Source organism: Streptomyces sp. NPDC015242 (assembly GCF_043079125.1).
Taxonomy (GTDB): Bacteria; Actinomycetota; Actinomycetes; order Streptomycetales; family Streptomycetaceae; genus Streptomyces.
In genome coordinates this window covers 1-115343 of record NZ_JBIBUF010000004.1, presented here as the reverse complement: position 1 = coordinate 115343, position 115343 = coordinate 1, and the positions used below count along the sequence as shown (strand labels likewise).

Sequence of the window (115343 nt, the reverse complement as noted above, 5' to 3'; positions counted from 1 at the left end):
TGGTCGTGCTCGACACGCGGCTGATGACCGGCTGGCCGCTGGTCCCGGCGCCGGGCCGCGGACTGACGGTGCCGGTCCGGGAGTTCGGGCCCGGCGCCGCGGCGGGGGTGCAGGACGGGCTTTTCTGACCCGCGCGGGCCGCCGGCCAGGGCTCGCCGATCAGGGCCCGCCGATCTGGGTCCCGTCCGCCGGGGAACGCGAACCGGTCCGGCTCCCAGGCGTCTCCTGAGAAGTGCCTGTGGGTTTCTCAGGGAAAACACAGGTGGGCGAAAGGGCGCTCTCAGAGGGCCTCGCCATCGTGTGCGCATGACCACGACCTCGCCCCAGGGGCGCACCGAACTGCTCAGGCCGGACGGGAGCCCCGTCCGCGTGCTGGTGGTGGACGACGAGACGCCGATCACCGAGCTGCTGTCCATGGCCCTGCGCTACGAGGGATGGCAGATCCGGAGTGCCGGTGACGGCACGGGCGCGATCCAGACCGCGCGCGACTTCCGTCCCGACGCCGTCGTCCTCGACATGATGCTGCCGGACATGGACGGGCTGACCGTGCTCGGACGGCTGCGCCGCGAACTGCCGGACGTGCCCGTGCTGTTCCTCACCGCCAAGGACGCCGTCGAGGACCGCATCGCCGGGCTGACCGCGGGCGGGGACGACTACGTCACCAAGCCGTTCAGCCTGGAGGAGGTCGTCGCGCGGCTGCGCGGCCTGATCCGCCGCTCCGGCGCCGCCGACCGGCGGTCCGACTCCCTGCTGGTCGTCGGTGACCTCACCCTCGACGAGGACAGCCACGAGGTGACCCGGGCCGGGGAGCACATCCACCTGACCGCCACCGAGTTCGAGCTGCTGCGGTTCCTGATGCGCAACCCGCGGCGCGTGCTCAGCAAGGCGCAGATCCTGGACCGGGTGTGGTCGTACGACTTCGGCGGCCAGGCCAACGTCGTCGAGCTGTACATCTCGTACCTGCGCCGGAAGATCGACGCCGGGCGGGAGCCGATGATCCACACCCGGCGGGGTGCCGGCTATCTGATCAAGCCCGCTGTGTCATGAGCGGGCGACGACGGTCGCGTACGCGGCGGACGACGGGCGGGCGGCGCGCAGGCGGGCCCCGCACGCTGCGCACCCGGCTCGTCGTCGCGTCCGTGACGCTGATCGCCGTGGTGTGCGCGGTGATCGGGACGGTGACCACCCTCGCCCTGCGGTCGCATCTGTACGAGCAGCTCAACGGGCAGGTGGACGACGCGGGCAAGCGCCTGTCGGGGCCCGTGAAACCCGGTGGCGAGGACCGCACCGACGAGGACCGCACCGACGAGGACCGCACCGACGAGGACGGCACCGACGCGACGGACAGGCCTGACGGTGCGAACGGCACCGGCGCGGCCGACGCGTTCGGCGGCGGGAGCGCCACCGGCGCGACGGACAGGATCACCGGTTTCGTCCGGGGACCGGCGCAGCCCGACACGATCGCCGCCGCGGTCGGTTCCGACGGCACGGTCACCCGGGCGGTCCGCGCCCAGGAGGCCTCCAACGACAACGGTCCCTTCCAGCGGAACTCGGCCGTGACCCTCACCGCCGAGCAGAACGCGGCCCTGGCCGGGGTGCCCACGGCGGGCACGCACACCGTCGACCTCCCCGGACTCGGCGAGTACCGCGTGCAGTACGTCACCGGAAGCGACGGCGGCGGCTACTACGTGGCGCTGCCCACCGAGTCGGTCACCACCACCGTCAACACGCTGATCCTCGTCGAGGTGAGCGTCACCGGTGCCGGACTGGTCGCCGCCGCCATCGCCGGCTCCGTCCTCATCGGCGTCGCCACCCGCCCCCTGCGCCGGGTCGCCGCCACCGCCACCCGCGTCTCCGAACTGCCGCTGCACACCGGCGAGGTGAAGCTCAGCGAGCGCGTCCCCGACTCCGAGACCGACCCGCACACCGAGGTCGGGCAGGTCGGTGCCGCGCTCAACCGGATGCTGGACCACGTGCACGGGGCGCTGCACGCGCGCCAGCTGAGCGAGACGCGGGTACGGCAGTTCGTCGCCGACGCCAGCCACGAACTGCGCACCCCCCTGGCCTCCATCCGCGGCTACGCCGAACTCACCCGGCGCGGACGCGAACAGATCGGCCCCGACACCCGGCACGCCCTGGGCCGGATCGAGTCCGAGGCGGGGCGGATGACGCTGCTCGTGGAGGACCTGCTCCTGCTGGCCCGGCTGGACGCCGGGCGGCCGCTGCGGTTCGAGCACACCGACCTCGTCCCCCTGGTCGTCGACACCGTCAGCGACGCCCGTGCGGCCGGCCGTGACCACGTCTGGCGGCTCGACCTGCCCGACGAACCGGCCCTCGTGCCGGCGGACGCCGCCCGGCTCCAGCAGGTCCTGGTCAACCTGCTGGGCAACGCCCGCAGCCACACCCCGCCCGGCACCACCGTCACCGCCCGTGTCCGGCGGAGCGGCCGCCGGCTGTGCGTGGACGTGGAGGACGACGGGCCGGGCATCCCGGGCGAGTTGCTCCCGCGCGTCTTCGAACGGTTCGCGCGCGGCGACTCCGCGCGCTCGCGCGCCACCGGCTCGACCGGTCTCGGTCTGGCCATCGTGCAGGCCGTGGCGACCGCCCACGGGGGTGCCGTGACCGTCGACAGCGTGCCCGGGCGGACCGTGTTCACGGTGCACCTGCCCGCCCTGCCGCCCGGTCCGCGGCCGGACAGGGACGGGCAGCCGCACTCACAGGCACGCCACAGCGTCACCACACGGGCACGACAGGGCGCCTGACGACAGTCGGTGCCATGCGAACCGACTCTTCTCCCGGCACCCTGCCGGCGCGGGAGCACCTCCCGGCCGCACCAGCCGGTACGCCTGTCCTGGACGTAGTGATCCCCGTCTACAACGAGGAGAAGGACCTCCAGCCCTGCGTGCGCAGACTGCACGAGCACCTCGCCCGCACATTCCCCTACGCGTTCCGCATCACGATCGCGGACAACGCCTCCACGGACACCACCCCCCGGGTGGCGGCGCGGCTGGCGGCGGACCTCCCGGAGGTCACGGTCCGCCGGCTGGAGCAGAAGGGCCGCGGCCGGGCCCTGCGCGCCGTCTGGTCGGCCTCGGACGCCCCGGTCCTCGCCTACATGGACGTGGACCTGTCCACCGACCTCAACGCCCTGCTCCCGCTGGTGGCGCCGCTGATCTCCGGTCACTCGGACCTCGCGATCGGCTCCCGGCTCGCGCGCAGCTCGCGCGTGGTGCGGGGGCCGAAGCGGGAGTTCATCAGCCGGGCCTACAACCTCATCCTGCGCGGCTCCCTCCAGGCCCGCTTCTCGGACGCCCAGTGCGGGTTCAAGGCGATCCGCCGCGAGGTGGCGCGGGTGCTGCTGCCCCTGGTGGAGGACACCGGCTGGTTCTTCGACACCGAGATGCTGGTGCTCGCCGAGCGGGCGGGCCTGCGGATCCACGAGGTGCCGGTCGACTGGGTCGACGACCCCGACTCGACCGTCCACATCGTCAGGACGGCGACCGACGACCTCAGGGGCGTGTGGCGGGTGGGCAGGGCCCTGGCCACCGGATCGCTGCCGCTGGACCGCCTCACCAGGCCGTTCGGCGACGACCCGCGCGACCGCGAGATCAAGGACGTACCGCGGGGACTGGCCCGTCAGCTCGTCGGGTTCTGCGTGGTCGGCGCCCTGTCCACCCTCTTCTATCTGCTCCTCTACAGCGGCTTCCGGGTGTTCACCGGCTCGCAGACGGCCAACGCGCTCGCCCTGCTGGTCTCGGCGGTCGCCAACACCGCGGCCAACCGGCGGCTCACCTTCGGGGTGCGCGGGCGCGGCGGGGCCGTCCGGCACCAGGCGCAGGGCCTGGTCGTCTTCGGCATCGGGCTGGCCCTGACCAGCGGCTCGCTCGCCGCCCTGGGCGCGGCCACGTCCGAGCCCGCCCACTCCACCGAACTGGCGGTCCTCGTCGCCGCCAACCTCGCGGCGACCGTGCTGCGCTTCCTGCTCTTCCGGGCGTGGGTCTTCCCCGACCGGCGCGAGGGCGGCGCCCCGGCGGCCGCCCCGTACGACACCACTCCGTTCCGCGCCGGTGACGTCGCGGACTCCTGGCGGGACACCGTGCGGCTGCCGCCGGCGCGCCCCCACGACACCGATGCGAGGGATCTGCGATGACCGTCCACTACGACCGGCGGGCCGACGGCGGGGCCACGCGCCCCGGGACGGGGACGCGCTCGTCCGCGCCGGGGGCCGGCGCGCCCGCGCCGTCCCTGCCGGAGCGGCTGTGGCGCGGCCGCCCCGAGGACCCCCGCTGGGCCCGCCCGGCCTTCCTCGCCCTGCTGCTCGTGACCGCGGCGCTCTACCTGTGGAACCTGAGCGCCTCCGGATACGCCAACTCCTTCTACTCGGCGGCGGTGCAGGCGGGCAGCCAGTCCTGGAAGGCGTTCTTCTTCGGCTCGCTGGACGCGGCGAACGCCATCACCGTCGACAAGCCGCCCGCCGCCTTGTGGCCGATGGCCCTGTCCGTGCGGCTGTTCGGGCTCAGTTCCTGGGCGATCCTCGTCCCCGAGGTCCTCATGGGCGTCGGCACGGTCGCCGTGGTGTACGCCGCCGTCCGCCGCCGCTTCAGCCCCGCGGCCGGCCTGATCGCGGGCGCGGTGCTCGCGCTCACGCCCGTCGCGGCGCTGATGTTCCGCTTCAACAACCCGGACGCGCTGCTGGCCCTGCTGATGGCGGTGGCCTGCTGGCTGGTGATCCGCGCCCTGGAGGACGGCCGCACCACGTGGCTGCTGTGGGCCGGTGCCGCGATCGGTTTCGCCTTCCTCGCCAAGACCCTCCAGGCCTTCCTGCTCCTCCCGCCGCTCGCCCTGGTCTACGGCGTCTGCGCCCCGGTCACGGTGAGGAAGCGGATCGGGCAGCTCGCCGCCGCCCTGGCCGCGATCGTCGTCTCCGGCGGGTGGTGGGTGGCGATCGTCGAGCTCTGGCCCGCGTCCTCCCGCCCGTACGTCGGCGGTTCGCAGAACAACAGCTTCCTGGAGCTGACCTTCGGCTACAACGGCCTGGGCCGCCTCAACGGCGAGGAGACCGGCAGCGTCGGCGGGGGCGGCGGAGGCGGTGGGGGCAACTGGGGAGAGACCGGCTGGGACCGGCTGTTCGGCTCCTCCATCGGGGGCCAGATCTCCTGGCTGATCCCGGCCGCGCTGATCCTCTTCGCCGCCGCACTGGTGGCCACCCGCAAGGCCGGGCGCACCTCGGTGACCCGCGGCGCGTTCCTCGTGTGGGGCGGCGCGCTGCTCACCACCATGCTGGTCTTCAGCTACATGCAGGGCATCTTCCACGAGTACTACACGGTGGCCCTGGCCCCCTACATCGCGCCGCTCGTCGGCATGGGCGCGGCGCTGCTCTGGGAGCAGCGGGACCGGGCGTGGGCGTCCCTGACCCTGGCCGCCGCGACGACGGCCACCGCGGCCTGGGGGTACGTGCTGCTCGACCGCTCCTCCGGCTACCTGCCCTGGCTGAAGTGGCTGGTCCTGGCCGGTGGTCTCACGGCCGCCCTGGGCCTGGTCTTCGCCGGGCGGCTCGGACGCCGGCCGGCCCTCGCCGCGGCCGGCCTGGGTCTCGTCGCCGCGCTGGCGGGCCCGGCGGCCTACACGCTCACCACGGTGAACGAGGGTCACACCGGCTCCATCGTCACGGCGGGCCCGTCGGTCGCGGGCGGCCGCGGCGGCCCGGGCGGCGCAGGGGCTCCCGGCGGCGGCTTCCCGGACGGCGGTTTCCCGGGCGCGGGCCAGAACCAGCCGGGCCGGAACCAGCAGGGCGGCCAGGCCTTCCCCGGCGGCGGCATGCCCGGCCAGAACCAGAACCAGAACCCGAACCAGCAGAACGGTGACGACGGCGGCCGCACGGGCGGCACGGCCGGTGGCGGCGGCATGGGCGGCCTGCTCAACGGCACCGGCGTCGGCTCCGAGGCCAAGAAGCTGCTGGAGACGGACGCCGACCGCTACACCTGGGCAGCGGCGGCCATCGGCGCCCAGAACGCGGCGAGTTACCAGCTGTCGACCGGGGAGCCGGTGATGGCCGTCGGCGGCTTCAACGGCACCGACCCGTCCCCGACGCTCGCGCAGTTCCAGCGGTACGTGACGGCCGGGAAGATCCACTACTTCATCGCCTCCGGCTCGGGCGGCGGCCGCATGGGCGGCAGTGGCGACGGCACGTCCGCGCAGATCACCGCGTGGGTCGAGGCCAACTTCAAGAAGGTCACGGCCGGTTCGGCCACCTTCTACGACCTCACGCAGAAGGCGAGCGGCTGACCCCGGCCCCCGCGGGCGAGGGGCGGTGGCCGGGAACCGCCGCCCCTCCCCTCCGTTGTACACCGTATGGGAGCTGTTCTACGGTGTAGAACATGACCACCTCCTCCCAGGGAACGGCCCCGTCGCCGACGGCGCACGGAGGGCACCCGCAGCGCTGGCTGATCCTCGGTGTCATCTGTCTCGCGCAGCTGACCGTGCTGCTCGACAACACGATCCTGAACGTCGCGATCCCCTCGCTGACCCGCGAGATGGACGCCTCGACCGCGGACATCCAGTGGATGATGAACGCGTACTCGCTGGTCCAGTCCGGCCTCCTGCTCACCGCGGGCAACGCGGCCGACCGCTACGGCCGCAAGCTGATGCTGATGTCGGGCCTGGCGATCTTCGGCGTCGGCTCACTGGCGGCCGGCCTGTCGCAGAGCCCCGCCCAGCTGATCGCGGCCCGCGCGGGCATGGGCGTCGGCGGCGCGCTGCTGATGACCACGACCCTGGCGGTCGTCGTGCAGATCTTCGACGACCAGGAGCGGGTGAAGGCCATCGCGCTCTGGTCGACGGTCAGTTCGCTCGGCTTCGCGGCCGGGCCGCTGATCGGCGGTGTGATGCTCGACCACTTCTGGTGGGGCGCGATCTTCCTGATCAACATCCCGGTCGCGGTGCTCGGCCTGGTGGCGGTGGCCGTGCTGGTGCCGGAGTCCAGGCACCGGGCCGGCGACCGGCCCGACCTGCTCGGCGCGGTGCTGTCGACCATCGGCATGACGGCCGTGGTGTACGCGATCATCACCGGTCCTGAGCACGGCTGGACCTCCGGGCAGGTGCTCGTCTCCGCGCTCACCGGCGCCGCGGTCCTCGGCCTGTTCGTGCTCTGGGAGCTGCGCACCGAGCACCCCATGCTCGACATGCACTTCTTCCGCAACCAGAAGTTCGTCGGCGCGGTCGCGGGCGCGATCCTCGTGGCGTTCGGCATGACCGGGTCGCTCTTCCTGCTCACCCAGCACCTGCAGTTCGTGCTCGGCTACGAGCCGCTGGACGCCGGGCTGCGCACCGCGCCTCTGGCGCTCACCGTGGTCGCCCTCAACTTCACGGGAGTCGGGGCGAAGCTGGTGCTGAAGGCGGGAACGCCCGCGGCGATCGCGCTCGGCATGACCCTGGTATCGGCCGGACTCGCGGCGATCGCGCTGCTCGGCGGGCACGGGTACGGCGGCATGCTGCTGGGGCTCGTCGTGATGGGCGCGGGTGTGGCCCTGTCGATGCCCGCGATGGCCAACGCGATCATGGGCGCGATACCGCCGGAGAAGGCGGGCGTGGGCGCGGGCATCAACGGCACGCTCGCGGAGTTCGGCAACGGGCTGGGCGTCGCGGTCCTCGGGGCCGTGCTCAACTCCCGGTTCGCCTCGCTGGTGGCCGTCTCCGCGGCGTCGCTGCCGGCGGCGCTGGCCGCGGCCGGCACGGCCGAGGAGAAGGCGCGCATCTCCGACGCGTTCGCCTCGGGGCTGGAGACCAGTCAGCTGGTCGGGGCGGTCGCGGTGCTGGCGGGCGGACTGGTCGCGGCGGCGTTGCTCCGGCGGGCCGAGCGGGCAGAGTCCGTCTGACGGGGCGCTTAGCATGGCCGGCAGCAGCACGACGAGGAAGGTGCGCCATGGCAGGGGCAGCCGGCAGGGCCGGGCGAACCAGCGTCTGGCTGGAGAGCAGGGCGCACCGCCGACGTGGTGGCGGGCAGCCCTCGGGGCTGGACCGGGACCGGATCATCGAGGTGACCGTCCGGCTGCTGGACGCCGAAGGGCTGGCCGGGTTCTCGATGCGGCGGCTGGCCGCCGAGCTGAACGTCACCGCGATGTCCGTCTACTGGTACGTCGACACCAAGGACGACCTCCTCGAACTCGCCCTGGACACGGCCATGGGCGAGATGCGGCTGCCCGACCCGGACTCGGGTGAGGACTGGCGCGAGCAGGTGCGGGCGCTGGCGCGGGAGTACCGGACGCTGCTGGTGCGCCATCCCTGGGTGTCCCCGCTGGTCGGGGTGTACCTCAACATCGGCCCGAACAACCTGGCGTTCTCGCGGGTCGTCCAGCGCGTCGTCCGCGGGACCGGGATGCCCGCGCGGCGCCTGACGAGCACGATCTCGGCCGTCTTCCAGTTCGTCTACGGCTACGGCACGCTGGAGGGCCACCTCGTCACCCGGGCCGCGGCCGGCGGCATGTCCGTGGACGAGTACTTCCAGGAGGCCCTGAGTACGGTGAGCGAGGCCCCGCAGGCCGCCGACGTCATCGAGGAGTCCCAGGCGATCATGGCGGCGCGCGGCGGCGACACGGTCGCCGAGATGCTGGAGCGGGACTTCGAGTTCGCCCTGGAACTGCTGATCGCGGGCATCGAGGCGATGGTCGCCCGGGGCTGACCGCTCCCGCTGCCTACTCCCCCTCCACCAGCCGTGCCGGGAAGCCGCCCGTGGCCACCGGACCCCAGCGCTCCGGCGTGATCCGGATGATCGACTTGCCCTGCTTGACCATGGCCGCGCGGTACTCGTCCCAGTCGGGGTGCTCCCCGGCGATGTTGCGGTAGTACTCCACGAGCGGCTCGACGGAGTCGGGCGAGTCGACGACCTCCGCCGTGCCGTCGATCTGTACCCACGGCCCGTTCCAGTCGTCGCTGAGGACGATGACGCTGACCCGCGGGTCCCGCTTGGCGTTACGGGTCTTGGCGCGCTCCGGGTACGTGGAGACCACGATCCGGCCCGAGTCGTCCACCCCGCAGGTCAGCGGGGAGCCCTGGGGGCCGCCGTCGGACCTGCGGGTCAGCAGGATCGCGTGGTGCCGGGGCCGCACGAAGTCGAGCAACTCGTCGAGGGAGACGCGGGTGTTCGTCGCGATGTTCGCCATGCCCGGCAGCCTACGACGCCAGTGCCTCCGGGAGGTTGTCGTACACGGGGACGTCCCGGCGCATGCCGGTGAGCTCCAGCACGCGGCTCGCGACCCCGTCCGGACGGGCCACCAGCCGGACCCGTGCCCCGGGTCGCAGGCCCTCGCGTATGTCGTTGATGAGGCGGATGCCCTGGGAGTCCATGAAGGAGGTCGAGGTGAGGTCCAGGACGAGCACCTCGAGCCGGTCGCCGCGGGCCTCGGCCGCGGACATGACGACCGGCAGCAGCTCCGAGGCGTTGCAGAAGTCGATCTCCGCGGGCATGGTGAGGTGGACGCGGCCGGGCAGGTCGCGCGGTTCTGTGGGATTCGTGAAGAAGGTCACGGCACTCACCTGGCAGACGTTCGTCCGGATTCCGGTAAGGCCGCTTCCTGACCCGCCGCCATTCCATCACGCCGGGGGGCGGCCATGGAAGCGCCCTGGCCCGGCCGTCGGCCGGGCGTCACTTCGAGGCAACCGAACAGTTAGAGTGCTGTCCGTCCTGTGCTCGCAGTCGGGAATGTGCTGCGGAGCTCTCCTGCGCACGGCCATGGCCGTGCATGCCGAAGAGGTTCGTGGTGGCTGCGTCCGAGTTTCCTGATTTGCCCCGTTTTCCGGTCGGCGTCGAGCTGGCCGAAGCACTGACGGTGGCTTCTCAGCAGCTGCACGAGACCTCCACTCCGCACAGCACGCTGCGCACGGCGGTCCGCCTGGCGGTGCACCTCATGCCGGGGGCCGAGCACGCCGGCATCTCCGTGATCGAACGCGGGGACAAGTTCCGCACACTCGCCTGGACCGACGACATCGTCCGCGCCGCCGAGTCCCGGCACGCCGGCGGACGGCAGCACGGGCACTGGGACCAGCTGTGGCACAGCCCCGTGGCGCGGATAGCGGACAGCGAGGCGGACGACGGCTGGGACGTGCTGTCGACGCTGGGCCTGCGCTCGGCGCTGTCGCTGCGGCTGCGCGCCGACAAGCGCCGGCTGACCGTGCTCACGGCCTACGCGCGCAAGCCCGGCGTCTTCGACGAGGACGCCACGCGCATCGGCCGGCTGTTCACCGCGCACGTCAGCATCGCCCTGGACTCCGCGACCGTGCGCGAGCAGCTCACCGAGGCCATGCAGACCCGGGACCTGATCGGCCAGGCCACCGGCATCCTCATGGAGCGTCAGGGCATCGACGCCGCCGCGGCCTTCGAGAGCCTGGTACGGGCCTCCCAGCGGGAGAACGTCAAACTGCGCGAGCTGGCCCGCCGTCTCGTCAGTACCCACAACTCCGCCTGAGGGCGGCGGGGGACAGCTCGCAGGCGTGTTCGCGGGGCGACGGGATACACGTACGGTCATGAGCTCCGAGACGTCCGACACGCTGGACCAGGCGATGGTGCGCAGCAGTGGTCTCGACACCCTGCTGCGCGACCTGACCGACCGCGCGGTGCGGGAGGTGCCCGGCGCCGCCGCGTGCAGCCTCACGGTGCGCCGCGCCGACCGGCTGCTCACCCTGGCCGGCAGCGACGGCCTGCCCAGCGGGCTGGACCTGCGGCAGTACGAGAACGGCTCGGGGCCCTGCGTCGACGCGGCGGAGACCGGCGCCGAGCAGTACGTCCCGGACCTGGCCGAGGAGTCCCGCTGGCCGGCGTACACGCCGTACGCGCTGTCCGTGGGCGTCCGCTGCCAGCTGGCGGTGCCGGTCGCCGTCGAGGGCGAGACGGGCGCCGCCCTCAACTTCTACGGGGTGCGGGCCGGGGTGCTGGACGCCGGCCGGGAGGCCGCCCGGGCCTTCGCGGCCCGGGCGGGGGACGCGATCAACGTGTCCCTGGCCATCGAGCGCCGCCGCCAGTCGGCGGCCGACGTGCGCACCGCCCTGCTCTCGCGCAGCGTCATCGACCAGGCGGTCGGCATCCTCATGGCCCGCGAGCGCATCGACGCCCGCCAGGCCCTGGAGCGGCTGCGCCGGGCCTCACAGGACCGGAACGTCAAGCTCCGTGACCTGTGCGGCCAGTTGGTGGCGCGGGTCTCCCGGCCGCGCGACCCCTTCTCACGCCGCGGGCAGTGACGTGCCCTGCACGGCCTGGATGTCCAGCTCCACCTTGAGGGTGGTGCCGATGGCGGCGATGCCCGCCTGGAGGACCTGGTTGTAGTTCATCGCGAAGTCCTCGCGCCGCAGTTCGGTCGTGGCGCGGAACGCCGCCCGGGTGCCGCCCCACGGGTCCGGGCCGGTGCCCAGGTAGGCCAGGTCCAGGTCGACCGGCCGCACGACCCCGTGCATGCCCAGCTCCCCGTGGACGGTCCACCGGTCCGACCCGGTCGCCGTCACCCCCGTGGACCGGTAGGTGATCTCCGGGAACCGCTCGACGTCCAGGAAGTCCGGCGACTTCAGGTGCCCGTCGCGCATGCCGTTGCCGGTGTCGATCGAACCGGCCCGGATCACCGCCTCCACGCGCGACTTGCTGACGTCGTCCGGGGCGATCTCGATCGCGCCGGAGAACTCCGTGAACCGGCCGTGCACGCTGGAGATGCCCAGGTGCTGGGCCACGGCCGCCACGCTGGAGTGCACCGGGTCGATCGTCCACGGGCCCGGCGGCGGCAGCTCGGTGCCGCCCTGGCGGGCCAGCGTCACCGTCCCGACCTCGGCCCGTCCGCTCGCCGTGACGATCACACTCGACGCGGCGGGCGCGTACCCGACGGCCGTGACGATCACCGTGTACGCCCCCGGCGGCAGCGGCGCCGCGTCCCGTACGGCGCCCTCCGCGTCGGCCTCGGCCCGCAGCACCTGCGCGCCGGTCATGTCCGCCACCGTGACGACCGCGTGCGACACGGCCCATCCGTCCCGGGTGCGGATCCTCGCGGTCAGTCCCATCTCCGTGCAACTCCTCAGAAAGAGACCGGCCCGCGACGAGGGGCGCACCTCCGCTCGGGGCGCGCCCGCCCGCCACGGGCCGGGGTTCCGTACTACTCGCCGGGGTGGGCGAGTTCGATGTCGTGGCCGTCGGTGCCGCGGCCCGTGACCGTCAGCGCGGTGGCCACCGGCGGGTAGCCCGTGGCGATGACGGTGTACTCGCCGCCGTCCAGGTCGGTGAAGGCGTACGCCCCGTCCGCCCCGGTCGTGGCCGAGCCGACGACGTTGCCCGCCTGGTCGACCAGCGTCACCCGGGCGTCGGCCAGCGGGCCGTGCGGGGCGCGGACGACACCCTGGACGCGGGCGCCCGCCTCCAGGTCGATCTCGACCCGGGTGACCCCGGTGCCGCCGACCTCGACCGGCAGGGCGCGCGGCCGGTACCCGGCGGCGTTCACCGCGACGGTCACCGCCCCCGGGACCAGCTCGCCGAAGGAGAAGTCGCCCTGCTCGCCGGTGGCCTGAGTGGCCAGCAGGTCCCCGCGCACGTCGGTCACGATGACCATCGCGTCCCGCACCGGCTGACCGCTCCCGGCGGCCCGCACCAGGCCGGTCAGGCCGCTGGTGCCGCTGAGCAGGATGTCGTAGGCGAGGGGCTCGCCGTTGACCACGACGGTCGAGGCCTGCGGCTGGAACCCGTCGGCTGAGGCGATCAGCACGTACGACCCCGCGCCCGGCGCGTCGACCGCGTAGGAGCCGTCGGCCTGCGCCACGGACCGGCCCAGCTGCCGCCCGGCCAGGGAGATCAGCGTGACGGCGGCCTGCGGCACGGGCGCGGACTCGGCGCCGCGGACGAACCCGCGGACCGGGACGCCGCCCCCGCCGGACGCGGGCTCCTCGGTCCGGGCCGCCGTGGCGACGGCGGCGAGCCGCTGCGTGCCCTCCGGACCGGTCCCGCCGGCGGCCTCGGTGTCCGCGACGGCCCAGCTGGGCACGGCGTGCTCGGTGGGAGCTCCGGCCACCGCCTCCGCGGGAGTCTGCGCGCCGGTGTCGGCGGCCGCGGCCTGCGCCAGTCCGCCCTTGGTCTTCAAGGGGACCTCCTTGATGAACAGCGACACCAGCAGCGCGAGCAGCGCCAGCGGAGCCGAGTAGAGGAACACGTCCGCGACACCGTGGCCGTAGGCGCTCTCCACGACGGTGCGGATCGGCGCGGGCATCGTGTCGAGGTCGGGGATGCCGCCCCCGCCCGTGCCGGCGTGGCCGAGGGCCGCGCCCTTGGAGCCGAGGCCGGCCAGGCCGTCCTGCACGTAGTCGGTGATCTTGTTGCCGAGCACGGCGCCCAGCGCCGAGACGCCCACGGCACCGCCCAGGGACCGGAAGAAGGTCACCGTGGAGCTCGCGGCACCCAGGTCACCCGGCTCGACCTGGTTCTGTGTGCAGAGCACCAGGTTCTGCATCATCATGCCGATGCCGAGACCCAGCAGCGCCATGAAGATCGCTATGTGCCAGTACTCGGTGTCGTAGCGGATGGTGCCCAGCAGCCCCAGGCCCGCGGTCACCAGCACACCGCCGGCGAGCAGCCAGCCCTTCCATCGGCCGGTCCGCGTGATGATCTGACCGGAGACGGTGGAGGAGACGAACAGACCCGCGATCATCGGGATGGTCATCACGCCGGACATCGTCGGCGACTTGTCCCGGGCCAGCTGGAAGTACTGGCTGAAGAAGACGGTCCCGGCGAACATCGCGACACCGACGAACAGCGAGGCCAGCGAGGCCAGCGTGATGGTCCGGTTGCGGAACAGCCGCAGCGGGATGATCGGCTCGCTCGCCCGGGCCTCGACCAGGACGAAGACCGCCAGCAGCACCAGCGAACCGCCGACCATCGCGTACGTCTGCCACGACACCCAGTCGTACTTGTCACCGGCGAAGGTGACCCAGATGAGCAGCAGGCAGACGGCCGCGGTGATGAAGAAGGCGCCGGCCCAGTCGACCTTGACCTTCCGCTTGACCACGGGCAGGTGCAGGGTCTTCTGCAGCACGATCAGGGCGATCACGGCGAAGGGCACGCCGACGTAGAAGCACCAGCGCCAGCCGAGCCAGTCGGTGTCGGTGATGACGCCGCCGACCAGCGGGCCGCCGACCATCGCCGTGGCGAAGACGGCACCGAGGTAGCCGTTGTACCGGCCGCGCTCACGCGGCGAGATCATCGCCGCCATGATGATCTGGGCCAGCGCGGACAGACCGCCCATGCCGATGCCCTGGACCGCGCGGAACGTGATCAGCATGCCGGGGTTCTGCGACATGCCCGCCGCGGCCGACCCCAGGACGAAGACGACCAGTGCGATCTGGATCAGCAGCTTCTTGGAGAACAGGTCGGCGAGCTTGCCCCACAGCGGGGTGGTGGCGGTCATTGTCAGCAGGGACGCGGTCACGACCCAGGTGTAGGCGCTCTGGCCGCCACCGAGGTCCCCGATGATCCGGGGCAGGGCGTTGGAGACGATCGTCGACGACAGGATCGCGACGAACATGCCGAGCAGCAGGCCGGTGAGGGCCTCCATGATCTGCCGGTGCGTCATCGGAGCGTCGCCGGAGGAGCCGTGGGAGCCTCCCCCGTGCTTGGCATGAGCCCGCACACCGGCTGGTGTGGTCGTTGCCATGGGCTTCCTTTTCTTACGTGCTTGCGGGTGTACGGGTGGTCGGTTCGAAAGCGGGCGGTGCCGCCCGGGGCGCGGGCCGGCAGTCGAAGCTCTCCCGCAGCCGCGCCATCAGGTCCGTGAGCCGGCCGACCTCCTCGTCGGTCCAGTCGCTCAGCCGCTCGGCCAGGACCTCGGTCGTCCGCCGGGACAGCTCGGCGAGCTGGGCGTGGCCCGCGGGGGTGAGGCGCAGGATGCGTGAGCGTTTGTCGGCGGGGTCGGGGGAGCGTTCGATCCAGCCCCGGTCCACGACGTGCGCGACATGGCGGCTGGTGACCGACATGTCCACCGCGAGCAGCTCGGCGAGCTTGCTCATGCGCATGTCGCCGTGGCGGCCCAGCAGGGTCAGCACGGCCGCCGATCCGCCGGGGCAGTCGGCGGGCATGATCCGTCCGAGCTCCCGCTTCACGGCGCCGAAGGCACTGAACTGGCGGACCAGCTCTTCGTACTGCGCCCTCTCGGCCATGACACCTCCCGCTTTCGTTGCTTAGGGCAACCATAGAAGTCAATGGTTGCTGAAGGCAAACAAAAAGGCGGAGGGTGGGGCCAAAAGTTGGCAAAGGCAAGTATTGCGAGCGTAAACACGCAGGTGGGGAGCCCGGCGCTCCGGGTCGCACGGGGGGCAAACGGAAGGCCAACCCCCACTTGGGGAGCACCGGCGTTTTCGCTAGGGTCTCGGGCCATGGCTAACTACCAGGCCCCCCAGGGCAATCACGACCCTGCCGGCAGCACCCAGATGTTCCGCGCGTTCGTCGACGAGGCGCCGCAGGGGCGCCAGGCGGCGGCGACGGGCGGCGGCGGCCCGCGCATCGGCCTCATCCTCGGCGTGGTGGTCGCGGTGGCGATCGTCGCGGCGGTGGCTTGGCTGGCGCTGGCGTAACAGGTACGGCGGTTTCGCAGGTCATCGGCACGGGTGCCGGGCCGGGGGACTGGGCGTCCGCCCCCGCAGGCCCGCGCCCGCCACCGGACGGACACCCCCCGACACGGCCCCGACCCACACCCCACCGTCGGGCGCGGGCCGGGCAACGGGCGACGGGACCCGCGCTCAGTCCGAGATCAGGCCTTCCCGCAGCTGCGCCAGCGTCCGGGTCAGCAGCCGTGAGACGTGCATCTGCGAGATGCCGACCTCCTCGCCGATCTGCGACTGCGTCATGTTCGCGAAGAACCGCAGCATGATGATCCGCCGCTCCCGCGGCGGCAGCTTCGCCAGCAGCGGCTTCAGGGACTCCCGGTACTCCACGCCCTCCAGGGCCGTGTCCTCGTACCCCAGCCGGTCCGCCAGCGACCCCTCGCCGCCGTCGTCCTCCGGCGCCGGCGAGTCCAGCGAGGACGCCGTGTACGCGTTCCCCACCGCCAGCCCGTCGACCACGTCCTCCTCGGACACCCCGAGCACGGTGGCGAGTTCGGTAACCGTCGGCGACCGGTCCAGCTTCTGCGACAGCTCGTCGCTCGCCTTGGTCAGCGCCAGCCGCAGCTCCTGAAGGCGCCGCGGCACCCGCACCGACCAGGACGTGTCACGGAAGAACCGCTTGATCTCGCCCACGACGGTTGGCATCGCGAACGTGGGGAACTCGACGCCCCGTTCGCAGTCGAACCGGTCGATCGCCTTGATCAGCCCGATCGTGCCGACCTGGACGATGTCCTCCATCGGCTCGTTGCGCGACCGGAAACGCGCGGCCGCGTACCGCACCAGCGGCAGGTTGAGCTCGATGAGCGTGTCACGGACGTACGCACGCTCGGGGCTGTCCGCGTCGAGCGCGGCCAGCCGCAGGAACAGGGAGCGGGACAGGGTGCGGGTGTCGATGGCCCCCGTGGCCGGAAGCACCGGCGCGGGCTCGGTCACGAGCTCGGCCGGGACGTCGTCGATGGGGCCGAGTGAGTCGAGAGCATGGGGAGCTGTGTCGCTCTCCGCGAGCGTGAGCACCTTCGAGCTGCCCTGTTCTGCGGACATGCCACCCCCTTTGGGTCGCGGGACGGTCGCGGCGGACGCTCCCGTCTGAGGAACGCAGCCTTCACCTGAATACCGGAGCCGAAGCTCCGGCAAACGCGCTTCACGCAGAATGTCACATGTCGGCAACACGCTGTAGTGACATGTCGACATCTGAGACGCGAATCCGCCCTGCAAACAAGGGGTATGACGCTGTTTCGGCTCTCAACTGTCGGCAACCGCCCTGATGAGCGATTACCTCTCCCCGGTGATCCCTCGCTCGGGTTTGCGGTTACGCGTCGATCCGGTTCGCAGACCGCAATCGCTGGAAGCTACGCGCGAGTAGCCGCGAGACGTGCATCTGTGAGACGCCGAGTTCCGCGCTGATCTGGGACTGCGTGAGGTTGCTGTAGTACCGCAGCAGCAGGATCCGCTGCTCGCGCTCCGGCAGCTGCACGAGGAGGTGCCGTACGAGGTCGCGGTGCTCCACCCCGTCCAATGCGGGGTCCTCGTAGCCGAGCCGGTCCAGCAGCCCCGGCATCCCGTCGCCCTCCTGCGCGGCCTCCAGGGACGTGGCGTGGTAGGACCGCCCCGCCTCGATGCAGGACAGCACCTCTTCCTCGGTGATGCGCAGCCGCTCGGCGATCTCCGCGGTCGTCGGGGTCCGCCCGAACGCGGTCGTCAGGTCCTCGGTCGCGCTGTTCACCTGCACCCACAGCTCGTGCAGCCGGCGCGGCACGTGGACCGTGCGGACGTTGTCGCGGAAGTACCGCTTGATCTCGCCGACGACCGTCGGCATCGCGAACGTCGGGAACTGCACGCCCCGGTCCGGGTCGAAGCGGTCGATGGCGTTGATGAGCCCGATCGTGCCGACCTGGACGACGTCCTCCATCGGCTCGTTGCGGGAGCGGAACCGGGCGGCCGCGTAGCGCACGAGCGGCAGGTTGGCCTCGATGAGCGCCCCGCGCACCCGGTCGTGCTCGGGCGTGCCCGGCTGGAGCTCCTTGAGCTGGGCGAAGAGCACCTGCGTGAGGGCGCGGGTGTCGGCGCCACGGCTCCGCTGGGGAGCGGCCGGGGCGGTGTCGGGACGTTCCGCGGGGGCCGGGGGTTCCGAGGTGGGTGCCTGAGGTGCGGTACTGGCCAGCACGTTCAACTCCGCCTCGTCATCGTCAACTCATCCGTCAACTCTTCCATCAAAAGCGGTCATAGCATCACAAGACATGTGCACTGTGTGCAAGCACCCCATAACTACGTGTTGAGGAATGAATGGCGCATAAATGAACTCACGTCACAGCGAAGCCCCCTGTCGCACCGACAGGGGGCTTCGAGCGGCGGCGGCGGCCGGGGCTCAGAACTCGTAGTCCGCGATCACCCACGTGGCGAACTCCCGCCACAGCGCGACACCGGCCTGGTGGTCGGGGTGCTCCACGTACCGCCGCAGCGCCTCGGCGTCGTCGAAGGCGGAGTTGATGGCGAAGTCGTACGCGATGGGGCGGTCGCTGACGTTCCAGCCGAGCTCCCAGTGGCGCAGCTCCGGGATCTTGCCGTCGAGGGCGCGGAAGGCCTCGACGCCCTGCACGACCCGGGGCTCGTCGCGGGAGACGCCCTCGTCGAGCTTGAACAGGACCAGGTGGCGGATCATCACTTTCCTCCGTTGGCGACCCAGGTCGCGAAGTCGCCCAGGGCGCGGGCGGCGTCCGAGATGCCCTGGAACCCTATCTGGACGTAGTCGGCGGCCTTGGCGGGGTCGGTGATGATCACGTACAGCGCGAAGACCGCGAGGACGTAGACGGCGACCTTCTTCGCGTTCACCGCCACCGCGGCCTCCCCTGTCACTTGTGTCACGAACAGCGCACATGATCGCACGAGGGGCCGGACACCCGAAGAGGCGGATCGCACGAAGGGCCCCGTCTCGCGACGGGGCCCTTCTCAAGCGGTAGCGGAGGGATTTGAACCCTCGGTGACTTGCGCCACACTCGCTTTCGAGGCGAGCTCCTTCGGCCGCTCGGACACGCTACCGAGGGAGACCTTACAGCAAGGTGCCGCGTGCTCCGAAATCGGTTTGCCGCGGCCGCTCAGCGGCCGCGGAAGAACGCCGTGAGCAGCGCGGCGCACTCCTCGGCGAGCACGCCCTCGATCACTTCGGGCCGGTGGTTGAGCCGCCGGTCGCGCACGAGGTCCCACAGGGACCCGGCCGCGCCGGCCTTCTCGTCGCGGGCGCCGTACACGAGCCGGTCCACGCGGGACTGCTGGATCGCGCCCGCGCACATCGTGCAGGGCTCCAGGGTCACCACGAGGGTGCAGCCGGCCAGCCGCCACCGCCCGAGCGCGGCCGCGGCCCGCCGCAGGGCGAGGACCTCCGCGTGGGCCGTCGGATCGCCGCCGGCCTCGCGTTCGTTGTGCCCGGCCGCGAGCACGGTCGTGCCGTCCGGCGCCAGGACCACGGCGCCGACCGGGACGTCCCCGCCCCGGACGGCCCCGGCGGCCTCGGCCAGGGCGAGCCGCATGGCGGGCCGCCAGGGGTCCCGTACCGGGTCCGGCGGCCCGGGGGCGGTGCGAGCGGTCAGCGGACGGTCTCCAGGGTCTCCGAGGCGCCCAGGGACTCGGCGATCTCGGTGACGGCGTCCGTCGACAGCGAGCGCAGCTCCTTCTCGCTCACGCCGAGGTCGTCGAGGATCTGCGCGTCGCCGACCGGGCCGTGCGGCACGGCCTCGGCGGAACCGGCGACGGGAACGCCGTCCTCGCCGTCCTCGTCGTCGTCCGACTCGCCGTCCTCGGTGCCGTCGAGGTCGAGGGCGTCGAGGTCGGGGCCGTCGTCGCCGGGATCCCGGCCGAGCAGCTCGTCGGTGAGCAGGATCTCGCCGTAGCTGCTGCGGGCAGCGGCCGCAGCGTCCGAGACGTAGATGCGAGGGTCCTCCTCGCCGTCCACGCGGACGACGCCGAACCAGGCGTCCTCCTGCTCGATGAGCACGAGCACCGTGTCCTCGTCGGGGGAGGCTTCACGGGCCAGGTCGGCCAGATCCGACAGGGTTTCCACATCGTCGAGCTCTGTGTCGCTCGCTTCCCACCCGTCTTCGGTGCGCGCGAGCAGTGCGGCGAAGTACACCGTGACTCTCCCACTGGTCTTAGGCGTGCCGGTTGGGGGTCCCCCCGGCGGAGGTTGCGGGCGGGGAGTGCTCGTCCGAGCCCCACCCACTCGGAATCGTGGCAGAAACAAGGCGTTCAGGGGACGTCTTCGGCCCCCTGTGTCCGGCAGTTGCGCTCGCACGCTCGTTGCCGCCACCTGCGGATCGTACGCGGCTTTGCCCCGCCCCACGCACGGTCACCCGCCACAACGTCCGCGCGGTTCGTGATCTTCCCCGGCGGTTTCCGCACGCGTTGCCCGCCGGTGGCGGCCGGGCGGGCGCTACCAGCGGAAGGTGCGCATGCGCATCGCGTGCCGCAGCCGGGCCGTCTTGGCGCGCCGCGGCTGCACGCGGTCGCGCAGGGCCCGGGCCTCGGCCAGGTCGCGCAGGAACCGGGCGCGGCGCCTGCGGCGCTCCGCCTCGGACTCGTCCGCGGCGGCTCGCGCGGCCGTCACCTCCGGCCCGGCGCGCTCGGCCGTCCGGTCGCGTGCCGGGTCCGCCCCGGGCCGTACGCGCGGTGACGGATCGTGTCGGATCTCCCGGTCGGGCATCTGGTTCACCACCCCCATTCCGTCTCTCCCACCTTCCCCCGGACGGACGGTTTGACGCCGGCGAACGAGTGACGGCCTGGCGGCGTGCTTGCCGTGCGGCCGGGGTCATCGGGCCCGGTTACTGTTGTGGACATGCGTCTCCACGTCGTCGACCACCCCCTGGTCGCCCACAAGCTCACCACGCTGCGCGACCAGCGCACCGACTCCGCGACCTTCCGCCGTCTGGCCGACGAGCTGGTCACCCTGCTCGCCTACGAGGCCACGCGCGACGTGCGCACCGAACAGGTCGACATCCAGACGCCGGTCGCCCGGACCACGGGCGTCAAGCTGTCCCACCCGCGCCCGCTCGTGGTGCCGATCCTGCGTGCGGGCCTGGGCATGCTGGAGGGCATGGTCCGGCTGCTGCCGACCGCCGAGGTGGGCTTCATGGGCATGATCCGCAACGAGGAGACGCTGCAGGCCTCCACGTACGCCACGCGGATGCCGGAGGACCTCTCGGGCCGTCAGGTGTACGTGCTCGACCCGATGCTCGCCACCGGCGGCACGCTGGTCGCGGCGATCCAGGAGCTCATCCGGCGCGGCGCCGACGACGTGACCGCCGTGGTGCTGCTGGCCGCGCCGGAGGGCGTGGAGGTCATGGAGCGCGAGCTGGCGGGCACGCCCGTGACGGTCGTGACCGCCTCGGTCGACGAGCACCTGAACGAGCACGGCTACATCGTCCCGGGTCTCGGCGACGCGGGTGACCGGATGTACGGGGCGGCCGAGTAGGCCGGACGGCCTCCCGCCCGCTCGGGCGGGCGGGTCAGCAGCCCTTCTTCGGTGTCGGCGCCGGCTCGGGCCTGGCCAGCTCGGTCAGCGCCCGGTCGGCGTCCGGCTTCTTCGCCAGTTCCTTGAAGGCGTCCCCGATGAGGAGGTCGACGGCCGCGCCGTCGCGGGCCGCCTCGGTACGCCGTTCGGCGCCCGGGAGCTGGGTGCCGAGCACCGGCAGCGCGGTGTCCCGGGCGGACGCCGGGCCGAGCAGCACGCCGGTGCCCTTGACCTTCTTGTCGTACTCCTTGGGCGCGTTGCCCACGTCGCCGATCTTGAAGCCGCGTTTCTTCAGCTCGTCGGCGGTCTTCTTCGCCAGGCCGCTGCGGGTGGTGGCGTTGAGGACGTTGACGGTGATCGTGCGGGGCTCGGGCAGGGGCCTGGCGCTGGGCGAGGGGCTCGCCCCGGCCGTGCGGGCGCAGTCGTCGCCGCCGGCCGCCGAAGCCTTGTCGCCGCCGCCGGTGAAGACGTCGATGAGCTGGAGCGTGCCCCAGCCGCCCACGCCGAGCACGGCGACCGAGGCGATGCCCGCGGCGACGAGCCTGCCGCGCCGCCGGGGCCGGCGCATCCGGGGGTACCTGTTGCCCGTGATGCGGTATTTGCCGCCCATGCCGGGGGGAGTCAGCATGCTCATGAGCGCAGCGTAGTGCGCCCGGGCGACGATGCCTACTAGATGATCATTCGACGTCGCCCAGCGGAACCCGAAAGGGTCAACCCGTGACCGGCGGGGGTCAGTCCAGCTCGAGCACGCGCGCGTGCAGCACCTGGCGCTGCTGGAGCGCCGCCCGCACCGCGCGGTGCAGGCCGTCCTCCAGGTACAGGTCGCCCTGCCACTTCACGACGTGCGCGAAGAGGTCGCCGTAGAAGGTCGAGTCCTCGGCGAGGAGGGTCTCCAGGTCGAGCTGCTGCTTCGTCGTCACGAGCTGATCGAGGCGGACCGGGCGCGGCGCGACGTCCGCCCACTGCCGGGTGCTTTCCCGGCCGTGGTCGGGGTACGGCCGGCCGTTTCCGATGCGCTTGAAGATCACACGGAAAGCCTACCGGTCAAGACCTTCCGGGCGCAGCCATGGCGACGGAGTACGACGCCGAAAAAAGCACCACAAGGCGGGACGAAAACGGGCAGGGTCCCGCATATGCCGGACGCGCGTCCCCGCAAGGCGGTCACCCGGACCGCGCACCCGGTTCGCCCGAAAGGGGGTGGGCCGCCGGGCCGGCGCCGGTCCGCGCGGTGGCGCAGGGGCCGTCCCGGCCTCCTGCGCCACCGCGCGCGGGATCAGCCGCGGCCCGGCTGCCGCGGGTGCGGGGACTGCGGCTTCCGCTCGGCCGGCGGGGAGCTCGGCTTGGGAGCGCTGCGGGCGGCCTCGGCGCGCAGCAGGGCGCGCAGGACGGCGTACGGGTCTTGGAGCATGGCGGTTCCTCGTCGTTGTGGTTCCGTGCGGGGCTGGTGGACCGGCGCGGGGTCCTCTCAGCAGCGCAGGACCTCGGAACGCAGGGGACGAGGGTCGTGCGGCGGGGCCGGCGGCACGGGCACGGGACGCCGTGCGGTGCACGCGGGGGCGGGGCCCCGGAGCGGGGCCGGGCGCAGCGGGGCGGCGGCGCGCCGCGCGCCGCGGCCGGCGGGCCGCAGGACGGTGTCGAAGGCGTCGAACTCGGCGCTGGTGCTCTCCCCGGCGAGCGGGACGGCCGGGACGGTGTGCGCCGCGGCGTGCGTGCCGGGCACGAGCAGGGCGAGCAGCAGGACCAGCACCCGCGGCCAGGTGGGCCGGCGGGTGCCGCGGGGGACCTGCTGCTCCGCGGGGTGCACGGGGGGTCATTCCCCGCCGCGGGCACGCCGTTCATCGCGCGGGCCGGTGGAACCGCTCGCTCGGCGTACGGAAGACGTGAAGCGTTCGCAGGGGGTGCGGCGGCCCGGTGCGCCGGGGGCGTGCTCCCGGTCCCGGGGGTCGCCGGTCGGTGGCTCGGTCATGATCCATGCTTGGACCGGGCCGGAGCGGCGCGCCACCCGGAGCGGGCCACGCGGCTGACGGCTACGCCTTCGCGGCCTTCGCGGCCTTCGCCGCCTTGGCCGCCGCCTTCATCTCCTGCTTGTGCGCCCGCACCTTGGCGAGGGACTCGGGTCCTGTGATGTCGGCGACCGAGCGGAAGGACCTCTCCTCGCCGTAGGAGCCCGCCGCCTCCCGCCAGCCCTCGGGGCGCACCCCGAGCTGCTTGCCCAGCAGGGCCAGGAAGATCTGGGCCTTCTGCTTGCCGAAGCCCGGCAGCCCGGCCAGCCGCTTCAGCAGCTCCCTGCCGGTGCCGGCGTCCTTCCATACGGCCTCGGCGTCACCGTCGTAGTGCTCGACGAGGTACTGGCACAGCTGCTGGATCCGCTTGGCCATGGAGCCCGGGTAGCGGTGCACGGCCGGCTTCTGCGAGAGCAGCGCGGCGAAGGCCTCCGGCTCGTGCGCGGCGATCTCGTGCGCGTCCAGGTCGTCCGTGCCGAGCCGCTCGGCGATGGCCGCCGGGCCCTTGAACGCCCACTCCATCGGGATCTGCTGGTCCAGCAGCATGCCGATCAGCGCGGCGAGCGGACTGCGGCCGAGCAGCGCGTCCGCCTCGGGGTCCTGGGCGAGGTGCAGGGTGACGTCCATGCCCCGATCATCCCCCGGGCCGGGCCCGGCCGCGTCCGGAGCCCGCCTCAGGGGCGCCAGTACCCGAGGGCGTGCACGCGCTGCTTGGGCAGGCCCAGTTCCTTGCGGACGTACGCGGCGAGCGTCCGGGTCGTCGCCGTGTCGCAGGCGATCCAGACGTAGGGGTCGGCGGTCGTGCCGAGCAGGCCGGGCAGGTCGGCCTTCACGCGCTCGACGAGGTGGGCGCCGGAGTCCTGGCGGGGCACCGTGCGCAGCTCGTGGCGGTCCGGGTCGGTGCGGAACGGCAGGCCGTCGCCGCCGCCCTCGAACCAGACGGTGGCCGGGGCGGGACCCAGGGCGGCCAGGAGGGAGTTGAGGGCGGGCAGGGAGGCCGGGTCGCCGACGGCGAAGACGTGCGAGGGCGCCGGGCTCGGGTGCTCGAAGCCGGTGCCCTGGACGGTCGCCTCGATGGTGTCGCCGGGCTTCGCCGCCCGGGCCCAGTCGCTGGCGCACCCCTCGTGCAGGGCGAACTCCAGGGCGAAGGTACCGGCCCCGGGGTCGGGATCGACCAGGGTGTAGGCCCGCTGGTGCGGCCTGCCCGCGTTGTCGAACCAGAGCCGGACCCACATGGTGGGGTGCACGCCGGTCGCGGCCAGCAGACCGCCGTCCGTGAAGCGCAGCCGCCGGTAGTCCGGGGTGACGTCCTCCGTGTCCGTCACCGTGCACCGGAAATCCTTCGCGCGCAGCAGTTTGAGGACCGCGCCCTCCCAACCCCGCCCCTGCCCCATCGCGTTTCAGCCCTTCGCGTACGATTCCGGCCACACAACTATGACTTAGGCAAGGCTAACCTAAAGGAAGGTGGGGGTACAGGGTGGCGATCGAGATCTACCGTGACGCCTGGGGCATTCCGCATCTGCGTGCCGACAGCGCGACGGCACTCGCCCACGCCCAGGGCCTGGTCACCGCCCGGGACCGGGCCTGGCAGCTGGAGGTCGAGCGGCACCGCGCACAGGGCACCTCGGCGTCCTTCCTCGGCCCGGACGCCCTGGCCTGGGACCGGTTCGCCAGACGCGCCAGACTCGACGACACCGCCAGACGCTGCTTCACGCAGCTGGAGAGACGGGACCCCGGGACGGCGGAGTGGGTGCGGGCCTACGTCGACGGGGTCAACGCCGGTCTCGAGCGGGCCGGCGGCTCCGCGGCCCCCGAGTTCGCCCGCGCCGGACTCGCCCCCGGGCGCTGGAACCCCTGGACCCCGCTCGGGGTCTGGCTCGCCACACACATCCTCTTCGCCGGGTTCCCAGCCAAACTCTGGCGCGAGCAGGTCGCCACCCACCTCGGCACGGACGCGATCGGGCTGTTCGCCACCGACGGGCCCGGCACCTCCGGCAGCAACGGCTGGCTGGTGAGCGGCGAGCGGACCGTCACCGGGCAGGCGGTCATCGCCGGCGACCCGCACCGCTGGATCGAGGACCCGGGCGTCTACCAGCAGATCCACCTGTCCTGCCCGGAGTTCGACGTCGTGGGCCTCGCCGTCCCCGGGGTCCCCGGCATCGCCCACTTCGGCCACACCGGCACGGTCGCCTGGGCCATCACCAACGCCATGGCCGACTACCAGGACCTCTACCGGGAACGGCTGCGGCGCACGGGCGCCGGCGTCGAGGCGCTGGACCCGGACGGGGTCTGGCGGCGGGCCGAACGGCACACGGAGACCGTCGAGGTGGCGGGCGAGGAGCCGGTCGAGGTCGAGGTGATCGAGACCGGCCGGGGCCCGGTGGTCGCCGGGGGGCCGGAGGGCCTGGACGGCGGCACCACCGAGCCGGACCTGCCCCCGCTCGCCGTCAGCCTGCGCTACCCGCCGCGCGTCACCGGCGACCTCGGCTTCGGCGCCCTGCTGCCCCTGCTGCGGGCCCGCCGGGTCGCCGACGTGGACCGGGCCCTCGACCTCTGGGCCGAGCCGGTCAACGTCGTCCAGGCCGCCGACACCGAGGGCGGGACCCTGCACCGCGTGGCCGGGTACGTGCCGCTGCGCGCGGAGGCCAACCGGCTGCGGCTGGTGCCCGCCTGGGAGCCCGGCCACGAGTGGCGCGGCCGGGCCGGGACGCCCCGCGGCGGACTCACCGACGGCGTCGCCGTCATGGCCAACCAGCGTGGCCCGGCGGCACCCCTCGGCGTCGAGTTCGCCCCGCCCCACCGCCACGACCGCATCGCCGCGCTGCTGGCCGGCAAGGAGCGCTGGTCCGCCGCCGACATGCCCGCCGTCCACACCGACACCCACCTGGCCTCCGCGACCGCCCTCCTGGACCACCTGCGCTCCCTCGGCGATCTCACCCCCGAGGCCGCCGCGCTGCGCGACCGGCTGCTCGCCTGGGACCGCCGCATGGACGCCGGCAGCGCCGACGCCGCCCTGTACGCGGCGGTGCGCGGCGCGGTCGCCCGGCGGCTCGCGGCCGACCCGGCCTTCGCCGCGCTGGCCACGCCGCCCGCGTACCCGGACGTGTTCCTGCCCTGGCTCGCCCTCCTGCCCCGGGTCGGCTTCGCCCTCGAACACCTGCTGACCGCCGGGGAGCTGTACGGCATCGACCGCCCCGCGGCCGTCCGCGGGGCGGTCGAGGAGGTGGCCGCGCGGCCACCGGCCGGGGTCTGGGGCGACACCCACCGGCTCGCCCCGTGGCGCGCCCTGGAGCCGGAGACGCCGTACGAGGAGCCCGGCCTGTCCGGCGACCACGACTGCGTGCTGTGCACCTCGGCCGTGCCGGGCCTGACCGACCTGGCCGCGCGCGGCCCGGCCGCCCGGTACGTCTGGGACCTGGCCCGGCGCGAGGACAGCCGCTGGGTGGTCCCGTTCGGCGCCTCGGGCGTCCCCGGCTCGCCCCACCACCGCGACCAGCTCCCCCTGTGGCTCGGGGGAGACCTCGTCCCGGTCGTCACCGACTGGGCCCTGCTGACCAAGGAGACCGATGTCTGACCCGTACGCCTCCCGCACCGCCGTGCACGAGCAGGAGACCGAGGGCTTCGGCACCGTCCGCGTCCTGCCGCTGGACGCCGAGGCCGACGCCGGGGTGATCCACCGCTGGGTGAGCGAGGAGCGGGCCGCCTTCTGGGGCATGACCGGCCTCACCGAGCGTCAGGTCGCCGAGATCTACGCCCACATGGCCACGCTCACCACCCACCACGCCTTCCTCGTCGTGCGCGAGGGCGAGCCGGTGGCGCTGCTGCAGACCTACGAGCCGGAGGCGGACCGCGTCGGCGAGTGCTACGACGTGCGCCCCGGCGACATCGGCGTCCACCTGCTGCTCGCGCCCGCCGGGCCGGGCGGCGGCAGGCCCGGCTGGACGGCCGGACTGGTGGCGGTCGTCGCCGCCTACGTCCTGCTCGGCCTGGACCGCCGCCGGGTCGTGGTCGACCCCGACGTCCGCAACGAGAAGGCGATCGCCCGCTTCCTCAGGCAGGGCTTCACGGCCGGGCCGGTGGTCGTGCTGCCGGAGGTCGACCTGCCGGACGTGTACCTGCCGGAGAAGAAGGCCCAGCTCGCCTTCCTGGACCGGGAGATACTCTTCCCCGCGTGACGCCCGACGAGCTCATCGCGCACTACGGCCTCGAACCCATCCCCAGCGAGGGCGGCCTGTTCCGCCAGACCTGGGCCGGGCCCGCACGCCCCGACGGCAGACCGGAGGGCACGGCGATCGTCGCCCTCCTCACGGCGGACGACTTCTCCGCCCTGCACCGTCTGCCCACGGACGAGATCTGGCACTTCTACCGGGGCGATCCCCTGGAGCTCCTGCTCCTCGCCCCGGACGGAGACACCCGCACGGTGGTGCTGGGGCCGGAGGTGCTCGACGGGCAGCACGTGCAGTTCACGGTCCCGGCCGGCACCTGGATGGGCGGCCGGGTCCGGCCGGGCGGGGCGTGGACCCTGTTCGGCTGCACCATGGCCCCCGGCTTCACCTTCGAGGGCTACGAACACGGGGACGCGGCGGAGCTGACGGCGCGCTACCCGGCGCGGGCCGACCGGATCCGGGAACTGTCCCGGCCCGTCTGAGCGCGGGTCCGGTGAGCGGAACGCGCCCGGCGTCCGTACCTGTCCGGGAGCCGTACCGCCCGACCCCGGAGACTCACGTGGAGCGCTATGTCGGACACCCCCGGCGAGTCCGGGCCCTGGTGCTGCTCGGCACCGTGCTGGCCCTGCTCCTCGGGGGAGCGTCCCCCGCCCCGGCGCACTCCGCCCTGCGCGGCACCGACCCCGAGGACGGCTCGGTCGTTCCCCGCGCCCCCCGCCAGGTCACCCTCACCTTCACCGAGTCCGTCGGCCTGCTCGACGACTCCTTTCGGATCTTCGGGCCCGACCAGCGCCGGATCCCCACCGGCGGGGCCGCGCACGCCGACGGCCGGTCCGACACGGCCCGGGTCCGGCTGACCGGCAAGCTCGCGCAGGGCACGTACACGGTCGCCTGGCGGGTCGTGTCCGCCGACAGCCACCCGGTCTCCGGCGCCTTCACGTTCTCCGTCGGCAAGCGCTCCGCGACCACCTTCCAGCTCGACACCGGCCCCGAGGAGGACCCCCTCACCGACGGCCTGTACGACCTCGCCCGCTACCTCGCCTACCTCGCCGCCGCCCTGCTCGTCGGCTCGGCCGCGTTCGCTGCGCTGTGCCGCCCGGCCGATCCGGCCCCGCTGCGCCAGCCGCTGGCCGCCGCCTGGTGGACCCTGCTGGGCGCCACGGCCGTCCTGCTCCTGCTGCGCGCCCCCTACGAAGGCGGCGCCGGTCCTCTCGCGGCCTTCGACGCCGGCGCCCTGGACCGCACCCTGTCCAGCCGTCCCGGCCTCGCGCTGCTGGCGCGGCTGGTGGTCCTGCTGCTGATCGCGGCCTTCCTGGTCCGGGTGTCCAGGGGCCCTGTCCGCCACCGGCCCGTCACCGTGGCGGCCGGGACCGCCCTGGCCGTCGGCCTCGCCCTGACCTGGGCGGTGGCCGAGCACGCCTCGGCGGGCATCCAGGTGCCCGTGGCGATGGCGTCGTCCGTGGTGCACCTGCTGGCCACGGGGGTCTGGCTCGGCGGACTCGTGGCACTGCTGCTGACCCTGCGCCGCGCTCCCGTCGACGACCTGACGGAGGTGGTGCCCCGCTTCTCCCGGGCCGCCTTCACCTGCGTGGTCGTCCTGGCGGTCACCGGCCTCTACCAGTCCTGGCGCGGTCTGGGCTCCCTGTCCGCGCTGACCGGCACGACGTACGGCAGGCTGCTGCTGCTGAAGCTGGCCGCGGTGTCGGCGCTGCTGCTCGCGGCCGGTCACGCCCGGCGCTGGACGGCCCGCATCGCCGCGCCACCGGCCGAGGTCCGGACCGCCCTGCCGGAACGCGTCCTCCAGCCGGTCGGCGCGAGTGCGGCGGCCACGGGGCCGGCGGCCACCGGCGGGGCGGCCGCGGGCGCGGCGGCCGCGGGACGGGATGGCGTGGGGCCGGGCGCGGGACCGGATGGCGCTGGGCCGGGCGCGGGGGATCCGGACGGGGACGACGCCCGGGACGCGAGGGACGCGGAGGCCGCGGGGATCGCGGGCGCGGCGGGCCCGGAGCGGGTGGAACGGCCAGGTAAGGCGGCAGCGGGCCGACGGCCGGACCACGGCGGTCCGGTCAGCTCCGGCGGACCGGAGAAACCCGGCGGTTCGGGTGGCGCGGGAGGCCTGGGCAGACTGTGGGAGCCCGGCGGCCGGGGCGACGCGCGCGGGTCCGGCGCCCCGTCGGACTCCAGCGGCCCGGGCGACGCTGGTGGGTTCAGTGGGCTGTCGGTCCCCGGCAGTGCGGGTGGCGCGAACGGCTCCGGTGGACCGTCGGTCCCCAGCGGCCCGGGCGCCACGGGCGTGTCCGGCGGGTTGTCAGTCCCCGGCGGACTGTCAATACCCGGCGGTTCGGCCGACGGGAACGGTTCCGGCGGCCCGTCGGACTCCAGCGGCCCGGGCGACGTGGGCGGGTTCGGTGGGCTGTCGGTCCCCGGCAGTGCGGGTGGCGCGAACGGCTTCGGTGGACCGTCGGGCCCCGGTGGTCCGGGCGACGCGGGTGGCTCGGACGGCCCGCCGGATTCCGGTGCCCGGCGTCGCGGTCTGCGCCGCTCCGTGCTCCTGGAAGTCGCCGTCGCCGCCGTGGTGCTGGCGCTCACGACCGTGCTGACCGGCACGCTGCCCGGCCGCGCCGAGGCCGAGGCGGCCCGGCGGGCCCCGGCGGGCGCGCTGCCGCCCACCACGCAGGTGACGGTGCCCTTCGACACGGGCTCGGGCGGGCTGACCGGCCGCGGCACGGTGCAGGTCACCCTGGACCCGGCCCGGGTCGGCGAGAACGGCGTCCAGGCCGTCGTCTACGGCGCCGACACCGGCCTGGTCGTCGTCCCCGAGGTCCGCGTCACCTTCAGCCTGCCCTCCCGCGAGCTCGGCCCGATCGACGCCGAACTGCAAGACCGGGGCGGCTACTGGGGCACCAACTCCGTCAACCTGCCGCTCCCCGGGACCTGGACGATGAGGACGACCGTGCGGGTGTCGGACGTGGACCAGGTGACGGAGGAGAAGCGGGTGCGGATCGTGCCCTAGGCACCCCCGCCACCGCCGTCGCTCCGCCCCCGGCCAGGAGCCGCGCCATGGTCTCGGCGGCCCGTACGGCGGCGTCGCCGCAGCAGTTGTTGAACAGCACGTGCACCTGCTCGGTCCGCTCGGCCAGCCGCCGCACGCGCGGCAGCCACTCGGCGAGTTCGTCCTCGCCGTAGTCGTGCCGGAACCGGTCCTCCTTGCTGCCGCTGCCCCAGGCGGTGCTGCGGCCGTGGAACCGTACGACGGACAGCCGGGGCGAGGTCACCGGGGTCACCGGCGGAACGGACGACGGCAGGGTCTGCGTCATGTCGACGGCGACCGCGGCCATGCCGTGCCGGGCCAGCAGGGCGCACGTCGCCTCCGCCCGGTCCGGCTCCCACCACGACGGGTGGCGGAACTCCACGGCGACGGGCCAGCCGCGGGTCCGCTCCGCGCACTCCGCCAGGAACGTCTCGGCCCGCTCGCCCGGCCGGAACCACGGGGGGAACTGGAACAGCACGCTGCCGAGCCGCCCGGCGCCGCGCAGCGGCCCGACGCCGGCCGCGAACCGCGCCCAGACCGCGTCGAGCACGGCCGGGTCCCGGTGGTCGGGCGGCAGCCCGTCCGGCATCACGGCCTGCCGGGTGGGGTGCCCGGTCAGCAGCGAGAACGCCTTCACGTCGAAGACGAACCCGTCCGGGGTCCGCTCGGCCCACAGCACGCTGTTCCGCTCGCTCGGCAGGGCGTAGTAGGAGGCGTCGACCTCGACGACCGGGAACCGCTCGGCGTAGTGCCGTAACCGGCCCTCGGCGTCGCGCCGTCCGGCCGGATACCAGCCGCTGCCGACCAGCGCCCGGTCGGTCCAGGAACACGTGCCCACCAGGATCTCGCCCAGGTTCTCACCCATGGGGGAGCGGTTACCCGGGCCGGGCGCCGGCAGGCTCCGCAGGAGGGCGGGGCGGCACGGTGAAAGCGCTGGAATACGGGTAATCAGGTCATAACTGTGCATTGCGGTGCCACGGCCGAAGCCTCCGCGGAAGCGAGATGACCGAACATGGAGCAGCCCGTCACCGTCGGCCTCGCCGGCCGGCCGCCCGGGGGACCCGGCGAGGCTCCCGAAGCCCTGGACGCCCTCGTCGGGCAGGATCTCACCGCGCGCGTCACCCTCGACGAGCAGGGCAGGGTGACGGGCTGGAACGCGGGCGCCGAACGGCTCCTCGGCCATCCGGCCGGGTCGATGACCGGCCGTCACGCCGCGGACCTGCTGGCCGAGCCGATCCCCGTGCGCGGCGGCATGCCGGCCCTCGCCGCACTGCCCCGGTGGAACGGCGTCGTCGCCCTGCGGCACCGCGACGGCCGCCGGTTGACGGTCCCGATCCTCGCCCACCACCGGGCGCCCGGCACCGGCGCCCCGGCCTGGCTGGTCGTCTCCGCGCTCCCCGCCCCCGAGTCGCGGCCCGCTCCCGGCGACGCCCTGGTGAGCTGGAGCTTCGCCCAGTCCCCCTGCTGCGCCCAGGCGATCTACGACACCCGGCTGCGGCTGCGCCGGGCCAACGCCGACATGGAACGCTCCACGGCGCTCACCGAGGAGGAGATGCGGGGCCTGCGCGTCTCCGAGATCATCGACGACGCCGCGGGCGAGCGGGCGGAGCGCAGCATGGCCCGGGTGCTGCGCACCGGCGAGCCGCAGTACGACGAGTACTACCTGCGGGCCCCCGGCGAGGACCACGAGCACGCCTGGTCGGTCCACGTGTCCGCGCTGCGCGACCCGGAGGGCGTCATCCGCGGCGTGTGCCTGTCCGCGCACGACATGACGGAGCAGTTCTGGGCGCGCAAGCGGCTGAAGCTGATCGCCGAGGCCGGGCGGCGCATCGGCAGCACCCTCGACGTGACGCGCACGGCCCAGGAACTGACCGACGCGACCGTCCCGGCCCTGGCCGACTTCGCGAGCGTCGATCTGCTGGCCGCGCCCGACGACGTGTCCGAGCCGCCCGCCCGGGTCCTGCCCGCCCACGGGCCGCTGCGCCTGCGGCGGGTCGCGCTGCGGTCCGTCACCCCGGGCGCCCCGGAGGCGGTGGTGGCGGCCGGTGAGATGGACTCCTACCCGGCCGGGTCGGCGCCCTTCGAGAGCCTGCGCACCGGGCGGCCGGTCGTGCAGGCGGCGACGGACCCGGAGCTGACCGCGTGGTTCGCGCGCGACCCGGCCCGCGCCGCCCGGATGCGGAGCTTCGGCGTCCACTCGGTGCTGACCGTGCCGCTGGCCGCCCGCGGCACCACCCTGGGCGTCGCCTTCTTCCTGCGGCACCGCAACGCCGACGCCTTCCGCCAGGACGACCTGGTCCTGGCCGGGGAGCTGGCCGCCCGGGCCGCGGTCAGCATCGACAACGCCCGCCGCTACACCCGTGAGCGCGCCACCGCCGTCACCCTCCAGCGCAGCCTGCTGCCCCAGCGGCTGCCCCGGCAGGCGGCGGTCGAGGTCGCCTCCCGCTACCTCCCGGCGGGCGGGCACGCCGGCGTGGGCGGGGACTGGTTCGACGTCATCCCCCTGTCCGGGGCCCGGGTGGCCCTGGTCGTCGGCGACGTCGTCGGCCACGGCCTGCACGCCTCGGCGACCATGGGCCGGCTGCGCACGGCGGTCCGCACGCTGGCCGACATCGACCTGCCGTGCGACGAGCTGCTCACCCACCTCGACGACCTGGTGGCCCGCCTGAACACCGAGGGGGAGGGCGACGGTGACCGGGAGGCGTCCGCGGCGGAGACCTCCGCCGACGTGGGCGCCACCTGCCTGTACGCCGTCTACGACCCGGTCTCCCGGCGCTGCTGCTTCGCCGCGGCCGGGCACCCGCCACCCGCCGTGGTGCGCCCCGACGGCACCGCCGACCTGATCGGCCTGCCGGTCGCGCCCCCGCTCGGCGTGGGCGGCCTGCCCTACGAGTCGACCGAGGTCGAACTGCCCGAGGGCAGCCTGCTGGCCCTCTACACCAACGGCCTGGTCACCGCCCGCGACCGGGACATCGACGCCGGTGTCCTGCGGCTGCGCGAGGCCCTCGCCCGCCCGGCGCCCTCGCTGGACGCCCTGTGCGACCGGGTGCTCACCGACCTGCTGCCGCGGCGCCCGGCCGACGACGTGGCCCTGCTCGTCGCCCGCACCCGGGCGCTCGGCGCGCACCAGGTCGCCACCTGGGAGGTGCCCTGCGACCCGTCCGCGGTCGCCCGGACCCGGAAGGACGTGGTGGCGCAACTGGAGCGGTGGGGTCTGTCCGACGTCGTCTTCGTCACCGAACTGGTGGTCAGCGAACTCGTCACCAACGCCATCCGGCACGCCGAGCCGCCCGTCCGGCTCCGCCTGATCCACGACACCAGCCTCGTGTGCGAGGTCTCCGACGGCGGCAGCACCGCCCCCCATCTGCGACGCGCCCGCACCTATGACGAGGGCGGCCGCGGCCTGCTCCTCGTGGCCCAGCTGACCGAGCGCTGGGGCACCCGCCAGAGCGACTCGGGCAAGACCATCTGGGCGGAACAGACCCTGACCCCTCTTCCGTGAGGACGGACCCGGGATGCAGACCTTCCTGCCCTACCCCGACTTCCGGGAGACCGCCCTGGCCCTGGACCGCCGCCGGCTCGGCAAGCAGCGCGTCGAGGCGCTCCAGGTCCTGCGCGGCCTGATCGTGCCCGGCTACGGCTGGCGCCGGCACCCGGCCGTGCGGATGTGGACCGGCTACGAGGAGGCCCTCGTCCGCTACGGCCTGGAGATCTGCCGGGCCTGGCGCGAGCTGGGCCACCAGGACAGCTGCGCGGCCACGCTGGTCGCCGACCTCGCCACCGTCCGCCCGCACGCCCCGGTCCGCGACCAGCACGAGCTGGCCGCGGAGGGCGAACTGCCGCCGTGGCTCGGTGACCGGCCCTTCCACCGCAGTCACCGCTCGGCCCTGGTGCGCAAGGACCCGGACACCTACGGGGCGGCCTTCCCCGGGGTGCCGGACGACCTGCCGTACGTCTGGCCCGCCTCCGACCGCCCGGCGTAGGAGCACCTCCCCCTCGGGCCAACTCCCGCCCACGCGGCACCCGTTGTCGATCTGACCGTTCCGTGTTCCACTGGATCTTTTCCGGCACAGCGGTCACGGGTTCGGGCGGGCGGGACGTCATGGGGGAACCGTGTGTGAGGAACTGGGCTTCGAGGGGCTCCTCTCCGACGAGGGCTTCTTCGCGCGGCTGTTCGGGCGGGCACCCTCGGGTGCCGGGCGGGAGCCGCTGTACGGTCCCGATCTGCCCGTGGTGCTGCTCACCGGCGGCCCGGGCATGGGCAAGGGCCGGCTGCTGCGCGCGGTGCGGGACCGGTTCGCCGCCAAGGTGCCGGTGATCCACCTGGACTGCGCCTCGCCGGTGTTCGAGGACCGGGCCGGCCCGGAGCCCGGCGCCCGCTCGGCCGCGACCGAGGCGCTGGTCGAGGTGGCCCGGCGGCTGTGCACCTGGCAGGGCACCGGCGGCTCGTTCGCCTTCCCGCGCCTGTTCACCGGCCTCGCCATGATCGCGACCGGGGTGGCGGACGGCACGCCCCAGGCGGTCGCGACGGAGGCCGAGCGCTACGAGGACCTGCCCCAGCGGCGCCGCGTGCGCGGACTCGGCGGCGGCGACTTCTGGCGGGGGATGCTGCGCGGCACCATCCGCAACCTGCTGGCGACCCTGTACGGGCAGGCGTTCGACCCCTATTCGGCGGCCGTGAGCAACGCCCTGCTGGACGCCGTCTTCGAGCGCGCGGCGCCCCGGGGCAGGTCGGAGCTGGAGCGGGTCTACGGCGCCTACCCGGGCGCGGCCGGGCAGCCCCGGATCGGGCTGCGCATCCTCGCCGCCGACTTCCGGGCGGGCGGTGAGGCGCGGGAGGTCGCGGAGAGCTTCCTCTTCCGGGCCCTGCGCGAGGACCTGGAAGCGGCGTACGCCTCGCCCTCCGGCTGGCTGCGCCGGGTGGGGCGCCCCGGCCTGCTGCTGGACCACGCCGAGTCGCCGCTGGGCGAGCAGTTGCTGCGCGCGGTGCTCACCGACCGGCGGGGCGGCCGGCGCGACCGGGTCGTCGTCGTGGGCACGGCCCGCCGCGCGGACGGCGGCGCCTTCCTGCACGGCGGCCTGCCGCCCGGTCTGACCACGCCCCCGGCCGAGTACCGGCCCGCCGACGGCGCCCCGCCGGACTGGTCACGCCGCGGGGACGAGGGCGCCGACCGGGCGCCGCTCGCCGACGGCGTGCTCCTGCTGCGGATGCCGCTGCTCACCGGCGACCAGCTGCGCCGGGAGACGGTCCGAAGACAGCAGTACGCGGAGCCGGAGGGGGGCGCCAACCGCCGCCGTATCGACGCCGCCGTGGCCCGCCTGAGCGGTGGCCGGCCGCACACGGTGATCCGGCTGGCCGCCGCGGCGGCGGCGTTCCGCATGCCGGCCGACGCCAACGACCGGGACCTCCTGGACGCCCCCCTGCGCCTGTCCGGAGACGACGCCGAACACCCGGTCGCCGAAGTGCTGTTACGCGAACTGGTCCTGGACCAGCTGCCCGTCCGGCTCCCGGCCGAGCACCACGCCCACTGGCTCGACCTCCTCACCCACCTGTCGGTGGCCCACGACACCGAGTGCGCGGACGTCCTGCTCCGGCACCACCAGGCGGGCCGGGTCCACCAGCTGACCGCCCATCACGTCGCCCGGCTCCTCACCGACACCGGCTGGCCCGCCTGCGAACGCCACTTCATCGGCGACTTCGGCCTCCGCCAGCTCCTCGTCCACCGCCTCTACGGCCTGCTCCCCGACGGCGCCGCCTGGTACGCCGACCACCACCTGCTGCGCGACCACTACGCGCTGCGGGCGGCGGGGGAGGAGCGCCCGCGCGACGAGGACCCGGGGGCCGACGACGTACCCGGCGACGCGGCGCCGCAGGACGGCGCCTTCCGCTCCCTCACCGCCCACCGGATGAACCACCACCTGGTCTCCGGTGGCGCGGACGACGTCGCCGGCCACCTGGCCGCCACCCTCCCCGGCCGCCCCCGCGCCTGGTGCGCCGAACTCCTGGAGATCGCGCAGGCCCCGTACCCGGGCGGCGCCGACGCCCGGCGCGAGCGCGCCCAGGGCCTGGTGCCGGTGGACGGACCGCCGCTGCGCCGCACGGTCGACCAGCTGCTGCACGCGGTCTGGCTGTGCGAGGAACGGACCCGCCCGACCGGCAAGGAGACCGCCCGCACCCTGGCCAAGCTGCTGGACCTCCTCTCGATCATGGACTTCGACGGCGCCGGCCGGCTCAGCAGGACCGCGGCGGACTGGAGCGCCCTGGCCGAGAACGAACAGCCCCTGCTGCGCTGCGCCTGCACCGAACAGCTCCGGCGAAGGAGATGACGGCATGCCGAGATGGAAGAAGATCCTGTACTCGCTGCTGGGGACGGTCGTCCTCGTCGCGGGCGTCCTGCTCACGACCTCTCTCCTCAGCAAGCCGGACACCTGCGCCGAGGGCGTGGAGCGGATCGACGGCGAGTGCGTCGGCGTCAACGGCGAGGGCTACGACTTCGGCACCCCCGAGATCGCCGACGTCGCCCGGGCCGTCGCCCGCGAGAACGACAGGATCGAGGACCAGCCGCACGTCACGGTCGCGATGATGCTGCCCCTGCAGTCCGGCCGCGAGGCCCTGCGTCGGCAGATCCGCAGCGACCTGCAGGGCGCCTACCTCGGCCAGCGGCAGGCCAACGCCGGGGAGGGCGAGCCGCCGAAGATCCGGCTGGTCCTGGCCAACCCCGGACGGGACTACGCGCACCAGGAGAAGGTCGTCGGCACGCTGCTGCGGATGGCCGACTCGCCCGAGGACCGGCTGCGCGCGGTCACCGGCTTCAACCTGAGCCTCGCCGCCACGGAAGCGGCCGTGAAGCGCCTGACGGAGCACAAGGTGCCGGTGCTGGCCGCCCGGATCAGCGGCGACCGCATCGCCAACGAGGACCGGGCCGACGGCATGGCCGAGCTCCGCTTCCCCGGTCTGGCCCGCATCCTGCCCACCAACACCGACGCGGCCCGGGCCCTGGCCGACTTCAACGGCGAACAGGGCCGCCGCAACGCGCGGACGGTCCTGGTCTACGACAAACGCCCCGACGGCTACAACGAGTCCCTGGCCAGGGCGTTCAGCCGGATCAAGGAGCGGGGCCCGGCCGGTCCGGCCGCGATGTCCTTCGAGTCCCCGTCCATCGACGAGGCGGGCTCCACCGGCAACCAGTTCACGCAGACGGCCAACAACATCTGCGACTCCGAGGCCGACACCGTCTACTTCGCGGGCCGCACCCTCCACCTGCGCATCTTCGCCCTCAAGCTCGCCCAGGTGGGCTGCGAGGGCCGCCACTACACCATCGTCAGCGGCTCGGACGCGGCCTCGCTGCGCCAGGACATGTCCGAGCGGGACTGGGCCGCGCTGCGCGGCGACGACGGCCGCCCGAAGGTCACCGTCCAGTACGCGGCACCGGCCCACCCCGACGCCTGGGCCACGGAACTGGCGGCCTGGACGAAGGACTGGAAGGCCACCCGCGGGCGCGCCCCGAAACCCCAGGAGCTCCCCCAGTACCTGGCCGAACCGAAGGCGGCCCTGGACGCCCTGCGGGCCCACATCGCGGCGACCCGGCGCGAGGGCATCGCCCTGGGCTCCACGCCGAACCTGGAGGACTCCCGCACGATGCTCGTCCACGACGGCCTGCTCACCATCGGCAAGGCCCTCCACCAGGCCCAGCAGGGCGCACCCGGCACGGCCGTGCCCAGCCTCGAGGACGTCGGCCGCCAGTGGTCCCTGCTCCACTCCCGCCACCGCGTCCGGGCCACCAGCGGTCTGATCTGCCTCACCACCGGAGGCAACGCCTACGACAAACCGGCCGCGATCGTCGAACTGGACCCGGGTCGCGCGGGCCGGGGCACCCTGAAGTTCGTCGGCCTGGGCTGGCCGACGGGCCGGCCGCAGCCGAAGAACTGCGTGATCCCGAGCGAGACGCCGTAAGGGAAGGGCGGGATATCCGCCGTCACCGCCGCCGCGGGCGAGGACGGGGGGAACGGCCGGCTAGGCGGCCCTGCGACGCGGCCGAGCCGCCCGCCTGCCCGGTTCGGACCGCTTCCCCGGCCCGGACTCCCGGGCGTCCCGGAACTCCCCGGGGTCGCCCGGCTCGCGGTACTCGTCGGACGGGAAGACGTCGTCCTCTTCGAAGTCCGGGAAGTCCGGGGCCCGGAAGGGGTCGATGACCGGGGGAGGCGAGGCCGCCGTGGAGCGGCGCTGGTGCCCTTCCGGAGCGGAGAACAGCGAGGTCGGTTCGATGAGAGGGCTCTCTTTCGTCGGGTGCGGGCCCTCGACGGGGCTCGCGCGTGCCGTGACCCGGCACGGGGGTCCTACAGCTTGGTCATCTTGGCGTAGGGGCTCAGGATCCGCATCTGAGCGGAACCGAAGTCCACGAGCGCCGCGATCCCGTCCTCGACACCGATGACCCGGCCGAGGCCGTACATGTCATGGGTGACCTGGTCGCCGACGGCGAAGTGCTTCGGCGCCGGGGCGACCGGGGCCGCGAAGGGGCTGGTAGGCAAGTGACGCTTCTGTGCAGCACGCTTTGTCATCACGCCCCAGTATGCGCCCCGGGGGGTGTTTATGGGGACGGGCGAGCTTGATCGGGTGAAGAACACACCCCGCGGCCGGGCATCCGACGTCGAAGGGCCCCACCGCGAACGGTGGGGCCCTTCGACATCGTGCCCGGTGAGGCACTGGCGGAGGATACGAGATTCGAACTCGTGAGGGGTTGCCCCCAACACGCTTTCCAAGCGTGCGCCCTAGGCCTCTAGGCGAATCCTCCGCCGCAAACAATACAAGACGTTGAGGAGTGCTCGCGAACTCGTTCCCGCCCGCCGCCATCGGGTACTGTGGGCGCAGCCCCTCACGCGGCGCTATCTGACTGAACTCCCCCAGGGCCGGAAGGCAGCAAGGGTAGGTCGGCTCTGGCGGGTGCGTGGGGGGCGTCTGCGTTCCCGGGCGGGGCCCGATGTCAGTGGCCGCCTATAACCTCGTATGCGTGTCGTCTCTCGCTCTGTACCGCCGCTACCGCCCGGAGACCTTCGCCGAGGTCATCGGGCAGGAGCATGTCACCGACCCGTTGCAGCAGGCGCTGCGCAACAACCGGGTCAACCACGCGTACCTGTTCAGCGGGCCGCGCGGCTGTGGCAAGACGACCAGCGCACGCATCCTGGCCCGCTGCCTGAACTGCGAGCAGGGCCCCACGCCCACGCCCTGCGGTGCGTGCCAGTCCTGCCAGGACCTCGCGCGCAACGGCCCGGGCTCGATCGACGTCATCGAGATCGACGCCGCTTCCCACGGAGGCGTGGACGACGCCCGTGACCTGCGCGAGAAGGCCTTCTTCGGCCCCGCCCGCAGCCGGTACAAGATCTACATCATCGACGAGGCCCACATGGTCACGTCGGCCGGGTTCAACGCCCTGCTGAAGGTCGTGGAGGAGCCCCCCGAGCACCTCAAGTTCATCTTCGCGACGACCGAGCCCGAGAAGGTCATCGGCACCATCCGCTCGCGGACCCACCACTACCCCTTCCGGCTCGTCCCGCCCGGCACCCTCAGGGAGTACCTCGCCAAGGTGTGCCGCAAGGAGGACATTCCGGTCGCGGACGGGGTGCTCCCGCTGGTGGTGCGCGCCGGCGGCGGTTCCGTGCGTGACTCGATGTCCGTCATGGACCAGCTGCTCGCCGGCGCCGCGGCGGACGGTGTGACGTACGCCATGGCCACGGCCCTGCTCGGGTACACCGAGGGCTCGCTCCTCGACTCCGTGGTCGAGGCCTTCGCCACCGGTGACGGAGCCGCCGCCTTCGAGGTCGTCGACCGGGTGATCGAGGGCGGGAACGACCCCCGCCGGTTCGTCGCCGACCTGCTGGAGCGCCTGCGTGACCTGGTGATCCTGGCCGCTGTGCCGGACGCGGCCGAGAAGGGGCTCATCGACGCCCCCGCCGACGTCCTGGAGCGCATGCAGGCCCAGGCCGGCACGTTCGGCCCCGCCGAGCTGACCCGGGCCGCCGACATCGTGAACGAGGGGCTGACGGAGATGCGCGGCGCCCACGCGCCCCGCCTCCAGCTGGAATTGATCTGCGCCCGCGTCCTGCTCCCCGCCGCCTACGGCGACGAGCGGTCCGTCATGGCCCGCCTCGACCGGATCGAGCGCGGGGTGAGCTTCTCCGCCGCGGGTCCGGCCGGCCTGCCCGCCATGGGATACGCGCCCGGGCCCCAGGGTCCTCACGAGGCCCCCGGGGGCGTGCCCGCCGCCCACGCCGCCCCCGTTCCTCCGGGCGGCGGTCCGGCCGCGGCCCGGGCGGCGGTCCGCGGGGCCGGTGCTCCCGGCGCCCCCGGCGGCCCTCCCGGCCCCAGTGGGGCGGGCAGCGCCGCACCTGCGGGCCCCGTCGGAGGCACGGCCGCCGCACCCGGGCACGTCCCGGCGGCGGCCCAGGACGGGCCTGCGCAGCCGGCGGCCACGTCCCAGGAGGCCGGTGCATCCGCCGGGTACGCTCCCGGCGCGCCCTCGGCTCCGGTCCAGCCCGCCCCGGCGCCCCAGGCGCCCCCCGCAGCCCCACCCGCCTCCGGCCCCGCCCCGGGCGCCTGGCCCACCGCCGCCTCGGCGGGCAGCGGCCGGCGCCCCGGCGGCTGGCCCACGTCCGCGCCGGGCGCAGCCGCCCCGGCCGGCCCGGCGGCGGGCCCCGCGGCACCCGGCGCCCCCACGCCCGGCGCCGCCCCCGGCGCTCCGCAGCCGGCCCCGGCGGCCCCGGCGGCCGCGCCCCCTGCCCAGGCGGCACCCGCCCAGGCCGCCCCCACCGGCGGTCTCGACCCGCGCGTGCTCTGGCCGAACATCCTGGAAGCGGTCAAGAACCGCCGCCGCTTCACCTGGATCCTGCTCAGCCAGAACGCCCAGGTGACCGGCTTCGACGGCACGACCCTGCAGCTCGGTTTCGTCAACGCGGGCGCCCGGGACAACTTCCTGAGCAGCGGCAGCGAGGACGTCCTGCGGCAGGCGCTGGGCGAGCAGTTCAACGTCCAGTGGAAGATCGAGGCGATCGTCGACCCCTCCGGCGGCTCGGCGCCCCCCGCGCCCGGCGGTCCCTCCGGCTACGGCGGCGGCCAGCCCGGCGGCGGTGGCGGCTTCGGCGCGGGCGGTGGCGGCGGCCACTCCTCCGGCGGCTACGGCTCCGGCGCGGGGTACGGCTCCGGCGGTACGGCCACCGCCCAGCGCTCCGCCCCGGCCGCGGCCCCGGCCGCCCCCGCCCCCCAGCCGGGCGGCTCCGCGCCGGTCACCACCCCGGCCGCCCCGGTGCCGCAGCCCTCCGCCCCGGAGCCCCGGCACGTCTCCGTCGAGGAGGACATCCCCGAGGACGACGACCCCGACCTCGACGAGTCGGCCCTGTCCGGGCAGGACCTGATCGTCCGGGAGCTGGGTGCGACGGTCGTCGAGGAGTTCTCGAACGAGTCGTAGCGCGCGGGCGCCGCGGAGCGTGCCGCAGGGCGGTTGCGGCCTGCCGGTTCCCCGCGCGCTCGGAGGAACCTCCAAGCGCGCCGCCCCGTCCTCTTCGGAAGCCCGCACAAGGGGAACCCGGCGCCTCCCGTTAGGCTGACCCCCGTGAAGGTCCTCGTCATCGGTACCGGCGCCCGCGAACACGCCCTGTGCCACGCCCTGTCCCACGACCCCGACGTCACCGCGCTGCACTGCGCGCCCGGCAACGCCGGCATCGCCGAGGTCGCCGAGCTGCACCAGGTCGACGCCCTGGACGGCGCGGCCGTCACCGAGCTGGCCCAGCGCCTGGACGCGGACCTCGTGGTCGTCGGTCCCGAGGCGCCGCTGGTCGCCGGGGTCGCCGACGCCGTGCGCGAGGCCGGCATCCCGGTCTTCGGCCCGTCCGGCCGGGCCGCGCAGCTGGAGGGCTCCAAGGCCTTCGCGAAGGACGTCATGGCGGCGGCCGAGGTGCCCACGGCCCGCTCCTACGTCTGCACGACGCCGGAAGAGGCCGACACCGCCCTCGACGCCTTCGGCCCCCCGTACGTCGTCAAGGACGACGGGCTCGCCGCCGGCAAGGGCGTCGTCGTCACCGACGACCTGGAGACGGCCCGCGCCCACGCGGCCGCGTGCGAGCGCGTGGTCATCGAGGAGTACCTGGACGGCCCCGAGGTCTCCCTGTTCGCCGTCACCGACGGCGAGACGGTCGTGCCGCTGCAGCCCGCCCAGGACTTCAAGCGCGCGCTCGACGGCGACCAGGGCCCGAACACCGGCGGCATGGGCGCGTACTCCCCGCTGCCCTGGGCCGACCCGAAGCTGGTCGACGAGGTGCTGCGGACCGTGCTGCAGCCGACCGTGGACGAGATGAAGCGCCGCGGCACCCCGTTCTCCGGCCTGCTCTACGCCGGTCTCGCGATCACCTCCCGCGGGGTCCGGGTGATCGAGTTCAACGCCCGCTTCGGCGACCCCGAGACGCAGGTCGTCCTGGCCCGGCTCAAGACCCCGCTGGCGGGTCTGCTGATGGCGGCGGCCACCGGCAACCTGGCGCACCTGGAGCCGCTGCGCTGGAGCGACGACGCGGCCGTGACGGTGGTCGTCGCCTCGCACAACTACCCCGGCACCCCGCGCACCGGCGACCCCATCACCGGCCTCGACGAGGTCGCCGCCCAGGACGCCCCGCACGCGTACGTGCTGCACGCCGGGACCCGGCGCGAGGGCGACGCGATCGTCAGCGCGGGCGGCCGGGTGCTGTCCGTCACGGCGACCGGCAAGGACCTGGCCGAGGCCCGCGACCGCGCCTACACCGCCGTCGGCCGCATCCGCCTCGACGGCTCCCAGCACCGCACGGACATCGCGGCCAAGGCGGCGGGCGCGTAGCCGGACCCCGCCTGACGGGCGGAAACCACCCCCGCTCCGATGAACCGCACAGGCCCCGGATCCGTCTCAGGATCCGGGGCCTGATCTGTTCGGTGGGCGAGGGCCTGATCCTCGCTGTCCGTCATCCACCTTTCCCCAGAGCCATTCCATCGAGTGACCGATGCCCTATCCGGCTGACGGGGGGCGAGGCCCCAACTAGGGTGCGGCGCAAGCGTTCCGGCACTTGGCCCACCGGCATTGCGATGTCGGTGGCGGGTGCCACAGTGGGGGAGTGAGCAAGGAAAGCGTCAGGTCAACGGGGAGGGGGTGAGGTCGGTCGTGACCGGAATGGGTGTGGAGGCAGGCGCGCAGGCCGCGCGGTCCCGGGCGCTCGTCGTGCTGCGCATCCGCAGCCGCGCGCTGGCCGTCGCCCTGCTGCCGGCCGCCGTGGCCGTGATCCTGCTCGCGGGCGTGCCCACCGGCCGTCTGGCCGGTCCCGGCTGGGACGCCGCCCGCTGGATCGTGACGCCGCTGGCGCTCCTGGTGCTGCTCGCGGCCGCCGGAGTCGCCCTGGTCGTGGCCCGGGCCCGCCCGGCCATGAGCCCCACGGTCGCCCTCGCGGAGGAGGCGGCCCCGGACCTGTACCGGATGGTGCGCGACCTCGCCGACCGCCTCGACGTCCCCGCGCCCTCGGCGATAGCGCTCACGCCCGACTGCGACAGCTGGCTGGAGGACCGTACGCACCGGGCCCACGGCCCGCCTCCGGCACCGGAGCACGACGACATAGCGGGCGCGGGCGGACCCGCGCACCGGCGCCACCCGGCGGCGCCGGTCCTGGTCATCGGCTCCCCGTTCCTGTGGTGGATGCGGGTCGGCGAGCTGCGGGCCGTCCTCGCCCCGGTCGTGGCCGGTACGGGCCCCTCGGCCCACCCGGACATAGCCGCCGCCCGGCGTTTCGTCCGGGGCCTGGACGCCGCGGTCGCGGTGACCTCGGCGCCCCGCCGCGATCCGGTCTCGCGGCTGGTGCTCGCCGGTGTCGGCCAGGTGGCCCGGGTCCTGCTGCGCGGCTGCCGGGTCCACGCCGCCGAGATGGAGCGGGGTGTGGCGGCCGCCGCCGCGGAGCGTGCACAGGCTGTGGACTACGGGCTGCGGATCGTCGCCCAGGAGCAGGTGGGCCTGGCGTACGCGGGCTGGGACCGGCTGCTGACGCGGGTGGCCCTGCCCGCCTGGCGGATGGGCCGCTGGCCGTCCCGGCTGGACGCGGGCGTGGTGGCGGCACTCACGGAGCTGTCCCGGCGCGACCGGCTGGCCGAGGGATTCGCCTCCCGGCTCGGCGAGCGGCCCGCCTGCGATCTGCTGGAGGAGCCGGGCGCGGTCGACGAGGCCGCCTCGCTGCTCGCCGCCCGCCTCTTCCACGGCGGCCCGGCGGGGCCCGGGCCCGACTGGTCGCCCGTGGCCTGGAGCGACTATCCGGAGGAGGTCGTGGACCGCAAGTGGCGCCTGGACGCGGCCCGCCTCCACCGCGTCCTGGACGCCCTCGGCGTCCGTCCCGCGGCGGGCCCGACGGCGTCCGCCACCGCCGCCCCCACCCTCGCCCGGGTCCTGGACCACCTGACGGAGCTCTCCCCCGGCAGCCCTCCGGTGCCGGCCGCGGACCCCGCGCCGGTGACCGGCGGCGCCACCCCGGCCGGGGGACCCGCCGCGGACGACGAGGACGACCTCTCCGGCACGACGGCCCGCAGCGCCGCCCTCGCCGCCCGCCTGAGCGCCGAGCTGTCCCGCGAGGAGGCCGCCGCGCCCCGCCCGTCCCCCACGGCCGCCGACGCCATGGCCGCCGACCCCACCGCCCTCTGGGACGACCGCACGCTCCCCCTGTTCCCGCTCCAGCCCCCGCGCACGGCCCGGGAGCTGCTCGCCGACCACCTCACGGCGATGGTCTGCTGCGCCGCGATGGACACCGCCGGCGCGACGCCCGGCCTGGACTGGCTGGACGGCCCGACCCTGCTCGTCGACGGCGCCCGTACGCCGGATCTCGCCCCGAAGGTCCTCGCCCTGATCGAGGACGGCGACGCGACCCCGCTCCGGGTCTGGCTGGCCGACCTGGGCATACGGCCGGAGAAGCCGGTCCGCCTCGCCTGACCCCGGCTCGTTCCCCCGGCGCCACTCCCCGGAGCGCCACCTTCCGCTTCTGGCCAATTCGAAACGAACAGTGACGAAGCGCGCGCGTTATGTGATGTGCTTGGACCGTTCGCGTGCATGGCAAGGGCGCGCGACATACGACAAACACACAGGACCACTCAAGACACCACACCACCACACACCACATCGGCAGGCACCACCACGGGGGCGAAGGGGAGGGGAAGCGACTATGCGTTCGGAGCAGATCCGCCGCTGGGAGTCGGGAGCGCTGGCGCACGCCGTGACGGATCCCTTCGGGCAGGGCCCCGTTCCGTGGCTGCGCGGCAACGTGACGTACTTCGACGACACCGGCCGGATCGTCCCCTGGTACGTGGACCAGGACGCGCCCCGGCGGAAGGGCGGCCGCTCCGGCAGCGGCCCTCGCGCCGCCGACGACGTCCACCGGCAGATCAAGGGCTTCACCTCCACCGGCGCGGTCGCCCCGGGCGAGGCCGTCGACTTCCACATCACGGTCGACCCGCCCCAGCAGTTCGCCGTCGACATCTACCGCATCGGCCACTACGGCGGTGACGGCGCCGCCAAGATCACCACCAGCCCCCGGCTGTCCGGCATCGTCCAGCCCCCGCCCCTCACCGCCGACCGCACGGTCTCCTGCCACCACTGGTGGCTGTCCTGGCGCCTGCAGGTGCCGTCGTACTGGAACGTCGGCGCGTACGTGGCCGTCCTCACCACGGCCGACGGTTACCGCTCCCACGTGCCGTTCACCGTCCGCCACGACCAGCCCGCCGACCTGCTCCTCGTCCTGCCCGACATCACCTGGCAGGCCTACAACCTCTACCCGGAGGACGGCCGCACGGGCGCGAGCCTCTACCACGCCTGGGACGAGGAGGGCCGGCTGCTCGGCGAGGCGGACGCCGCCACGACGGTCTCCTTCGACCGCCCCTACGCGGGCGCCGGGCTCCCGCTGCACGTCGGGCACGCCTACGACTTCATCCGCTGGGCCGAGCGCTACGGCTACGACATCGCCTACGCGAACGCCGGCGACCTGCACGCGGGCCGCGTCGACCCCACCCGCTACCGCGGCCTGGTCTTCCCGGGCCACGACGAGTACTGGTCGGCCGAGATGCGCCGCACGGTGGAGGCCGCCCGCGACGCAGGCACCTCGCTCGTCTTCCTCTCCGCCAACTCCCTGTACTGGCAGGTGGAGCTGGGCCCGTCCCCGTCCGGCGTCCCGCACCGGCTGCTGACCTGCCGCAAGCGCAAGGGCCCCGGCAAGCCGGTGCTGTGGCGGGAGATCGACCGGGCGGAGCAGCAGCTGCTCGGCATCCAGTACGCCGGGCACGTGCCCGAGCCGCACCCGCTGGTCGTGCGCAACGCCGGGCACTGGCTGTGGGAGGCGACGGGGGCGCACGAGGGCGACGAGATCGAGAACCTGGTGGCGGGCGAGGCCGACCGCTACTTCCCGCGCACCCCGCTGCCCGAGCACGAGGAGCGCGTCCTGCTCGCCCACTCCCCGTACACGGACAAGGAGGGCGTCCTGCGCCACCAGGAGACGTCCCTGTACCGGGCCCCCTCCGGCGCCTGGGTCTTCGCGTCCGGAACGTTCGCCTGGTCCCCGGCCCTGGACCGCCCCGGCCACGTCGACGCGCGCGTCCAGCGCGCCACCGCAAACCTCCTGGACCGCATCTGCAAACGCGACTGACCCGCTGTCGGTGACCGGGCCCGCATACGGGAGAATCGAGTCACTCGTACAGAACCACGGGGAGGAACCGTGTCCGGATTCGTCGAAAAGCCCGAGCCGCTCCAGATTCCGGGCCTGGTGCATCTGCACACCGGCAAGGTGCGCGAGCTCTACCAGAACGAGGCGGGCGACCTCGTGATGGTCGCCAGCGACCGCATCTCCGCCTACGACTGGGTGCTGCCGACCGAGATCCCGGACAAGGGCCGGATCCTCACGCAGCTCTCCCTGTGGTGGTTCGACCAGCTCGCCGATCTCGTCCCGAACCACGTCCTGAGCACGGAGCTGCCCGCGGGCGCCCCCGCCGACTGGCAGGGCCGCACCCTGGTCTGCAAGTCCCTGCGGATGGTCCCGGTGGAGTGCGTCGCCCGCGGCTACCTCACCGGCTCCGGCCTGGCCGAGTACAACGAGACCCGCACGGTCTGCGGCCTCGCCCTGCCCGAGGGCCTGGTCGACGGCAGCGAACTGCCCGCCCCGATCTTCACCCCGGCCACCAAGGCCGAGGTCGGCGAGCACGACGAGAACGTCTCCTACGAGGAGGTCGCCCGCCAGGTCGGCGCCGACACCGCGGCCCGGCTGCGCCAGGCCACCCTCGCCGTCTACTCGCGGGGCCGGGACATCGCCCGCGAGCGGGGCATCATCCTCGCGGACACCAAGTTCGAGTTCGGCTTCGACGGCGACACCCTGGTCCTCGCGGACGAGGTCCTCACCGCCGACTCCTCCCGCTTCTGGCCGGCCGACCAGTGGCAGCCGGGCCGGGCGCAGCCGTCGTACGACAAGCAGTTCGTGCGGGACTGGCTGACCTCGGCGGAGTCCGGCTGGGACCGCACGGGCGAGCAGCCGCCGCCCGCCCTGCCCCAGCAGGTCGTCGACGCCACCCGCGCCAAGTACGTGGAGGCGTACGAGCGACTGACCGGCACGAGCTGGTCGTAGGCGGACACGAAGAAGCCCCCCGGCCGGAACCGGGGGGCTTCTCGCTGGAGCGAACGACGAGGTTCGAACTCGCGACCTCAACCTTGGCAAGGTTGCGCTCTACCAACTGAGCTACGTTCGCATGCGCCGTGGCGCGGGAACCACTATACCCAACCTCGCTCCCGTGCGAGCCGCACCGCCGCATGCCGGTTCTCCGCCCCGAGCTTCGACACGGCCGACGACAGGTAGTTCCGCACGGTCCCCTGCGACAGCGCGGCCCGTTCGGCGATCTCCGCGACGGGCGCCCCGTCGGCGGCGAGCTCCAGCACCTCGGCCTCCCGGGCGGTCAGCGGCGAGTCCCCGGCGGCGATGGCGTCGGCGGCCAACTCCGGGTCGACGTACCGGTTCCCGGCGTGCACGGTGCGGATGAGCTCGGCGAGCCGCTGCGCGCTCACGGTCTTCGGCACGAACCCCCGCACCCCGGCCGCCAGCGCCCGCTTCAGATGCCCGGGCCGCCCGTGGCTGGTGACGATGAGGACCTTGCAGCCCGGTAGTTCCGACCGCAGGGATGTGGCGACCTTCACACCGTCCGCGCCGGGCATCTGGAGGTCCAGCACGGCCACGTCGGGCCGGTGCGCCCGGGCCATGGCCAGCGCCTCGGGTCCGGTGGCCGCCTCGGCGACGACCATGAGGTCCTCCTCCAGCGACAGCAGCGTGGCGAGCGCTCCCCGGATCAGGTGCTCGTCATCGGCGAGCAGCAGCCGCACGGGCTCCGCGGCCGTCACGGCGTGACCTCGCTCATGTCACGCGGGGCGGAGGCGTGCCGGGCGGTGTCCGGCGGCAGCGGGATCTCCGCCGTCAGCCGGAACAGGTCCTTCCCCACGGGCCCGGCCTCCAGCGTCCCGTCGATCTTGGCCAGCCGCTCCCGCAGCCCGGCCAGTCCGGAACCGGCCGCGGCGGACACACCGCCACCGCCTCCCGCCCCGGACGCCCCGTCGACCCCGTCGTTCTCCACCGACAGCACCACGCGCCCCTCCCGTTCCCACAGTTGCACCGCACACCGCCGTGCGTCCCCGTGCCGCAGCACGTTCGTCGCGGCCTCCCGGACCACCCACCCCAGGGCCGACTGCACCCCGGCCGGCAGCCCCGCCGGGGTCCGTCCGCTCACCGTGCAGTCGATCCCGGCGGCGGTCAGCACCCCTTGCGCACCGGCCAGTTCCGCCGCGAGGTCGGCCTCCCGGTAGCCGCGCACGACCTCGCGCACCTCCCGCTGCGACTCCTGGGCCAGCCGCTGCACCTCGACCATCTGCGCCACCGCCTCCGGCCGCCCCCGCTGCGCCAGTTGCGCGGCCAGCTCGCTCTTGAGCGCGATCACGGCCAGGTTGCGCCCCATCACGTCGTGCAGGTCCCGCCCGAAGCGCAGCCGCTCCTCGGCGACGGCGAGCCGGGCCCGGGTCTCACGGGCCTCGTCGAGCTCGTAGACGGCGTTGAGCAGCCACACGGAGAAGACGGCCGTGAAGGCGATGAACGACCCGCCGGCCAGCACGACCACCGCCGTGACCAGCGCGGCCTGCGCGGGTGCGCCGAAGGCGAGGGCCACGGCCCCGGCACCCAGCGCGAAGCCACCGGCGATGCCGAACGCGCGCCGCCGGTCGCGGACGCCGAGCGCGATGATGCCGGGGCCGAAGACCAGCACGACGCCGAAGACGCCGCCCGCGGCGGTGTCCGCCTCGTCACCGCCCGGTCCGTGATCGACGATGCCGAGGGCGACGACGGAGATCACGGCGGTGACGGCGGCCAGCGCCCACAGCAGCCCCACGGGCTGGGGCCTGCGGCCCCGCGTCCAGTCCACCGCCCGGGAGACGGTGGCGAAGCACACCGCGGCGTGCAGGCCGACCATCAGCATCACCCCGCCGCCCAGCCGGGGCCCCAGCGGGACGGCCGACGTGACCCCGACGGAGCAGAACTCCATCACGGCGAAGACGTGGAACGACGCCCGCGTGTACGTCTCGACCTTGGCCGGGGTCGTCTTCCCCCGCCACCACTTGCCCGGCCCGCGCATCAGCCCGTCACTCCCCGTTCGCTCAGCGCCGCGGTTCCCAGGAGAACCTCCGCCGTACAGCAAACACGGCGACGGCGGTCCAGGCCACCGCGGTGGCGACGGCGCCGAGCGCGTCGTAGGCGGACAGGTCGCCGGTCCAGCCGCCGCGGACCAGGGTGACGACGGGCGTCAGCGGCAGCAGCTCGCACACGGAGGCCACCCGGTCCGGCAGCAGCTCCAGCGGGACGAACATCCCGGAGCCGACCATCGAGACCATCATCAGCGGCATCGGCGTGACCTGGGCGCTCTCGCCCGTCCGGGTGAAGCCCGCGGTGGCGGCGGCGAGGGCGGCGCACAGCACCAGTCCCAACAGCAGCCCCAGGACGGCGAAGTGGGGCGCGGACGGCGCGGCCACGTCCAGCAGCACGGTGCACCCCGCGGCCAGCAGCAGGCTCTGCGCGAGCCCGGTGAGGACGGCCGGCAGGGCCGCGCCGGCCAGGATCTCGGCGTCGCGCAGCTCACCGGTGCGCAGCCGCTTGAGGACGAGTTCCTCGCGCCGGACGACGAAGGTGCCGACGAGCACCGAGTAGACGGCGAACAGCAGGGAGAAGCCGATCGCGGCGGGCAGTACGAAGGTGCCGGTGTCGAGCCCGGCCTCGGCGAGGTCCATCTCCTTGGCCGCCTGCGAGGCGCTGACCGGCAGCACCAGCGGTACGAACAGCGCGGCGACGAGGGCGCCCCTGGTCCGCCCCAGCAGGGTCAGCTCGGCCCGTGCGAGGGCCGTCATCCGGCTCAGCGCGGTGGTCGCCGCGGGGCGGGGTGCCGTGGGGCGGGGGGTGGTGGGGACGGCGCTCATGCCGCGTACTCCTTCGTCGTCGTGGGCCGGGCGGAGACCTGCTTGGCGATCCCGAGGAACGCCTCCTCCAGGGAGGCCGAGCGCACATCCAGGCGGCGCAGCTCGACCCCGGCCCGCTCGGCCCACGTCAGCAGTCCGGTGGCGGTCCGCTGCAGCTCCCGGGTGCGCAGCCGGACGATCCGGCCCTCGGTCTCGTGCCCGGACACGCCCAGTTCGCCGAGCGGCGGGAGGTCACCGACGAAGTAGCCGTCGGGCAGCTCGAAGGAGATCCGCGAGGGCTCGGCAGCGGTGACCTCGGCCGGGGTGCCGGTGGTGGCGATGCGCCCCTCGTGCATGATCGCCAGCCGGTCGGCGAGGTGCTCGGCCTCCTCCAGGTAGTGCGTGGTCAGCAGCACGGTCGTGCCGCCGTCGCGCAGCGCGCTCACCAACTCCCAGGTGTCGCGGCGGCCTTCGGCGTCCAGGCCGGTGCTCGGCTCGTCCAGGAACAGCACCTCGGGGTCGCCGAGCAGGGCGAGCGCCAGGTCGAGCCGGCGCCGCTGCCCGCCGGAGAGCTGCTTGACCCGGGTGCCGGCCTTGGACTCCAGCCCGACCAGGGCCAGCACCTCCGCCGGCGGCCGGGCCCCGCTCACGCACCCGGCCCACATCCGCGCGGTCTCCGCGACGGTCAGCTCGGACGGGAAGCCGCCCTCCTGGAGCATGACACCGGTGCGGGGGCGGACGGCGGCCCGCTCGGTGTACGGGTCGTGCCCGAGGACCCGCACCCGGCCGTCCGCGGGCGGGGCGAGCCCCTCCAGCAGTTCGACGGTCGACGTCTTGCCCGCGCCGTTGGTGCCGAGCAGCGCGAAGATCTCCCCGCGCCGGACGGAGAAGCTGATCCCGCGTACGGCCTCGAACCCGCCCCCGTACACACGCCGCAGGTCAGTGACCTCAATCACGTGTTCGTGTCCGTTGGTTTCCATGCCTCCAGCGTTCCGGCAGCACGCCGCCCGGAGCAGTGCGCGCTGTCATCACTCGGCATGACAAATGTCAGAGGGGACCGGGACAACGAAAAAGACCCCGGTCCATCAGGACCGGGGTCTCATTCCCGAGCGGACGACGAGGCTCGAACTCGCGACCTCAACCTTGGCAAGGTTGCGCTCTACCAACTGAGCTACGTCCGCATTGCTCCCGACCAGCTCTCACTGACCGGTGCGGGCACCAGCCTACCTGATCCACATCGGTGGCCGGTACGGCGGTGCAGAGCGGGTGACAGGAATCGCACACTGCGCCTTCCCCCTGGAAGGGGGATGTTCTACTACTGAACTACACCCGCATGCTCCGTGAGCTGGGCCTTTCGGCCGCGCCCCTCGGCGTGCTCCAGACTCTAGCTGATCAGCGGGGGTGCTGCGCAAGTCGGTTGCCGCGAGGGGCCGGTGACCGGTCGTCGGCGCGGGCCCGGAGGGGCCGTCACTGCGCGGCGCTGAACGCCTCGTAGACCTTCTTCGGGATGCGCCCGCGCGCGGGGACCTCCATCCGGTTCGCCTGCGCCCAGGCGCGCACCGCCGACGGGTCGGGCGCGACCTCGGTCTGCCGGTACGCCCTGCCCGAGCGGGACCGCTTGCGGCCGGCCTCGACGTAGGGCGCGAGCGCCTTCCGCAGAGCGCCGGCATTGACCTCGCTCAGGTCGATCTCGTACGACTTGCCGTCCAGTCCGAAGGCGATCGTTTCCGTCGCTTCCGAGCCGTCGATGTCGTCAAAGAGAGTGACCACGACCTTCTGCGCCACGAATATCGGTCCCTTCTTGCGGCACGTGCCAATTCATTTCCACAGTGCCCGGCAAAGCGTGATGAAACCCCGACTAAATCCTTCCGCGTGTCCGAACGCAATAGTTTCCGGGTGTCGATCGGGAATCTTTCCCGGAAATTTTCGTGGGGGTGCTCGCCGATACCGGATCGTGATGACGGTCACGTAGCTTCCTACAAGTCGACGCGCGTAGAAATTTTGTGCGGGTAGTCTGAAGGAACCTGCTCAGCACCACACACCGGGAGTGCCAGTGGCACGCGTCGTAGTCGACGTCATGCTCAAGCCGGAGATCCTCGACCCCCAGGGCCAGGCGGTGCAGCGCGCACTGCCGCGGCTGGGTTTCGACGGGATCTCGGACGTCCGCCAGGGAAAGCGTTTCGAACTGGAAGTTGACGGGCCGGTCGACGAGGCCGCCCTCGCCCGCATTCACGATCTTGCGGAGTCCTTCCTGGCGAACACCGTGATCGAGGACTTCACGGTCCGCGTCGAGGAAGCCGCGGAGGCCGCGAAGTGACCGCTCGTATCGGCGTCGTCACTTTCCCGGGCTCGCTCGACGACCGGGACACGCAGCGTGCGATCCGTCTCGCGGGCGCCGAGCCCGTCGCCCTCTGGCACAAGGACAAGGACCTCAAGCAGGTCGACGCCGTGGTGCTGTGCGGTGGCTTCTCCTACGGCGACTATCTGCGCGCCGGGGCCATCGCCCGTTTCTCGCCGGTGATGGAGCCCCTGCTGGAGCAGGCCAAGGCCGGTCTTCCGGTGCTCGGCATCTGCAACGGATTCCAGATCCTCACCGAGGCGCACCTGCTGCCCGGCACGATGCTGCGCAACGACCACCTGCACTTCATCTGCCGTGACCAGAAGCTGCGCGTGGAGAACGCCGAGACCGCCTGGACCACCGACTACACGGCCGGCCAGGAGATCCACATCCCGCTGAAGAACAACGACGGGCAGTACGTCGCCGACGCGTACACGCTCGACCAGCTGGAGGCCGAGGGCCGCGTCGCCTTCCGCTACCTGGACTTCAACCCCAACGGCTCGCAGCGGGACATCGCCGGCGTCACCAACGCGGCCGGCAACGTGGTCGGCCTCATGCCGCACCCCGAGCACGCCGTCGAGCCGCTGATCGGCACCGGCCGCACCGACGGCCTCCCGTTCTTCACCTCGATCCTCAAGAAGCTGGTCAACGCATGAGCCGGACGCCTCTGGACACGGTCGAGCACGCGGCCGCGACCCCCGACGTCGAGCTGCCCTGGGCCGAACTGGGCCTGAAGAAGGACGAGTACGAGCGCGTGGTCGAGATCCTCGGCCGCCGGCCCACCGGTGCCGAGCTCGCCATGTACTCGGTGATGTGGTCGGAGCACTGCTCCTACAAGAGCAGCAAGGTGCACCTGCGGCAGTTCGGCGAGAAGGCGCCCGAGAGCGACGCCATGCTCGTCGGCATCGGCGAGAACGCCGGTGTCGTGGACGTCGGCCAGGGCTACGCGGTCACCTTCAAGGTCGAGTCGCACAACCACCCGTCGTACGTCGAGCCCTACCAGGGCGCGGCCACCGGTGTGGGCGGCATCGTCCGCGACATCATCGCCATGGGCGCCCGCCCGGTCGCGGTCGTCGACCCGCTGCGCTTCGGCGCCGCCGACCACCCCGACACCAAGCGCGTCCTGCCGGGCGTGGTCGCGGGCATCGGCGGCTACGGCAACTGCCTCGGCCTGCCCAACATCGGCGGCGAGGTCGTCTTCGACGCCTGCTACCAGGGCAACCCGCTGGTCAACGCCGGTGCCATCGGCGTCATGCGACACGAGGACATCCACCTCGCCAAGGCCTCCGGCGCCGGCAACAAGGTCATCCTGTACGGGGCCCGGACCGGCGGCGACGGCATCGGTGGCGCCTCGATCCTGGCCTCCGAGACCTTCGACGACGCCAAGCCGTCGAAGCGCCCGGCGGTGCAGGTCGGCGACCCCTTCCAGGAGAAGCTCCTCATCGAGTGCACCCTGGAGGCGTTCAAGGAGAAGCTGGTCGTCGGCATCCAGGACCTCGGCGCGGCCGGCCTGTCCTGCGCCACCTCCGAGCTCGCCTCGAACGGCTCGGGTGGCATGCGCGTGACGCTGGACGACGTCCCGCTGCGCGACTCCACGCTCTCGCCCGAGGAGATCCTCATGAGCGAGTCGCAGGAGCGCATGTGCGCGGTCGTCGAGCCGGAGAAGGTCGACCGCTTCCTGGAGATCTGCGCGAAGTGGGACGTCATCGCCACCGTCATCGGTGAGGTGACCGACGGCGACCGCCTGGAGATCTACTGGCACGGCGGCAAGATCGTCGACGTGGACCCGCGCACGGTCGCCCACGAGGGCCCGGTCTACGAGCGCCCCTACGCCCGCCCGTCCTGGCAGGACGCGCTGCAGGCGGACGACGCGAACAAGCTGCCGCGGCCGGAGACGTCCGAGGAGCTGAAGGACCAGGTCCTGAAGCTGGTGGGCTCCCCCAACCAGGCGTCGAAGAAGTGGATCACCCAGCAGTACGACCACTTCGTGCAGGGCAACACCGTCCTCGCCCAGCCCGAGGACTCCGGCATGATCCGGATCGACGAGGAGACCGGCCTGGGCGTGGCCATCGCCACGGACGGCAACGGCCGGTACGCCAAGCTCGACCCGTACCACGGCGCCCAGCTGGCCCTGGCGGAGGCGTACCGCAACGTCGCCACCACCGGCGCCAAGCCGCTCGCCGTCTCCGACTGCCTGAACTTCGGCTCGCCCGAGGACCCGGCGGTGATGTGGCAGTTCGCCGAGGCCGTGCGCGGTCTGGCGGACGCCTGCCAGCAGCTCGGCACCCCGGTGACCGGCGGCAACGTCTCGCTCTACAACCAGACGGGCGAGGCGGCCATCCACCCGACGCCGGTCGTCGCCGTCCTCGGCGTGATCGACGACGTGGCCCGCCGCACCCCGGTCGCTTTCCAGGAGGAGGGCCAGCTGCTCTACCTCCTCGGCGACACCCGCGAGGAGTTCGGCGGCTCGGCCTGGTCGCAGGTGATCCACGACCACCTCGGCGGTCTGCCGCCCAAGGTCGACCTGGAGCGCGAGCGGCTGCTGGCCGAGATCCTGATCTCCGCCTCCCGCGACGGCATGATCGACTCCGCGCACGACCTGTCCGACGGCGGTCTGATCCAGGCCGTGGTCGAGTCGGCGCTGCTCGGGGACAAGGGCGCGCGCCTGATCGTCCCGGACGGCCTGGACGCGTTCACCTTCCTGTTCTCCGAGTCGGCGGGCCGCGCGGTCGTGGCCGTGCCGCGCTCCGAGGAGCTCCGCTTCACCGACATGTGCGGCGCCCGGGGCCTCCCGGCCACCCGCATCGGTGTCGTGGACGGCGAGACGGTCGACGTCCAGGGCGAGTTCACGCTCACCCTGGCCGAACTCCGCGAGATCCACGAGAACACGATCCCGGCGCTGCTGGCGTAAGCGACGGCCGCGAAGCCCCCGCCCGGTCCGTCCGGGCGGGGGCTTCGCCGTGCCCGGGCCGGCATCCCCGCGAAGAGGCTTGCACGCTATTACGTACTTCCGTAATCTCGGAGTGTGGATCTGGAACAGCGCGTCGCCGACCTCGAACGCCGCCTGGCGGCCCTGGAAGGCGACCGGCACACCGGCCCCCGTGTCGACGGAGGCGACTTCTGGGCCCTGAACGGGCTCAAGGACCGGCTCTCCGACGCGGGCGTCGCCGACGGAGGCGTCCTCTACACCGGCGCCGTACGGCTGCCGACCGGCGAGGAGTACGCCTGGCAGATGACCGCCCTCACCCAGGAACTCCTGGACGGCGACGGGGCCGCGGCCGCCGAGTCCTTCGCGGCGCTCGGCCACCCCGTCCGGCTCCGGCTGCTGCGCGAGATCATCGGCGGCCGCCGTACCGCCGCCGAACTCGCCGAGCTGGACGAGGTCGGCACGACCGGCCAGATCTACCACCATCTGAGCCGGCTCATGGGCACGGGCTGGCTGCACTCGACCGGCCGGGGCCGCTACGAGGTGCCGCCGGCCCGGGTCGTCCCGCTGCTGGTGGCGCTGGCGACGGCCCGTCCGTAGCCGAACAGGGGGAGAGATGTCCGTCCGCAAGCTCGGCATGGTCGCCTTCCGGGCTCTCCAGTTGCTCTTCATCGGCCTGGTGATCGCCCACGTGAGTCTGGGCTGGAGCCATCCGGCCCTGTGGGACCTGCTGCCGCTGGTGCTCGCGTACGGGGTCGTCACGGTCGCCAACCGCTGGGGCGGCGCCCCGGACAGTCCCCGGGTGGCCCGCGAGCCCGTCGAGGTCGCCCCGCCCGTCACCGGCCGCTGGCGCGCCCTGAACAGTCCGGCGGACCGCACCCCCAGCCACGGCGTCCACGCCCACGGCCAGACCTATGCCATCGACGTCGTGGCCGAACCGGCGCCCGGTGCCCGCCCCGCCTTCCACCCGCTGTGGCCGCTCGCCCGCCGCCCCCGGGAGTTCCCGGCCTTCGGCGCCCCGGTCCTCGCGGTCGCCGACGCCACCGTCGTACGGGCCCGGCACCGCCGGCGCGACCACCTCAGCCGCACCTCCCTGCCGGGGCTGCTCTACCTCATGCTGATCGAGGGCTCGGTGCGCGAGCTGTGCGGCACCGGGCACATCCTCGGCAACCACGTCGTCCTCGACCTCGGCGACGGCACCTACGCCGCCTACGCCCACCTGCGGCGGGGCACCGTATCCGTCCGCGAGGGCGACCGCGTCCGCGCCGGGCAGCCGATCGCCCGCTGCGGCAACTCCGGCAACTCCTCCGAACCCCACCTGCACTTCCAGCTGATGGACGCCCCGGACCCCGACGCCGCCCGGGGCGTGCCCTTCACCTGGCGCGGGATCGGCGTCCCCCGCAACGGCGAGACCTTCGACGCGCCCGCCGCGGCGCCCGCCCTAGGCTGACCCCCATGCCCCCGGCCAGGAAACGCCCCCGCAGCTACGACCCCGTCAAGATCCGCACGGCCGTGCTCGCCCAGTTCGGGCACGTGCGGACCGCCGTCGCCGGGCTCACGCCCGAGCAGCTCGCCCTGCCCACCCGGCTCGGCGACTGGACGGTCCGGGACCTGGTGGCGCACGTCGGGATGATCCTGCGGGCCGTCTCCCGCCTGGTGGACCTGCCCGAGCCGGCCCGGCAGGACGCCACCCTGCTCGACTGGCCCTTCTCGATCGCGGCCGAGGCACCGGACATCGCCGCGCACGCCCGCGAACTGGCCGAGCGCCACCCGGACCCGGTGGCCCACCTCGCCGCCGCCGAGGAGCGCTTCACCGCCGACCTCGACGCCCATCCCGGCACCCGGCTGCTCGCCACCGGGGCCGGCGCCCTGCCGCTCGCCGACTACCTGGTCACCCGCACCGTCGAACTCGTCGTCCACACCGACGACCTCAACGCCGCCGTCCCCGGCCTGGACGTCCCCTGCGACCGGCAGGCCCTGGCCGCCTGCACCCGGCTGCTGGCCGACGCGCTCGCCGTGAAGGCACCCGGCGGTTCGACGGAGGTGCGGGTGCCGCCCTACGCGGTGGTGCAGTGCGTCCAGGGGCCGAGGCACACCCGGGGGACCCCGCCCAACGTCGTCGAGACGGACCCGCTGACCTGGATCCGGCTGGCGACCGGGCGGCTGGAGTGGGCGCAGGCCCTCGGGGACGCCCGGGTGCGCGCCAGCGGGGAACGCGCGGACCTGTCGGCCCACCTGCCCCTGATGACATAAGGGGAACCGATCCCCCCGGGTCGTCCGTCGAAGGGGCATGGACAGGCAGAAGCAGCGCATGACACTGACGGCCGCCGCCATGCTCGTCCCGCTCATGGCGGCCTGCGGCAGCGAGAAGGCGGACGGCGGCAGCGGCTCGGTCGGCGCCGAGCGGCCGGTCACCGGCGTGCGGTGGAGCGTGGACAGCGTCACCGCCGACGGGAAGACCCACAAGGCCCCCACCGGCGCCCACGTCACCATCGCCGACGGCCGGGCGGAGGGCAGCCTCGGCTGCAACACCTTCGGCGCCGAGGCCACCGTCGACGGCGATCGGGTCCGGCTCGGCAGGACCATGGCCACGGAGATGGCCTGCGAGAACAAGCCCATGGCGTTCGAGGAGACCCTCGCGCGCACGCTCTCCGGTCACGAGTTCGAAGCCCGGGTGGACGGCGACCGCCTCACCCTCACCACCGACCGGGGCGAGACGATCCGCCTGACCGAGGCCGAGGCCGGGAACGTGCGGCTGAGCGGCACCCAGTGGACCGTCACCAGCCCCCGGGCCGACGGGCGCGCCCACCTCACCTTCGACGAGAAGAAGGGCACCGTCTCCGGAAGCCTCGGCTGCAACAAGGTCAACGCCAGGGCCACCGTCCGCGACGGCCATATCACCCTCGGCCCCCCGGCCACGACCCGCATGATGTGCGAAGACTCACTCATGGCCGACGAGAAGACCCTGCTGCGACTTTTCGACGGGCGGCTGAAGTACGGAGTCGATCACCAAACCCTGACGCTGACCAGCGAAAACGGCACGCGTGTGCGAGCCGTGGCCGAGCGGTGATCCACCGGAAAGTCCGGTATCCCCAATTCGGACCAACGGTCGACCTCGCCTACACTCGGTGGCGTGCCACGTGGTGACGGACGACTCAACCACGACCTGCTCCCCGGTGAGAAGGGCCCCCAGGACGCTTGTGGCGTCTTCGGTGTCTGGGCTCCGGGCGAAGAGGTCGCCAAGCTCACGTACTTCGGGCTCTACGCCCTCCAGCATCGAGGCCAGGAATCCGCGGGAATCGCGGTCAGCAACGGCTCACAGATCCTCGTCTTCAAGGACATGGGCCTGGTCTCGCAAGTCTTCGACGAGACCTCCCTCGGTTCGCTCCAGGGTCACATCGCGGTCGGACACGCCCGCTACTCGACCACCGGTGCCTCCGTCTGGGAGAACGCCCAGCCGACGTTCCGTGCCACCGGGCACGGCTCCATCGCGCTCGGCCACAACGGCAACCTCGTCAACACCGCCCAGCTCGCCGAGATGGTCGCCGACCTGCCCAAGCAGGAGGGCGGGCGGACCCCGCGCGTCGCGGCGACCAACGACACCGACCTGCTCACCGCGCTCCTCGCGGCCCAGACGGACGAGGACGGCAAGCCGCTGACCATCGAGGAGGCCGCCCACAGCGTCCTCCCGCAGGTCCGGGGCGCCTTCTCCCTCGTCTTCATGGACGAGCACACCCTGTACGCGGCCCGCGACCCGCAGGGCATCCGCCCGCTGGTCCTCGGCCGCCTGGAGCGCGGCTGGGTCGTCGCCTCCGAGTCCGCCGCCCTGGACATCTGCGGCGCCTCCTACGTCCGCGAGATCGAGCCGGGCGAGTTCGTCGCCATCGACGAGAACGGCCTGCGCACCTCCCGATTCGCGGAAGCGAAGCCCAAGGGCTGCGTCTTCGAGTACGTGTACCTGGCCCGCCCGGACACCGACATCGCCGGCCGGAACGTGTACCTCTCCCGCGTGGAGATGGGCCGCAAGCTGGCGAAGGAGGCCCCGGTCGAGGCCGACCTGGTCATAGCGACCCCGGAGTCGGGCACCCCCGCCGCCATCGGCTACGCGGAGGCCTCCGGCATCCCGTTCGGCGCCGGCCTGGTCAAGAACGCCTACGTCGGCCGGACCTTCATCCAGCCCTCGCAGACCATCCGCCAGCTGGGCATCCGCCTGAAGCTGAACCCGCTGAAGGAAGTCATCAAGGGCAAGCGCCTGGTCGTCGTCGACGACTCGATCGTGCGCGGCAACACCCAGCGGGCCCTGGTCCGCATGCTCCGCGAGGCCGGCGCCGCCGAGGTCCACATCCGGATCTCCTCGCCGCCCGTGAAGTGGCCCTGCTTCTTCGGCATCGACTTCGCGACCCGCGCCGAGCTCATCGCCAACGGCATGACGATCGACGAGATCGGCACCTCGCTGGGCGCCGACTCCCTGGCCTACATCTCCATCGACGGCATGATCGAGGCGACCACCATCGCCAAGCCGAACCTGTGCCGCGCCTGCTTCGACGGCGAGTACCCGATGGAGCTCCCGGACCCCGAGCTGCTCGGCAAGCAGCTGCTGGAGACGGAGCTGGCCGCCGGCCCGGCCGCCACGGCCGCCGCCGACGCGATCCGCCGTCCCTAGACGGCCCGTCATCCCCGCCGTACGACACGAAGGTTCTCTTTAGCCATGTCCGAGAAACCCATTGCCGAAGGCGGCGCCAGCTACGCAGCCGCGGGCGTCGACATCGAAGCCGGCGACCGTGCCGTCGAACTGATGAAGGAGTGGGTGAAGAAGGCCCAGCGCCCCGAGGTCCTCGGCGGCCTCGGCGGCTTCGCCGGTCTCTTCGACGCCTCCGCCCTGAAGGACTACGAGCGCCCCCTGCTCGCCTCCGCCACGGACGGCGTCGGCACCAAGGTCGACATCGCCCGCCAGCTGGGCGTCTACGACACCATCGGCCACGACCTGGTCGCGATGGTCATGGACGACATCGTGGTCTGCGGCGCCGAGCCGCTGTTCATGACCGACTACATCTGCGTCGGCAAGGTCCACCCCGAGCGGGTCGCCGCGATCGTCAAGGGCATCGCCGAGGGCTGTGTCCTGGCCGGCTGCGCCCTGGTCGGCGGCGAGACGGCCGAGCACCCGGGCCTGCTGGGCGAGGACGACTTCGACGTCGCCGGCGCCGGTACGGGCGTCGTGGAGGCCGACCGGCTGCTCGGCGCGGATCGCATCCGGACGGGTGACGCGGTGATCGCCATGGCGTCCTCCGGTCTTCACTCGAACGGGTACTCCCTCGTCCGGCACGTCCTGCTGAACCAGGCGGGCCTCGCCCTGGACGCGCACATCGAGGAGCTCGGCCGCACGCTCGGCGAGGAGCTGCTGGAGCCGACGAAGATCTACTCGCTGGACTGCCTGGCCCTGATGCGCACCACCGAGGTGCACGCCTTCAGCCATGTCACCGGCGGCGGACTCGCGGCCAACCTCGCCCGGGTCATCCCCGACGGGCTGCACGCGATCGTCGACCGCTCCACCTGGACCCCCGCGCCGATCTTCGATCTGGTCGGCCGGACGGGCAGCGTCGAGCGGCTGGAGCTCGAGAAGACCCTGAACATGGGCGTGGGCATGATCGCGATCGTGCCCCAGGAGTCCACCGAGGTGGCCCTGGCGACCCTCGCCGACCGTGGCGTGGACGCCTGGGTCGCGGGAGAGATCACGGAACGGGGCGAGCACCCCACGGGTGCCGCCCTGATCGGTGACTACGCCGGCTGAGACACGGTCGTCACCCCGCACGCAGCACAGAACCCGGTCGGTGACCGGAGTCACCGACCGGGTTGCTGCTCAGTGCAAGGTCAAGCGCCGCGACGATGTTGCGAGGACTGGTCGTCCCCGTCGTCGTCGTCCTCGTAGAGGTCGGCGTACCGTGCGTACAGGTCGTCGTCATCATCGTCTTCGAACGGCTCGCCGTTAGGCGGCTGCGGATTCGAAGGCGATGCACCCAGCTCCTCGGCCAGGCGTGAGAGGTCAGTCCCACCGCTGTTGTACTTCAGCTGGCGGGCGACCTTCGTCTGCTTGGCCTTGGCCCGGCCGCGCCCCATGGCTCGACCCCCTCAACGACGGGGCTCGACGGCCCCAGAGTCTTGACACGCGTTCATGGTCCGGCACGGACTCTCCGCAGAGAGACCGGTCCGTAGGGCTTCCACGGTACCTGAGCCCACGCCCATACGGTACGTCGCCCGCATGACGTGCCCGCGCCCAGGACCTTCGAGGCGCCCCGTCCTCGCTGGTCAACCGCGATTTTAACCACTTATCGGCGGTCGACCCGCCGGGAGAAGTGAGAGTTCTCTCTAACTGCCCACCGGCGGGTACCGGCCAAATGTGCGACCCGCGGCGTCCCGGCCGGGGTCAGAGCGCCCGGCGTGCCGCGGCCGCGTCCTGCATCCGCTGCTCGGCGATCCGGTCGGCCGCGGCGGCCGGCGGAATACCGTCTTCCTTCGCACGTGCGAATATGGCGAGCGTGGTGTCGAAGATCCCGGCCGCCTTGGCCTTGCACCGCTCGAAGTCGAAGCCGTGCAGTTCGTCGGCGACCTGGATGACGCCGCCGGCGTTCACCACGTAGTCCGGGGCGTAGAGGATCCCGCGGTCAGCGAGGTCCTTCTCCACGCCCGGGTGGGCGAGCTGGTTGTTGGCGGCCCCGCAGACCACCTCGGCGGTCAGCACCGGCACGGTGTCGTCGTCCAGCGCCCCGCCCAGCGCGCAGGGGGCGTAGATGCCCAGACCGTCGATGCGGATCAGCTCGTCGGTGTCCTGCACGGCCATGACGTCCCGGTGCCGTTCGGTGATCCGCCGGACGGCGTCCTCGCGCACGTCCGTGACGAAGACCTCGGCGCCCTCCTTGACCAGGTGCTCCACCAGGTGGTGGCCGACCTTGCCGACGCCGGCGATGCCGACCCGCTTCGCGCGCAGCGAGGGGTCGCCCCACAGGTGCTGGGCGGAGGCCCGCATGCCCTGGTAGACGCCGAACGCGGTGAGGACGGAGGAGTCCCCGGCGCCGCCGTTCTCCGGGGAGCGGCCGGTCGTCCAGCGGCACTCCCGGGCGACGACGTCCATGTCGGCCACGTAGGTGCCGACGTCGCAGGCGGTGACGTACCGGCCGCCGAGCGAGGCCACGAACCGGCCGTAGGCCAGCAGCAGCTCCTCGGTCTTGATCCGCTCCGGGTCGCCGATGATCACGGCCTTGCCGCCGCCGTGGTCCAGACCGGCCATGGCGTTCTTGTACGACATGCCGCGGGCGAGGTTCAGCGCGTCGGCGACGGCCTCGGCCTCGTTCGCGTAGGGGTAGAAGCGCGTACCGCCGAGCGCGGGGCCCAGGGCGGTGGAGTGGAGGGCGATGACGGCCTTGAGGCCGCTCGCGCGGTCCTGGCAGAGCACGACTTGCTCATGGCCTCCCTGGTCCGAGTGGAACAGGGTGTGCAGGACATCAGCAGGTGCGCCGGTTACGTCGGTCACTGTGGTGACTCCTGAGTAAGTTGCGGCGGGTGGAAGCAGGCCCCGTGCGGGTGGCGGGGACTGTTGAGCACGAGATTAGAGCCTGGTGGGCCCGTCGGCCGCCCCGTGCTCAGGATCACCTCCGACCGGAGTACACCCGTGCGACGATTTGAAGGGATTTCCCGTCCATCGCGAGTGGGGCCCGCAGGTTTTCACGGCGGTGCGCGGGGGAGGGAGCAGGCGTGCCCAAGGTGTCCTCGGTGATCGTCCCCTACGCGAGCTACTTGCGCGTGTACGAACCCCTGGCCGCCTTCCCGGAACCGGAGCGCGGCCACTGGGCCCGCTACGCCCGCCGCCCCGACCGCCCCTCGTACCAGGACGAACTGCGCGGCGCCCTGGCCGATTTGGCGCCCGTCCCGCCGGTCCTGGTGCCGGTGCACGAGAGCGAGGACGCCTTCGTGCTCGACGTGGACGGGGTCGTCTGCGTCTGCCCCTGGCGCACCCGGCTGCGCGGCTGGCTGGCCCTGGAGGAGCTCTCGGAGGAGCTCCCGCCGCCGGTGCTGGACGCCGTCCTGCCGCCCGTCCTGCGCCGCCAGGCCGCCCAGGACTACGAGCGCTGGCTGACGATCAACCCGGACGCCCGGCCGTGGATCCGCACCGCGACCTGGCAGGTGCCGATCAGCTGGTTCGTGCTGGTCTCCGACGAGGAGCGCGAGTACGCCAAGGGTGACGGCGGGGACGGCCCGCCCGTGCTGCGCTACCGCACCCCCATGGTCCAGGCCCGGCGGCGGGTGGCCCGGGGCCTGCGCGCGCTGCGGGAGGCCATGGACGAGGGCCCGCTGATCGACGGCCTGGTGGACGTCGGGCGCTGGCTGGAGGAGTTCCACCCGCGCTCGCTCGTGGAGCTCGACTACGGCGGCCTGGTGCACGCCGTGCCGGCCGGGACGCTGGAGGACGACCACTCGGCCGCCGACGTGGCCGAGGGCATCGCCGCGCTGAGCCGGGGCGACGGCGCGGCCGCCGGGGAGGCGTACGCCCGGCTCGTGGAGCGGTGGCGTTCGGTACGGGATCTGCGGTCGGCCAACTGACCCCTGACCTCGCGGTCCGCACGGACCGCTCGTGGTCGGTCACGAACTGACGTTTGACGAACCGCCCGATTTGGGGTTTCGTCCTCGCACCGAGTTCCTGGAGCGGGCGGTGCTTCTCCTGAGGCTTCGTCAACAAGGGACGTAGGGCCCGATCCGGGCGTACCTCTCAAGTGGGCCAAGCGTGACGGACTACACGTACGAGGCCCTTGCGCCCCTTGCCCCTCCTCATGCCAAAATAGGACAAGGAGTCCGGGGAGGGCTCCTTCCGTCCCGTAGTGCTGCACTATGGGGGGAATCTCAGCATTGCACGCTTTGGGGGGTCTCGTGACTCCTGATCGCCGCTGTGACTGATCGTCACAGCGGCGTGACTGTCCGCTATGGCATGGTCCATCGGCTTCCGTCGCTGATGGGCACCTGGAGGGGCAATTCCATCGGTTTGGCCGACGCGGCTGGACAGATGGTGTAGTTGTAGTGCCGAGGACAAGCCGTTCGTCCTATAACCGACTCGACTCGCGTCCGCCATTTCGGGCAACGCGGGTCAAGGTGCAGAATTTAGAGGAAAGAACCGAGAAGGTTCGGTTCTCCCGAGGAGGCCGCTCATGACCGCTCGCACCCCTGATGCCGAGCCGCTGCTGACCCCGGCTGAGGTCGCCACCATGTTCCGCGTCGACCCCAAGACGGTCACGCGGTGGGCGAAGGCCGGCAAGCTCACGTCGATCCGCACGCTCGGCGGGCATCGGCGTTACCGCGAGGCTGAGGTCCGCGCTCTGCTCGCGGGCATTCCGCAGCAGCGCAGCGAGGCCTGAACAACTGAATACCGGACAGATCGGTCCGTCCCCCAACTGGCCGTGACGTCCGGACCCACAGCTCCAAGCGACGCGGGGTCCTGCCCCAACAGGCCCCACGCCCGAGCCAGAGAGAGCTTTCCGGGCATGTAACAGGGTGCGTCGTCGGTCGCGCTGGACTCCGCCGGGTCCAGCGCGATCTTTTTTGTGCGCCGGGCACCGGCTGCCGGACCTGCTGTGAGCGGGCTTGTCGGAGTCTGGGGAGGGGTGTCGGATCAGCTGTGTGCGGCACCTCGGACAAGGTGCAATTGCACATATTAAATTGACCCTTTGTAGGAGGCGGGTAAGTACCGTACTTCGCAAAACTCATGCGGTGACACCCGTCACATACCGAGCGGCTTGTTAGCCCCGCCGCCGGTGCGGTAGAGGAGCCTCCGGCTCCAGCTCCCCTTGTGCGGGCGGGTGTTGAGGCAGGCTCACGCGGGTGCGGGGCTCTCGTCCTCGACGACCTCGTCCCGGGGCGGACCGCCCTCCTGGGCCGCGCGCGGCGCGGACTCCATCGCCAGCCTCAGCAGGTGGTGGCAGATCGGGCAGTGCCGGGTGAGATGCCGGTAAGACGACGCGGCCGCCAAGTGCGCGCGCAGCAGGGCCCGCGTCTCGTGCCTGGCCGATGCCGCCATACGCCACCTCCACGGGCCGTACGGGGAACGGCCCTGGTTCTGGGGTACCGAGCGAATGAGGGGGCGTCAAGACGGCGCGTGGGGGCGCACGGAGCCGTGCGGGCGCCGGCTGTCGGCCGGCAGGCCCCGCAGGGCATACGAAAAAGCCCGGATCCGAAGATCCGGGCTCTTGCTGCGGTCCTGACGGGATTTGAACCCGCGGCCTCCACCTTGACAGGGTGGCGAGCACTCCAAACTGCTCCACAGGACCAGGTTTCGCCGCGCTTTTCGTGCGTTGCGCTGCGAGAAGAGACTGTACAGGAGGGTGAGCCCCGGGTCGAACTCACCCAGCGTGCGCGGGCGATCACGGCGCCAGCGCGTCGATCGCCTTCACGATCCGCTTGTCGGAGATCGGGTAGGCCGTGCCGAGCGCGTGGGCGAAGTAGCTGACCCGGAGCTCCTCCAGCATCCAGCGGACGTCCAGGACCTGCTGCGGCACCGGCCGGCCCTGCGGCATCTGCTCCAGGAGCCAGGCGTACTCGTCCTGCATCTCCTTGACCTTCTCCATGCGCGTGGTGTCGCGCTGGACGTTCGTCGGCATCTGCTGCAGGCGCCGGTCGGCCGCGACCAGGTAGCGCATCAGGTCCGGCATCCTGCGCACGCCGGCCTCGGTGACGAAGCCGGGCTTCACGAGGGCGTCCAGCTGCGCCCGGACGTCCTGGAGGTTCGGCAGCAGCGCCGGGCTGCGTACGGCCTTCAGACGGCGCTCACAGGCCTGCCAGGCGGCCAGCACCTGCTGCACCTGGCCCACCGTGCGGACGGTCGTGTCGACGATCTCGGCGCGCACCTTGTCGTACAGCTTCCGGTACGACTCCTCGTCCCACGCCGGCCCGCCGAAGTCCCCGATGAGCTTGTCCGCCGCCGCCATCGCGCAGTCGTCGAAGAGTGCCTGGACCGAGCCGTGCGGGTTCGAGGACAGCGCGAGCTTCTGCGCGTTGGTCAGCTTGTCGGAGGCGAACTTCGCCGGGTTCACCGGGATGTTGCGCAGGATGAGGCGGCGGGTGCCCTTCCACATGGCCTCGGCCTGCTCGGCCTCGGTGTCGAAGAGGCGGACCGAGACCGTGTCGCCGTCGTCGACCAGCGCCGGGTACGCCTTGACCGGCTGGCCGGCCCTGCGCGTCTCGAAGACGGGCGTGAGCGTGCCGATCGTCCAGTCGGTGAGGCCCTGGCGTTCCAGGGACTCGCCGCCCCGGCGTTCGGCCGTCGCCGCCGCCGCCTGTGAGAGGGCCTTGCGCGCCTTCGGCTTCAGCCGGAGCTTGAGCGCTTCCAGGTCCTTGTCCTCGGCCAGCTTGCGGCGCCGCTCGTCGACGATCCGGAACGTGATCTTCAGGTGCTCGGGGACCTTGTCCCAGTCGAAGTCCTCGGCGTCGAAGGGGACCCCGACCATGAGCCGCAGTTCGCGGGCCATGGTGGTGGTGAGGGGCTCCTGGAGGGGCACCGCCCGGTCCAGGAACGCCTTCGCGAAGTTGGGCGCGGGCACGTAGTTGCGGCGGATCGGCTTGGGCAGGGAGCGGATCAGCTCCGTGACCAGCTCCTCCCTCAGGCCCGGGATCTGCCAGTCGAAGCCCTCGTCCGTGACCTGGTTGAGGACCTGGAGGGGGATGTGGACGGTCACGCCGTCGGCGTCCGCGCCGGGCTCGAACTGGTAGGTGACGCGGAACTTGAGGTTGCCCTGCCGCCACGAGTCCGGGTAGTCGGCCTTGGTGACCTCGCCCGCCTTCTCGTTGATGAGCATCTCGCGCTCGAAGTCGAGGAAGTCGGGCTGCTCGTGCCGCTTGCGCTTCCACCAGGAGTCGAAGTGCGCGCCGGAGACGACGTGTTCGGGGATGCGCCGGTCGTAGAAGTCGAACAGCGTCTCGTCGTCGACGAGGATGTCCCGGCGCCGGGCGCGGTGCTCCAGCTCCTCGACCTCGGTGAGCAGGCGGCGGTTGTCGGAGAAGAACTTGTGGTGCGTGCGCCAGTCGCCCTCGACGAGCGCGTTGCGGATGAACAGTTCGCGGCTGGTCTCCGGGTCGATCCGGCCGTAGTTGACCTTGCGCTGCGCCACGATCGGCACGCCGTACAGCGTGACCTTCTCGTACGCCATCACGGCCGCCTGGTCCTTCTCCCAGTGCGGCTCGCTGTAGGTGCGCTTGATCAGGTGCTGGGCGAGGGGTTCGACCCACTCCGGCTCGATCTTCGCGTTGACCCGGGCCCACAGCCGGGACGTCTCGACGAGTTCGGCGGACATCACGAACCGCGGCGGCTTCTTGAACAGGGCCGAGCCGGGGAAGATCGCGAACTTGGCGTTGCGGGCGCCCAGGTACTCGTTCTTCGCGCCGTCCTTCACGTCCTTCATGCCGACGTGGGACAGCAGGCCGGCGAGGAGGGAGACGTGGATGCGGTCGGCGGGGGCGTCGTCCTCGTTGAGGTGGATGCCCATCTGCTTGGCGACCGTGCGCAACTGCGTGTAGATGTCCTGCCATTCACGGATGCGAAGGAAGTTGAGGTACTCCTGCTTGCACATCCGGCGGAACGAGGACGAGCCGCGTTCCTTCTGCTGCTCGCGCAGATAGCGCCAGAGGTTGAGGTAGGCCAGGAAGTCGCTGGTCTCGTCCCGGAAGCGGGCGTGCTGCTGGTCGGCCTGGGTCTGCTTGTCGGCGGGGCGTTCGCGCGGGTCCTGGATGGACAGCGCGGCGGCTATGACCATGACCTCGCGCACGCAGCCGTTCTTGTCCGCCTCCAGGACCATGCGGGCCAGGCGCGGGTCGACGGGCAGCTGGGCGAGCTTGCGGCCGGTGTCGGTGAGCCGCTTGCGTGGGTCTTTCTGCGCCGGGTCGAGGGCGCCCAGCTCCTGGAGGAGCTGTACGCCGTCGCGGATGTTGCGGTGGTCCGGCGGGTCGATGAAGGGGAACTTGTCGATGTCGCCGAGACCGGCCGCGGTCATCTGCAGGATGACGGAGGCGAGGTTCGTCCGGAGGATCTCCGCGTCCGTGAACTCCGGACGGGCGTCGAAGTCGTCCTCGCTGTAGAGGCGGATGCAGATGCCGTCGGAGGTACGGCCGCAGCGGCCCTTGCGCTGGTTGGCGCTGGCCTGCGAGACCGGCTCGATGGGCAGGCGCTGGACCTTGGTGCGGTGGCTGTAACGCGAGATGCGGGCGAAGCCGGGGTCGATGACGTACTTGATGCCCGGGACGGTCAGGGACGTCTCGGCCACGTTCGTGGCCAGAACGATCCTGCGGCCGGTGTGCGGCTGGAAGACGCGGTGCTGCTCGGCGTGGGAGAGCCGGGCGTACAGCGGCAGGATCTCCGTGAAGCGGTAGTTCTTCTTGGCCAGGGCGTCGGCCGTGTCGCGGATCTCCCGCTCGCCGGAGAGGAAGACCAGGATGTCGCCCTGGCCCTCCTTCTGGAGTTCCTCCACGGCGTCGATGATCGCGGTGATCTGGTCCCGGTCGGCGTCGTCGCCGTCCTCCTCCAGCAGGGGGCGGTAGCGCACCTCCACCGGATACGTACGGCCGCTGACCTCGATGATCGGGGCGTCGCCGAAGTGCCGTGAGAAGCGCTCGGGGTCGATCGTCGCGGAGGTGATGACGACCTTGAGGTCGGGGCGCCTGGGCAGCAGCTGGGCGAGGTAGCCGAGCAGGAAGTCGATGTTGAGGGACCGCTCGTGGGCCTCGTCGATGATGATTGTGTCGTAGGCGCGCAGCTCGCGGTCGGTCTGGATCTCGGCGAGCAGGATGCCGTCCGTCATCAGTTTGACGAAGGTGGCCTCGGGGTCGACCTGGTCGGTGAAGCGGACCTTCCAGCCGACGGTCTCGCCGAGCGGAGTGTTCAGCTCCTCGGCGACGCGCTCGGCGACGGTGCGGGCGGCGATCCGGCGCGGCTGGGTGTGCCCGATCATGCCGCGCACACCCCGGCCCAGCTCCATGCAGATCTTCGGGATCTGCGTGGTCTTGCCGGAGCCGGTCTCGCCCGCGACGATCACGACCTGGTGATCGCGGATCGCCGCCGCGATGTCGTCCTTCTTCTGGCTGACCGGCAGCTGCTCGGGGTAGGTGACCTCGGGCACCCGGGCCCGGCGGCGGGCCATCCGCTCCTCGCCCCTGGCGATCTCCGCCTCGATCTCGGCGAGCACGGCGGCCCGTGCCTCCGGTTTGCGGATCTTGCGCGCACCTTCGAGCCTGCGCCCGAGCCGCTGCGCGTCGCGCAGGGACAGCTCGGTCAGGCGGGGGGCGAGGGCGCCGAGGGCGGGGGCGGAGTGCGTAGACATACGGATTCCAGGATCTCATCCCCGGGAAATTCGTGGCTAACGCTTTTGGCCCGGGGCGGGGAGCGGTGCCGCGCCCCGCCCGTTCGGCGCCCGGGACCGGCGGTTCAGCCCCAGATGTCGTACTGCTGGAAGCCGGTGCCGACCGAGACCCGGGGAGCGAAGATCTCGCTCGTCGCCTTGCCCGTGCCCTGGTAGAGGTAGAGCGTGCCGCCGGGGGTGCGGGCCAGGAAGTCGGCGTTGCCGTCGCCGTTGACGTCGCCGACCGCGTCGAAGGCGTTATAGCCGGTCCAGGCGCTGCGCACCTTGATCCGGGCGGAGAAGGCCTCCGAGCCGGTCTTGCCGGTGCCCTTGTACAGGTACAGGTCGCCGCTGCCGGACTGGCGGGCGAGCAGGTCGGCCCGGCCGTCGCCGGTGAGGTCGCCGTGGCCGCGCACGGAGTTGTACTGGTTCCAGCCGGTGCGCACCGAGAAGCGGGAGCCGAAGGTGCCGTTGCCCTTGCCGGGGTAGGTCCACAGGACCCCGCTGGAGTCGACCGACAGCAGGTCGGGCAGGTAGTCGCCCGTGACGTCGCCCGGCGCGATGATCCGGGTGCGCGTCTTCCAGCCGGTGGCGATCTTCGTGTCGGTCCAGGAGCCGCCGCTGCGGGCGCTGTTGAGCACGTAGTGCTTCCAGTACACGTCACCGGTGGAGCCGACCCGGAAGATCAGGTCCTGGTAGCCGTCCCGGTCGAGGTCGGTCTGGAGGATCAGGTTGGCCGCGCTCCAGTTGCCCCAGGAGGCGCGGGTGCCGAACGAGGTGCCGCTGGAGTCCTTCTCGTAGCCGGTCTTCGTGGAGGAGTTCCGGACGAAGAGGTCGGCCTTGCCGTCGGGCCTGCCGTTGAAGGTGCTCAGGTTCGTGTCGTCGATCTGCCGGTAGGCGGAGCCGGCGTAGGCGCTCATCCGGGTGAAGACGCTGTAGTGGCCCTGCGTCACGCAGTCCTTCACGCCCCAGGAGACCACTCCGGCGATCCGGCCGCCGACGACGAGCGGGCCGCCGGAGTCGCCGTTGCAGGCCGCGGTCGTGCCGGTGTCGGTCCCGCTCTGGGTGCCGGCGCAGACCATGCGCCCCGGGACGAAGGCCGTGTCGTAGACGCCGGAGCAGGTGCTGTCGGAGCGCAGGGTCAGCGTGGCCGTCCGCAGGGTCTGGGACAGGTCCTGGGCGGCGGAGGAGGTGCGGCCCCAGCCGTAGAGCCTGGCCTGGGTGCCGGCGGCGTACGAGGCGGTGTCGCCGTGGGTGACCATGCGGATCGGCGTCGCCTTGACCGGGACGGCCAGGGTGAGCATGCCGAGGTCGCTCTCGTACTTCCCCACCTCCCGGTCCACCGGGTCGTAGCCCCACTGCCACCACTGGCGCTGCACCGCCGTGGCCTGGCCGCCGTGCAGGTCGGTCGCGCCGGTGGAGTCGGTGGTGGGCAGCTGGGCCGTACCGGTGACGACGGCGCCGTGGGCCCGCCAGTCGTAGTCCCTGTTGTCGTTGCGCAGACAGTGGGCGGCGGTCAGGATCTTCGTCGGTGCCACGACCGCGCCACCGCAGAAGAAGCTGATGTCGTCGCCGGTCTCGGGGGTGCTCCTGTCGTCGTGGTACCAGAGCTGGGCCATCCACGGGGCCGAGCTCAGAGTGGTCTCCGTACCGCCGATGATCTTCGGGTCGATGTCCGACGGAGCCGTACCGGAGCTCAGCGGCGACTTCTCGGTCGTCCGGCCCGCGCTGCCGTCGCCGGCGAGGGCACCGGCGATGCGCTTCTCCAGCGCGGAGGACGAGGGCGAGTCGATGACCGGCTCGACGGCCGGGGCCGGCAGGGCGGTGGCCGCACCGGCGGACGAGGTCATCACGGTGGCGGCGACGGCCGCGGCGAGACCGGCGGCGGCGATGGGCAGGGCGATGCGGATCCGGCGTCTGTGACGGCCGCCGGACGGTGACGTGCTCAACGAGTCCCCCCTGAGGAACCGGTACGGGCGGGACAGGAGATGCGTCCCAACCGTCTCAGCGCCGGTCGGCGGACCTTCGTCACTGGGCTCCGCGCGCACCGCACGGAGACGTCCGGAGACCAAGGGCATGTCCGTCAGGCCGATACGAAAGAGCCCCTCTCCGGAATCCCGGAGAGGGGCTCAAGCCCTGGTGAGGGCTGCGGTGGCTGGGGCCGGGGTCGAACCGGCGACCTTCCGCTTTTCAGGCGGACGCTCGTACCAACTGAGCTACCCAGCCACGAGGTTTCACGTGAAACCTCAGCGGTCCTGACGGGATTTGAACCCGCGGCCTCCACCTTGACAGGGTGGCGAGCACTCCAAACTGCTCCACAGGACCAAGCTTCGTACGACAGTGTCGCACAGGGTGGTGCGTGCCCCCAACGGGATTCGAACCCGTGCTACCGCCTTGAAAGGGCGGCGTCCTAGGCCGCTAGACGATGAGGGCTATCGGCCCGCCTGGGCGCTTCTCAGCGCGTCGGGGACGTGAGAAGCATATGGGATGGCGGGAGCTATCGCCAAAACGGTTTAGGAGGAGGGGGAGGGCGAGCCCTCCGGGGAGCTGCTCGGGGACGGTTCGGCGCCGGGTTGGTTCTCCTCCGGGAGGTGGCGGCTGACCTCGGCCGTCGTGAGGCCGAGGCCGCCCAGCTCGATCTCGTCCCAGGCCTGGAGGTGGCGGGTGTCCCGGTCGAAGTAGAGGATCGACGCCTCGATCGGGTCGGGATGCCTGCCCTCGATGGCGCGCAGGCCGCTGCCGCCCGTGGAGCCCTCGATGCGCAGCCGGGTGCCGTACTTCAGGACCTCCATCTCGTCGTGGTGGAGGTGACCGGCCAGGACGAGCGGGACCTCGCCGTCGACCTCGCGGGCCGCGGACGGCTCGTGGGCGATGGCGACGTCCACCGGGGTGCCCGCGGCGCGCTGGTCGCGCAGGGCCGTGGCCAGGCGGGCGCCCGCGAGCTCCTGGGACTGCTCGGCGCCGGCGCTCTTGGAGCGGTCGGGGGTGAACTGCGGGTCGCCGATGCCCGCGAAGCGCAGGCCCCTGATCGTCTTCGCCCGGCCGTCGTCCAGGACGTGGACGTTCTTCATACCCTCCAGGTACCGCTGGGTGATCATCGAGTCGTGGTTGCCGCGGACCCAGACGTAGGGGGCGCCCAGGTCCTCGACGGGGTCGAGGAAGCCGTTCTCGGCGGCTGTGCCGTGGTCCATCGTGTCGCCCGAGTCGACGATCACGTCGACCTTGTACTGCTCCACCAGCGAGGCGATGATCTTCCAGCTCGCCGGGTTGAGGTGGATGTCGGAGACGTGCAGGACCCGGATCGTGGAGGGGTCGGGCGCGTACGCGGGGAGCGTCGAGGTGGCGTCGTAGAGCTTGGTCACGTTGGTGACCAGGCGGGCCAACTCCTTCTGGTAGACGTCGAATTCCGTGACGATGCTGCGCGCGTTGCCGACCAGGGAGGGGGCGGAGGTGAGCAGTCCGGAGAACCTGGGCTCCAGGACCGAGTCCGGGCGCCAGGTGGCGTACGCCGTGCCGCCCGAGGCGGCGAGGAGGGTGAGGGCCAGGCCGCCGGCCGCCATCGCGCGGCGCGGGCGGCGGTAGACCGCGAGGCCGAGGGCCGTGGCGCCCGCGACGACCGCGACGCCGGAGCGCACGGCCAGGCCGAGGGTGCCGCGGCCGACGTCCTCGGCGACCTCGTCCTGGAGGCCGGAGAGCCGCTCGGGGTGGTCGACCAGCGCCTGGGAGCGGTCCGGGTCGAGCTGGTCGACGTTGACGTCCAGGCGGACGGGGGCGATGTGGCTGTCCAGTTCCAGGGCGCCCAGCGGCGAGATGTTGATCTTCGTCCCGCCGGTGAAGGACGGGCGCAGCGTCATCGTCGTGTTCATGGGGCCGACCGGGACCCGGACGTTGCCCACGACCAGCAGGCCGAGCCAGGCGCCGACCAGGACGACGGTCACGAGTCCCACCGCGCGGGTCCAGGGGTGCGGCTGCGGTACGAGTTCGATCGTGGTGGGCGCCTGGCGGGAGCGGTAGAGGCGGGCCAGGGCGCGCGGGCCCCTGCGGATCGGGTTCAGGACACTCCGGACTGCGGCGGGGACGCGGGCCATTGGTCCCGTATGCCCAAGTCCGGAGCCGGATATGCGGCGCCGGGAGGCTCTCGTGAGGAGGTGCCGTGGCCGACAATGGGCCTGTGCTGGAGATGACGCGCGAGGAGTTCGAGGAACTGGTCGCCGAGGCGCTGGACCGGATCCCGCCGGAGCTGACACGGCTGATGGACAACGTCGCGGTGTTCGTCGAGGACGAACCACCCGCCGACGATCCCGAGCTGCTCGGGCTGTACGAGGGGACGCCGCTGACCGACCGGGGCGAGTGGTACGCCGGGGTGCTGCCGGACCGGATCACCATCTACCGGAACCCGACCCTGCGGATGTGCGAGTCGCGGGAGGACGTCGTCGCCGAGACGGAGATCACCGTGGTGCACGAGATCGCGCACCACTTCGGCATCGACGACGAGCGCCTTCACGCCCTGGGCTACGGCTGAGCGGGTTGTGAATACGGGGCGCGTGTCCTCTTGTGGGCGGCGGGAGTTGATGGTGTTGACTCCATCACCCCTCCCGGAGGTGGCCCCGTGCGCCCCTTGTACGTACCCGTCCGCCTGGCCGCCACCGTCGTGGCCGTCGCCGCTGCCGCCGGCTGTATGAGCGTGGGCGACGACGACGCGGGCGGGCGTGCCAAGCCGTCTCACTCCGCCGGGCAGCGGGGCGGCGAAGCGTCCGGCGGCGGCTCGACCGTCTCGGGCGGCGCCGGTGGGTTCGGGGCCGCGGCGGCCGACGGGGAGCGCGGACGCGGCAAGGGCAAGAAGGGGAAGAAGGGCGAGCGCGGCGGGCCGGGGGAGTCGGCGCAGCCCGAGGCGTCGCCGACGCCGGACGCGAGCGCGTCCGCGCCCGGGGGCGGCAAGCCGGGGAAGACCACCAGGCCGACGGTGAGGCCGCCGGCCCAGCCGACGCCCACCCGGACGACCGAGCCGGAGCCGACCCCGACGACGCAGGAGCCGACGGCGTCCCCGGAGCCGACGCCGGAGCCGTCGTCCTCGGCCCACGAGCCGCCCGCTCCCCAGCTGGCCCAGCGGGAACCGGCCCCGGAGGCGGGGGCGCCGGCGTAGTGACCGGGCTCACCGGGTCCCGACCCTGCGCGGGGTCCGGGCGGGGAACATATACGGGGGGCCGGTGGTTGAGGCCGTACGGAAGCGCTCCGGCTGCGACGGGGTGCTTTCCGCTGTCACCCGCTCGGTCCGGTTTGCGCAACGCGGCCCGGACTGCGTATGGTGGCAGATCGTTTGATCCCATCTTGCCCGGCGCCACCGCAGAGCGCGCCGTGTGGCGCGTACTCTCCCTTGCCGTGGTGGACCGCATTGAGGCGGTCGTATTGCGAATCGCGAATCACGGAGTTGACGGGCGCGTGCCGACGAGACTCCGGAAGGTTTCGCATTCGCATGTCCATCGCCAGTACTGATCACGTCGTCGTGCCCGAGAACGAGGCAGCCGACACCACCCCCGACACCGCCCCCGAGGTCACCTTCGCGGACCTCGGTCTGCCCGAGGGCGTCGTGCGCAAGCTCGCGCAGAACGGCGTGACCACCCCCTTCCCGATCCAGGCCGCGACCATCCCGGACGCCCTGGCCGGCAAGGACATCCTCGGCCGCGGCCGCACCGGCTCCGGCAAGACCCTGTCGTTCGGTCTGCCGGCCCTGGCGCAGCTCGCCGGCGGCCGCACCGAGAAGCACAAGCCGCGCGCCGTCATCCTGACCCCGACGCGCGAGCTCGCCATGCAGGTCGCCGACGCGCTCCAGCCCTACGGCGACGTCCTCGGCCTGAAGATGAAGGTCGTCTGCGGCGGTACGTCCATGGGCAACCAGATCTACGCCCTGGAGAAGGGCGTCGACGTCCTGGTCGCCACCCCGGGCCGGCTGCGCGACATCATCAACCGCGGCGCCTGCTCCCTGGAGAACGTGCAGATCGCGGTCCTCGACGAGGCCGACCAGATGTCCGACCTGGGCTTCATGCCCGAGGTCACCGAGCTGCTGGACCAGGTTCCGGCGGGCGGCCAGCGGATGCTGTTCTCCGCGACCATGGAGAACGAGATCAAGACCCTGGTCGACCGGTACCTGAACAACCCGGTCAGCCACGAGGTCGACGCCGCGCAGGGCGCCGTGACGACCATGTCGCACCACATCCTGATCGTGAAGCCCAAGGACAAGGCGCCGGTCACCGCCGCGATCGCCTCCCGCAAGGGCCGCACCATCATCTTCGTCCGCACCCAGCTGGGCGCCGACCGGGTCGCCGAGCAGCTGCGCGACTCCGGTGTGAAGGCCGACGCGCTGCACGGCGGCATGACCCAGGGCGCGCGCACGCGGACCCTGGCCGACTTCAAGGACGGGTACGTCAACGTGCTCGTCGCCACCGACGTTGCCGCGCGCGGCATCCACGTCGACGGCATCGACCTGGTGCTGAACGTGGACCCGGCCGGCGACCACAAGGACTACCTGCACCGCGCGGGCCGCACGGCGCGGGCCGGCCGGACCGGCACGGTCGTCTCCCTCTCCCTGCCGCACCAGCGGCGGCAGATCTTCCGGCTGATGGAGGACGCGGGCGTCGACGCCACGCGCCACATCATCCAGGGCGCCGGCGCCTTCGACCCGGAGGTCGCCGAGATCACCGGCGCCCGGTCCATGACCGAGGTCCAGGCCGAGTCCGTGGGCAACGCCGCGCAGCAGGCCGAGCGCGAGGTCGCCCAGCTCACCAAGGAGCTGGAGCGGGCGCAGCGGCGTGCGAGCGAGCTGCGCGAGGAGGCCGACCGGCTGCTGGCGCGGGCCGCGCGCGAGCGGGGCGAGGAGCCCCAGGCGGTCGTCGCCGGGGAGGCCGCCGAGGTGTCCGCCGCCGTCGAGGTGTCGGTGCCGGAGCAGCCGACCGCCAAGGACGTCGAGCGTGAGGACCGTGCCGAGGCCTCCGCGCCCTACGAGCGCCGGGAGCGGCGCGAGGAGCGCGGCGGGCGTGACCGGTACGCCGACCGCGACCGTTCCTTCGACCGGGACCGTTCCTTCGAGCGCCGGGACGACCGCGGCGACCGCGGTGGCCGTTCCTTCGAGCGCCGTGACGACCGTGGCGGGCGTTCCTTCGAGCGTCGCGACGACCGTGGCGGCTTCAACCGTGACCGTGACCGCGACCGCGGCGGGCGTTCCTTCGAGCGCCGTGACGACCGTGGCGGCTTCCGCCGGGACGACCGGGCGGACCGGGGCGACCGCGGTGAGCGCGGCGGCTTCCGCCGTGACGACCGGGGCGACCGCGGTGGCCGTTCCTTCGAGCGCCGTGACGACCGTGGCGGGCGTTCCTTCGAGCGTCGCGACGACCGCGGCGGCTTCAACCGCGACCGCGACCGCGGCGGCTTCCGCCGGGACGAGCGCGGTGGGCACCGGGGCAGCGACCGTCCCTTCAACCGCGACCGCCGGGACGACCGCCCGGGCTTCCGCTCCGGCGGCCACGACCGCCCGGGCCACGACCGCCCGGGCCACGACCGCCCGTACGGCCGTCGTGACGACCACCGTGGCGGCGGGTCCTTCGGCCGCCGCGAGGACAAGCCGCGCTGGAAGCGCAACGGCTGACCTCCCCGCGTGACGAGCGCCGCGGCCCTCCAGGGGCCGCGGCGCTCGGCCGTTACGGCGCCGATTCCCCCTCCGGCGCGGCCGGGACCCCGATACCCGATCGGAGACGCGGCGTCGTCCGGCTATGCTCGTGGGGGCAACATCGCCCGGGCCCTTAGCTCAATTGGCAGAGCAGTGGACTTTTAATCCATTGGTTGTGGGTTCGAGTCCCACAGGGCCTACCGTTCGGCCCCGGGTCGGAGTGCATCCGACCCGGGGCCTTCGCGTTGCGCGGGTCTCGGTCCGAAGCGCGGAAAGAGCACGCGGGTGTGCGCTCGTGCGCCGGGAGCCTCCCTCCCGGAGACGCGGTGCCGTGCGCCGGGAAGTGGCCGGTTCTCCGCCCTCGGCGCGCACGTCGGAGCGTTTCTGCAGATCCGGCGGCAGGTCGGTCGTCCGTCGTACGACGTCGGACGATGTCCGTCTGCCGTGGGGTCGCGTTCCAGCCATCTCGCGCTTTTCATATCATCTGACGGTCTCTCACGGTCTTGCCCCGTGTGCCGGTTGTGCAGATAGCTGGGTGCAGCGCCCGCAACAGCGGTCGCAACCACCGCACACGAGGAGAGATCATGAAGAAGGCGTACGAAGCCCCGACCCTCGTCCGGCTCGGGACCTTCCGCAAGAAGACGGGTCTCCTGCAGCGCTCCGGCAACGACCGGCTGATCCTCAGCAAGAACTGACGAGCGACGGTCACTGACCCGACGTCATGAAGGAACTGCACGCGAGTGCGGGGACGGGCCGCGGCGACGCGCACTTCACGGTCTTCACCGACCGGGAGGACGCGGCCGCCGTGGCCCGCTCCTTCGCCCACCCCGGGACCCGCATCCTGCCCCACCCCTCCGGCCGGCCCTGGCTGGTCGGCCGGTGGGCCGACGAGGAGATCGTCACCGCCCGGGCCGGCAGCGCCGCCCTGGCCGTCGTCGGCTGCTGCCCGGTCGACGCCGCGCGGCTGCGCCGGTACGCGGAGCGGCTGCGCGATCCCGCCGACGCCGCCGCCCTGGCCCGTTCCCTGCCCGGCAGCTTCCACCTCGCCGCCGCCCTCGACGGCCGGCTGCGGGTGCAGGGCACCGCCTCCGGGCTCCGGCTCGTCTTCCACGCCACCGTGGACGGCGTACGGGTGGCCGCCACCCGCGCCGACGTGCTCGCCCACGCGCTCGGTGCCGAACCGGACGCCGAGCGGCTGGCGGTACGGCTGCTGTGGCCCGCTCCCTACCCCCTGTCCGAGACGTCGCTGTGGCGTGAGGTCACCGCCGTGCCCCCGCAGGACGCGCTGTACCTGGGCCCGGACGGGCGCAGTGCCCGGCACGTGCGCTGGTGGACGCCACCCGAGCCGGTCCGCACGCTCGCCGAGGGCACCGAGCCGGTCCGCGAGGCCCTCGTCGCCGCCGTCGACGCCCGGACCCGCGCGGGCGGCGTGGTCAGCTGCGACCTCTCCGGCGGCCTGGACTCGACCTCGCTGTGTTTCCTGGCCGACCGCTCCGCCGCCCGCGTGGTGGCCAGCACCTGGCCCGGCCGCGACCCGGCCGACACCGACCTGCACTGGGCCGAGCGGGCCGCCGGGCACCTGCCGGACGTCGAGCACGTGGTGTGGGACGCCGACGCCTCGCCGCTGGTCTACGAGGACCTGCTCTCCATCGACGACCTGCTGGACGAACCCACCATCGGCGTCATGGACCGCTCCCGGGTCCTGCACCATCTGCCCGCCATGGCCGAGCGGGGCAGCAGGCTGCACCTGACCGGCATCGGCGGCGATCACGTGGCCTGGTGCTCCGAGGCGTACTACCACCGGCTGGCCCGCACCCGGCCGCTGTTCGCGCTGCGGCAGCTGCGCGGCTTCCGGGCGCTGTGGCAGTGGCCCCTGGGCGACACGGCCAGGGCCCTGGCCGACTCCCGCCCGTACGGCAGGTGGCTCGCCGACGCGGCGGGGCGGCTGCGCGCTCCCGGCGCGGCGAACGTCACCACCAGCCTCGGCTGGGGCATGCCACCGCGCCTCTTCGACTGGGTCACCCCCGACGCCGAACGGGCCGTGCGCCGGGCACTGCTCGAAGCGGCCGGGACGGCCACACCGCTGCACCCGGACCGCGGGATGCACGCCGACCTGGAGCAGATCCGCTCCTGCACCCGCATCATCCGCCAGTGGGACCGCATGGCCGCCCGGGCGGGGGTGCCGATGGCCTCGCCGTTCCTGGACGACCGGGTCATCGAGACCTGCCTCGCCGTCCGCCCGGCCGAACGCGTCTCCCCCTGGCAGTACAAGCCCCTGCTCACCGCCGCGATGCGGGGCCTCGTGCCGGAGACGTGCCTGCGGCGCGCCAACAAGGCCGCCGCCTCCATGGACGCCGCCGAGGGCCTGCGCAGACACCGCGCCGACCTGCACGCGCTGTGGGAGGACTCCCGGCTCGAAGCACTCGGCCTGGTCGACGGTGACGCGCTGCGCCGCCTCGCCCGGCGCCCGGCCACACCCGGGCTGCGCGACGCCATCCTCTACTCGACCATCGCCGCCGAGGTCTGGCTTCGCGGACTGTCCCGCACCCCCGCCCTGTGAGCGCCCTCCGAGAGAAAGGCAGCCGCACGATGGCCTTGCGGTTCGACCCCGACGTCTCCACCGCGGAGACCGCCTACGGCACCGTCCTGCTGGACGAGCGCAGCGGCGACTACTGGGAACTCAACCCCACCGCCACCCTGGTGGTCACCACCCTCCTGGCAGGCGGCGACGAGACCGCGGCGGCCGACGCGCTCGTCGCGCGGTTCGACATCGACCGGGCCCGCGCGGAGCAGGACGTGGCGTCGCTGGTACGGGAGCTGAGGGAATCGGGGCTGGTCCGATGACGACACCCAGCGCCCTGGAACGTCCCACCGGAGTGCCGTTCACCCGGCGCCTGGCCGCCCGGCTGGTGCTGCTCCCCGCCCTCGCGCTGTCGCTGCTGCCCCCGCGCAGGATCCGGGCCGTCCTCGCCGTCCTGCGTCGCGGAGCCGTCCCGGCCACCGCCGCGCAGGCCCTGAACGCGCGCAACGCCCTGTGCGCGGTCAGCCTGCGCTGTGCCGGCCCGAAGGGCTGCCTGCCCCGGTCCCTGGGCGCCGTCCTGCTGTGCCGCCTGGGCGGCACCTGGCCGACCTGGTGCACCGGCGTGCGCGTCGTCCCGCCCTTCACCGCGCACGCCTGGATCGAGGCGGACGGCCGTCCCGTGGACGAGGGCGTGCCGGACGACTACTTCGCCCGGCTCATCTCCGTCCCCGCCGCCCGCCGCACGGCCCGATGAGCGACCCCGCGGCGGAGGAACACCGTGCCGGGAGCGGGCCGGGCACGGTGGAGGACCACCGGTCGGGGCCGGACCGCTCCACCCGGGCCGCCGTCCGCACCCTGTACGGGCTGACCGCCGGTCACCGGTCGGCCGTCGCCGTCGCCGTGGTCCTCACCCTGGCCGGTTCCGCGCTGGGGCTGGCCCAGCCCCTCGTCGCCCGGCAGGCCGTGGACCTCAGCGGCGGCGGCCGGGTGCCGTGGGCCCTGCTGCTGCTCCTGGCCGGCCTGTTCGTGGCCGAGGCGGCGACCGGCGCGGTGGGGCGTTTCGTCCTGGAGCGCATGGGCGAGGGCGTCGTACGGCAGCTGCGGCACGGCCTGGTGGCACGGCTGCTGCGGCTGGAGATGCGGGAGTACGACCGGCACCGCACCGGTGATCTGATCTCCCGGGTGACCGTCGACACCACCGTCCTGCGGGAAGTGGTCTCCCAGGCCCTGGTCGACCTGGTGACCGGGGCCCTCGTCGCGGCCGGCGCGATCGCCCTGATGCTGTGGCTCGACGCCCTGCTGCTGCTCCTGGTCGCGGCGACGGTCGCGGTCGCGGCCCTGGTCGTGGCGTCCCTGCTGAAGGGCATCCGGGCCGCCTCCGAGCGGATGCAGGGCGCCGTCGGCGCGATCGCCGCCGACCTGGAGCGCGCGCTGGGCGCCCTGCCGATGGTGCGGGTGCACCGCGCGGAGGAGCGCGAGGCCGGGCGCATCGGTGAGCGGGTCGAGGCGGCGTACGGCGCGGGCGTGCGGACCGCCCGGCTCGCGTCGGTGATGAGCCCGGCCGTCGAACTGGCCGTCCAGGGCTCGTTCCTGATCGTCCTGGTGATCGGCGGCCTGCGCGTCGGCGGTCACGCCGGCTCCCTCGGCGACCTGGTCGCCTTTCTGCTCTACGCCTCCTACCTGGTCCTGCCCCTGTCGTCGGTCTTCCGCGCGGTCGGCCTGATCCAGCGGGGCATGGGCGCCTACACGCGCGTCGAGCAGGCACTGGCCCTGCCCATGGAGCCCACCGGACCCGAGGACCCCACAGGGCCCATAAAGCCCGCCGGACCCAAAGACCCTGGACCCAAAGACCCCACCGGGCCCACGAACCTCACCGTCACCGGAGCCACCGGATGCACGCAACCCGCCGGACCCGCCCGCGGGCCCGCCGCTCCGGCCGCGCCGCGCGGGGAGGAACCGGTGCTCGCCCTGCGTGACGTCACCTTCGGCTACGACCCCGGCCGGCCGGTGCTGCGGGGTGTCACCCTCACCGTCCCGCACCGCAGCCAGACCGCCCTGGTCGGCCGGTCTGGCGCCGGGAAGAGCACGGTGTTCGCCCTGGTGGCCAGGTTCTACGAACCGGACTCCGGGACGCTCCTCTTCGACGGGCGGCCCGCCGGCGAACTGACCCGCGCGGCGTGCCGGGCCCGGATCGCCGTCGTCGACCAGAACACCCATGTCGTGCACGGAACGCTCCGGGACAACATCACCTACGCCGTGCCCGGTGCCACCGAGGCCGAGGTGCGACGCGTCGTGGAACTCGCCCGGCTCGACGACGTCGTACGCCGGCTGCCCGGCGGCCTGTCCGGCATGCTCGGCGAGCGCGGCGCCACCCTCTCGGGCGGGGAGCGCCAGCGCGTCGCCCTGGCCCGCGCCCTGCTGGCCCGTCCCCGGCTGCTGCTGCTCGACGAGCCGACCTCCCACCTGGACGCCATCAACGAGACCGCGCTCGCCCGGGTGATGGCGGACGTGGCGAAGGAGTGCGCCCTGCTGGTGATCGCGCACCGGCTGTCCACCGTGCAGCACGCCGACCGGATCGTGGTGCTGGAGGAGGGGCGCACCAGCGCCTGCGGCACCCACCAGGAACTGCTCGCCGGGAGTCCCGTCTACCGGGAGCTGGCGGCGGGGCAGATGCTGCGTCCGCCCTCCGGCCCGCTGCGCACCGCGCGGACCGTCCCGTAGCGGCGGAGGCCGGGCCTCAGGCGCCCGCGCCGCCGCCCAGCACCACCACGCACGTGTCGTCCCCCGCCGGCCGGGCCGCGCTCCCCGCGTCCCGCAGGAGCACCGCCGCCACCACGGCCGGATCGCACCGCAGGAGGACGGCGTCGTCGGGCGGTACCCAGCGGCCGGGCATGCCGTCGCTGTGCAGGACGAGCAGGCTGTCGTCGTGCCAGGGTTCCTGCCGCACGGGCACGGTCGCGGGGGCCTGGGCGCCCACGATGCCGGGATGGGACAGCAGCGGCCTCCAGCCGTCGCCGGTGCGCAGACGGGCACCGATGTTGCCGATGCCGGCGAAGTGCAGCCGGCCGGAACGGCAGTCGACCTGGGCGACGGCGACGGCCGCGCCCCGGGTGGGCCGCAGCGCCCGGCCCAGGTGCCGCAGGATCTCGGCGGGGGTACGGTCCGCCACGCCCGGCAGTTCGGCCACGGCGGTCGTGGAGGCCTCGGCGGCCTTGGCGCCGTGGCCGAGGCCGTCGGCGAGCAGCAGGGTCAGCCGGTCGCCCGCGGCGACCCGGCCCCAGGCGTCGCCGGAGTGCTCGGCCCGGCCGAGCGGGACGTTGACGCCGCCGGCCCGCGGGTGCGGTGGGGTCGCGCCCCGGACGGCGGCCTCGTGGTCGATCCGGGCCATGGCGACGGTGCCCCGGCCGGGGGCGCTGTGCAGGTCGAAGGCGTTGGCTATGCGCCGGCAGGTGCCGAGGCCCGCGCCCAGGGTGGCGGCGGTGCTGTAGCCGTCGCGCATCGCCTGGGCGACGTCCGGGATGCCCGGGCCGTGGTCCAGCGACAGCAGCTGCACGGCGGTCCGCCGGTCCTGCGCGCTCTCGACCAGGTTGATGATCACGTGCCCGTCGTCCGCGTGCCGCAGCAGGTTCGTCGCCAGCTCCGTCGCCACGAGCGCGGCGGTCGCGGTGCGGTGCGGGGGCAGGCCCGCGCAGGCACTGGCCTCCTCGGCCGCCACCCGCACGTCCCGCACCCGGGTCGAGTCGGCCACCGGCACGTCCCAGACCCTGCTCATCACGGCCCCGGACGGGTCGGCGGTACGACGGTCGCCCAGGCGGTGATGGTGACGGTGGTCCCCTCACCGGGCGTGCTGTCCACCTCGAACTCCTGGACCAGCCGCTTGGACCCGCTCAGGCCGAGGCCGAGGCCGCCGCCGCTGGTGTAGCCGTCGGTCATGGCCTGGTCGAGGTCGCGGATGCCGGGCCCGGCGTCGACGAAGGCCAGCCGGAGGCCCTGCGCCTGCGCGGTGCGCAGCGGGGTGATCTCCACATGCCCGCCGCCGCCGTGGACGAGGGTGTTGCGGGCCAGCTCGCTGGCGGCGGTGACCAGCTTGGTCTGCTGCACCAGCCCGAAGCCGAGCTCGGCGGCGGCCTGCCGCACCTGCTGCCGTACCCAGGCCAGGTCGGCGTCCGAGCCGATCGGCAGGGTGGCCGGGGCGGCATGGCGGGAAGCGGTCATCAAGGACTCCCCTCCCCGTGGCGCGCGTCCCCGGCCAGCAGTTCCATGGCGCGTTCGACGTCCAGGGCGGTCCGCAGCCCGGGCAGGGTGAGCCCCAGTTCGACCAGGGTGATCGCCACCGCGGGGCGCATGCCGGCCAGCACCGTCCGCGCGGCCAGCAGTTCGGCCGCGGCGGCGATCTCGGCGAGGACCCGGCCCAGGAACGAGTCGACGATGTCCACGCCGGAGATGTCGATGACCACGCCGGTCACCCGGGAGTGCGCGATCCGGTCGGTGATGTCGTGCTGGAGCTGCTCGGCCATGCCGTCGTGCAGCTCCCCCTGGAGGGTGACCAGCAGGATGTCGCCCAGCCGGAGGACGGGCACCGTGTAGCCGTACCCGCCTGCGGCCCCGGCCGCCGGGGACCCCGCGGCGCCGGTCACCGCGCGCCCGCGTCCGCCGCCGGGCCGGCCGCCCGCAGCGGCGCGATCTCGACGCCCTGCCGGCCGAGCGCGTAGGCGAGGGCGTCGGCCAGGCTGGCGCGGGTGAGCACCGTGCCGAGGTCGATGCCGAGATGGACGATGGTCTGCGCGATGGCGGGCCGGATGCCGGAGACGATGCATTCGGCGCCCATCAGCCGTGCCGCGGCCACCGTCTTCATCAGGTGCTGCGCGACCAGCGAGTCGACCGTGGGCACGCCGGTGATGTCGAGGATGGCGTAGCGGGCGCGTTCGGCGACGATCGCGTCCAGCAGGCTCTCCATGACGACCTGGCTGCGCGCGCTGTCCAGGGTGCCGATGAGCGGGACGGCGACCGTGCTGTCCCAGAGCTTGATGACCGGGGTGGCCACCTCGTGCAGCTGCTCCCGCTGGCGGGCGATCACCTCCTCACCCGCGCTGACGGTGGTCTCCAGCACGACCAGGCGCAGGGTGCCCATCAGGAGGGTGAGCGCGACGACGCATTCCAGGGCCTGGGGGCTGTTCGGGTCGTCGAACTCGGCGCGCAGCAGTTCGGTCACCGGCTCGCGCAGGGCGGCCACCTCGCGTGCCACCCCGTCCGGGTCGGCTCCCGTCCGGGCGCGGGAGGCGGCCATCCGCCCCAGCTGGTCGCGGATCGCCTCGAAGCCGGACGCCCGGATGTCCTCCAGCCGGCCGGAGGCCGCCACCGCGGCCAGTGCCGCGGCCACCGCCCGGCCCGCCTCGACCGCCTCGTCCCGCGAGACGGTGAACACCGTGCGGAACAGCGCGGCGTCGGCCCAGCGCTGGGCGATCTGCTCACGGCGCCGTTCGAGAAAGGCGCTCACCTGGTGTGCGGCCGGCTGCTGTTCCCCGTGCTCCTCCGACACCGACACGTGCATCGCTCCCTTGCGCGGGCCGGACCGAGATCGCTCCGGCGCCTCAGTCCGTTACTTGCCGTATGACAAACATTAGTGCCGACCTACGGCACCACCAAACACCTTGCTGCGGACGCCCTCGACCTGCGCTTTCCCCGTTCACTCAACGGCCACGCCAGTCGAGGCACACCACCAGCGCGTCGTCGTCCGCGACCCCCTCGCCGCGGTGCCCGGTCAGTTCGCGCAGGATGGCCCGGGGCACCTCGGCGGCCGGGAGCAGCCGGGTCGACTGGATCGCCCGGGCCAGGGCGGCGTCGCCGTAGGTCTCGCCGCCCGGGGAGGCGACGTCGTACACGCCGTCGCTGACGAAGATCAGCCGGTCGCCCGGCTCCACCCGGAACTCCTGGGCCACGTAGTCGGTCTCCTCGAACATGCCGAGCGGCAGCTGGGCGTCGAAGTCCATCCGCTCGACCGTCCCGGCCCGCAGCCGCAGCAGGCGTGGCGACCCGGCGTCCACGGCCCGCACCTGCCCGGTGGCCAGGTCGATGTCGAGCATGAGCACCGACAGGTAGCAGCGGCCCCGGTAGTGGGCGTACACCGCCTGGTCGGCCAGGGCCGCCTGGTCGGCGAGGGAGAGCCCGGCCCGGCGGGCGTTGCGCAGGGCGTTGATCGCCAGGTTGGTCAGCAGGGAGGCCTCTATGCCCTCGCCCATGCCGTTGGTGACGTAGAGGCTGAGCCGGTCGGCCGAGGCGGACCAGTCGAAGTTGTCGCCGAAGATCGCGTACGCGGGTTCCAGCTGGGCGCCCAGCTCGTACTCGGGGCGGGCGCAGGAGCGGCCCGGCAGCAGCTGCCACTGCATCTCGGCGGCCAGGGTGAGCCGGTCCCGGCGACGGGCCTGGAGGTAGAGGTCGGTGTCCCGCTCGGCCACGACCACCTCGTGCCCCAGCACCTCGGCGATCTCCGCCAGTTCGGCCAGGTCGCCCTCGGCGTGCCGGCCGCCCGGCAGGGTCACCGTCAGCACGCCGAGCCGGTCGCCGCGCACGGTGACCGGCAGATGCGCGCGGACGCGGTCGTCCGGGAGGGTCTCCACGTACGGCTCCTGCGCGCCGAAGGCCCGGCCGGCCGGGCTGCTGTGCACCGGCACCGGCTGGTCGGTGTGCGGCAGGACGGAGACCGGCTGCAGCACGGTCAGTCCGTAGTCGGCGAGGAAAAGCTCGACGGAGTCCGCCGCGTACTGATCGGTCAGTACACGACGGACCGCGTCCAGCAGTTGGTGGGGAGCCGCCGTGCGCAGGGCGCGCTCGGCGGCCACGAATCTGTTCTCGATCGCGTTCACGGGGTTGCTACACCATTCCTTGGTCGGACGCCGGCGGATTCCGGCCGCGTCGACGGGTCTCAGGGGGAAGAAGGGCCCGCGGGCGAGGGCCCGGGTATCGGAGGGTGGGCTCCCGGGCGTGCGCCCGGCGGGGGGACGGGCGGGCGCACGCCGGGTCCGTCGTCCCTGCCGGTTTCCCGCGCGCCTAGTACGCTGGCGGCCATCCCGGTGCCTGCGAGAGTGTGACTGTGACTTCCCTCCGACCCCGCCCTGAGCCCGCAGAGGTCGCCCGCGTGACCTCCACGGCCGCGGAGTTGCTGGAAGTCCTGTGGGGCCGGGCCTCGACGGCGCCCGCGTCCGCGTCCCAGCTGCGGGTGCTGCTCATCCTCGAACACCACGAGGGCATCAACCTGCGCACCCTCGCCGACTCCCTCGCGTCCACCCCGCCCTCGACCAGCCGGCTGTGCGACCGGCTGCAGGCGGCCGGGTTCGTCGAACGCGTGGCGAGCCCGGTGGACCGGCGCGAGCTGCGCCTGCGGCTCAGCAGCCGGGGCCGTGCCTTCCTGGCCGATCTGCGCGTACGCCGGGAGGAGGCGCTGCGCGCGGTGCTCGACCAGATGCCCGCCGCCCAGCGGGCCGCGCTGCTGCAGGGTCTGGAGGCGTTCTGCGACGCGGCGGCGGCCCAGATACACGACGACTCCGACGACTCCCGTGCGTCCGGAACCCGGACTGCCTGAACTGCCCGCCGCGGCACCGGGCCGTCCCGTCCGGGCCCTTCCCGTGGCCTGCTCGGCACGGCTACTTTGTTGCTCCACGACTATAGTTGTCAAACGACAACTGTCCGTTCCACGTGCCCCTCGGTCTCTTCCGCCGCACCGCACCGCCCGCCTCCCGCTCGCACCGACACAGCTGTCGTGCGGGTACCCCGACACCGCCCCGACCTGCGCCGACTGTGGTCTACGTCTCGACACGGCCGGAGGGGGGCATGAGCGGGGCGAGGGCGGGTAGCGGCGGTGGAGGTGGCCTGTCGGGGGATCGGAGCGGGCCGGAACTACGAGGGAGGGCCCGTGACCGCGACCACGCGCATCGGCACGACGACGGATTCCGCCACCTACGCAGGCGAGGAGCTGCCGCAGATCGCGGAGCCGCAGAAGATCCCTCCGCAGGACGCGCGCGAGCTGACGGGACAGTTTCTCGACCGCCTCGCGGTGCTGGAGGAGGGCACGCCCGAATACCAGTACGCGCGCAACACGCTCATCGAGATGAACATGTCGCTGGTGCGCTTCGCGGCCCGCCGGTTCCGCTCGGGCGGCCAGTCGATGGAGGACGTCGTCCAGGTCGGCGTGATCGGGCTGATCAAGGCGATCGACCGGTTCGAGGTCTCCCGCGAGGTGCAGTTCACCAGTTTCGCCGTGCCGTACATCGTCGGCGAGATCAAGCGCTTCTTCCGGGACACCTCCTGGGCGGTGCACGTGCCGCGCCGGCTGCAGGAGGCCCGCACCGAACTGGCCAAGGCCACCGAGGAGCTGGCGTCCCGGCTGGGCCGCGCGCCCAAGGTCGGCGAGCTCGCCGCGCTGATGAACCTGTCCGAGGAGGAGGTCGTCGAGGCGCAGATCGCGGCCAACGGCTACATGTCCTCCTCGCTCGACGCCACGATCAGCGGTGACGTGGAGGAGAGCGACACGAAGTTGTCGGAGTTCATCGGCGGGGAGGACCCGGCGCTGGAACTGGTGGAGGACTTCCACGCCCTCGCGCCGCTGGTCGCCGAGCTCGACGAGCGCCAGCGCCTCATCCTCCACCTGCGTTTCGTCGAGGAGCTGACCCAGGCGGAGATCGGCGCCCGGCTCGGCATCTCCCAGATGCACGTGTCCCGGCTGCTCTCCCGCACGGTGGCCCGCCTGCGGTCGGGGATGCTGGCGACGGGGTGACGCTCCGGGTCCCCTGAGACCCCGGGTTCCGGATGAGCTCGTGGGACGTGCCGGTGGCGGCACGTCCCACGAGCTCATCCGTGTCCGTGTCCGTGAGTGCCGCGCGCGCCGTGTGTCCCTTCCGGCCCGCCGGTTCCGTCCGCTCGCGGTGCCGCGGTCCGCCGGGCGGCCAGGAACGAGCGCAGTCCCCGGCTGAGCGCGGCCCGTTCCGGCGGTTCCATCGTCTCCAGCGCCGCGGTCAGGGCCTGTGCGCGGCGGGCTGCCACGTCCCGCAGGACGTGCCGGCCGTGAGCGGTGAGCCGCAGTTGCACCGCGCGGCGGGTGCCGGGGTGCGGGGCGCGTTCGAGGAGACCGGCCGCCGCCAGGCGGTCGCACAGGCGGCTGGCCGTGGGCAGGCCGATGTCGAGCCGGTCGGCCAGGGCCGTGAGATTCAGGCCGGGAGCCGCCTGCAGCGTGTGCAACGCCCGCAGCTGGTGCGCGGACAGCCGCAGGGACGCGTCCTGGGCGGCGACCGACCACAGGGCCGTCAGGTTCTCCACGGCCTCGGTGATCTGTGCCGCGACGGCCTCCGGGTCATCGCCCGGTCCCTTCGCCCGGTGAGAACCGGGGCCGTCGAGATCGGTCACGAAACGGTCACTTTCCATAAGCTCCGGGTACGGCAGAGGTCGCCCTCATGCAAAGGCTGTACCCGATGAACCGGAGGGCAAGCCGTCCCGTTCGGCTCCGGCCCGGCCCGGCCCGGCCCGTCGCTCAGCCGGCGCTCAGCTCCGTCAGGGCCGCGAGCGGCAGCGTGTGCTGCGTCTGGAGGACCTTGGCGCGCAGGTAGCGGACGTTGTGCGCGGTGGTGAACACGCCCGTGGGGATCCGGTCGCGGACGTCGATGCCCAGGGCACGCAACTGGGCTGCCTTGTCCGGGTTGTTGGAGAGCAGGTCCAGCTCGCCGATGCCGAGGGCGCGCAGCATCTGCGCCGCGGCCGTGTAGTCGCGGGCGTCCTCGGGCAGTCCCAGCGCCGCGTTCGCCTCGTACGTGTCGAGGCCCTGGTCCTGCAGGGCGTACGCGTCCAGCTTGTTGTAGAGCCCGATGCCCCGGCCCTCCTGGCGGAGGTAGAGGAGCACGCCGCCGCGCTCGGCGATCGACTCGACCGCCTCGCGCAGTTGCGGGCCGCAGTCGCAGCGGGCCGAGCCGAACACGTCCCCGGTCAGGCACTCGGAGTGCAGCCGCACCAGCGGGACCGGGCCCGGCTCGCCCAGGACGACGGCCACGTGCTCCTGACCGTCGGCCAGGCCGTGGAAGGTGACGAGCTCGGCGTCGGCCTCGTAGCCGTCGTGGAAACGCAGGGGGACCCGGACGCGGGAGCGGGGGGTGGCGAGGACGCTGGGGGTGTCGGGCGCGCGGGGCCTCCGGGTTCCGTTCCTGTTCGGCTGCACAGCCGTCTGCCGGACTGCTTCAGATTTGAAGCAGATCCACGGCCGGAACCCTACTCTTGCTTTAAATTTGAAGCAATGAGATCGCGGCCGTGTGTGAGGTGCGTCACGAACAGGCCGTCGACGACCTCCGCCGCCACGGCACGTCGTCGGCCACCGGCCGCGCCCCCTCCTCCTGGAGCCCCTGCGCGATCGCCGTGGAGATCTCCGCCAGCTGGCCCACCTGCTCGGCGCTGAGCCGGTCGAACAGGAAGCTCCGCACGGTTTCGACGTGCCCGGGCGCCGCCCGCTCCAGCACGGTGAAACCCTCGTCCGTCAGCGCCGCGACGCTGCCCCGCTTGTCGTACCGGCACGCCTCGCGCCGCAGCATGCCGTCCTTCTCCAGCCGCGTCACCGCGTACGTCAGCCGGCTGCGGGTGATCTTCAGCCGCTCGGCTAGGTCCGTCATCCGCAGCCGCCGGTCCGGAGCCTCCGACAGGACGGACAGGATGGAGTAGTAAAGGTGCGGCATGCCGGCGTCCTGCTGGAGCTGCCGGTCGATCGCGTCCTCCAGGAGCAGCGAGGCGGCGATGTAGGCGCGCCAGGCGCGCTGCTCCTCGGGGGTGAGCCAGCGAGTCGTCATGCCGCCAGTGTAGGTTTGTTTCAAACTTGAACCAAGCCTCGTCCCGTCCGCCGTCCCGACCCGTCGCGGAGCGCCGATGTCCCACCCGTACGTCCTGCTGTCCGCCGCCGTCTCCCTCGACGGCTACCTGGACGACACCGGCCCCGAACGCCTGCTGCTGTCCAGCCCGGCCGACTTCGACCGGGTCGACGAGGTCCGCGCGTCCGTCGACGCGATCCTGATCGGCGCCGGCACCCTCCGCGCCGACAATCCCCGGCTGCTGGTGAACGCGCCCGCGCGCCGCGCCGCCCGGGCCGCCGCGGGCCGGCCGGAGTACCCGCTCAAGGTCACCGTCAGCGGCTCCGGCGACCTCGACCCGGACGCCCGGTTCTGGCACACCGGGGGCGACAAGGTGCTGTACACGACCGACCGGGGCGCCGAACGGGCCCGGGCCCTCGGCATCGCCGCCGACGTCGTCCCGCTCGGCCCGGACCTCGACTGGCGCCGGCTGCTGACCCACCTGCACGACGTCCGGGACGTACGGCGCCTCATGGTCGAGGGCGGCGGCCTGATCCACACCCAGCTCCTGACCCAGGGCCTCGCCGACGAACTCCAGCTGGTCCTCGCCCCGCTCTTCGTGGGTGATCCGCGGGCCCCCCGCCTGTTCGGGCCCGGCGGCTACCAGGGCGGCCGGCTCCGGCTGCTGGAGACGCGGCGGATCGAGGACGTCGTCCTGACGCGCTACGCCCCGACCGCCCCCGGCATCGCCGGCCTGCCCGCAGCCGCCGACCACCACTGGCTCGCCCTCGCCTGCGAGCTGGCGGAGCGCTGCCCGCCCTCGGACACCGCGTTCAGCGTGGGGGCGGTGGTCGTCGCCGCCGACGGCACGGAACTGGCCCGGGGCCACTCCCGCGAGGGCGGCGATCCGGTGGTGCACGCCGAGGAGGCCGCCCTGGCCAGGATCGACCCGGCGGACCCGCGGCTGGCCGGCGCGACCGTGTACAGCAGCCTGGAGCCGTGCGCCCGCCGCGCCTCCCGTCCCGCCCCCTGCGCCCGGCTGATCCTCGACGCGGGCGTTCGGCGGGTCGTCACCGCCTGGCGCGAGCCGGACACCTTCGTCGCGGCGGCCGACGGCAGCGGGGTCCTGGCGGCCGCCGGAGCGGAGGTCGTCGTCCTGGCCGAGCACGCGGAACGGGCCCAGGCGCCCAACCGCCACCTGCTGTCCTGAGGGCCCGGCGCCGGGGGTGGTCCGAGCTGTCCTGCGCATGGCGTACACTGGAGACACAACGACGCGGGGTGGAGCAGCTCGGTAGCTCGCTGGGCTCATAACCCAGAGGTCGCAGGTTCAAATCCTGTCCCCGCTACTGAAGGCCGAGGGCCGGAATCCGAAAGGGTTCCGGCCCTCGGTGCTTTTCCCGTTCCACCGACGGAACCCCTCACGCACGGTGAGCGAACCCTCCCGCTGCGCATAACAACTGACACACCGTCAAGTCCCGTACGTCACACGGGAGGCGGTCAACTCGCCCGATTTGGGCCGGTCATGACGGGAACGTCCGCGCGAAAAAGGTTAATGATCAAGCGGAAGCGCTGGAATCCGCACCGCGGCTCCATTAACGTTCGATAACGCAGCGCGGTCGTCCCAGCCGTCACAGAAGGCGGCTCCGTGCGCACGCGCCGAATCCCGAAAGGGAACCGGGGAACCACCACTTGGGGTGAATCGAGCGGATGCCGCCGTGGAAGCACGGCCGGTATACGCGCGTAGGAGACCTTCCTGCTCCGAACCCGTCAGCTAACCCGGTAGGCGAGAAGGAAGGAAAGGAGTACGCCTACGTGGCGTCCAACCGGCCTGCCCCCGTGGCCCCGTTCGCGACGGAACAGCGCGACACCGAAGTCTTCGGCTACGGCGGTCAGCGCACCGACGAGGGCCCGTTCCAGGAATGGAACCCCACGGCGGAGTCCATCCGTCCCGTCCGTGGCCGGCATCGCGTCACCAAGCAGCGCGGCGGAGGGCTCGCCCGCAGCTCCACCGTCCTGGGCGTCGGCGTCATAGCCGCCGTGGGCGCCGGCGGCATGGCCAGCGCCCAGACCGGCAAGCCGCCGGTGTCGATCTCCGTGCCGGACCTTCCCTCGGTGGGTTCCCTCATCTCGGACGACGACACCCCCGAAGGTTCCGCAACTCCGCTCAGCGACCTCGCCACGGTCGCGACGGACACCGACGAGGGCACCTCCGGCGCCGGCGAGGCCCTGCGCGCCCGGATCATGGCCCAGGTCGAGTACCAGCAGGACCAGATCGAGACCAAGGCCGCCGAGGAAGCCGCCGCCGCAGCCGAGAAGGCCGCCGCGGAAGGCGCCGCCAAGGCGGAGAAGGAAGCCAAGGCCAAGGCCGCCGAGGCCAAGCGGAAGGCCGGGGAGGAGGCCCGCAAGAAGGCCGAGGCCGAGCGGCTCGCCGCCCTCGCCAAGCAGTACACGCTGCCGACCTCCTCGTACACCATCACCTCCAGCTTCGGCCAGGCCGGCGCCTACTGGTCCTCCGGCTACCACACCGGCCTCGACTTCGCCGCCCCCACGGGCACGCCGATCAAGGCGGTGCACAGCGGCACCATCACCGAGGCGGGCTGGAACGGCTCCTACGGCTACAAGACCGTCCTCACCCTCGATGACGGCACGGAGATCTGGTACGCCCACCAGTCGTCCATCGGCGTCAGCGTCGGCCAGAAGGTCAGCACGGGCGACGTCATCGGCCGCGTCGGCGCGACCGGCAACGTCACCGGGGCGCACCTGCACCTGGAGGTCCACGCCGCCGGCTCCAGCAGCGGCATCGACCCGATGGCCTGGCTGCGGGGCAAGGGACTCAACCCGTAAGCGGCGAGCGCCACGCGAGGCACCGGCAGCCCTGACGACGACCCCCCGACGTCAGGGCTGCCGGTTCTTCTCCGCCTGGGCCGGCGGCTGCGCGAGTGATCAGGACCTGTACGGGTTGTACGCGGGGTAGGGCGTGGGCTGAGGGGCGTATCCGTGCCCGTGTCCGTGCCCGGACTGGTGACCGTGGGCGGGTGCCTGGGCGTGCGCGGGGCCGTGGCCGTACGCCCCGGGGACCGGCCAGGGCGGGGCCGTCACCCGGACCGGCGGGGCCGTGAGCCGGGCCGCGTGGTCCAGGGCGGGGCGGGCGGCCTCCCGGCGGTGCCACAGTTCCGCGAGCAGCTCCAGCTCCCGTACGGCGAAGTCGGCCCCGGCCCGGCCGCGGCGGGCCCGGTGCCGCAGGAACGCGAGCGACGTCGCGTACGCCTCGTACCGCGCCACCTCCCGGGCCGCCGCCTTCCCGGCGTGCCGGCGGGCGTACTGGCGGGCGATCCGGCGCGCCCGCATCGAGCCCAGCGCGTACGGCTCGGCCGGGGCCAGCCAGCCGGCCACCGCGTAGGCGGGCAGTTCCGTCCGCACGGTCCGCAGCTCCCGCTGCCGTGTCCAGATCACCAGCCACGTCAGCAGCCCGAAGATCGGCACCATGAACGCCGCGTACACGGCGAAGAACCCGTACTCGCCGAACGCCGACGAGCCGTTCCACATCGCGTGCATGCCCATCGCCAGCAGCAGTCCGGCGACCGGGAAGGCCACGCGGCGGACGTGCTGGCGGTCCGCCGAGAGCGCGGCGACGCCGAAGCCGATGCCGGTCAGGACGGTGAACAGCGGGTGCGCGAACGGCGACATGATGATGCGGACGAAGAAGGTCGCCGCCGTGACCGAGGCGATGCCGGTGTCGCCGGTGAGCTGGTCGGTGCCGAAGGCGGTGCCCAGGTAGAGGATGTTCTCGGTGAACGCGAAGCCGGTCGCGGTGATGCCGGCGATGACCACGCCGTCGACGATGCCGGTGAAGTCCCGGCGGCGGAAGAGGAAGACCAGCAGGACGGCCGCCGCCTTGGCCGTCTCCTCGACGACCGGCGCTATCACGGTCGCGCCGAGGGTGTCCGCGCTGGACGGGTCGGCGGTCGCCGTCGCTATCCATCGTGTGGCGAAGCTGTTGGCGACGATGGCGATCAGCGCCGCCGCGCAGGCGCCCCAGGCGAAGGAGAACACCAGGTTGCGCCAAGGGCCCGGTTCGACGCGGTCCAGCCAGCGGAACGAGGCGATGAGCAGGGGCACCGGGAGCAGCGCCAGGCCGAGCCCGACCAGGAAGCCCTCCGTGCCGGTCTCCTCGCGGACCAGGGCGAGGATGACCAGGCCGGATATCGCGAGCAGCGTGGTCGGGGCGCCGTAGCGCACCCAGGGGCGCTGCCACCAGTGGGCGTGCCGCAGCCGGTCGGCGGTGGGGGCGCCGTCGGTGGGAGCGCTGGGGTACGACGGGTGTGGGGGGCAGGTGGCCACGGCATTGACCCTAACGACGGAGGGGCGCTGTCCGCAGGCGGGAGAGGTGCCAGGGCGGTGTGGTGCGGTGCGTGCGGTCAGACGCCGGCGGGGGACTGGTCCGCGTGTGGTACGCGGCGGAAGAGGAGGTCGTTCACGACATGTCCCTTGTCCAGTCCCTGGCCCTCGAAACGGGTCAGCGGCCGGAAGTCGGGACGCGGCGCGAAACCGCCGTCCGCCTGCGTGTTCTCGAAGTCGGGGTGGGCCGTGAGCACGTCGAGCATCTGGTCGGCGTACTCCTCCCAGTCGGTCGCGCAGTGCAGGATCGCGCCCGGCGCGAGGCGGGTCGCGGCGAGGGAGAGGAACTCGGGCTGGATCAGTCTGCGCTTGTGGTGCCGCTTCTTCGGCCAGGGGTCGGGGAAGTAGACGCGCAGGCCGCCGAGGGAGTCCGGGGCCAGCATCTCGCGGAGCAGGATGATCGCGTCGCCGTTGCCCACGCGGATGTTGGACAGGCCGTTGCGGTCGGCGAGGTTCAGGAGGTTGCCCTGGCCGGGGGTGTGGACGTCGACCGCGAGGATGTTGGTGGCGGGGTCGGCGGCGGCCATCTGGGCGGTCGCCTCGCCCATGCCGAAGCCGATCTCCAGGACGACGGGGTTGTCGTTGCCGAAGAGGTCGGGCAGGTCGAGGGTCCGGCTGCCGTCGATGTCGAGGCCCCACTTGGGCCACAGGCGCTGCAGGGCGTCCGCCTGGCCGGCCGTGACGCGGCTGCGCCGCGGCTGGAAACTCCGGATCCGCCGCTCGAAATGGGACCCGGCGGGATCGGCCTTCGGCCCGTCGGGGAAGCGCGGCTCTCCCTTGGCCCGGGTGTGGTGGGTGGCGCCCGGGGTGGGGGGGAGGGGGGTTTCGGGGGCGTTCGCGGAGTCAGACACAGTGAGGTCGATTTTACGGGGTGGTGCGGGCCGTCCCGGCGGTTACTGCTGTGGCGGCCCACCCGGCCGTGCCGCTCCCAGGGCGCTCAACGCCCGGCGTGCCACCTCCCTGCCGATCGGCAGGGAGGCCGTGGCCGCGGGGGACGGGGCGTTGAGGACGTGGACCGTCCGAGGGGCCTCGCGGATCAGGAAGTCGTCGACCAGCGTGCCGTCCCGCAGGACGGCCTGCGCGCGCACGCCCGCAGCCGCCGGCACCAGGTCGTCCTCGGACACCCCCGGCAGCAGGCGGCGTACGGCCTCGGTGAAGGCGCTCTTGGACAGGGACCGGCGCAGCTCCCCCGCCCCGTACCGCCAGTGCCGCCGCGCGATCCGCCAGGAGCCCGGCCAGGCCAGGGTCGAGGCCAGCTCGCCCGGACGGACCGTGGCCCGGCCGTATCCCTCGCGGGCCAGGGCCGGTACCGCGTTGGGCCCGATGTGGACCCCGCCGTCGATGCCCCGGGTGAGGTGTACCCCGAGGAAGGGGAACGCCGGATCGGGCACGGGGTAGACCAGGCCGCGCACCAGCTCCGGCCGGGCCAGCTCGTAGTACTCGCCGCGGAACGGCACGATGCGGACGTCCGGGTCGTCCCCGGTCAGCCGGGCGATCTCGTCGCAGTACAGCCCCGCGCAGTTCACCAGGACCCGCCCGCGCACGACGTCCCCCGCGGCCGTGAGCACCGCGACGCCCCGGTCGGGGCGGCGGTCGACGCGGACCGCCCGGGTGCCGTAGCGGATCTCCGCGCCGGAGCCGTGGGCCAGCTGACGCGCGACCGCGACGAAGTCGCAGACGCCCGTCGTGCCGACGTGTATGGCGGCCAGGCCGCGTACCTCCGGCTCGTACTCCGGGATCTGGGAGGCGCCCAGCTCGCGCACCGGGATGCCGTTCTCCCGGCCGCGCTGTACGAGGGCGTGCAGGCGGGGGAGCTCCGCCCGGTCGGTGGCGACGATCAGCTTTCCGGTGACCGCGTGGGGGATGCCGTACTCGGCGCAGAACTTGACCATCTCGGCGGCCCCGCGCACCGCGTAGCGCGCTTTGAGGGAGCCGGGGCGGTAGTAGATGCCGCTGTGGATCACGCCGCTGTTGCGGCCCGTCTGGTGCCGGGCCGGGCCGGGTTCCTTCTCCAGGACGGTGACACGGGTGCCCGGTGCGGCTCGTGTGATCGCGTACGCCGTCGACAGGCCGACGATCCCGCCGCCGATCACCAGCACGTCACAGTCGTATGCGAGCCCCACCGGCGCCACCTCCCACCTCGATAGTGCACTGCGCCACTGACAGTGCCTTCAAACGCGGAGAGGGCGGCACCTCGGCTAGGCGGGGGTCATCAGCAGTGGCCGGGCACGTTCGCGCAGCTCCACCACCCGCGGCTCGTCGCCGTAGGGCTCCAGGCGGTGCAGGAGGTCCTTCACGTACTCCGTCGTGCGGGCCGACGAGATGCGCCCGGCGACCTCCACCGCCCGCACGCCCTGCTCGCACGCGGCGTCGAGATTGCCCGACTCCAGTTCGGCGACGGCGGAGACGACCAGGCGCAGGCCGTGGGAGCGCACGAACTCCTCCGTCGGCTGGGACAGCGCCTGCTCCGTGAAGCGGCGGACCTGGCGGGGCGCCTTGAGGTCGCGGTAGCACTCGGCCGCGTCGGCGCAGAAGCGGTCGTAGGAGTAGAAGCCGAGCCAGCTCGGGTCGTTGTCGCCGGGGCGGGCGCGCTCCAGCCAGCTCTCGGCCGCCTTCAGGGCGCCGCCGGCCGCCTGGGCGTCGCCGGCGCGTGCGTGCGCGCGGGCCTCGACGAGGCGGAAGAAGCTCATGGTGCGGGCCGTGGCGAGGCCGCGGTTGCGTTCCAGGGCGGCCTGGGCGAGGTCCACGCCCTCGTCGCCGAAGCCGCGGTAGGTGGCCTGGAGGGACATGGAGGCCAGGACGTAGCCGCCGAGCGGGACGTCGGCCGCGGCCCGGGCCAGGCGCAGGGCCTGGATGTAGTAGCGCTGGGCCGCTTCCTGCTGGCCCGTGTCGAAGGCCATCCAGCCGGCGAGGCGGGTGAGTTCGGCGGAGGCACCGAACAGGGCCCGGCCGACCTCGTCGGAGTAGGAGCCGAGCAGCAGGGGTGCCGCCTCCACCCGCAGGCACTCGGGGACCATGGACGAACGCCAGTCGCCGCCGCCGTACTTGGAGTCCCAGCGCCGGGCGTCCTCGGCGGCCTCCCGCAGCTTCTGCACATCGCTGTGGCCGACTTTGAGCGGTGCGCCGGAGCCCTCACCGGGGCCCACGTCACGCGCGACCGAACTGTCGGCCGGGGTTATCAGCCATCGTGAGGCGGGCGTTGCGTATGCGCTCACCGCGAACGATCCGGCGAGCGACTGCCAGATGCCGCCGGAGCCGGCGCGGCGCCCGGCGAGGTCGAGGCGGTACAGCTCCGTCGCGGACTTCACCGCCTGGCCGACGTCGCGCGGGAAGGCGAGGCCGACTTCGGGCGCGGGGTCGGCGTCCGCCAGGCCGATCTCGTGGAGCGGCACCGGGCGGCCGAGCTTCTGGCCGATGGCCGCGGCGATGAGGTGCGGGGCCGCACCCTGGGGCACCATGCCCTTCGACACCCAGCGGGCCACCGACGTCTTGTCATAGCGAAGTGTCAGTCCCCGCTGAGCGCCAAGGTCGTTGACGCGCCGCGCGAGGCCTGCGTTGCTGATTCCCGCGAGGGCGAGAACGGCGCCGAGTTTTTCGTTCGGCCCGCGTTGCTCCCTGGACATGCGCCACCCCTCGACACAGACGGCTGCCGCGCTGGCATAACCGTGCGGCATTCGTAAACCCAGCGTAGTTCGCCGCATCCCAAGCGTTAAGGGGCATTGTTCCGGTTGGCGGGATTGTGGTCCGTACTGAAGTGCGGGTCAGATACGGGCAGTTGCGGCGTGCTCCCGCTGTGTGGCCGTGCGCCCGCCCGTGCGCTCTTCTCCGGCCACCGCGGGAGCGGTTCCATGGTCGGTGCGTGGGTCGGCCCGCTGTACTGGATCCAGTGGGCTGGGGGACACCGCCGCCTTCATCCCCGCGGGTGGCGGAACGGTCCGGGAGGCGTGCTCCGTCTCCCGGACTGCGCGATCGGGCGACGGGGTGCCGGGCCTGTACGGAGCGTGTTCGAGGCTGTTCGCGCGTCGGCGATTTGGCCGAAAAGCGACCCTCTCGATCCCGGGGTTCCAGAGCTCCGACCACGGCAGTTGAGGGCGCGTTGGGCGTGTTTGGGGCGCGTATCGGGGGCGCATTCGCGTCGTAGTCGTAGGGGCGACATGTCGCTGGTGTGGCTTGCCTCGTGGCCGGAAGCCCGCGTAGCGATACCGCGGGCGCGCCCCCGTCCGCCCCCGCTCCGCCTCCTCTCCTCTCTCCTCCCCCGGGTTTCTCCTCCCTCTTGTTTCTCTCTCCGCTTCCCGCATCCCCGCGCTCGGCTCTCCCGCCGTGGGGTGTCAGGGCTCGACGCCTTGTGGCGTAGGGGAGTTCGGGGTGCCGCGGGCGGGCCGGGCGGCTCCGCCGGGGCGCATTCGGCGGAGCGCGAGCGGCGCGGGCACCCTCTGGAGCGCTTCCTTCATGGCAGCATGGTGAACCGGTTCGTACGGTGCACTGGTTGTCCACAGCTTGTGGAGGCGGCGATGCGGTGGTTGGTGGGATGGAGCAGCACCGCCGCGGGAGCCGTCGCTGCCGGTTCGGCGGGGGCCACCGGGCAGGACGGTGAGACGCTGCACCCCGTGGGGTCCCAACTGCTGTGGGGCGACCCCGATCCGCTGTGGGCCGTGGGCGACTGGCGACCCGACGAGGTGCGGGTCGTGAAGGCCGACGAGCGCACCCGCATCGCCGTGCTCGGGATCTGCGGCGCCACCGACGAGCAGCTGCGCGTCGCGCTGTTCGCCGCGCGCGGCGGCGCACTGCGCCATCTGACCGCCTGGCCGGGCAGCTACACCGCGATCGTGCAGGTCGGCAGGCGGATCACGGTCTGCGGCGATCTCGCGGGCGCGCGGCCGGTGTTCTACACGCCGTGGGTCGGCGGCACCGCCTACGCCACGGCCGCCCTGCCGCTGGCCGACCTCGTCGAGGCCAACCTCGACTTCGGGCATCTCGCCGCGCTGCTGGCCGCCCCCGACGTGCCCGCCGCGCTCCACGACTCGACGCCGTACGACGGCGTGAAGCGGATCCCCCCGGGACACGCGCTGATCCTGCGCGCCGGGGCGCGGGAGATCGCCGGGTACGAGCCTGTCGCCTCGCTCGCCGTCGCCGCTCCTCCGGCCGACCCCGACCGTGCCGTGGACGCCGTGCGGGACGCGCTCGTCGAGGCCGTGCGGACGCGGCTGTCCGCGCCTCGGCACGTCCCCGGGGCGGACATCGACCCCGGGCCCGTGCCGGGGATGGGCCCCGCGGAGCGGCGCGCGGCGCGCGGGATGCCGGTGCCGGGGATCGGGGCGGACCTGTCCGGCGGCCCGGCCTCGGGGACGCTGGCGCTGCTGGCCGCCGGGTTGCCCGGAATGCCGGGCACGGTGCTCGGGCACGGCACGGGCGCGGGCGAGCGGCTGCTGGCGGTCACCTTCAACGACCTGGCGGTCGGCGGCCGGGAGGCGGAGCTGGAGCGGGCCGGAGCGCTCGCGGCCAACCCGCGGCTGCACCACGTGGTCGTGACGGGCGGCGAGGAGACCCTCCCGTACGCCGACCTGGACGGTCCGCTCACCGACGAGCCCGGGGCGTGCCTGGTGACGGCGGCACGGCACCGGGCCCGGCTGGCGGCGGGCAGCGCGGATCACTTCACGGGGTACGGGGCGCGGCAGGTCCTCGACGCCCATCCCGCGCGGCTGGCCGATCTGCTGATGGACCGGCGGCGGCGTCATCTCGTGCGGCCGGTCGCGGCGCTGGCCAAGGCGGACGGCTCGGTGCTCGTCCCCGCGCGCGTGTACGCGGCGGCTCGGCGGCTGTCCCGTACGTCGTACCGCTCGGGTCTGGAATCCCTCGCCGAGCGGCTCCTCGACCACCGGCCGGACGACGGCCTGGACGCGCCCGGCGGGGCGGTGGAAGCCTCCCTCGCGGCACTGACGTGGGGCAGACCCGGGCCGGCGGCGCGCTGGCTGACCGGTGAGGCGCTCGCTGAAGTATCGGTTCGCCTTCAGGCGTCGACGCACCGGTCGGAACTGGTGGGCCCGGGACAGCGGCCGGGCGACTTCCGGGCGCGGGCGGCGCTCGCACGGCACGCGGCGGACCTGCGCGTGCTGGAACAGGCCGCGGAGATCCGCTTCCAGCGGCTGCACGCGCCGTTCCTCGACAACCAGGTGGTACGCGCGGCCCGGGCCCTGCCGGAGGCACTGCGGGTGCGGCCGGGGGCACGGGCCGCCGTGCTGCGGACCGTCCTGGAAGGGGCCGGGGTGCGGGAGTTGCCGCCCGGGTGGGGCGCGCCGACCCAGGCGACGGCGGCCGCGGCGGCGCGTACGGGGCTGCGGGTGGCGGCGGACTCGCTCGTCGCGCTGTTCGACACGCCGCTGCTGGCGGAGGCGGGCCTGGTCGAGGCGCGGGTGGTCCGCAAGGCGCTGCGCGGCGCGGCGGCGGGCGAGCCGCTGCCCCTGGACGGACTCGCGGACCTGGTCTCCCTGGAACTGTGGCTGCGCCGCCTGCTGGCCCGCCGCGGCACGTGCTGGACGGGGACACCGGCCCGTCAGCGAGCGGTACCGGCGGGCATCGCGCCCCAGCGCGGGGCGCTGGGCGCGGGGGCGGCCGGGGGGCGGCGCGGGTAGCGGGGCCGGTCTTCGGCGGTGGAGGCGTGGTCTTCCGGGTGCCGCCGGGCCGCTGCCGCGACGAGGCCCCTGCTTGTCGTCCGGGGCGTTTGGCGCGGAGTCGGTTCAGGGCATTGCCCGGGGCCGCCCACCCTCTCCGACCGTGAGACGACGCTTCGGCACGTGCCGCCGGGTCACCCCCGCGGTGAAGCCCTGGCCGTCGACCGGCCGGGGTGCCCGGCCCAGAGCCCCGTACGAAGCTGGCCCGGAGCCCCGGACGGAGCCCCGTACGGAGCCGGCACGCGGTCCGGCACGAAGCTGGCCCAGAGCCTCGTACGAAGCTGGTCCGGAGCCCGGCATAGAGACGGCACGGAGCCGGCAGGGAGACGGCACGGAGCCGGCACGGAAAGTCCGCCCCGGAAAACCCCCCGGGCCGCACACCCGCCCCGGTGACAATGATCCCGTGCGGTACAGAATCCTGGGCGTCACCACGGCGGAGGGCGAGGACGGCGGAGCCGTGCCCCTCGGCGGTCGCCGCCTGCGCGCCCTGCTCACCGCCCTGGCCCTCCGGCCCGCCCGCGTCGTCCCGCCCGCGGCCCTGATCGACGAGGTCTGGGCCGACGCCCCGCCCCAGGACGCCCCCGCCGCCCTCCAGGCCCTGGTCGGCCGGCTCCGCAGGGCGCTCGGCAAGGACGCCGTGACCTTCGAGCCGGGCGGCTACCGGCTCGCGGCCGGCCGCGACGACATCGACCTGTTCGTCTTCGAACGGCTCCTGCGCCACGGCACGGACGCCCTCGCGGCGGACGACCCCGCCCGCGCCGAACGCCACCTCGACGACGCCCTCGCCCTCTGGCGCGGCCCCGCCCTGGCCGATCTGCCCGACCGCTCGGCCGCCACCCGCCCCGAGGCGGCACGCCTGGAGGCGACCCGGGCCAGAGCGGAGGCCCGCCTGCGACTCTGCCGCGCCCGGGACCTCGTACCGGAGCTGCGCGAGCTCACCGCCGCGCACCCCTACGACGAGCCCCTGCACGCCCTGCTCATCCGCGCCCTGCGCGACGCCGGCCGCGAGGCGGACGCCCTCGCCGCCTACGAGACCGCGCGGCACGCCCTCGCCGAGGGCCTCGGCACCGATCCGGGACCCCTGTTGCGCGACCTGCACGCCGAGTTGCTCGCCGGGGCCGCGCGGGAGGAGGTGCCGCCCCGGCCGGTGTCCGGGCCCTCCGGGAACCTCCGGCCCCGGCTGACGTCCTTCGTGGGCCGGGAACCCGAGATCGACGCCCTCCGCGCGGAGGTGCGCCGCGCCCGGCTCGTCACCCTCACCGGACCGGGCGGCTCGGGCAAGACCCGTCTCGCCGAGGAGGCCGCCGCCGGGTTCCCCCAGGCATGGCTGGTGGAACTCGCCCCGCTCGACCGGCCCGAGGCGGTGCCGGGTGCCGTGGTCAGCGCGCTCGGGCTGCGCGAGACCCTGCTGATGGCCGGCGAGCTGGCCGCCCTGCAGGACGACCCCGTCGCCCTGCTCGTGGAGTACTGCGCCCCACGCGGCCTCCTGCTGATCCTCGACAACTGCGAGCACGTCGTCGGCGCCGCCGCCCGCCTGGCCGAGACGCTGCTGACCCGCTGCCCGGACCTGACCATCCTCGCCACCAGCCGTGAACCCCTCGGCGTGCCGGGCGAGGTCGTGCGCCCGGTCGAGCCCCTGCGACCGGACCACGCCCGCCGGCTGTTCGCGGAGCGCGCCGCCGCCGTACGGCCCGACGCGCGGGACGTGCTGCGCGACGAGCGGGCCGTGGCGGAGATCTGCCGGCGGCTGGACGGGCTGCCGCTCGCCATCGAGCTGGCGGCCGCCCGGCTCCGGCTGCTCACGCCGCGCCAGATCGCCGACCGCCTCGACGACCGCTTCCGCCTCCTCACCTCCGGCAGCCGTACGGCCCTGCCCCGCCAGCAGACGCTGCGCGCCGTCGTCGACTGGTCCTGGGACCTGCTCGACGAGGCGGAGCGCGCGGTGCTGTGCGAGGTGTCCGTCTTCGCCGGCGGCTGGGACCTGGCGGCGGCGGAGGCGGTGTGCACCGGGCCCGCCGCCGGCCTGCTCGGGGCGCTCGTCGACAAGTCCCTCGTCGTGGCCGCCCCGGCGCAGGACGGCGACGCCTCCGCCATGCGCTACCGGATGCTGGAGACCATCCACGAGTACGCCGTCGAGCGCGCGGCCGAGGCCCCGCACCTGCGGGCCACGGCCGAGCTGCGGCACCGCGCGTGGGCGCGCGCCCTCGTCGAGCGGGCCGAGCCGCTGCTGCGCTCCCCGGCGCAACTGCCGTGGATCGCCCGCCTGGAGACCGAACTGGACAACATCCGCGCGGCCCTCGACCGGGCCCTGGCGGCCGGGGACGAGGAGGAGGCGGCCACGCTCGCCCTCGCCATGGGCTGGTTCTGGTGGCTGCGCAACTACCGCCAGGAGGGCCTGGAGTGGCTCGGGCGCGTCCTGCGGCTCGGCGTGGCCCTCGACACCGGGACCGGCCGGGCGACGGGCGGCGGGCAACCGGAGCCGCCCGACCCCGTGGACCACTTCCTGGCCGCGCCGGACGGGGAGGCGGGGCATCCGCTGCACGCCCTGCGGATGGACCTGCGCATGCTGCACCTGTTCCTCCTCACCGAGTCCGCGCCCATGGACGTGTTCGTGGCGGAGCGGCGCCCTTACGTGGAGCGGGTGTGGGCCCACTTCGCCGGCGGCGGACCGCGGGCGGCCCGGCTCCCGGGGCTGGTCTGCCCGATCATCTCCGCCTACGTGGACGTCGGGCGCGACGCCCGGTCCGTCATGGACTCCGCCGTCGCCGACTGCCGTGCGCACGGCGGCGACTGGGAGCTCGCCGTCGCCCTGATGTTCCGTACGCACATGGTCGTCGACGCGCCCGGCGACCTGGCGGGTGTCGACGACGACCTCGCGGAGCTGCGCGTCCTCAGCCGCCGCACCGGTGACCGCTGGCTGCGCGCCCAGGTGTGCAGCGCGGCCGGCGAGGCGGCCATGGCCCGCGGCCGTTTCGATCAGGCGCAGGGCGAGTACGAGGAGGCCCTGCGGCTGGCCTACGAGGTGGGGGCCTTCACGGAGGCGCCGTTCCTGAAGGCCCGGCTCGCCGAGATCGCCTACCGCGCGGGGGACCGCCCGGCCGCGGTGAAGGCGCTGGACGAGGCGAGCGCCGCCGCCGAACGGCACGGGGTGGCCGACTCCAAGGCGTTCGTGCGGCTGCTGGGCGCCCAGATGGAGTCCGAGGAGGGGCACACCGCGAGGGCCCGCGCCCTGTGCGAGGAGGCGCGGCAGGAGACCCGGCGGGGGACACCGCCGCCGCAGTTCATGGTGATGCTGCACCTGGTCGACGCCATGATCACGGCGAGCGAGTCCGGTCCGGGACCGGCCCTGGCCACCCTGGAGCGGGCGCTGCGCGAAGCCGTGGACAAGGGGTGTTCCGACGCCGTCCGGGCCTCGGTGGTGGACGGCGCGGCGGCCCTGCTGGCCGATCTCGGCGACCTGCCGCGCGCGGTCCGGCTGCTCGGCACCGGCGACCGCTGGCGGTCCGGCCGCCCGCGCCCCGTGCCGGAGCGCGCCCACGCGGAACGGACGGAGGCCGCCGCCCGCGCCGTGCTGGGCGCCGGCCGGTGCGCGTCGGAGCGGGCCTCGGGCGCGGCCCTCACCGCGGAGGACGCCTTGCGTGAACTGGCCGAGGCGCACCGCGCGTACGCCGTCAGCGGCAGGTGAACCTCGACTCCGCCCAGTCCGCCAGGGTCAGGTCGTCCAGGGCCCGGCGCGGCTCCACGACCAGCCGGACGGTGCTGCGCCCGGTGAGGTCCACGTGGACGGGGACGGCCGGGTCACCACCCTCGACCAGCCCGGACCGCCAGAGCCGGACGCCGTCGGCGTAGACGGAGAAGTACACCGTGCCGAGTTTCAGCGCCATGTCGTCGACGCCGACCAGAGCGTCGTACGAGGAACAGGAGCGGTTGAGGTCGATCGTGACGGAGGAACTGCCGTGCACGGTGACGCCGTGCGCGTACCGGCGGTCGCCGACCGAGAGGCCGGAGCGCTTCCAGACCCAGCTGCTGGCGGCGATCCGCATCTCGGGCGCGGTGCCGTCCCCGGTGACGTCGTAGGCCAGCTCGCTCCACTGGTAGACGGCCGGCGCGGGCGGCGGCGGAGGAGTCGGAGTGGGGGTGGGGGTGGGGGTGGGGCTGGGTGTCGGAGTCGGGGCCGGGGGTGCCGGAGGGGCCGGGCGCGGGGGCGCGGACGACGGGGTGGGCCGGGGAGCCGCCGGGGGCGCGGCCGGATCGGGGGTGGAACTCGGGGCCGGGGCGGGCGTCCCGGCGCCCACGGGGGCCAGGGCCGGTGGCCGCGGCCCGGGCGCGCGCCGCGGCGGCGCGGGCGCGGGCTCGCCGGGCCGCACCACCGACGACGGGACCGGGGACGGTGGTGCCGTCCTCGCCTCCTGCTCCGGCTTGTCGTCGCCGGCCAGGGCGAGCACCACCGCCGCCACGACCCCGACGGCCACCACACCGGCCGCGATCCCGGCCTTCACCGGCGCACCGAGCCCCTCGGAGACCGCCGCGCCGCCGCTCCCACCGGCACCCCCCGAGGCACCGCCCGCCGCCCCGGACGAGCCACCGGCCGCCGCGGCCGCTCCCGCGGCACCGGCCGCTCCCGCCCCGGCGCCCCCGGCGACCAGCCCGGCCGCCTTGGCGTACCCGGCGGCACCGAACCAGCCGATGACGGCGACCGGCACCACGGCCGGGATACCGCCCGCCACCTCCGCGATCTGGCTCGCGGCCAGCCGGCACTTCGCGCACTCCTCCAGATGCTTGCGCAGACCCCGCTCGGCACGGGTGCGCAACCGGCCGCGGGCGTATGTGCCGAGCTGGTCGGCCCAGCGCGCGCACTCCTCGTCGTCGGTCAGCGTGGCACTGACGTGGGCCTGGAGGTAGGCCTGCTTGAGGCCCTCGCGGGCGCGGCTGGCCAGCACGCGCGTGCCGTTGGCGTCCAGCCCGAAGAGGGTGGCGACCTCGCTGGGCGACTCGTCCTCGACCTCGGTGTGCCAGAGCACGGCCTGCCAGCGCTCGGGCAGCGACCGGAAGGCCCGCATGGCCATGGACTGCTCGGCCTCGTGCATCGCCCGTACGTCGGCGCCCAGTTCGAGCGTGTCGTCGTCGGACGCGTCCCGGCCGCGCGCCGACTGGGCGGCGAACACGGCGAAGTCGTCGACGAGTTGCTCGCGCCGCGCCGACCGCGTCCAGGAGGCGGCGACGCGCCGCACGGAGGTGAGCAGGTAGGCGCGGACCGCGTGGGTGGGGCCCGAGCCGCCGCGGACCGCCTGGAGCATGCGGGCGAAGACCTCGGCGGTCAGGTCGTCGGCGGTGTGGGCGTCCCGGCAGCAGGTACGGGCGTACCGGCGCACGGCCTGCGCGTGGCGCCGGTACAGCTCCTCGTAGGCGGTGTCGTCGCCCGCGCGCATCCGGTCGATGAGGTCGGCGTCGGACGGCGGCAGTGCGCGGGGCGGCGGCAGGACGCCGTCCTCCCGCCGGTCGCGCTGTGCGGGCACCGACTCGTCGACGCCACGCCCACCGGCAGGAACGCCCTCGCGCCCAGCGGCAGAACGGCTTCCCCGGTCGCCGGCGGGATCGCTTCCGCGCCCAGCGGCAGAATCGCTTCCGCGCTCGCCGGCAGGATCGCTTCCCCGGCCGCCGGAAGGATCGCCTCCGCGACCATCGGCAGGGACACTTCCGCCCTCACCGGCAGGATCACCTCCGCCCTCACCGGCAGGAACGCTTCCGTGCCCACCCGCAGAAACGCTTCCGCGCCCGCCCTGGCTCGGCACCTGCGGTGGGACCGGGCCACCGGCCCGGGCGTGCCCGCCGCCCGCGCCGCCGCTCGACTCGTCCCGCCCGTCAACGCTCATCGCGGAAAGCCCCCGCCAGCCGCCCTACCCGTCCAGACCACCGGGTCAGCGTGCCACAGCGGATCACGGCGGGAACTTCGAACGTCGGACCGTCACTCATCCGTGGGGATTCACCGCACGCCAGTACTGTCCACGTGCCGTACGGGGAAGGCTCCCTCTTCGCTTCCGGGCGCTTTCACCGCCCGGACCCCGGAAGCCCGGTCCGGGCCGCCCCCGCCCGGCACCGCCGCTCACGCCGGACGCGACCGCAGGCCCTCCAGGAGGATGTCCAGCAGCCGGGCCGACGCCGCCGCCTGCTGAGCCGCGTCCGGCAGCGAGGGCGCGGCCGTCGCGATCACCAGCAGGACGTCCGACACCGACACGTCCGCCCGCAGCTCACCCGCCGCCCGGGCCCGGTCCACGAGCTGCCCGACGACCTCCAGCAGTGCCGAGGCCCCGGCGTCGTCCTGCGGCGAAGCGACGGAGGCGACCGTCACGGGCTCCTCCGGCACCAGCCGCAGCTCCGCTCCGCCCGGCTGGGTCCGCTGCTGCGGCACCCGCGCACCGCCGGCCCGGTCCTCGCCGGCCGAGACGCGCAGCACCTGCGGCGGCAGCAGCCGCCCGGCGCCGGACGCCACCGACGTGCGCAGGAAGCGGGACAGCGCCGACCACGGCTCGTCCTCCTGCCCGAGCGCCGCACGCGCCTGGTCGGTCAGCCGGGACGTCTCCTCCTCGGCTATCCGCCGCACCAGGACGTCCTTGCTCGGGAACCGCCGGTACACCGTGCCCACACCGACCCGCGCGCGCCGTGCCACGTCCTCCATCGGCGCGCCGTACCCCAGCTCGCCGAAGACCTCCCGCGCCGCACGCAGCACGTGCTCCAGATTGCGCTGCGCGTCCACGCGCAGCGGCGTGGTCCGCGCCGCGTCCGGACGCCCGTCGCCCGCCGCGCTCATCGTCGCGCCACCCGCGGCAAGGGCGGACGCGGACGACCAATGAGAATCCTGAACATGCATCTGCATTCCCCCGGTAATGACGTCTCCCCCCGGAGACTCTCCCCGCCATTCGATGCCGGGACGGGGGAACAGGCCCGGTCCCGCGGCCCGCCCGTCGCGGACCCGGTGAGCACATCCCCCTGCACCCCGTCGACACACGAACATAGTTGAGAGGCAGTCAATTCAGAAGGGGCAGGTTCCGCACGGAGCGCCCACCGATCGGAGTACGGGCCGCATACGTCCCGAATGTTCCCCCGCGCGCCCCTCGCGCTCCCCCCGCTGACCTGCGCTAACGCACCACAGCCCGCTAATCCGGCCAACTGTGCGCCCGCGCCCGCTCCGGTCACACAATTCGCCGGGGCTGTGGACAAACGCAAGCGCCGGGTGCGTCATGGGATGGTGAAGGAACGTGCGCGCATTCTCGTTGTCGGTGGCGGCTACGTCGGGATGTACACGGCCCTGCGTCTGCAGCGCAGACTGAAACGGGAACTGGACCGGGACGAGGCCGAGATCACGGTCGTCACGCCCGACCCGTACATGACCTACCAGCCGTTCCTCCCCGAGGCCGCCGCGGGCGCCATCTCACCGCGCCATGTCGTCGTACCGCTGCGCCGGGTCCTCGGCCGGTGCCGGATCGTCATCGGCGAGGTCACCGCCGTCGACCACGCGAAGCGCACCGCCACCGTCACCACCCTCGCCACCGAGGAGGAGGGCACGGGCGGGCGGCAGCTGCCCTACGACCACCTCGTCCTCGCCCCGGGATCCGTCTCGCGCACCCTGCCGGTCCCCGGCCTCGCCGATCACGGCATCGGCTTCAAGACCGTCGAGGAGGCCATCGGCCTGCGCAACCACGTCATCGAGCAGATGGACATCGCCTCCTCCACCCGCGACCCGGCGATCCGCGACGCCGCCCTCACCTTCGTCTTCGTCGGCGGCGGCTACGCCGGTGTGGAGGCCCTCGGCGAACTGGAGGACATGGCCCGCTACGCCGCGCGCTACTACCACAACGTCCGGCCCGAGGACATGAAGTGGATCCTCGTCGAGGCCTCCGACCGCATCCTGCCCGAGGTCGGCGAGGAGATGGGCCGCTACACCGTCACCGAACTGCGCCGCCGCAACATCGACGTCCGTCTGCGGACCCGCCTGGAGTCCTGCGCCGACCGGGTCGCCGTCCTCAGCGACGGTGCCCGCTTCCCCACCCGTACGGTCGTCTGGACGGCCGGCGTCAAACCCCACCCGGTGCTGGCCGCCACCGACCTGCCGCGCACCGACCGCGGACGCCTCAGGTGCACGCCACACCTGTCGGTCGAGGGCACCACGCGCGCGTGGGCGGCCGGGGACGCCGCCGCCGTCCCCGACGTCACCGCCGCCGAACCGGGCCGCACCTGCGCCCCGAACGCCCAGCACGCCCTGCGCCAGTCCAGGGTCCTGGCCGACAACATCGTCCACACCCTGCGCGGCGAGCCCCTGGAGACGTACGAACACGCCTACGCCGGTTCCGTCGCCTCCCTCGGCCTGCACAAGGGCGTCGCCCACGTCTACGGGCGCAAGATCAAGGGCTACCCCGCGTGGTTCATGCACCGCGCCTACCACCTCAGCCGCGTGCCCACCTTCAACCGCAAGGCGCGCGTGCTGGCCGAATGGACCCTGGCCGGTCTGTTCAAACGGGAGATCGTCTCCCTGGGTTCACTCGAACACCCCCGGGCTGAGTTCGAACTCGCGGCCGGTGGAAAGCCTTCCCAAGACCCCCCGGGCAACCCGAAGGGGTCGTCCTGACCGGACCCAGGAACTCCACCGGCCGGCCCGGCGTCTGACGGATGTCGGTCCGGTCCGCGCACTGCCAGACTGGTCCACCACCACGGGTGTGCCACGGCTCGCCCCGGTGCGGGCCCCCGCGGCCCCGGCCGGTTCCGGTGCCGGCCGCCGACGACTACGCGAGGCAAGGATTCGTGAACTTCACGCGCTGGAGCGCCCGGCTCCCCGGAACGCAGCGCCGCGCCGCAGCGCGGACCGAGCAGACAGCCTCCCCGGACCGGCGGGGGGAAGGTTCCGTACCCGCCGCCCGCGCCGAACAACTGACGGGTGAGACGCCGTCCGTGCCCGCCGTCGACGAGCTGCGGGTGCGCGAGGTCCTCGACCGCGTCCCCTCCCTCGTCGCCCTGGTGCACGGCCCCGACCACCGCATCGCCTACGTCAACGACGCCTACACCGCCGCCTTCGGCGTACGCCCCCTCGGCGAACGCGCCCGCGAGGCCCTGCCCGAACTGGACGGGCTCGGCCTGTTCCCCCTGCTCGACCAGGTCCTGCGCAGCGGAAAGCCGCGCACGGTGAAGTCCCGCAAGGCCCCCGACGGCCGCTGCTACACCTTCACCTGCACGCCGGTCGCCCAGGGCGACGGCAAGGGCGGCACGGACGGCCGCGGCGTCCTTCTCTTCGCCACCGACGTCACCGACCACGCCGAGGCCGCCGAGCGCCTGCGCGCCAGCGAACGCCGCCAGCGCGAGACGGCGGTGACCCTCCAGCGGTCGCTGCTCCCGCAGGAGCTCGAGGAGCCCGACGACCTGCGCGTCGCCGCGACCTACCACCCCGGCGGCACGGAAGCAGCGGTCGGCGGCGACTGGTACGACGTGATCACCCTGGGCGGCGGCCGCACGGCCCTGGTCATCGGCGACGTCATGGGCCGCGGGGTCCGCGCGGCCGCGGTCATGGGTCAGCTCCGCACGGCGGTCCGCGCCTACGCCCGGCTCGACCTGCCCCCGCACGAGGTCCTCCAGCTGCTCGACGGACTGGCGGCCGAGATCGACGCCAACCAGATCGCCACGTGCGCGTACGCCGTCCACGACCCGAACGAGGGCAAGCTGGTCTACGCCTCGGCCGGCCACCTCCCCATCCTCGTCCGCGACGAGAACGGCACGGTCCTGCGTGCCGACGAGCCCACCGGACCCCCGCTCGGCACCGGCGGCTGGATGCACGCCTCCGGCTCGATCCCTCTGAGCCCGGGCTCCACGGCCGTCCTCTACACGGACGGTCTGGTCGAGCGCCGCGACGCCGACCTCGACGAGGGCATCGCCGCCCTGGAGCGCGCCCTGGCCGGGGCCACCGGCACGCCCCAGGTCGTCTGCGACCGCCTGGTCCGCTCGGCCGGCGTCACCCCGGACCACGACGACGACGTGGCGGTGCTGGTCCTGCAGCACCCCGCCCGCACGGGCCCGGACAGCGAGCTCTTCCGCAACGCCGCGCTGGAACTCCTCGGCGGCATCGAAGCGGCCCCCCGCGCGCGTGCCTTCGCCTCCGGCGTCCTGACCAGCTGGCGCTTCCCCGCCGAACTGCACGACCTGGGGGTCCTGGCCACCAGCGAGCTCGTCGCCAACTCCCTCCAGCACGGCACCCCGCCGATGCGGCTGCGCCTGCGCCGCACGGACCGCCGGCTGATCATCGAGGTCACCGACGGCGACGACCACCTCCCCAGACGCCGCCGCGCGGAACCGGGCGACGAGTCGGGCCGCGGCATCGCCATCGTCGCCACGATCGCGTCCAACTGGGGCTGCCGCCGCACCCCCGGCGGCGGCAAGGCGGTCTGGTGCGAGTTCGCCCTGCCGCGCGCCCGGGCGACGTAGCCGCAGAAGAGCCGCGGGATCAGACGTCGGCCGACACGGGAGCCCCGCCCCGCGCCACGACCCGGCTCTTCGCGAGCCACGGCTGATCCTGGGCTTCGCTCAGCTGCCGCCCCAACCGCACGGCAAGCACCGTGATCCCCAGGGAGAACACCAGGAAGGCCACGATGTACGGGGCGTGCAACGAGGCCCCCAGCGGCCCGCCCACCGCCGGCCCGACGGCCAGCGCCAGCTGCTTCACCAGGGCGAACGCCGAGTTGTACTGCCCGGCCATCCCCTCCGGCGCCAGATCCGCGACCAGCGGCGCCACGGTCGGCGACAGCATCGCCTCACCCAGCCCGAACAAGGCGTACGTCGAGACGAACGCGGCCGTCGCCATCTCCTGGCTGCCGTTGCCCAGCCCGGCGTACCCGGCGACGGCCCACGCCACGGCCCAGATCAGCCCCACGGCCGCGATCACCCGCGACCGCCGGCGCCGCTCCACGAACCGCAGCACGGCGAACTGCGCCACGACGATCACCAGCGTGTTCGCCGCGAGGGCCGTCCCCAGCGCGGACGTCGATATCCCGGCGGCCTCCACCCCGTACGCGCTCAGCCCCGACTCGAACTGCCCGTAGCAGGCGAAGAACAGCACGAAGCCCAGCACGCACAGCTGCACCATGGCCCGGTTGCCCAGCAGCTGCTTCCAGCTGCCCCGCCCCGACGCCGGGGCGCCCTCGATGCGCGGCGCGTGCGGCATCCGCACGGTCGCCATCACCACGACCAGCAGCAGGAACATCACCGCCTCGATCGCGAACAGCAGCGTGAAGGAGGCAGCGCTCGTGATGTCGACCAGGTGGCCTCCGATGAGGCCGCCGACGCCGAGCCCGAGGTTCTGCAGGAAGAACTGCATGGCGAACGCGCGCGACCGCGTCTCCGCCGACGAACAGTCCACGATCATCGTCGCCAGCGCGGGCTGCATCACGGCCTGCCCGGCCCCCAGCAGGGAAGCGGACACCAGTACGGCCGCCGCGCTGCCCGAGACACCCAGGGCCAGCGCGCCCACGGCGGCGGTGAGCAGGGCGAGGAGCAGTACGGGCAGCGGACCACGCCGGACGATGGCCCGCCCGGCGAACGGCAGCACCACCAGCGCGGCCACCGCGAAGACGGCGAGCACCAGGCCCGCCGTCATGGCCCCCAGTCCCCTTACCTGCGCCACGTAGACGTACAGATACGGGACCGTGAAGCCGAGCCCGAAAGCGCTGAGTGCGTTGCCCACGTGGATCCGGCGCATCGCAGCGCCCATCGCCCTGGTCACGTTCACCTCTCTCACTAGTTAGGTGTGAAGACTTCGATACTAAACTTCGAAGCTAAAGAGTACATTCCCAAGGACTTCAAGGCAAAGAAGAGGCATGCCATACTGCGCCCCATGGGCGACACCCCCGGCTCCGACGAGCCGACCCTCGAAGAGCAGATCGCCGCGTACCAGCGCGAGTTCCAGGACCTCGATCCCCAGGTCGAGCAGATCGTCTCGGCCCTGTCGCGCCTGAACCGCCGCATGAACGTCGCCTACGGCCGCCAGACCTCGGCCCTCGGCATCAGCAACGCCGAGTGGGAGGTCCTCAAGGCCCTCGTTCTCTCCGGCGCCCCCTACCGGCTCGGCCCCAGCGAACTCGCCAAGCGACTCGGCCTGACCCCCGCCGCGATGACCCACCGGATCGACCGCATGGTCGGCGAAGGACTGGTGACTCGTGAACGGGACGAGACGAACCGCGTCCGCGTCATCGTGGAGCTGACATCCGAGGGGCGAGAGAAGTGGCTGGAGGCGATGCGCCTGGCGTCGGTCTTCGAGGAGGACCTGCTCCAGGACCTGACCCCCGTGGAACGCACGGCGCTCGGCGAGGTGCTCACGCGTCTGCTGCGCCGCGTGGAGGACGCCCAGCCGGACGCCGGCGGGCGCCTGTCCGACCTGGACTGACGCCGCTCCCGCCTCCGCATAAAAGATCTTGACAGCGGGTGCTTGACAGCCCCCTGCCGGATCCGTAGAGTTCTTCGGGTTGCCGCGGAGCCGTAACGGTTCTTCGACAGCACTTCCGCCGCACCAGCGGCACCAACCATCAGCAAGATCGCTCCCAGCGGGGTTGTATTCGGCGTGCCCGAATTCAATTCGAATTGGGACTCGACGTCTTGATCGGCTCCGAACCGGGACCGATTTTGGAATCGCCGAGAGAACGCGCTAAGGTTGGACACGTCGGAACGGCCCAACGGCCGGGAAGACAAACCCCGCTGACTGGGGGTCAGGTCGAGAAAAAGATCTGATAGAGTCGGAAACGCAAGACCGAAGGGAAGCGCCCGGAGGAAAGCCCGAGAGGGTGAGTACAAAGGAAGCGACCGTTCCTTGAGAA

General features: G+C 73.3%; 98 protein-coding genes, 11 tRNA genes, 1 other RNA gene and 1 riboswitch (1 of these 111 running past the window's edge). Of the genes, 55 read left to right on the top strand and 55 right to left on the bottom strand.

What is annotated here, in order from left to right; genetic code table 11:
• The 7 genes from ACF07N_RS15165 to ACF07N_RS15135 all read left to right on the top strand — a co-directional run.
• Positions 1–128, top strand: partial view of a DUF2797 domain-containing protein gene (locus tag ACF07N_RS15165; RefSeq protein ID WP_392112590.1) — the 3' portion only. Its footprint begins 751 nt before the window's first position; only the last 128 of its 879 coding nucleotides appear in the window; the start codon falls outside the window, past its left edge; the stop codon is at positions 126–128.
• A 178-nt stretch (positions 129–306) separates the two neighbouring features.
• Positions 307–1047 carry a response regulator transcription factor gene (locus tag ACF07N_RS15160; RefSeq protein WP_383327678.1) on the top strand — a complete coding sequence of 247 codons (741 nt, stop codon included), beginning with the start codon at positions 307–309 and terminating at the stop codon, positions 1045–1047.
• Entirely contained in the window at positions 1044–2762 is a 1719-nt protein-coding gene (locus tag ACF07N_RS15155) for an ATP-binding protein (RefSeq protein ID WP_392112587.1), read from the top strand. Before ACF07N_RS15160 ends, ACF07N_RS15155 begins: the two co-directional genes overlap by 4 nt.
• A gap of 14 nt (positions 2763–2776) precedes the next feature.
• A complete protein-coding gene (locus ACF07N_RS15150) occupies positions 2777–4150 on the top strand; it encodes a glycosyltransferase (protein WP_392112584.1) in 1374 nt (457 codons plus the stop codon).
• Positions 4147–6285 carry an ArnT family glycosyltransferase gene (locus ACF07N_RS15145; RefSeq protein WP_392112582.1) on the top strand — a complete coding sequence of 713 codons (2139 nt, stop codon included), beginning with the start codon at positions 4147–4149 and terminating at the stop codon, positions 6283–6285. Before ACF07N_RS15150 ends, ACF07N_RS15145 begins: the two co-directional genes overlap by 4 nt.
• Before the next feature lie 92 nt (positions 6286–6377).
• Positions 6378–7874: an MFS transporter gene (locus ACF07N_RS15140; protein ID WP_392112579.1), complete on the top strand. Its 1497-nt coding sequence runs from the start codon at positions 6378–6380 to the stop codon at positions 7872–7874.
• A gap of 47 nt (positions 7875–7921) precedes the next feature.
• Positions 7922–8677, top strand: coding sequence for a TetR/AcrR family transcriptional regulator (locus ACF07N_RS15135; RefSeq protein ID WP_383327693.1), 756 nt, complete (start codon positions 7922–7924; stop codon positions 8675–8677).
• Positions 8678–8690: 13 nt separating this feature from the next.
• Here ACF07N_RS15135 and ACF07N_RS15130 read toward each other — a convergent pair whose 3' ends face one another.
• Entirely contained in the window at positions 8691–9158 is a 468-nt protein-coding gene (locus ACF07N_RS15130; RefSeq protein WP_383327696.1) for a PPOX class F420-dependent oxidoreductase, read from the bottom strand.
• Between the two features lie 10 nt (positions 9159–9168).
• On the bottom strand, positions 9169–9531 hold the full coding sequence (locus tag ACF07N_RS15125; RefSeq protein ID WP_383327699.1) for an STAS domain-containing protein: 363 nt from the start codon (positions 9529–9531) through the stop codon (positions 9169–9171).
• Positions 9532–9737: 206 nt separating this feature from the next.
• Here ACF07N_RS15125 and ACF07N_RS15120 point away from each other — a divergent pair, with 206 nt between their 5' ends.
• A complete protein-coding gene (locus ACF07N_RS15120) occupies positions 9738–10460 on the top strand; it encodes a GAF and ANTAR domain-containing protein (protein WP_392112574.1) in 723 nt (240 codons plus the stop codon).
• 58 nt (positions 10461–10518) lie between these two features.
• The gene (locus ACF07N_RS15115) at positions 10519–11229 is read left to right on the top strand and encodes a GAF and ANTAR domain-containing protein (RefSeq protein WP_392112572.1); all 711 of its coding nucleotides are present in this window, start codon (positions 10519–10521) and stop codon (positions 11227–11229) included.
• Here the strand turns inward: ACF07N_RS15115 and ACF07N_RS15110 are convergent.
• From ACF07N_RS15110 to ACF07N_RS15100, 3 genes are all read right to left on the bottom strand, one after another.
• Entirely contained in the window at positions 11212–12033 is an 822-nt protein-coding gene (locus ACF07N_RS15110) for a YceI family protein (protein WP_392112570.1), read from the bottom strand. The genes ACF07N_RS15115 and ACF07N_RS15110 overlap by 18 nt on opposite strands.
• Before the next feature lie 92 nt (positions 12034–12125).
• Entirely contained in the window at positions 12126–14666 is a 2541-nt protein-coding gene (locus ACF07N_RS15105; RefSeq protein ID WP_392112567.1) for an MFS transporter, read from the bottom strand.
• A gap of 13 nt (positions 14667–14679) precedes the next feature.
• Positions 14680–15168, bottom strand: coding sequence for a MarR family winged helix-turn-helix transcriptional regulator (locus ACF07N_RS15100; RefSeq protein WP_392112564.1), 489 nt, complete (start codon positions 15166–15168; stop codon positions 14680–14682).
• Positions 15169–15384: 216 nt separating this feature from the next.
• Between ACF07N_RS15100 and ACF07N_RS15095 the strand changes: the two genes are divergently transcribed.
• Positions 15385–15582 (top strand): hypothetical protein, encoded by a 198-nt coding sequence (locus ACF07N_RS15095; RefSeq protein WP_383327717.1) that lies wholly within the window; start codon positions 15385–15387, stop codon positions 15580–15582.
• Between the two features lie 165 nt (positions 15583–15747).
• Here ACF07N_RS15095 and ACF07N_RS15090 read toward each other — a convergent pair whose 3' ends face one another.
• The 8 genes from ACF07N_RS15090 to ACF07N_RS15055 form a co-directional block, all read right to left on the bottom strand.
• The gene (locus tag ACF07N_RS15090) at positions 15748–16653 is read right to left on the bottom strand and encodes an RNA polymerase sigma factor SigF (protein ID WP_383327720.1); all 906 of its coding nucleotides are present in this window, start codon (positions 16651–16653) and stop codon (positions 15748–15750) included.
• 268 nt (positions 16654–16921) lie between these two features.
• The gene (locus ACF07N_RS15085; protein WP_392112560.1) at positions 16922–17776 is read right to left on the bottom strand and encodes an RNA polymerase sigma factor SigF; all 855 of its coding nucleotides are present in this window, start codon (positions 17774–17776) and stop codon (positions 16922–16924) included.
• A gap of 201 nt (positions 17777–17977) precedes the next feature.
• Positions 17978–18271 carry a Dabb family protein gene (locus ACF07N_RS15080; protein ID WP_383327726.1) on the bottom strand — a complete coding sequence of 98 codons (294 nt, stop codon included), beginning with the start codon at positions 18269–18271 and terminating at the stop codon, positions 17978–17980.
• A complete protein-coding gene (locus ACF07N_RS15075) occupies positions 18271–18474 on the bottom strand; it encodes a hypothetical protein (RefSeq protein WP_392113676.1) in 204 nt (67 codons plus the stop codon). The genes ACF07N_RS15080 and ACF07N_RS15075 overlap by 1 nt, the downstream gene beginning before the upstream one ends.
• 89 nt (positions 18475–18563) lie before the next feature.
• Positions 18564–18648, bottom strand: a tRNA-Ser gene (locus tag ACF07N_RS15070).
• Positions 18649–18704: 56 nt separating this feature from the next.
• Positions 18705–19136: a tRNA adenosine(34) deaminase TadA gene (gene tadA, locus ACF07N_RS15065; protein ID WP_392112557.1), complete on the bottom strand. Its 432-nt coding sequence runs from the start codon at positions 19134–19136 to the stop codon at positions 18705–18707.
• Between the two features lie 56 nt (positions 19137–19192).
• Entirely contained in the window at positions 19193–19735 is a 543-nt protein-coding gene (locus ACF07N_RS15060) for a hypothetical protein (RefSeq protein WP_383327732.1), read from the bottom strand.
• A 300-nt stretch (positions 19736–20035) separates the two neighbouring features.
• A complete protein-coding gene (locus ACF07N_RS15055) occupies positions 20036–20305 on the bottom strand; it encodes a hypothetical protein (protein WP_392113629.1) in 270 nt (89 codons plus the stop codon).
• A gap of 132 nt (positions 20306–20437) precedes the next feature.
• Between ACF07N_RS15055 and upp the strand changes: the two genes are divergently transcribed.
• Positions 20438–21073, top strand: coding sequence for a uracil phosphoribosyltransferase (gene upp, locus ACF07N_RS15050; RefSeq protein WP_383327735.1), 636 nt, complete (start codon positions 20438–20440; stop codon positions 21071–21073).
• 34 nt (positions 21074–21107) lie between these two features.
• Here upp and ACF07N_RS15045 read toward each other — a convergent pair whose 3' ends face one another.
• From ACF07N_RS15045 to ACF07N_RS15020, 6 genes are all read right to left on the bottom strand, one after another.
• On the bottom strand, positions 21108–21722 hold the full coding sequence (locus tag ACF07N_RS15045; RefSeq protein WP_392113626.1) for a LytR C-terminal domain-containing protein: 615 nt from the start codon (positions 21720–21722) through the stop codon (positions 21108–21110).
• A 121-nt stretch (positions 21723–21843) separates the two neighbouring features.
• Entirely contained in the window at positions 21844–22140 is a 297-nt protein-coding gene (locus ACF07N_RS15040; RefSeq protein ID WP_004943146.1) for a type II toxin-antitoxin system VapB family antitoxin, read from the bottom strand.
• 245 nt (positions 22141–22385) lie between these two features.
• Positions 22386–22520 carry a hypothetical protein gene (locus tag ACF07N_RS15035; RefSeq protein ID WP_383327738.1) on the bottom strand — a complete coding sequence of 45 codons (135 nt, stop codon included), beginning with the start codon at positions 22518–22520 and terminating at the stop codon, positions 22386–22388.
• A 57-nt stretch (positions 22521–22577) separates the two neighbouring features.
• Positions 22578–22916 (bottom strand): hypothetical protein, encoded by a 339-nt coding sequence (locus tag ACF07N_RS15030; RefSeq protein ID WP_383327741.1) that lies wholly within the window; start codon positions 22914–22916, stop codon positions 22578–22580.
• A 223-nt stretch (positions 22917–23139) separates the two neighbouring features.
• The gene (locus tag ACF07N_RS15025) at positions 23140–23742 is read right to left on the bottom strand and encodes an HhH-GPD-type base excision DNA repair protein (RefSeq protein WP_392112553.1); all 603 of its coding nucleotides are present in this window, start codon (positions 23740–23742) and stop codon (positions 23140–23142) included.
• 47 nt (positions 23743–23789) lie between these two features.
• The gene (locus ACF07N_RS15020) at positions 23790–24509 is read right to left on the bottom strand and encodes a siderophore-interacting protein (protein ID WP_383342103.1); all 720 of its coding nucleotides are present in this window, start codon (positions 24507–24509) and stop codon (positions 23790–23792) included.
• Positions 24510–24592: 83 nt separating this feature from the next.
• Between ACF07N_RS15020 and ACF07N_RS15015 the strand changes: the two genes are divergently transcribed.
• The 4 genes from ACF07N_RS15015 (at position 24593) to ACF07N_RS15000 (ending at position 30294) form a co-directional block, all read left to right on the top strand.
• Complete coding sequence (locus ACF07N_RS15015) at positions 24593–26689, top strand: penicillin acylase family protein (RefSeq protein WP_392112550.1); 2097 nt, start codon at positions 24593–24595, stop codon at positions 26687–26689.
• Positions 26682–27290 carry a GNAT family N-acetyltransferase gene (locus ACF07N_RS15010; protein ID WP_392112547.1) on the top strand — a complete coding sequence of 203 codons (609 nt, stop codon included), beginning with the start codon at positions 26682–26684 and terminating at the stop codon, positions 27288–27290. Before ACF07N_RS15015 ends, ACF07N_RS15010 begins: the two co-directional genes overlap by 8 nt.
• The gene (locus ACF07N_RS15005; protein ID WP_383342112.1) at positions 27287–27763 is read left to right on the top strand and encodes a cupin domain-containing protein; all 477 of its coding nucleotides are present in this window, start codon (positions 27287–27289) and stop codon (positions 27761–27763) included. Before ACF07N_RS15010 ends, ACF07N_RS15005 begins: the two co-directional genes overlap by 4 nt.
• Positions 27764–27882: 119 nt before the next feature.
• Positions 27883–30294 carry a copper resistance CopC/CopD family protein gene (locus ACF07N_RS15000; protein ID WP_392113623.1) on the top strand — a complete coding sequence of 804 codons (2412 nt, stop codon included), beginning with the start codon at positions 27883–27885 and terminating at the stop codon, positions 30292–30294.
• On the opposite strand, the gene ACF07N_RS14995 is transcribed toward ACF07N_RS15000, so the two are convergent.
• Positions 30194–31165 carry a DUF72 domain-containing protein gene (locus tag ACF07N_RS14995; RefSeq protein ID WP_392113620.1) on the bottom strand — a complete coding sequence of 324 codons (972 nt, stop codon included), beginning with the start codon at positions 31163–31165 and terminating at the stop codon, positions 30194–30196. The genes ACF07N_RS15000 and ACF07N_RS14995 overlap by 101 nt on opposite strands.
• 159 nt (positions 31166–31324) lie before the next feature.
• Here ACF07N_RS14995 and ACF07N_RS14990 point away from each other — a divergent pair, with 159 nt between their 5' ends.
• The 4 genes from ACF07N_RS14990 (at position 31325) to ACF07N_RS14975 (ending at position 38266) form a co-directional block, all read left to right on the top strand.
• The gene (locus ACF07N_RS14990; protein ID WP_392112543.1) at positions 31325–33814 is read left to right on the top strand and encodes a SpoIIE family protein phosphatase; all 2490 of its coding nucleotides are present in this window, start codon (positions 31325–31327) and stop codon (positions 33812–33814) included.
• Between the two features lie 13 nt (positions 33815–33827).
• On the top strand, positions 33828–34295 hold the full coding sequence (locus ACF07N_RS14985; protein ID WP_383327762.1) for an MSMEG_6728 family protein: 468 nt from the start codon (positions 33828–33830) through the stop codon (positions 34293–34295).
• A gap of 130 nt (positions 34296–34425) precedes the next feature.
• On the top strand, positions 34426–36639 hold the full coding sequence (locus ACF07N_RS14980) for a hypothetical protein (protein WP_392112540.1): 2214 nt from the start codon (positions 34426–34428) through the stop codon (positions 36637–36639).
• Between the two features lie 4 nt (positions 36640–36643).
• On the top strand, positions 36644–38266 hold the full coding sequence (locus ACF07N_RS14975) for an ABC transporter substrate-binding protein (RefSeq protein ID WP_392112537.1): 1623 nt from the start codon (positions 36644–36646) through the stop codon (positions 38264–38266).
• A gap of 383 nt (positions 38267–38649) precedes the next feature.
• Here ACF07N_RS14975 and ACF07N_RS14970 read toward each other — a convergent pair whose 3' ends face one another.
• Together ACF07N_RS14970 and ACF07N_RS14965 are read right to left on the bottom strand one after the other, a co-directional pair.
• Positions 38650–38871 carry a hypothetical protein gene (locus ACF07N_RS14970; RefSeq protein WP_383327771.1) on the bottom strand — a complete coding sequence of 74 codons (222 nt, stop codon included), beginning with the start codon at positions 38869–38871 and terminating at the stop codon, positions 38650–38652.
• A 145-nt stretch (positions 38872–39016) separates the two neighbouring features.
• Positions 39017–39104, bottom strand: a tRNA-Ser gene (locus ACF07N_RS14965).
• Positions 39105–39176: 72 nt separating this feature from the next.
• On the opposite strand from ACF07N_RS14965, the gene ffs reads away from it, so the two are divergent.
• From ffs to ACF07N_RS14935, 6 genes are all read left to right on the top strand, one after another.
• An RNA gene (gene ffs, locus ACF07N_RS14960) (signal recognition particle sRNA small type) lies at positions 39177–39273 on the top strand.
• 47 nt (positions 39274–39320) lie between these two features.
• Positions 39321–41771 (top strand): DNA polymerase III subunit gamma and tau, encoded by a 2451-nt coding sequence (locus ACF07N_RS14955; RefSeq protein WP_392112534.1) that lies wholly within the window; start codon positions 39321–39323, stop codon positions 41769–41771.
• Between the two features lie 144 nt (positions 41772–41915).
• Positions 41916–43166 carry a phosphoribosylamine--glycine ligase gene (gene purD / locus ACF07N_RS14950; RefSeq protein ID WP_383336434.1) on the top strand — a complete coding sequence of 417 codons (1251 nt, stop codon included), beginning with the start codon at positions 41916–41918 and terminating at the stop codon, positions 43164–43166.
• Positions 43167–43493: 327 nt separating this feature from the next.
• The gene (locus ACF07N_RS14945; protein WP_392113617.1) at positions 43494–45284 is read left to right on the top strand and encodes a hypothetical protein; all 1791 of its coding nucleotides are present in this window, start codon (positions 43494–43496) and stop codon (positions 45282–45284) included.
• A gap of 229 nt (positions 45285–45513) precedes the next feature.
• Positions 45514–46986: a N,N-dimethylformamidase beta subunit family domain-containing protein gene (locus tag ACF07N_RS14940; RefSeq protein WP_392112531.1), complete on the top strand. Its 1473-nt coding sequence runs from the start codon at positions 45514–45516 to the stop codon at positions 46984–46986.
• Between the two features lie 69 nt (positions 46987–47055).
• The gene (locus ACF07N_RS14935) at positions 47056–47955 is read left to right on the top strand and encodes a phosphoribosylaminoimidazolesuccinocarboxamide synthase (protein ID WP_383342129.1); all 900 of its coding nucleotides are present in this window, start codon (positions 47056–47058) and stop codon (positions 47953–47955) included.
• Between the two features lie 45 nt (positions 47956–48000).
• Here the strand turns inward: ACF07N_RS14935 and ACF07N_RS14930 are convergent.
• From ACF07N_RS14930 to ACF07N_RS14895, 8 genes are all read right to left on the bottom strand, one after another.
• A tRNA-Gly gene (locus ACF07N_RS14930) sits at positions 48001–48076 on the bottom strand.
• A gap of 22 nt (positions 48077–48098) precedes the next feature.
• Positions 48099–48719: a response regulator gene (locus ACF07N_RS14925; protein WP_383336437.1), complete on the bottom strand. Its 621-nt coding sequence runs from the start codon at positions 48717–48719 to the stop codon at positions 48099–48101.
• Positions 48716–49996, bottom strand: coding sequence for a sensor histidine kinase (locus ACF07N_RS14920; RefSeq protein ID WP_383336438.1), 1281 nt, complete (start codon positions 49994–49996; stop codon positions 48716–48718). Before ACF07N_RS14920 ends, ACF07N_RS14925 begins: the two co-directional genes overlap by 4 nt.
• A 22-nt stretch (positions 49997–50018) precedes the next feature.
• Entirely contained in the window at positions 50019–50831 is an 813-nt protein-coding gene (locus ACF07N_RS14915) for an ABC transporter permease (RefSeq protein WP_392112527.1), read from the bottom strand.
• Complete coding sequence (locus ACF07N_RS14910) at positions 50828–51790, bottom strand: ABC transporter ATP-binding protein (protein WP_383336440.1); 963 nt, start codon at positions 51788–51790, stop codon at positions 50828–50830. Before ACF07N_RS14910 ends, ACF07N_RS14915 begins: the two co-directional genes overlap by 4 nt.
• A 128-nt stretch (positions 51791–51918) precedes the next feature.
• A tRNA-Gly gene (locus ACF07N_RS14905) sits at positions 51919–51991 on the bottom strand.
• 80 nt (positions 51992–52071) lie between these two features.
• Positions 52072–52143 (bottom strand) — tRNA-Gly (locus ACF07N_RS14900).
• A gap of 134 nt (positions 52144–52277) precedes the next feature.
• Entirely contained in the window at positions 52278–52595 is a 318-nt protein-coding gene (locus tag ACF07N_RS14895) for an Lsr2 family protein (protein WP_383336441.1), read from the bottom strand.
• A gap of 268 nt (positions 52596–52863) precedes the next feature.
• Here ACF07N_RS14895 and purS point away from each other — a divergent pair, with 268 nt between their 5' ends.
• The 9 genes from purS (at position 52864) to purM (ending at position 61862) form a co-directional block, all read left to right on the top strand.
• Positions 52864–53127 (top strand): phosphoribosylformylglycinamidine synthase subunit PurS, encoded by a 264-nt coding sequence (gene purS, locus ACF07N_RS14890; protein ID WP_392112524.1) that lies wholly within the window; start codon positions 52864–52866, stop codon positions 53125–53127.
• On the top strand, positions 53124–53804 hold the full coding sequence (purQ, locus tag ACF07N_RS14885; RefSeq protein ID WP_094057549.1) for a phosphoribosylformylglycinamidine synthase subunit PurQ: 681 nt from the start codon (positions 53124–53126) through the stop codon (positions 53802–53804). The genes purS and purQ overlap by 4 nt, the downstream gene beginning before the upstream one ends.
• Positions 53801–56059 (top strand): phosphoribosylformylglycinamidine synthase subunit PurL, encoded by a 2259-nt coding sequence (gene purL, locus ACF07N_RS14880; protein WP_392112521.1) that lies wholly within the window; start codon positions 53801–53803, stop codon positions 56057–56059. The genes purQ and purL overlap by 4 nt, the downstream gene beginning before the upstream one ends.
• A 114-nt stretch (positions 56060–56173) precedes the next feature.
• Entirely contained in the window at positions 56174–56674 is a 501-nt protein-coding gene (locus ACF07N_RS14875) for an ArsR/SmtB family transcription factor (RefSeq protein WP_392112518.1), read from the top strand.
• Between the two features lie 16 nt (positions 56675–56690).
• Positions 56691–57524, top strand: coding sequence for a M23 family metallopeptidase (locus ACF07N_RS14870; RefSeq protein WP_392112515.1), 834 nt, complete (start codon positions 56691–56693; stop codon positions 57522–57524).
• A 5-nt stretch (positions 57525–57529) separates the two neighbouring features.
• Positions 57530–58327, top strand: coding sequence for a sterol carrier family protein (locus tag ACF07N_RS14865; protein ID WP_392112512.1), 798 nt, complete (start codon positions 57530–57532; stop codon positions 58325–58327).
• A 37-nt stretch (positions 58328–58364) separates the two neighbouring features.
• Positions 58365–59144, top strand: coding sequence for an META domain-containing protein (locus ACF07N_RS14860; protein ID WP_392112510.1), 780 nt, complete (start codon positions 58365–58367; stop codon positions 59142–59144).
• A gap of 63 nt (positions 59145–59207) precedes the next feature.
• Entirely contained in the window at positions 59208–60737 is a 1530-nt protein-coding gene (gene purF / locus ACF07N_RS14855; protein WP_311688302.1) for an amidophosphoribosyltransferase, read from the top strand.
• Positions 60738–60782: 45 nt separating this feature from the next.
• Positions 60783–61862: a phosphoribosylformylglycinamidine cyclo-ligase gene (purM, locus tag ACF07N_RS14850; RefSeq protein WP_392112507.1), complete on the top strand. Its 1080-nt coding sequence runs from the start codon at positions 60783–60785 to the stop codon at positions 61860–61862.
• A gap of 80 nt (positions 61863–61942) precedes the next feature.
• Here purM and ACF07N_RS14845 read toward each other — a convergent pair whose 3' ends face one another.
• Positions 61943–62188: a DUF3073 domain-containing protein gene (locus ACF07N_RS14845; RefSeq protein WP_361200304.1), complete on the bottom strand. Its 246-nt coding sequence runs from the start codon at positions 62186–62188 to the stop codon at positions 61943–61945.
• A 307-nt stretch (positions 62189–62495) separates the two neighbouring features.
• Positions 62496–63599, bottom strand: a complete 1104-nt coding sequence (locus tag ACF07N_RS14840) for a Leu/Phe/Val dehydrogenase (protein ID WP_392112503.1) — start codon at positions 63597–63599, stop codon at positions 62496–62498.
• 221 nt (positions 63600–63820) lie between these two features.
• On the opposite strand from ACF07N_RS14840, the gene ACF07N_RS14835 reads away from it, so the two are divergent.
• Positions 63821–64666 carry a hypothetical protein gene (locus tag ACF07N_RS14835; RefSeq protein WP_383336449.1) on the top strand — a complete coding sequence of 282 codons (846 nt, stop codon included), beginning with the start codon at positions 63821–63823 and terminating at the stop codon, positions 64664–64666.
• A gap of 599 nt (positions 64667–65265) precedes the next feature.
• Entirely contained in the window at positions 65266–65472 is a 207-nt protein-coding gene (gene bldC, locus ACF07N_RS14830) for a developmental transcriptional regulator BldC (protein WP_003949541.1), read from the top strand.
• A 455-nt stretch (positions 65473–65927) separates the two neighbouring features.
• On the opposite strand, the gene ACF07N_RS14825 is transcribed toward bldC, so the two are convergent.
• From ACF07N_RS14825 to ACF07N_RS14790, 8 genes are all read right to left on the bottom strand, one after another.
• A complete protein-coding gene (locus ACF07N_RS14825) occupies positions 65928–66131 on the bottom strand; it encodes a DUF6274 family protein (protein WP_392112500.1) in 204 nt (67 codons plus the stop codon).
• Between the two features lie 175 nt (positions 66132–66306).
• Positions 66307–66381 (bottom strand) — tRNA-Asp (locus tag ACF07N_RS14820).
• Between the two features lie 93 nt (positions 66382–66474).
• Entirely contained in the window at positions 66475–70419 is a 3945-nt protein-coding gene (gene hrpA / locus ACF07N_RS14815) for an ATP-dependent RNA helicase HrpA (protein WP_392112497.1), read from the bottom strand.
• Between the two features lie 104 nt (positions 70420–70523).
• On the bottom strand, positions 70524–72287 hold the full coding sequence (locus tag ACF07N_RS14810; RefSeq protein ID WP_392113614.1) for a trypsin-like serine protease: 1764 nt from the start codon (positions 72285–72287) through the stop codon (positions 70524–70526).
• 302 nt (positions 72288–72589) lie between these two features.
• A tRNA-Phe gene (locus tag ACF07N_RS14805) sits at positions 72590–72663 on the bottom strand.
• A gap of 24 nt (positions 72664–72687) precedes the next feature.
• Positions 72688–72762 (bottom strand) — tRNA-Asp (locus ACF07N_RS14800).
• 35 nt (positions 72763–72797) lie between these two features.
• Positions 72798–72870: transfer RNA gene (locus ACF07N_RS14795), tRNA-Glu, on the bottom strand.
• Positions 72871–72950: 80 nt separating this feature from the next.
• Entirely contained in the window at positions 72951–74525 is a 1575-nt protein-coding gene (locus ACF07N_RS14790) for a metallophosphoesterase (RefSeq protein ID WP_392112494.1), read from the bottom strand.
• Between the two features lie 83 nt (positions 74526–74608).
• Between ACF07N_RS14790 and ACF07N_RS14785 the strand changes: the two genes are divergently transcribed.
• The 9 genes from ACF07N_RS14785 to ACF07N_RS14745 all read left to right on the top strand — a co-directional run bounded on the left by ACF07N_RS14785 (position 74609) and on the right by ACF07N_RS14745 (position 83339).
• On the top strand, positions 74609–74959 hold the full coding sequence (locus ACF07N_RS14785; protein WP_190199398.1) for a metallopeptidase family protein: 351 nt from the start codon (positions 74609–74611) through the stop codon (positions 74957–74959).
• An 87-nt stretch (positions 74960–75046) separates the two neighbouring features.
• Positions 75047–75580: a hypothetical protein gene (locus tag ACF07N_RS14780; protein ID WP_392112491.1), complete on the top strand. Its 534-nt coding sequence runs from the start codon at positions 75047–75049 to the stop codon at positions 75578–75580.
• 330 nt (positions 75581–75910) lie between these two features.
• Complete coding sequence (locus ACF07N_RS14775; RefSeq protein ID WP_392112488.1) at positions 75911–78076, top strand: DEAD/DEAH box helicase; 2166 nt, start codon at positions 75911–75913, stop codon at positions 78074–78076.
• Between the two features lie 148 nt (positions 78077–78224).
• A tRNA-Lys gene (locus ACF07N_RS14770) sits at positions 78225–78297 on the top strand.
• A 384-nt stretch (positions 78298–78681) separates the two neighbouring features.
• Positions 78682–78792, top strand: a complete 111-nt coding sequence (locus ACF07N_RS14765; protein ID WP_107473153.1) for a keywimysin-related RiPP — start codon at positions 78682–78684, stop codon at positions 78790–78792.
• 26 nt (positions 78793–78818) lie between these two features.
• Positions 78819–80657, top strand: a complete 1839-nt coding sequence (locus ACF07N_RS14760; RefSeq protein ID WP_392112484.1) for a lasso peptide isopeptide bond-forming cyclase — start codon at positions 78819–78821, stop codon at positions 80655–80657.
• A gap of 29 nt (positions 80658–80686) precedes the next feature.
• A complete protein-coding gene (locus ACF07N_RS14755) occupies positions 80687–80941 on the top strand; it encodes a lasso peptide biosynthesis PqqD family chaperone (protein ID WP_392112481.1) in 255 nt (84 codons plus the stop codon).
• On the top strand, positions 80938–81372 hold the full coding sequence (locus ACF07N_RS14750) for a lasso peptide biosynthesis B2 protein (protein ID WP_383336429.1): 435 nt from the start codon (positions 80938–80940) through the stop codon (positions 81370–81372). The genes ACF07N_RS14755 and ACF07N_RS14750 overlap by 4 nt, the downstream gene beginning before the upstream one ends.
• Positions 81369–83339 carry an ABC transporter ATP-binding protein gene (locus ACF07N_RS14745; RefSeq protein ID WP_392112478.1) on the top strand — a complete coding sequence of 657 codons (1971 nt, stop codon included), beginning with the start codon at positions 81369–81371 and terminating at the stop codon, positions 83337–83339. The genes ACF07N_RS14750 and ACF07N_RS14745 overlap by 4 nt, the downstream gene beginning before the upstream one ends.
• 16 nt (positions 83340–83355) lie before the next feature.
• Here the strand turns inward: ACF07N_RS14745 and ACF07N_RS14740 are convergent, their stop codons facing one another.
• From ACF07N_RS14740 to ACF07N_RS14720, 5 genes are all read right to left on the bottom strand, one after another.
• On the bottom strand, positions 83356–84390 hold the full coding sequence (locus ACF07N_RS14740; RefSeq protein WP_392112475.1) for a SpoIIE family protein phosphatase: 1035 nt from the start codon (positions 84388–84390) through the stop codon (positions 83356–83358).
• Positions 84390–84833, bottom strand: coding sequence for an anti-sigma regulatory factor (locus tag ACF07N_RS14735; RefSeq protein WP_383336426.1), 444 nt, complete (start codon positions 84831–84833; stop codon positions 84390–84392). Before ACF07N_RS14735 ends, ACF07N_RS14740 begins: the two co-directional genes overlap by 1 nt.
• On the bottom strand, positions 84833–85255 hold the full coding sequence (locus ACF07N_RS14730; protein ID WP_392112472.1) for an STAS domain-containing protein: 423 nt from the start codon (positions 85253–85255) through the stop codon (positions 84833–84835). The genes ACF07N_RS14735 and ACF07N_RS14730 overlap by 1 nt, the downstream gene beginning before the upstream one ends.
• Positions 85252–86169, bottom strand: a complete 918-nt coding sequence (locus tag ACF07N_RS14725) for an STAS domain-containing protein (protein WP_392112470.1) — start codon at positions 86167–86169, stop codon at positions 85252–85254. Before ACF07N_RS14725 ends, ACF07N_RS14730 begins: the two co-directional genes overlap by 4 nt.
• Before the next feature lie 139 nt (positions 86170–86308).
• Entirely contained in the window at positions 86309–87481 is a 1173-nt protein-coding gene (locus ACF07N_RS14720) for a PP2C family protein-serine/threonine phosphatase (protein ID WP_383336423.1), read from the bottom strand.
• A gap of 221 nt (positions 87482–87702) precedes the next feature.
• Between ACF07N_RS14720 and ACF07N_RS14715 the strand changes: the two genes are divergently transcribed.
• Together ACF07N_RS14715 and ACF07N_RS14710 are read left to right on the top strand one after the other, a co-directional pair.
• Complete coding sequence (locus tag ACF07N_RS14715) at positions 87703–88197, top strand: MarR family transcriptional regulator (RefSeq protein ID WP_383336422.1); 495 nt, start codon at positions 87703–87705, stop codon at positions 88195–88197.
• A 330-nt stretch (positions 88198–88527) separates the two neighbouring features.
• A complete protein-coding gene (locus ACF07N_RS14710; protein ID WP_383336421.1) occupies positions 88528–89388 on the top strand; it encodes an RNA polymerase sigma factor SigF in 861 nt (286 codons plus the stop codon).
• Positions 89389–89462: 74 nt separating this feature from the next.
• Here ACF07N_RS14710 and ACF07N_RS14705 read toward each other — a convergent pair whose 3' ends face one another.
• From ACF07N_RS14705 to ACF07N_RS14695, 3 genes are all read right to left on the bottom strand, one after another.
• The gene (locus tag ACF07N_RS14705) at positions 89463–90014 is read right to left on the bottom strand and encodes a MarR family winged helix-turn-helix transcriptional regulator (RefSeq protein ID WP_392112467.1); all 552 of its coding nucleotides are present in this window, start codon (positions 90012–90014) and stop codon (positions 89463–89465) included.
• Positions 90015–90138: 124 nt separating this feature from the next.
• Positions 90139–90816, bottom strand: coding sequence for a GTP cyclohydrolase II (gene ribA, locus ACF07N_RS14700; protein ID WP_392112465.1), 678 nt, complete (start codon positions 90814–90816; stop codon positions 90139–90141).
• Positions 90817–90919: 103 nt separating this feature from the next.
• Positions 90920–91435: a MarR family winged helix-turn-helix transcriptional regulator gene (locus tag ACF07N_RS14695; RefSeq protein WP_392112463.1), complete on the bottom strand. Its 516-nt coding sequence runs from the start codon at positions 91433–91435 to the stop codon at positions 90920–90922.
• 76 nt (positions 91436–91511) lie between these two features.
• On the opposite strand from ACF07N_RS14695, the gene ACF07N_RS14690 reads away from it, so the two are divergent.
• The 3 genes from ACF07N_RS14690 (at position 91512) to ACF07N_RS14680 (ending at position 94276) form a co-directional block, all read left to right on the top strand.
• On the top strand, positions 91512–92642 hold the full coding sequence (locus ACF07N_RS14690; protein ID WP_392112460.1) for a dihydrofolate reductase family protein: 1131 nt from the start codon (positions 91512–91514) through the stop codon (positions 92640–92642).
• Between the two features lie 62 nt (positions 92643–92704).
• Positions 92705–92778, top strand: a tRNA-Met gene (locus tag ACF07N_RS14685).
• A 298-nt stretch (positions 92779–93076) separates the two neighbouring features.
• A riboswitch (cyclic di-AMP (ydaO/yuaA leader) is annotated at positions 93077–93233 on the top strand.
• Between the two features lie 11 nt (positions 93234–93244).
• Positions 93245–94276 carry a M23 family metallopeptidase gene (locus ACF07N_RS14680; RefSeq protein WP_392112457.1) on the top strand — a complete coding sequence of 344 codons (1032 nt, stop codon included), beginning with the start codon at positions 93245–93247 and terminating at the stop codon, positions 94274–94276.
• Between the two features lie 99 nt (positions 94277–94375).
• Here ACF07N_RS14680 and ACF07N_RS14675 read toward each other — a convergent pair whose 3' ends face one another.
• The 4 genes from ACF07N_RS14675 to ACF07N_RS14660 form a co-directional block, all read right to left on the bottom strand.
• Positions 94376–95773, bottom strand: a complete 1398-nt coding sequence (locus ACF07N_RS14675) for a PrsW family intramembrane metalloprotease (RefSeq protein ID WP_392112454.1) — start codon at positions 95771–95773, stop codon at positions 94376–94378.
• 77 nt (positions 95774–95850) lie between these two features.
• Positions 95851–96681: a tRNA (guanosine(46)-N7)-methyltransferase TrmB gene (gene trmB, locus ACF07N_RS14670; protein WP_392112451.1), complete on the bottom strand. Its 831-nt coding sequence runs from the start codon at positions 96679–96681 to the stop codon at positions 95851–95853.
• A gap of 42 nt (positions 96682–96723) precedes the next feature.
• Positions 96724–97953, bottom strand: coding sequence for an L-2-hydroxyglutarate oxidase (gene lhgO, locus ACF07N_RS14665; RefSeq protein WP_392112448.1), 1230 nt, complete (start codon positions 97951–97953; stop codon positions 96724–96726).
• 75 nt (positions 97954–98028) lie between these two features.
• The gene (locus ACF07N_RS14660; RefSeq protein ID WP_383336412.1) at positions 98029–99453 is read right to left on the bottom strand and encodes an MFS transporter; all 1425 of its coding nucleotides are present in this window, start codon (positions 99451–99453) and stop codon (positions 98029–98031) included.
• An 888-nt stretch (positions 99454–100341) separates the two neighbouring features.
• Here ACF07N_RS14660 and ACF07N_RS14655 point away from each other — a divergent pair.
• Complete coding sequence (locus ACF07N_RS14655; protein WP_392112445.1) at positions 100342–102459, top strand: asparagine synthase-related protein; 2118 nt, start codon at positions 100342–100344, stop codon at positions 102457–102459.
• Positions 102460–102901: 442 nt separating this feature from the next.
• The gene (locus ACF07N_RS14650; RefSeq protein WP_392112442.1) at positions 102902–106183 is read left to right on the top strand and encodes a BTAD domain-containing putative transcriptional regulator; all 3282 of its coding nucleotides are present in this window, start codon (positions 102902–102904) and stop codon (positions 106181–106183) included.
• Here the strand turns inward: ACF07N_RS14650 and ACF07N_RS14645 are convergent.
• Together ACF07N_RS14645 and ACF07N_RS14640 are read right to left on the bottom strand one after the other, a co-directional pair.
• Entirely contained in the window at positions 106170–108371 is a 2202-nt protein-coding gene (locus ACF07N_RS14645; protein WP_392112440.1) for a sigma-70 family RNA polymerase sigma factor, read from the bottom strand. The genes ACF07N_RS14650 and ACF07N_RS14645 overlap by 14 nt on opposite strands.
• Positions 108372–108601: 230 nt before the next feature.
• Complete coding sequence (locus ACF07N_RS14640) at positions 108602–109366, bottom strand: TetR/AcrR family transcriptional regulator (protein WP_392113610.1); 765 nt, start codon at positions 109364–109366, stop codon at positions 108602–108604.
• Between the two features lie 375 nt (positions 109367–109741).
• On the opposite strand from ACF07N_RS14640, the gene ACF07N_RS14635 reads away from it, so the two are divergent.
• Positions 109742–111121 (top strand): NAD(P)/FAD-dependent oxidoreductase, encoded by a 1380-nt coding sequence (locus ACF07N_RS14635; protein ID WP_392112438.1) that lies wholly within the window; start codon positions 109742–109744, stop codon positions 111119–111121.
• A 173-nt stretch (positions 111122–111294) separates the two neighbouring features.
• Positions 111295–112962, top strand: a complete 1668-nt coding sequence (locus tag ACF07N_RS14630; RefSeq protein ID WP_392112436.1) for a SpoIIE family protein phosphatase — start codon at positions 111295–111297, stop codon at positions 112960–112962.
• A gap of 19 nt (positions 112963–112981) precedes the next feature.
• Here ACF07N_RS14630 and ACF07N_RS14625 read toward each other — a convergent pair whose 3' ends face one another.
• Entirely contained in the window at positions 112982–114244 is a 1263-nt protein-coding gene (locus ACF07N_RS14625) for an MFS transporter (RefSeq protein ID WP_392113607.1), read from the bottom strand.
• Between the two features lie 123 nt (positions 114245–114367).
• Between ACF07N_RS14625 and ACF07N_RS14620 the strand changes: the two genes are divergently transcribed.
• Entirely contained in the window at positions 114368–114916 is a 549-nt protein-coding gene (locus ACF07N_RS14620; protein ID WP_383336405.1) for a MarR family winged helix-turn-helix transcriptional regulator, read from the top strand.
• Positions 114917–115343 lie beyond the last annotated feature (427 nt).

Bases quoted from the DNA above. Each gene is read 5' to 3' on its own strand.
- ACF07N_RS14970 (WP_383327771.1), bottom strand. From the start codon at position 38,871: ATGACAAAGCGTGCTGCACAGAAGCGTCACTTGCCTACCAGCCCCTTC.
- ACF07N_RS15130 (WP_383327696.1), bottom strand. From the start codon at position 9,158: ATGGCGAACATCGCGACGAACACCCGCGTCTCCCTCGACGAGTTGCTC.
- ACF07N_RS14740 (WP_392112475.1), bottom strand. From the start codon at position 84,390: ATGAGCAGGGTCTGGGACGTGCCGGTGGCCGACTCGACCCGGGTGCGG.
- ACF07N_RS15155 (WP_392112587.1), top strand. From the start codon at position 1,044: ATGAGCGGGCGACGACGGTCGCGTACGCGGCGGACGACGGGCGGGCGG.
- ACF07N_RS14695 (WP_392112463.1), bottom strand. From the start codon at position 91,435: ATGACGACTCGCTGGCTCACCCCCGAGGAGCAGCGCGCCTGGCGCGCC.
- ACF07N_RS15100 (WP_392112564.1), bottom strand. From the start codon at position 15,168: ATGGCCGAGAGGGCGCAGTACGAAGAGCTGGTCCGCCAGTTCAGTGCC.
- purL (WP_392112521.1), top strand. From the start codon at position 53,801: ATGAGCCGGACGCCTCTGGACACGGTCGAGCACGCGGCCGCGACCCCC.
- ACF07N_RS14825 (WP_392112500.1), bottom strand. From the start codon at position 66,131: ATGGCGGCATCGGCCAGGCACGAGACGCGGGCCCTGCTGCGCGCGCAC.
- ACF07N_RS15095 (WP_383327717.1), top strand. From the start codon at position 15,385: ATGGCTAACTACCAGGCCCCCCAGGGCAATCACGACCCTGCCGGCAGC.
- bldC (WP_003949541.1), top strand. From the start codon at position 65,266: ATGACCGCTCGCACCCCTGATGCCGAGCCGCTGCTGACCCCGGCTGAG.
- ACF07N_RS15145 (WP_392112582.1), top strand. From the start codon at position 4,147: ATGACCGTCCACTACGACCGGCGGGCCGACGGCGGGGCCACGCGCCCC.
- ACF07N_RS14870 (WP_392112515.1), top strand. From the start codon at position 56,691: ATGTCCGTCCGCAAGCTCGGCATGGTCGCCTTCCGGGCTCTCCAGTTG.
- ACF07N_RS14945 (WP_392113617.1), top strand. From the start codon at position 43,494: ATGGGTGTGGAGGCAGGCGCGCAGGCCGCGCGGTCCCGGGCGCTCGTC.
- ACF07N_RS15090 (WP_383327720.1), bottom strand. From the start codon at position 16,653: ATGTCCGCAGAACAGGGCAGCTCGAAGGTGCTCACGCTCGCGGAGAGC.
- ACF07N_RS15020 (WP_383342103.1), bottom strand. From the start codon at position 24,509: ATGGGGCAGGGGCGGGGTTGGGAGGGCGCGGTCCTCAAACTGCTGCGC.
- ACF07N_RS15120 (WP_392112574.1), top strand. From the start codon at position 9,738: ATGCCGAAGAGGTTCGTGGTGGCTGCGTCCGAGTTTCCTGATTTGCCC.
- ACF07N_RS14625 (WP_392113607.1), bottom strand. From the start codon at position 114,244: ATGGGCGCTGCGATGCGCCGGATCCACGTGGGCAACGCACTCAGCGCT.
- ACF07N_RS15045 (WP_392113626.1), bottom strand. From the start codon at position 21,722: ATGGGCGGCAAATACCGCATCACGGGCAACAGGTACCCCCGGATGCGC.
- ACF07N_RS15025 (WP_392112553.1), bottom strand. From the start codon at position 23,742: ATGGACGTCACCCTGCACCTCGCCCAGGACCCCGAGGCGGACGCGCTG.
- ACF07N_RS14940 (WP_392112531.1), top strand. From the start codon at position 45,514: ATGCGTTCGGAGCAGATCCGCCGCTGGGAGTCGGGAGCGCTGGCGCAC.
- ACF07N_RS15110 (WP_392112570.1), bottom strand. From the start codon at position 12,033: ATGGGACTGACCGCGAGGATCCGCACCCGGGACGGATGGGCCGTGTCG.
- ACF07N_RS14755 (WP_392112481.1), top strand. From the start codon at position 80,687: ATGGCCTTGCGGTTCGACCCCGACGTCTCCACCGCGGAGACCGCCTAC.
- ACF07N_RS14690 (WP_392112460.1), top strand. From the start codon at position 91,512: ATGTCCCACCCGTACGTCCTGCTGTCCGCCGCCGTCTCCCTCGACGGC.
- ACF07N_RS15135 (WP_383327693.1), top strand. From the start codon at position 7,922: ATGGCAGGGGCAGCCGGCAGGGCCGGGCGAACCAGCGTCTGGCTGGAG.
- ACF07N_RS14775 (WP_392112488.1), top strand. From the start codon at position 75,911: ATGTCCATCGCCAGTACTGATCACGTCGTCGTGCCCGAGAACGAGGCA.
- ACF07N_RS14660 (WP_383336412.1), bottom strand. From the start codon at position 99,453: ATGTCCAGGGAGCAACGCGGGCCGAACGAAAAACTCGGCGCCGTTCTC.
- ACF07N_RS14645 (WP_392112440.1), bottom strand. From the start codon at position 108,371: ATGAGCGTTGACGGGCGGGACGAGTCGAGCGGCGGCGCGGGCGGCGGG.
- ACF07N_RS14735 (WP_383336426.1), bottom strand. From the start codon at position 84,833: ATGACCGCTTCCCGCCATGCCGCCCCGGCCACCCTGCCGATCGGCTCG.
- ACF07N_RS14975 (WP_392112537.1), top strand. From the start codon at position 36,644: ATGCCGAGATGGAAGAAGATCCTGTACTCGCTGCTGGGGACGGTCGTC.
- ACF07N_RS14635 (WP_392112438.1), top strand. From the start codon at position 109,742: ATGGTGAAGGAACGTGCGCGCATTCTCGTTGTCGGTGGCGGCTACGTC.
- tadA (WP_392112557.1), bottom strand. From the start codon at position 19,136: ATGCGGCTCGCCCTGGCCGAGGCCGCCGGGGCCGTCCGGGGCGGGGAC.
- ACF07N_RS15115 (WP_392112572.1), top strand. From the start codon at position 10,519: ATGAGCTCCGAGACGTCCGACACGCTGGACCAGGCGATGGTGCGCAGC.
- ACF07N_RS14990 (WP_392112543.1), top strand. From the start codon at position 31,325: ATGGAGCAGCCCGTCACCGTCGGCCTCGCCGGCCGGCCGCCCGGGGGA.
- ACF07N_RS14910 (WP_383336440.1), bottom strand. From the start codon at position 51,790: ATGGAAACCAACGGACACGAACACGTGATTGAGGTCACTGACCTGCGG.
- ACF07N_RS14750 (WP_383336429.1), top strand. From the start codon at position 80,938: ATGACGACACCCAGCGCCCTGGAACGTCCCACCGGAGTGCCGTTCACC.
- ACF07N_RS14760 (WP_392112484.1), top strand. From the start codon at position 78,819: ATGAAGGAACTGCACGCGAGTGCGGGGACGGGCCGCGGCGACGCGCAC.
- ACF07N_RS15010 (WP_392112547.1), top strand. From the start codon at position 26,682: ATGTCTGACCCGTACGCCTCCCGCACCGCCGTGCACGAGCAGGAGACC.
- ACF07N_RS15080 (WP_383327726.1), bottom strand. From the start codon at position 18,271: ATGATCCGCCACCTGGTCCTGTTCAAGCTCGACGAGGGCGTCTCCCGC.
- ACF07N_RS15140 (WP_392112579.1), top strand. From the start codon at position 6,378: ATGACCACCTCCTCCCAGGGAACGGCCCCGTCGCCGACGGCGCACGGA.
- ACF07N_RS15105 (WP_392112567.1), bottom strand. From the start codon at position 14,666: ATGGCAACGACCACACCAGCCGGTGTGCGGGCTCATGCCAAGCACGGG.
- upp (WP_383327735.1), top strand. From the start codon at position 20,438: ATGCGTCTCCACGTCGTCGACCACCCCCTGGTCGCCCACAAGCTCACC.
- ACF07N_RS15160 (WP_383327678.1), top strand. From the start codon at position 307: ATGACCACGACCTCGCCCCAGGGGCGCACCGAACTGCTCAGGCCGGAC.
- ACF07N_RS15150 (WP_392112584.1), top strand. From the start codon at position 2,777: ATGCGAACCGACTCTTCTCCCGGCACCCTGCCGGCGCGGGAGCACCTC.
- ACF07N_RS14765 (WP_107473153.1), top strand. From the start codon at position 78,682: ATGAAGAAGGCGTACGAAGCCCCGACCCTCGTCCGGCTCGGGACCTTC.
- hrpA (WP_392112497.1), bottom strand. From the start codon at position 70,419: ATGTCTACGCACTCCGCCCCCGCCCTCGGCGCCCTCGCCCCCCGCCTG.
- ACF07N_RS14860 (WP_392112510.1), top strand. From the start codon at position 58,365: ATGGACAGGCAGAAGCAGCGCATGACACTGACGGCCGCCGCCATGCTC.
- ACF07N_RS14915 (WP_392112527.1), bottom strand. From the start codon at position 50,831: ATGAGCGCCGTCCCCACCACCCCCCGCCCCACGGCACCCCGCCCCGCG.
- ACF07N_RS14845 (WP_361200304.1), bottom strand. From the start codon at position 62,188: ATGGGGCGCGGCCGGGCCAAGGCCAAGCAGACGAAGGTCGCCCGCCAG.
- ACF07N_RS14865 (WP_392112512.1), top strand. From the start codon at position 57,530: ATGCCCCCGGCCAGGAAACGCCCCCGCAGCTACGACCCCGTCAAGATC.
- purM (WP_392112507.1), top strand. From the start codon at position 60,783: ATGTCCGAGAAACCCATTGCCGAAGGCGGCGCCAGCTACGCAGCCGCG.
- ACF07N_RS14790 (WP_392112494.1), bottom strand. From the start codon at position 74,525: ATGGCCCGCGTCCCCGCCGCAGTCCGGAGTGTCCTGAACCCGATCCGC.
- ACF07N_RS14620 (WP_383336405.1), top strand. From the start codon at position 114,368: ATGGGCGACACCCCCGGCTCCGACGAGCCGACCCTCGAAGAGCAGATC.
- ACF07N_RS14920 (WP_383336438.1), bottom strand. From the start codon at position 49,996: ATGCGCGGGCCGGGCAAGTGGTGGCGGGGGAAGACGACCCCGGCCAAG.
- ACF07N_RS14745 (WP_392112478.1), top strand. From the start codon at position 81,369: ATGAGCGACCCCGCGGCGGAGGAACACCGTGCCGGGAGCGGGCCGGGC.
- ACF07N_RS14655 (WP_392112445.1), top strand. From the start codon at position 100,342: ATGCGGTGGTTGGTGGGATGGAGCAGCACCGCCGCGGGAGCCGTCGCT.
- ACF07N_RS14985 (WP_383327762.1), top strand. From the start codon at position 33,828: ATGCAGACCTTCCTGCCCTACCCCGACTTCCGGGAGACCGCCCTGGCC.
- ACF07N_RS14640 (WP_392113610.1), bottom strand. From the start codon at position 109,366: ATGCATGTTCAGGATTCTCATTGGTCGTCCGCGTCCGCCCTTGCCGCG.
- ACF07N_RS14725 (WP_392112470.1), bottom strand. From the start codon at position 86,169: ATGCACGTGTCGGTGTCGGAGGAGCACGGGGAACAGCAGCCGGCCGCA.
- ACF07N_RS14810 (WP_392113614.1), bottom strand. From the start codon at position 72,287: ATGACCTCGTCCGCCGGTGCGGCCACCGCCCTGCCGGCCCCGGCCGTC.
- ACF07N_RS15035 (WP_383327738.1), bottom strand. From the start codon at position 22,520: ATGCTCCAAGACCCGTACGCCGTCCTGCGCGCCCTGCTGCGCGCCGAG.
- ACF07N_RS15055 (WP_392113629.1), bottom strand. From the start codon at position 20,305: ATGCCCGACCGGGAGATCCGACACGATCCGTCACCGCGCGTACGGCCC.